Raw genomic sequence first — 112,591 nt, forward strand, 5'->3', positions numbered from 1 at the left:
GATCGATCCGGTCGGTCCCCAGGCGGCGCAGGCTCGCGTGGCAGGCCTCGGCCGTACCCCTCCGGTCGGCGTTGTACGGCAGCACCTTGCCCACGAGGAACGCGTCGTCCCGCCGGCCCCGGATCGCCTCGCCGACCAGCTCCTCGGCGGCGCCGCTCCCGTACATCTCCGCCGTGTCGATCACCCTCAGCCCCAGGTCCAGGCCCCGGCGCAGCGCGGCGATCTCCCCGGCGCGCCGCGCGGGGTCGTCGCCCACGTGCCAGGTGCCCTGTCCGAGCGGGGGAACCTCCACGCCGGAGGGGAAACGCACGGTCCGCGCCGCTGTCATCGTCAGCTCCTTCTCGGCCCCGGGGGCGGTCCGGCCGCCCCGGCGGGCCCTCACGATCGGGTGGTCGTCATGCTCGCAGGCCGCCGTGCGAGGGGCGCGCGCCCCCCGCTCCTGCCCCGGGGGGACCCGGTCAGGCCTCCCCCCTCCCCCTCCACCTGGTATCAGTGGTAGCTTCGATACCATGAGTGAGTCCAAGGGAGCCATGAGCCTGCGTTTCCCCGATCCACGGCAGCGTTCCGCCATCGCGGCGGCGGCCAAGGCCGCGGGGATCAGCATGCAGGAGTACATCCTGTCCGCCGCCTACGAGCGCGCCACCGCCGTCGAGAACACCTTCCTCGACGGCTTCAAGGCCTCGATGGCCCGCAGCGGCGCGGCCTTCGACGCCGAGCCCGGCGGCATCGACCCCACGGCCGAGCAGCGCGCCGCGGACCAGCAGGCCCGCCAGGAGCTGGCGCGGCGGGAACAGGGTCACGCCGCGTGAGTGAGCCGGAACCACAGATCGACGTCTCGTACCTGCTGCACGCCGCCGAACTGCTCCCGCGTGATCCGCAGGTCGACGACTACGGCCCGCTGCACGCCGCCGTCGCCCGCGTCCACGCGCGGGCCATGGACCGCGACATCTACGGCTCGCACCACCTCAAGGCCGCGGCCCTGCTCCAGACGCTCGTCAAGCTGCCCTGCCTCGAACACTCCAACGAGGCGTTCGCCTGGCATGCCACGGAGGCGTTCCTGTCGCTGTACGGCCACCGCCTCGATTACGAGCCGAAGGCCGCGCCCGCTCTGGTCCGGGACACGGCCGCGGGCTCCGTGGGGGTCGCGCAGATCGCCCGCCAACTGCACGCGTGGACCGTCGGCTGAGGGGTCGGCAGGCGATCACGACCTCACTGCGGCGTGATCCGCATGGTGTACTCGCGGACCTCCGGCGCCACCACCTGGTCCAGCGCGGCGGCCTGCCGGGCGTACTTGGCGCGATACGCCTGGTCGACCCTGCCGATGACGCTCTCGTCGTCCAGGTTCTCGATCGTCACGGGGTAGCGCTCCGAGCCCTCGACGAAGGCGGCGCGGCCGGTGCGCTGCACGCGGCGGTACCACTTGGACCCGTCGCCGTAGCCGCTGCGGATGTACGGGACGCCGTCGACGACGACCGCCCAGATCGGGGTCCTCACCTCACCCCCGTCCTCGCGCTCGGTGGCGATGTGCACGGTGTCGGTTCCGGCCAGGTAGTCGATCGTGTTCATGCGGCCCATCATGATCGCGAAGGCGGTCCCGGGGGTGGAGCGACGCTCCGGAGGTCCCCCGGCGCTACGACCGTCCGGAGCGCCCGAGGAGCCACAGCAGGTACGGGCCCCCGACCAGGGCGGTGAGCGCTCCGACGGGGATCTCCAGCGGGGGCATCACCGTCCGGGCCGCGAGATCGGCGGCGACCACGATGACCGCACCCGTCAGCGCGGACCCGAGCAGCGGGAGTTGCGCGGTGCGGGTGAGGCGCCGGGCCAGTTGCGGGGCGGTGAGCGCGACGAAGCCGATGGGTCCCGCGGCTCCCGTCGCGGTGGCCGCGAGGACCACCCCGAGAGCGGTGAGGCCCAGTTGGGTCCGGCCCACCCGCACGCCGAGGCCGGCGGCGGTGTTGTTGTCGAGGCCGAGCGGCCGCATGGCCCGGCCCGCCCACACCAGGCCGGGCAGGCAGAGGAGCAGCACGCAGGCGAGGGGCACCGCCTGGTCCCAGCCGCGTCCGCTGAGGCTGCCGGTGAGCCACAGTTTGACCTGCTCGGCGGCGCCCAGCTCGCTCTCGGTGAGATACACCTGCACGACGGCCGAGAGCGCGACCCCGATGCCCACGCCGGTCAGCACGAAGCTGCTCGTCTGCATCCCGCGCCGCCACGAGACGACGTACACGAGGGCGGCCGCGCCGAGGCCGCCGGCCACCGACACGGCGGGGAGGGCTCCGGGCGAGGCGATGGTCCCGGTGGCGAGTGCCAGCACGGTGGCGGCGGCGGCGCCGTGGCCGACCCCGATGACGTCGGGGCTGGCGAGGGGGTTGCGAGTGACCGTCTGCACCAGCGCGCCGGAGGCCCCGAGCGCGGCGCCGACCAGGGCGCCGAGCGCGATGCGCGGCACCCGCAGTTCGCCCACGACCAGGGTGTACGGGCTCGGCTCACCGCGCAGGACACGCCACACCTGGGCGGGCGGCACGAAGGTCTGCCCGACGCTCGCCGACGCGGCGAGGACGACCAGCAGCAGGACGAGCAGCACGCAGGCGACGACGGCGGAGCGGCGGTGCAGGAGGAGGGAGACGCGGCGTCGGCGGACCACCCGCAGGCCGGGCGCGTGCGGGTGCCGGGTGACCAGTCCCTCCCGGGCGGGCGGCGGCGCCGGGGCCGTCCGGGGGGCGCCGGCGCTCACGAGCCCGCCCCCTTGCGGCGGACCAGCACGATCAGCACGGGGACGCCCACGAGCGCGGTCATCACTCCGGCCGGCACCTCGCCGGGCGGGCGGACGACCCGGCCGGCCACGTCGGCGGCGAGGAGCAGGCAGGCGCCGAGGAGGGCGGACAGCGGGAGCATCCAGCGGTGGCTGCCGGAGACCAGGCGGCGGGCGAGGTGCGGGACGGCGAGGCCGATGAACGCGATCGGCCCCGACGCGGCGACGGCCGCCGCGGTGAGCACGGTCGCGCCGAGCGCCGCGCAGACCCGTACGAGCTGGACGTGGTGGCCGAGCGCGCGGGCCGTCTCGTCGCCGAGCGCGAGGGCGTCCAGTCCGCGGGCGGAGGCGAGGACGAGCAGCGCGCCGGCCACCAGGAACGGCAGCATCTGGCCGACGGTCCCGGCGTCGCGGCCGCCGAGCGCGCCCACCTGCCAGAAGCGGAACTGGTCCAGCGTGGCGGAACTCGACGTCAGCACCACGGTGGTGCCGCCCGCGACCATCGCGGACAGCGCCGTCCCGGCGAGGGCCAGCTTGACGGGCGAGGCCCCGCCCCGGCCGCGGGCGGCGAGGGCGTAGACGACGCAGGCGGCGGCCACGGCACCGGCGAAGGCGTACCAGACGTACCCGTCGAACCCGCTCGCGAGGCCCAGGGAGACGGCGAGGACGACCCCGGCGGCGGCGCCCTGGCTCAACCCGAGGATGCCGGGGTCGGCGAGCGGGTTGCGGGTGACCGCCTGGAGCGCCGCCCCGGCGAGGCCGAGGGCCGCGCCCGCGGTGAGGCCGACCGCGGTGCGCGGCAGGCGCAGCGTCCGTACCACCAGCGCGTCCGGTGTCGTACCGCCGTGGAGCACGGCGTCCACGACGGTCGGCAGGGGCACGGGGCGGGTGCCGACGGCGAGGCTGAGCGCGCAGGCGGCGACGGTGAGGACGAGGGCGGCGGCCAGCCAGGCGGTACGGGATGCCGTGCGACGGGTCCGGGGCCCCGGTTCCGGGGTCCGGGTTCCCGGCGCGGACGGGCGGACCGCGGTCACGAGCCGATCGTGTCGGCGAGCTGCTTCACGACGATGCGCGCGGCGGCCGGTCCCGCGTTGAGGTACCAGGGGTCGTCGTCGACCTTGACGGCGTGGCCGGCCTTGACGGCCTTCATCGACTTCCACAGGGGCCCGGCGAGGACGCTCCCGGAGTCGGTCTCGGCGGGGTCGCCCTGCACCGAGTAGAAGATCCAGTCGCCGTCGGCGACGTCGATGCGCTCGGCGCTGATGTCCTCGGAGATCGCCTTGAACCGCTGCGCCTCGGGGCGGCCGAGTCCCATGTCGACGGCGAGGGAGCCGGTGAAGGACGAGACGCCGAACATCCGGGTGCGGTCGGCGGTGAAGCGCACCATGGACACGGCGGTCTTCGCGCCGCCGAGCTTCTTGCCCTGGACCGCAGCGTCCGTGACGATGCCGTCCAGGGTCCTCTTGGCCTGGTCGCCCTTGCCGACGGCCGCGCCGACCAGCAGGAGGTCCCGCTTCCAGTTGATGCCCTGACCCTGGGTCACGACGGTGGGCGCGATCTTCGACAGCTTGGGGTAAAGGTCGCCGAGGGACTTGTTGGCCAGGATGAGATCGGGCTTGGCGGCGGCGAGCGACTCCAGGTTGGGCGCGGCCCGGGTCCCGACGTCGGTCATCTTCCCGAGCTGCCGCGCGTCCTGCGGGAAGGCCTTCTTGAGGTAGTCCGGTACGAGCCCGGCGTTGTCGGCGCGGGTGGTGGCCGTGGGCACGAGGCCGAGGGAGAGCAGGTCGTCGAGCTGGCCGGTGCTGAGGACGGCTATCCGCTCGGGCGCCGCCTTGATCGTCGTACTGCCCTTGACGTGCACGACCGTCCGGGGGAAGACGCCGTCCGCCTCCTTCGCCCCCATCCCCTTCGCCAGGGCGCTGGGCGCGGCGGCCGGCCCCGCCGAGGCACCGGCGACGAGGTTGCGGGTGCCGTCGGCGCCCTTGGCGGCTCCGGACCCGCCGCCGCTGTCGGCGCCGGACGAGCATCCGGCCAGCAGGCCGCCGACGAGGGACACGGTCACGACCGCTTTCCACCGGAACGTACGCACGTTGCTCTCCTTGCTGGTAAAGGCAGCCTTACCTTACACACGCTGAGTGAGCGGGAGCCGGGGGCCCCCGGACCGACCGCCCGGGCCGCGGGGCAGCGCCGGACGGCGGCCGCGCGGAGGGCGCGTCAGCGCGTCGTCGTGGAGACACCGGGACGCGTGGTCCCATGCGGTAGCGTCCTGTCCGTCGAACAGCGCGGCGCCCCCTTGCCCCGTCCCTGACGGTGCCTCAGGTCTGGCCGGTCCGCGGGGACACACGCTCAACTCCCCCTCCCTGTCGCCGGATCGGGCAGAGCGTGGTCCCGGGGTCTCGCGGTCGGTGCCGCCCGATCGCCGCGACGCCCCGTCGTCGGTGTGATCCGCCCACACGGCTCATTCCGTGCCTTGCCGGGAAAACGCGCGGCCGGGACCATCGTGTCCCTGGCCCCCACCATCGGAGGACGTTGTGAACAGCACATTCGCCCGGCGCATCCGCGTGATCGCTGTCGCGTCCGGCCTGCTGGCCGCCACCGCCCTCGCCACCCCGGCGGCGGCGGGCGGCAGGGCCGCGGACCACGGGACACTCTCCGCCGCCGAGTTCGCGGCGGCGGACGCCTCCCTGCGGGCCGCCGACGTCGCGGGTTCCGCGTGGCACGCCGACTCCGAGGCCGGGAAGGTGCGGGTCACGGTGGACAGCACCGTCGACGCCGCCGAGGTCGCGCAGCTCAGGAAGGCCGTCGCGGTCCCGGCGGACGCGCTGGAGATCACCCGTACACCGGGCCGGTTCACCCCGCTCGTCGCGGGTGGCGAGGCCATCACCGGAGGCGGCGCGCTCTGCTCGCTCGGCTTCAACGTGCAGAGCGGTACGGGGGTGAAGTACGCGCTCACCGCCGGCCACTGCACATCGGGAACCGCCACGTGGAGCATCGGCCCCCGGGCCGGGTCCAGCTTCCCCGGCAACGACTACGGCCTGATCCGGCACACGAACCCGGCCGCCGCGGACGGCCGGGTCTACCTGCACAACGGCACCTACCAGGACATCACCACGGCGGGCAACGCCGTCGTCGGGCTTCCGGTCTGCTTCAGCGGCGCCACCTCGGGCGTGCACTGCGGTACGGTCACCGCCCTCAACGCGACCGTCAACTACGGGTCCGGCAACCTCGTCTCCGGCCTGGGCCGGACCAACATCTGCGCCGCGCCCGGCGACAGCGGCGGCTCGGTGTTCCAGGGCGGCACCGCCATCGGCCTGATCTCCGGCGGCAGCGGCACCTGCGCGACCGGCGGGGTGACGTACTACCAGCCGGTCCTCGAAGCGCTCAACGCCTACGGGGTGAGCGTCTTCTGACCGGTACGGGGCGGGCGTCCTGCGACCGGGCCCTCCCCCTCTGCGATGCTGGCGGGATGCCGACCCCCGCCGTACCCCCGGAGCCCGTGACGCCCGGCCCGCCGCGGGCCGAACCGAGGCCCCTGCTCACCCAGTCGTGGCTCGATCTCGCCTTCCTGCACTGGGAGGCCGACCCGGCCGACGTGGCGCCGCTGCTGCCGGCCGGGACGGTCCCCGACCTGTTCGAGGGCAGGGCCTACGCGGGTCTGGTGGCCTTCCGGATGCACCGCATCGGGTGGTTCCGGCTGCCCGGCCTCCCGTACCTGGGGACCTTCCCCGAGACCAACGTCCGCCTGTACTCGGTGGACGCGCACGGCCGGCGCGGTGTGGTGTTCCGTTCCCTGGACGCCTCCCGGCTCCTCCCCGTCCTGGTCGGCCGGGCGGCCTTCAACCTGCCGTACATGTGGTCCAGCATGAGCGTCGCCCGGGACGGTGACACCCTCACGTACACGAGCAGGCGGCGCTGGCCGGGGCCCCGGGGCGCGTACAGCGCGATCGGCGTGCGCGTCGGCGCGCCGATCGCGGAACCCACCGCCCTGGAGCACTTCCTGACCGCGCGGTGGGGCATGCACAGCACGGTCCTCGGCCGGCCGCTGTTCCTGCCGAACACCCACCCGCGCTGGCCGCTGCACCGCGCGGAGCTGGTCGGCTGCGCCGAGGACCTGCTGGCGGCCGGCGGGCTGCCCGCGCCGGCCGGCGCCCCGGTGAGCGTGCTCTACTCCCCCGGCGTGCCGGTACGGTTCGGCCGTCCCGCCCGCGCGGCGCAGGCGCCGGCCTCCTGAGGACCCGCCGGGCGACGGCCCGGAGACCTCGGCCCGCGCCGGGTGGCACAGCTCACAGATGTTCCGGAACGTCAAGCGGAACACGGGGAGTTGGTCGCTCGTTCATCGGTATGTGGGTACGGAGGGGATCCCGGTCCCGCGCCCCCGGTGACCGCCCCTCCGCCCCTACCGTGAGACCACCCTGGCCGGCATTCCCCCGTACCGGTCAGGGATCCCCGCCCCGGCCAGGCTCCCCCACCTGAGCCGGGGCTCCCCCCCGGGTGGCCGGCGTGCCGCGAGCCCACTCGATCGGGTGAAATGCGGCCAACTCGGACTCTTCATCGGCCTCGGCCTGCGCAGGATCGTTCTCCGATCCCGTACCCGAGGAGTCGCCATGGCCGACCTCTGGATGCCCGCCGCAGAGAGACACGACATCAGGGACCACGCGCCCACGGACGGCGGGCCGGCGAAGGCCGTCGCGCACATCACGTGGGACAGGAACGCCACGGAGGCGAAGCCGCAGGCGCTCGTTCCGTACGACCGGTTGAGGACGTACTTCACCGGCGCGGGCAAGGGTGTCGCCCCGCACGTGCTGTGGAATCCGTTCGACGGGAAGCTCTGCCAGTTCGTGCCCGCGACCTCACGTTCCAAGTCGCTCGCGGACGGCCCCGGCGGGACCCGCACCAACCGCGCGGGCTCCGTCGTCCTCCAGATCGAGGCGCTCTTCTTCCCGTGGTGCGTGGTGGACGGGAAGGCCTACGAGTCGCTCGACGACACCCCGTGCGAGGGCTGGGACGCCCTGCACGCCTGGGTGAGCTCCTGGGGTGTGCCGGACGTCTGGCCCCTGGGACGGCCGACCGACTTCCGCGCGCACCGTGACGAAGAGGTCTGGCGGTCCGCGGCCGGGTGGTACGCGCACGCCCAGGTCCCGGAGAACACTCATCAGGACCCGGGCAGTTGGCCGCGCTTCCCCCGGGCGGGCGGGGGCGGCGGAGGCGGCGCGCAGGGCGGGGCGGGCAGGACGTACGAACCGTTCCCCGGATCCGCGTGGTTCACCCTGGGGCGCAGGAGCCCGGTCGTGGCCCGGATGCACCGGCGGCTGGTGGCGGTCGGCTGCGACCGGTACCGCTCCTCGTCCGGGAAGGACACCCTCGGGTCGGGCGACGTCGCGTCGTACGAGGCGTGGCAGCGGAAGTACTCGGCGGATCACGGGAAGGGGTGGACGGGCTCCGCCCTCACCTGGCCCCCGGGGAAGGAGACCTGGGACGCCCTCAAGGTGCCCCGCGGCTGACGAAGCCCGCCCCTCCCCCGCTCAGGCGACGGCGGGCGGCTGCGCGCCGAGCGCGACCATCGCCTCGCTCGTGTGGACCAGGAAGGTGAACGTCTCCTGGAAGTAGAGCCGGATGCTGGTGTCGTCGTGCGACAGGTAGCCGATGGACACGTCCTGGCCGATGTGGAGCTCGAAGTCGCCGCCGCGGCTGGAGAGCAGGAACGCCCCGTCGATGGCGGGCGCCCAGATGATGTCGCCGTCCAGCAGCCGCGCCAGGTGTTCGTGGATCGGGTAGCCGTGGTCGGAGGTCTCGTTGACCGCCGTGTACGCGTCGGCGCTCAGGGCCAGGTGGTAGGCGCCGTCGACGCCCGCCAGCCGCAGCGCGGTGATGGCCTGGCTGACGGTGTTCGGGTAGGCGCGCACGTCCGCGGGGAGGGTCAGCGGCGGGTTCGAGGAGGCGGCGCGGATCCCGGTGATGCCGGCGGCCGGGTAGCCCTCGAACAGGGCGCGGTCCTCGGCGAAGGCGAGCTGCCGGGCGGCGTCCTTGACGGGCTGCCAGTCGGCGTCCTTGGCACCGCGCGCGACGTTGTCGACCTGGCGGCGGTCGACGGTGAACGGGACGCGCAGTTCCACGACGGGCTGGGAGCGGCGGGAGAGGGCGAGGACACCGGGGGCGGGCGGGTCGATGGGGTCCACGTGCCCGGTGGGGACGGCGGACAGTCCGAGGCCGCCGGGCTCGGGCATGTCGACGATGCGGCGGCCGGCGATGTGGCGCTTGAACGTACGGCGCGCCTCCTCCTCCAGGTCGGCCCAGGCGACGGCGGAGATGGGGGCGAGTTCGCGGTGCAGGTTGTTCACGGGGTGCTGCTCCTCTTCGTTGCCTTGGGATCGCCGATGCCGAGTGAGCCGTCGGAGGCCCGGACGGTGTCCGGGGATGGCGTGTCGTCCGTGACCGGGGTGCTGTCCTTGACCGGCGTGTCGCCGCCGCGCGGGCGGGCGACGCGGGCCCCGGCGGGGGCCGCGGGAAGCGGGGGATCGTCCAGGAAGTCGGCCGTGGGCGCGAAGAACAGCGTGCCGGTGACGGCCGTCGAGAAGTCGAGGATGCGGTCGTGGCTCGCCGGCGGGCGGCCGAGGAACATGTTCCGCAGCATCTCCTCGGTGACGCCCGGGGTGCGGGAGTAGCCGATGAAGTACGTGCCGAACTCGCCGCGCCCGGGGCTGCCGAACGGCATGTTGTCGCGCAGGATGTCCTGTTCCTCGCCGTCATCGTCGGTGACGGTGGTCAGCGCGACGTGCGACGCCTCCTCGTCCAGTTCGACGTTGCTCATCTTCCGGCGGCCGATGATCCTCTCCTGCTGCTCGACCGGGAGCGCGTTCCAGGCGTCGAGGTCGTGGAGGTACTTCTGCACGACGACGTAGCTGCCGCCGGCGAAGCCGGGGTCCTCGTCACCGACGAGGACGGCGGTCCGCGCCTCCGCGCCGGTGGGGTTCTCCGTACCGTCCACGAAGCCCAGCAGGTCCCGTACGTCCAGGTACTTGAAGCCCTGGACCTCGTCCTGGACGGTGACGTACCCCCGCAGCCGGTCCATGATCTCCGCGGCCAGGGCGAAGCACAGGTCGGTACGCGTGGCGCGGATGTGGAAGAGGAGGTCGCCCGGCGTGGCCACCGCGCGGTGGCGGGGGCCCGTCAGCTCCACGAAGGGGTGCAGCTCGGCGGGGCGGGGGCCGTCGAAGAGGCGGTCCCACACCTGGGAGCCGAAGGCCGTCACACAGGTCAGCACCCCGTCGGGGGCGCCGAAGCCGACCGCCCGGGTCAGGCCCGACAGGTCGGCGAGCAGGTCGCGGGTGACGGCCTCACCCCCGGGGTCGACGTCAAGGACCAGGAAGGTCGCGGCGGTGGTCAGGGGGCCGAGGACCGGCTGTGGCACGGCCTCCTGGGAAGGTTCGCCCGTCAATACGCTCTCCTCGTTCCGTGTCGTGTCTGCCGACGCGCGGGGGCCGCTGCCCGTGGCCGCACCCGGTGGTATGCCGCGACGTGATTGTTCCGGATCATCGGCGTTTGCCCGCGTGTGCGCGCCGTACGCGGGCCGACCGGGGCCGGTCCGGCGGCCGGCCGTTGCCGCATCGAGACGGATCCGCAACTCTTCCGACGGCTCGTCAGGGCGTCGTCGTACGTCACATTCACAAGTGTGCGACGACCCAGGGGGGATCACATGAGACTCAGTCCGGCAATCCGCCGATCAGCGGCGGCCGGGGCGATCGCGGGGGCCTTGCTGCTCACCGGTTGCTCTTCGGGGACGGAATCCACGGCCGACCGGGCCACGGGCGGCGGCCCGCGCGCGTGGGCCGGCGGATCGGGCGGCACCGGAGGGTCCGGCCGCCCGGCGACCGGGGTCGAGGAGGGGGCGGACGACGGCGAGCAGAAGTTCGCGGCGCCGGACTACCTGTCGACCTTCGCGCTGGACGTGGACACCGCCTCCTACGGATACGCGGTGCGGTCCCTGGACGAGGGACGGCGTCCCGAGCCGTCCACCGTGCGGCCCGAGGAGTTCGTCAACAGTTTCCGCCAGGAGTACGACCGCCCCGAGGGCAACGGTTTCTCGGTCACGCTGGACGGGGCCCGGGTGAGCCCGGAGGACGAACCGGAGGGGGCCGCCCCGTGGTCGCTCGTGCGGGTCGGTCTGGCCACCCGGCTCGCGGAGGACGAGGGGGAACGCCCGCCCGCCGCCCTGACGTTCGTGGTCGACGTCTCCGGGTCGATGGCCGAGCCCGGCCGTCTCGACCTGGTCAAGGACTCGCTCGCGCTGCTCACCGACGAGCTGCGGGACGACGACTCGATCGCACTGGTGACGTTCAGCGGCGAGGCGACGACCCGGCTGACCATGACGCGGGTCGGGGACAGCCGCGAGCGGATCCACCGCGCGGTGTCCGCCCTGGAGCCCTCGGACTCCACCAACCTGGAGGCGGGGGTCAGGACCGGGTACACCGAGGCGGTCGAGGGCCGCAGGAAGGGGGCCACCAACCGGGTGGTCCTGCTCTCCGACGCGTTGGCCAACACCGGTGAGACGCAGGCGGACGCGATCCTCGAACGTATCGCGACCGCGCGCGAGCGCCACGGCATCACGCTCTTCGGCGTGGGCGTCGGCAGCGAGTACGGCGACGCGCTGATGGAACGGCTCGCCGACCGGGGCGACGGCTCCACCACGTACATCTCGGACAAGGAGGAGGCCAGGAAGGTCTTCGTCGACCAACTGCCCGCGCAGGTCGAGCTGCGGGCCAGGGACGCGAAGGCGCAGGTGGCCTTCGACCGGCGGACGGTGGAGCGGTTCCGGCTGATCGGGTACGAGAACCGCGCGGTCGCGGACGAGGACTTCAGGAACGACCGGGTGGACGGCGGGGAGGTCGGTCCCGGCCATACGGTCACCGCGCTCTACGCCGTACAGCTGCGTCCCGGGGTGTCGGGGGAGATCGCGAAGGCCACCGTGCGCTGGCTCGACCCGGCGACGCGCGCGCCGCACGAGCGGTCGGGGTCCGTGCGGACTGACGCGGTGGACACGCCCCTGTGGAGCGGCGCGAAGCCGCGCCTCCAGGTCACGGCCGTCGCGGCCTACTTCGCCGAGGAGCTGCGCGGCGGTACGGTGCCGGGCGCGCCCGAGCTGGGCAGGCTGGCGGAGCGGGCCGGGGCGCTCGCGGAGTCGACCGAGGACCCGGCGGTCGGCCGGCTGGCCGAGGCGATCCGCCGGGCGGACCGGCTCAGGGACTGACCGGCTCCGGGACTGACCGGCTCCAGGACTGACCGGGAAGGCCTCGGCGCCGTGGCCGGAGGTGGCGGGTAATCTGCGGACATGATCACCGAAATCGTCATCATCCAGGTCAAGGACGGTCACGCCGAGGCCTTCGCGGCCGCCTACCGGGAGGCGCGTGAGCTGCTCGTCACCACGCGCGGCTGCCTCAGCGCGAAGATGCTGTGGGGGGTCGAGTCGCCGTCGCGGTTCATCGGGGTGAACGAGTGGGAGTCCAAGGAGGCGCACCTCGAGAACTTCCGGGGTGACACGGAGCGGTACGCGCGGTACCGGGGCATCCTCATGGAGCACATCTCGGAGGCGGAGCCCCTGGTCGTCGAGCACTACGTCGACGTCATGGACGGCTGAGGCGTCCGTTCCGTACGGTCCCACTCCGGGAGGCCGGGCCGCACGGTCCGGCCCGTTTCCGCGCGGATCGTTCCCGCGCGGGTCGAAGGGGAGGGTGTGGCGTGCGCGCTGTGGTGTTCGAGGAGTTCGGGCGTCTGCCGGTCGTACGGGACGTGGCGGACCCGGTGCCGCCACCGTCGGGGGCGGTGGTCCGGGTCGGGGCGACCGGGCTGTGCCGCAGCGACTGGCACGGGTGGCGGGGGCACGACGACGGGATCTCCCTGCCGCACGTGCCGGGGCACGAACTGGCGGGCCGCGTCGTCGCGTTGGATTCCGCGGTCGCGAACTGGAAGGTCGGCGACCGGGTCACGGTGCCCTTCGTCTGCGCCTGCGGGCGATGTCCCGCGTGCGCGGCCGGGGACCAGCAGGTCTGCGAGCGCCAGGAGCAGCCCGGGTTCACGCACTGGGGGTCGTTCGCCGAGTACGTGCCCGTGCACGGGGCGGACGTCAATCTGGTCGCGCTGCCCGAGGAGATGTCGTACGTCACGGCGGCGAGTCTGGGCTGCCGCTTCGCCACCGCCTACCGGGCCGTCGTCACGCGCGGGCGGGCGCGGCCCGGGGAGTGGGTGGCCGTGCACGGCTGCGGCGGGGTGGGGCTGTCGGCGGTCATGATCGCGGTGGCGGCCGGGGCACGGGTGGTGGCGGTCGACGTGTCGGCCGAGGCGCTGCGGCTGGCGGAGGGGTTCGGCGCGGAGGCGGCGGTGGACGCCTCGGGCGGTGCCGGGGCCACGGCGGCGGCGGTCCGGGAGGTGACGGGCGGCGGGGCGCAGGTGTCGCTCGACGCGCTGGGCGCGGAGGCCACGTGCCGCGCGTCCGTGGAGTGTCTGCGGCGGCGCGGCCGGCATGTGCAGGTGGGGCTGGTCCCGGCGGGCGGCTTCGCCGTGCCGATGGGCCGGGTCGTCGCGCTGGAACTGGACCTTCTGGGCAGTCACGGGATGGCCGCGCACGCGTACCCGGTGATGATGGAGCAGGTGAGGTCCGGCCGGCTGCGCCCGGACCTGCTGGTCCGTGAGGTCATCGGGCTGGACGCGGCCCCGGCGGCGCTCGCCGCGATGGGCGAGGGGTCCGGGGCGGGGATGACGGTGATCGTTCCGCGGCGGGAGGACTGAGGCCGGTCCTGGACAGCCCGGCTCCGCCGGGCGTGTCGGGGCGCGGGGAGGGCGGGGTTCGCGGCGTGTCGGGTGCGGACGCAGCCGCGCCGCGGCCCGCTCCTCCTGAGGGGAGGAGCGACCGCGGCGTCATCGGCTCCGCGCTCCGGCTGCGGCTCGTCCGCCTCGGGGGACGGATCGTGCGCGGTGCCGGGTGGGCGGTCAGGCGTGGGCGCGGCTACGGCCCGTGACGGCGCGGTAGATCAGCAGCACGATGATGGAGCCGGCGATCGCGGCGATCCAGGTCGACAGGTCGAAGAACCCGTCGATGGAGTCGACGCCGAAGATCACCTTGCCGAGCCAGCCGCCGAGGAGACCGCCGACCACACCGACCAGCATGGTGACGATGAGGCCGCCCGGGTCCTTGCCGGGCACCAGGGCCTTGGCGATGAGGCCGGCGAGCAGTCCGATGATGATCCAGGCGATGATGCCCATGGTGTACAGCCTTCCCTCGGAAATCCGTGAACGAGCCGCGCTCGTCCGTTGCTTACGGCCTGCCGTGTGACCCTGCGCGGCGCGCGCAAACGTCGGAAGCGAAGATTCCTTCCGCACGGGGTGGCCGACCGTGATGCGCGGGGCGCTTTCCGGACAGGCTTTTGACGGATCATGAGAAAGTTCCAGCGATTCGTTCCGAACCTCTGGACAGCCCCCTGGGGGCCCCTTAGTGTCTCGGCCCACCAGGCAAGTGTTTCGTCCCCGTAACGCCGACGCGCCTCCACGCTCACTCACGTACCGGACAGCACCGCACTCACCACGCCTCCCTCCCACGGTCGGACGACTCTCCCGCACCGAGGCTCCGCGCCACCCGCACACGCACCCCGCACCCACCCCTGTCACCGGACTGCCCGCAGGCCACCGGAGGCCGCCGGACGTCCCGGACGGGGGCACCCGGCCGCGCGACCGTCGCGGCCGTGACCGCAGCAGAAAAGGGAAGCGACATGAAGATCCGCATCTTTGTTGCCACCGCCTCGCTCGCCGCCTCCGCGGGCCTCGTGGGACTCGCCGGATCCGCCTCGGCGGCGCTCTACACCACCTGTGTCGGCGACGGCGGCGCCGTGACGGTCGGCGGGGACCTGGTCGTACCCGCCGGGCAGTCGTGCACGCTGACCGGCACCAAGGTCAAGGGCAGCGTGACGGTCGAGGCGGGAGCCGACCTCGTGGCGTCCGGCGCGACCTTCAACCAGGGTGTGACGGTCCGTCAGAACGCCTACCTGGACCTGACCGACACGGCGGTCAAGGGCTCCGTGACCACGCAGTCGGCCTTCGGCGCGCACTTCCAGAACAGCAGTGTCAAGACGGGGGTGACCGCCGACAAGGGGTTCGTGTACGCCGTCGACGCGACGCTCGGCGGCACAGTCAGATCCTCGGCGGGCGAGCTGTATGTGTCGGGGAGCACCCTGTCCGGCGCGCTGACCGGGGAGGGGAACCTGTACACCGACGTCTACGACAGCACGGTCAAGGGCGCCCTGACCGTCGGCGGGAACACGCTCGGCGGGGTCCTGTGCGCCAGCGAGGTCGAGGGCAACACCACGTACCGGAACAACGCCGACACCCTCCAGCTCGGGGGCGAGGGGACGCTCGGCTCCTGCGCCGGGGCCACCTACCTGGGCGGGAGCCTGACGGTCACCGACAACTCGGCGTCGACCGTGCTGGACAACACCATCGTCCGGGGCGGCCTCACCGCCACCGGCAACAGCCCGGTGCTGGGGCTCGGGCCGCTGGCCAGGGTCCGGGGCGCGGTCACCGGCGAGACCGCGGCCGCCGCCGCCCCGTCCGCCGCCGCGGCCCGCAAGGCGGCGCCGCAGGACCGCGGGAACGCCCTCGCCGAGAAGGTCGAGCAGCGGGTCGCCGACGCCCGGGCGGACGCGAGCGCGGCGGGCGACTCCGGCCTGTAGCCCGTACGGCGCGGGCACGCCGGGCCGCGTGCCGCACCGTCCCGCCGTCGATCAACGCGCCTCGCCCCGCCACACCCCGCCCCGCCATCGGGGCAGTCCGGAGCAGCCCCGCGCCGCGCACCGGCGCACCCCCCGACCTTCCCGGCCGCAAACCTCAGGAGTGACCGTGGGCCACATCAGCAAGTCCTTCGACCGCAGAGCCTTCCTGCGCGCCACCGCAGGCACCACCGTGGCGCTCGCCGCCGCCACCGTCACCGGCGTGGGGGCGACCTCCGCCGCCGCGGCGAGCGGCCTGTCCATCCCCAAGGACCGCATCGCCATCCAGCTCTACAGCATCCGCGACAAGGTCTCCTCGCTCGGCTTCGCCGTCGTGCTGGCGGAGCTGGCCCGTATCGGCTACAAGGAGATCGAGTTCGCCGGGTACACCCAGAACACCTCCATCCTGGGCCGGCAGATCACCCTCCAGGAGATCCGCCGCCTGCTGGACGACAACGGGCTGCGGGCGGTGGGCAGTCACGTCGGCATCGGTAACCTGCGCACCAACCTCCAGGCGGAGCTGGACGCGGCGCAGATCCTCGGCATGCCGCACGTGGGGACCGCCAACGCGCCCTCGAACAGCAACACCGTCGCCGGCTATCTCGCGGCGGCCGAGGAGTTCAACACCTGGGGCGCGGCGGCCACGGCGCGCGGCCTCAAGCTCTACCAGCACAACCACGCCGGGGAGTTCGCGTTCGCGACGGACCAGCCGTCGGTCCGGCTGTACGACGTCTTCCTCAGGAACACCGACCCGCGGCACGTGTACCTGGAGCTGGACGTCTACTGGGCGTTCGTCGGGCAGCACCGCTGGCCCGGCTTCGAGCCGGCGGCGTACGTGCGGGACCAGCCGTACCGCTACCCGCTGTTCCACCTCAAGGACGGCGACGCCAACCCGTCGAAGGCGGACGGGTACGACATCGTCGAATTCGGCGCGGGAGACCTGCCGTACGAGAAGTTCGTCCGGGACATCGGGCCGCGGGCGAGCCATGTCGGGATCTGGGAGCAGGACACGGCCCCCAACACCCTGCCGAATCCGCCCGGTTCGCTCGCCGCGGCCGAGCGCAGCTTCGGGGCGATCAAGCAACTCCTCAACCGCTAGGCCGTCTCCACCGGCCCAGGACGTGTCCCGGCACATCCGCGAAACCGCCCAGCGACCCTAGGAGACGCAACCGCCGTGCACCGTAACCTGAGACGCCTGATAGCAGGGGTCCTCCTCACCGCGCTGCCCGCACTGGGCGCGGTGGGCCTGGCCCCCGCCGCGCAGGCGCACCCCGGCCACGAACACGCCCTGGACTGGGCGAACTACGAGAAGGTGACACTGACCAAGGACACCGGCGAGCCGATCGACCTCGCCGTGCTGCCCGACAGCAGGGTCCTGCACACCGCCCGCAACGGGGATCTGCGGCTGACCGACCCGGGCAGCGGTGTGACGAAGGTCGTCAATCACATCGACGTGTACCAGAACTCGGAGATGGGTCTCCAGACGGTGACCCTGGACCCGGACTTCGCCACCAACAAGTGGGTCTACCTCTACTACTCGCCCCCGCTCGACACGCCGACGGGTTCGGCGCCGGAACGGCTGCCGGCCGGGCAGGACGACTCGTACTGGGACCGGTGGAAGGGGTACGACAGCCTCGTCCGCTACAAGTGGACCGGGGACAAGCTGGATCCCGCGTCCGCCCAGGAGATCATCCGCGTCGGGCACAACCGCGGCCAGTGCTGCCATGTCGCCGGGGACGTGGACTTCGACGCCGACGGCAACCTCTACCTGGCGACCGGCGGCAACACCCCGGCGTCCGGCCCGAACGTCAGCGGCTACACGCCGATCAACGACGCGGCCACCTACAACCCGGGCCTCGACGAGCGGCGCGGCGCGGGCAACACCAACGACCTGCGGGGCAAGATCCTCCGTATCTCCGTCCAGGAGGACGGGAGTTACACGATCCCGGACGGGAACCTGTTCCCCGTGGGGACCGCGAAGACCCGTCCCGAGATCTTCGTGATGGGGCTGCGCAACCCCTACCGGATGACGGTCGACAAGGCGACGGGCGCCGTGATGTGGGGCGACTACGGGCCCGACGCGGGGACCGCCAGCGCGGATCGCGGGCCGATGGGTTACGTCGAGTGGCAGACCACCACCAAGGCGATGAACAGCGGCTGGCCGTTCTGCACGGGTGACAACACGCGCCCGTACCGGGACTTCGACTTCGCCACGCTGACCCCGGGGCCGGCCTTCGACTGCGCGGCGCCGGTGAACGACTCCCGGTGGAACACCGGTCTGGCCCAGCTGCCGCCCGCCGTCCCCGCCACCCTCTGGTACGGAGACCGGGACACCGACCAGCCGTGGCCGGAGCTGACCGCCTTCCGGGGCCCCGGTGGTCCCGGCGGCCAGGCGCCGATGGCGGGTCCCGTCTACCACTACGACGCCGACAACCCCTCCCCCGGCAAGTTCCCCGCGTACTGGGACGGCAAGGCGTTCTTCGGCGAGTTCTCCCAGGACTACGTGGCCGCCCTGACCGTCGGCGGGCCCGACGGGCCGGTGACCAAGCTGGAGAACGTCCTGCCGAACAGCGAGCGCGCGGCGAACGGCATCCCGCCGTGGGACAACCCGATGGACATGGAGTTCGGTCCCGACGGGGCGCTGTACGTGCTCGACTACGGCGACGGATTCTTCCGGCAGAACCCCGACGCGGGTCTGTACCGGATCGACTACGCCGAGGGCAACAAGGCCCCGACCGCCGTGATCAAGGCGTCCCCCTCGTCGGGCCAGGCCCCGCTGACGGTCGCCTTCGACGCGGGTTCGTCCACCGACCCGGAGGGCGGCGCGCTCACCTACCAGTGGGACCTGGACGGTGATGGCACCTTCGACGCCACCGGGCCGCGGGCCACCCGGACGTACCCCGCGAACGGACAGTTCCAGGCCCGGCTGAAGGTCACCGACCCGCAGGGCAAGTCGGGGCTGTCCAGCCGTCAGATCACCGTCGGCAACACGGCGCCGACGGTGAAGATCACCTCGCCGCCCGACGGCGGCTTCTTCACCTGGGGCGACGCCGTGCCGTACGGCGTCGACATCAACGACCCGGAGGACGGCACCGCGATCGACTGCGCGAAGGTCGCCTGGACCTTCGGTCTCGGGCACAACCAGCACGGTCACCCCGTCAACAGCGGGACGGGCTGCGCGGGCGCGGTCGTGACCCCGGCCGACGCCGGGCACGGTGACACCGAGAACGTGTTCGGCGTCCTCGGGATCGCGTACACGGACAAGGGCGCGGGCGGTGTCCCGGCCGCGACGGGTGACGCGCAGGTCGTCCTCAACCCGGCGCTCATGCAGGGCGAGCACTACGACGCCTCGCAGGGGATCACGGTCACCGACGACACCACCGCGTCGGGACAGCGCAAGGTGACGTCCTTCGACGCCGGGGACTGGATCGCGTACGACCCCGTCTCGTTCGCCGGCATCACCGGCGTGCAGACCCGCGCGTCCGGCGCGGGGACGCTGTCCCTGCGGTGGAACGCGGCGGACGCGGCGCCCTTCGCCACCGTGTCCGTGCCGGCCGGTGACGGCTGGCGGACCGTGACCACCTCCCTCGCGGGCGCCCCCTCGGGCACCGGGCGGCTGTACGTCACCTCGACCGGCGGGGTGGAGGTGGACTCGCTGACCTTCCAGGGCGCGGGCGTTGCCGACAAGACACCGCCGAGGGCGACCGCCACGCTCAACCCGGCCCAGCCCACCGGGAGCAACGGGTGGTACACCGGCAACGTCACCCTGAACGTCGCCGCCACCGGCAACGGGACGGTCAGCAGCCGGCAGTACTCGGTCAACGGGGGGACGACCTGGCTGGCGGCCAACGCGGCCGTCACCCTGTCCACCGAGGGCATCACGTCGATCCGCTACCGGGCGACCGACAGCGGCGGGAACGTCTCGGAGGTCGGCAGTCTCACCGTACGGATCGACCGCACCGGCCCCTCGGTGACGGTCACCGGCCTCGACGCGGACGGCACGTACGGCGACTCCACCCGGCCCGCCCCGGTGATCGCCGTCACCGACCCGGTGTCCGGCGGGGCCACCGCCACCACCACGCTCGACGGGTCGGCCGTCACCTCGGGGCAGCCCCTGGCGCTCTGGCGGCTGCCGCTCGGCGGGCACGACCTGACGGTCACCGCCAAGGACGCGGCGGGCAACACCACCGTACGGACCGTGCGTTTCACGACCCGCACGTCCTTCGGCGACCTGGGCACCCTGATCCCGCGGCTGCGGGCCGAGGGGCTCGTCACGGCGCAGGGCGAGCAGCGGCTCACGGTCCGGCTCGACCAGGCCCGCGCCCACGCGCAGGCCGGGCGCACCTCCCAGGCCGCGGCGGTCCTGGACGCGTTCGCGGTGTCCGCGCGTGACACGTCCCTCGTGTCCGACGCGGCGGCGCGGGCCGCGCTGGCCCGGGACGCGCTCGCGGTAAAGGGGGGCCTGGGCGACTGACGCGCCGGGTGCCGCCCCGCCGGGCAGGGCGGCTCGCGTGAAGGGCAGGGACCGGTCCACGCCGGCCCCTGCCCTTCACGGCGCTCTCCGTCCGGCTCCGGGCCCGGCCGGTGTCCGTCCCGCTCCGTCGCCGGCTGTTCCGTCCCGCTCCGTCCCCGAGGTGTTCCGCCCTAAGGTGTCCCGAGGAGGGGAGCCCGTGAACATTCCGTACCGCGTCATGAGTTTGCTGCGCGACAACGGGCCGCTGTCCCGTGCCCAACTGGCGGACCGGGTCGAGGTTCCGCGCCCGCGGCTCCTCGCGGAGCTCGACCGCATGGTCGCCGCGGGCCGGGTCCTGGAGGCCGGTCCGGCCGCCTCGCGCGGCGGCCGCCGCTCCACGCTCGTGCGCCTGGCGCCGGGGCTGCGGTTCGCGGCGGTCGACCTCGGCGCCAGTTCGATCGACATCGAGATCACCGACGGCGGCCTGGACCCGGTGGCGTCCTGCTCCGAGGTGGCCGACATCCGCTCGGGTCCCGTCGCGGTGCTGGACCGGGTCAGCGAACTCCTCGGCGGGATGCGCGAGCGGGGCCACTACACGCGGCTCGACGCGATCGGCATCGGCCTGCCGGGGCCTGTCAGCTTCCGGGAGGGGGTTCCCGTCTCGCCGCCGATCATGGCGGGCTGGAACCGCTACCCCGTACGGGACACCCTCGCCCGTGCCCATGACTGCCCGGTGGTCGTGGACAACGACGTGAACGTGATGGCGCTGGGCGAGCAGCACAGCGGGGTGGCCAGGACCGTCGAGCACCTGCTCTTCGTCAAGATCGGCAGCGGCATCGGCTCGGGGGTCCAGCACCACGGCCACATCTACCGCGGCGCGGCGGGGGCCGCCGGGGACATCGGGCACATCCAGGTCGAGTCGGACGGTCCCGTCTGTTCGTGCGGCAACTTCGGCTGCCTGGAGGCGTACTTCGGCGGGACGGCGCTCGCCAGGGACGCCACCGCGGCCGCCCGGGACGGCCGTTCGCCGGCCCTCGCCGACCGGCTCGCCGAGCGGGGCGCGCTGACCGCCGTCGACGTCGGTGAGTGCGCGGCGGGCGGGGACAGCACGTGTGTCACCCTCATCCGCGACGGCGGCCACCGGGTGGGGCAGGTCCTGGCCACCCTGGTCAGCTTCATGAACCCGTCCATGATCGTCATCGGCGGCGGGCTGTCGGGGCTCGGCTACGTCCTGCTGTCCGAGATCCGCAGTGTGGTGTACAAACGCTCGCTGCCCCTCGCCACCGGCAACCTGCCGATCGTGATGTCGGAGCTGGGGCCGCGGGCGGGGGTCGTCGGCGCGGCGCTGCTGGCCAGCGAGCTGGCGTACGGCGGAGGGGTCTGGCCGCACCCGAGCTGACCGCGCTCCCCCGGTACGACCCCGGTCCCCCGGGCCCGTACGGCGCCGTCCCGCAGCGGTGCTTCCCGCTGTCTGCGACTACGATGAAAGTCGCAGATGCGACAGACACGCGCGTACAGGTACGTACAGGTACAGGGGCGTACAGGCGGCCCCCACGGCGCAGCTGGTCGCGGTGGAGCCGTGACAGCGGATCGGACGCACATGAGCAGTGGATTCATGGGTCCGGAGGGCTACGGCCCCGACCCGTTCAGTGACTTCCTCTCCCGCATCCTCGGTTACGGTGCGAACAACGGCGGCCAGGGACGGCCGCCACCCCGGCAGGCGGACATCGCCCGGCTGATGAGCGAACCGGCCAGGGAACTGGTCGCGGCGGCGGCCAGCTACGCGGCGGAGCACGGCAGCCCGGAACTGGGCACGGAACACCTGCTGCACGCGGCGCTCACGGCCGAGCCGACCCGCGCCCTGCTGGAGCAGGCCGGCGCGGACCCGGACGCCCTGGCCGCGGAGATCGACCGGAGTGTGGGCTCGGGCCCGCAGCAGAAGTCCGTGTCCGTCACCCCGGCGGTGAAACGGGCCCTGCTCGGCGCCCACGAACTGGCGCGGGCGACCGGCTCCTCGTACATCGGTCCCGAGCACGTCCTCGGCGCGCTCGCGGCCAATCCCGACTCGGCGGCGGGGCGGATCCTGAACGTGGTCCGCTTCACGCCGCCCGCCGCCCAGCACGGCGGCGTCGGCCCGCAGCCTCCCGGCATGGAGCAGGGCACGGGGCAGCAGCACGGCACGCCGACCCTCGACAAGTACAGCCGCGACCTGACCGACCTCGCCCGGACGGGCCGGATCGACCCGGTCATCGGCCGCGAGGAGCAGATCGAGCAGACCATCGAGGTGCTCTCCCGGCGCGGCAAGAACAACCCCGTCCTCATCGGTGACGCCGGGGTCGGCAAGACGGCCATCGTGGAGGGACTCGCGCAGCGGATCGGCGACGGGGACGTGCCGGGCACGCTGCACGACCGGCGGGTCGTCGCCCTGGACCTGTCGGGCGTGGTCGCCGGCACCCGTTTCCGGGGCGACTTCGAGGAGCGGCTCGGCGCCATCATCGACGAGATCCGCTCCCACTCCGACGAGCTGATCGTCTTCATCGACGAGCTGCACACCGTGGTCGGCGCGGGAGGCGGCGGTTCCGAGGGGTCGGGCAGCGACGCGAGCCAGATGCTCAAGCCGGCGCTCGCCCGGGGCGAGCTGCACGTCATCGGCGCCACCACCCTGGAGGAGTACCGCCGTTACATCGAGAAGGACGCCGCGCTCGCCCGGCGCTTCCAGGCGATCCTGGTGCCCGAGCCCACCGCGCCGGACGCGGTGGAGATCCTGCGGGGGCTCCAGGACCGGTACGAGGCCCACCACCAGGTCCGCTACACGAACGAGGCACTGCTCGCGGCCGTCGAGCTCTCCGACCGGTACATCACCGACCGCTTCCTGCCCGACAAGGCCATCGACCTGATCGACCAGGCCGGTGCCCGGGTGCGGCTGCGTTCGCGGACGAAGGCCACCGACGTACGGGACCTGGAGCGCGAGGCGGAGCAGCTGACCAGGGACAAGGACCAGGCGGTGGCCTCGGAGCAGTACGAGCGGGCCACCGAGCTGCGGGACCGGATCAACGAACTGGTCGACCGGATCGGGGCGGAGGACGGCCGGAGCGAGGGCGACGGCCACATCGTGGAGGTGTCGGCGGAGGACATCGCCGAGGTGGTGTCCCGGCAGACGGGCATCCCGGTCAGCAGTCTGACCGAGGAGGAGAAGACGCGGCTCCTCGGCATCGAGGAACACCTGCACACCCGGGTGGTGGGGCAGGACGCGGCGGTCTCGGCGGTGTCGGACGCGATCCTGCGCTCCCGGGCGGGCCTGGCCGACCCCAACCGCCCGATCGGGAGCTTCCTCTTCCTCGGACCGACCGGCGTGGGCAAGACCGAACTGGCGAGGGCGCTGGCGGAGGCTCTGTTCGGCAGCGAGGACCGCATGGTGCGCGTCGACATGAGCGAGTACCAGGAGCGGCACACGGTCAGCCGGCTCGTCGGGGCCCCGCCGGGATACGTGGGGCACGAGGACGCCGGGCAGCTCACCGAGGCCGTACGGCGGCACCCGTACTCGCTGCTCCTGCTCGACGAGGTGGAGAAGGCGCACCCCGATGTCTTCAACCTGCTGCTCCAGGTGTTCGACGAGGGGCATCTGACGGACTCCCAGGGCCGCCGGGTCGACTTCAAGAACACGGTGGTCGTCATGACGAGCAACCTGGGCTCGGACGCCCTCAGCGGCGGCCGCGGCTCGCTCGGCTTCGCCTCCCCGGACGCCTCCGACGACGGGCAGCCGGGTGGCGCGGGCGGTTCGCGGACCCGGTCGGCGGCGGAGGAACGCGCGCTCGGCGCGCTGCGTGAGCACTTCCGGCCGGAGTTCCTCAACCGCCTGGACGAGGTGATCATCTTCCGCCGCCTCACCGACCAGCAGCTCAGGGAGGTGACGGGACTGCTCCTGGAGGCCACCCGCCGCCGGCTGCGCGCGCAGGACATCACGATCGAGTTCGCGCCGGAGGCCGTCGACTGGATCACGCGGCGGGGCCATCAGCCGGAGTACGGCGCGCGTCCGCTGCGCCGCACGATCCAGCGCGAGGTCGACAACGCCCTGTCCCGGCTGCTGCTGGACGGCGCGCTCGCCTCCGGGGCGCATGTGCGGGTGACCGTGGAGGACGAGCACCTGGCGTTCCGCACGACGGCCATGGCCTGACGCAGTGGTGTGCGGGGGCGGACTGCTCGTGTGCGGGGGCGGGCCGCTGGGCCGGGAGGCTCAGTCGGACCGCCGCATGAGGGCGTTCAGCTCCCCGTACTCCAGGCCCCCGGCGAGACCGCTGTAGGTGCCGGTGGTCAGCAGCTCCTCGGTGGCACGGCGGACCACCGCGTAGGCGGACAGGGCGACCGAGGAGCCGAGGCTGATCCTGGCGGCACCGCGCCGCGCGAGGTCGGCGACGGAGGGTGCGCCGGAACCCACCAGGATGTTGACGGGGGCGTCGATCCCGTCCGTGAGGGCGGCGACCTCGGCCAGGTCGGTGATGCCGGGCACGAAGATCCCGTCGGCGCCGGCCGCCAGGTACGTACGCGCGCGCTCCAGTGTCTCCTTGAGGCGTACGGACGGGTCGAGCGCGCCCGACAGGTAGGTGTCCGTGCGGGCGTTGATGAACAGGGGTACGCCGGTGGCGTCGGCGGCCTCGCGTGCGGCGGCGATGCGCCCGGCCTGTTCGGCGGCCGGGCGGAGCGGGAACGCCGGGTCCGTGTGGGCGTCCTCGATGTTGACGCCGACGGCGCCGGCGGCGATCACCCGGGCGACGGTCTCGCCCACCTCGGCGGCGGTGGCGCCGAAGCCCGACTCGATGTCGGCGCTCACGGGCACGTCCACGGCGGCGGCGATCCGGGCGACCAGGTCGACGGCCCGCTCGCGGTCGATCGCGTTGCCGTCGGCCGCGCCGAGGCTCCAGGCGACCCCGGCGCTGGTCGTGGCGACCGCCGGTGATCCGGCGGCCTCGATCAGGCGGGCGCTCGCCACGTCCCAGGCGTTCGCGAGGACCAGGGGGGCGGAGGGGCGGTGGAGGGTACGGAAGGCGCGGGCGCGGGTGTGCTGTGTGGTCATGACGACCATGGGACCATCCGGTCCCGGTGCGGGGCTGGCAGGTTTGCGACAAGGACGTCCGGCGCCGGGACTCTTTGCCGAACCGGCAAGTTTTCTGCACCGGGCCGCGCTCGTGGCAGATGCTCGTGCTCACAGGCGGCCGACCGCCGCCGACGACCGCCGGCACGTACCGGCATCACCCACGAGGAGAGCGTCATGGCGCAGCCCACCCCCGTACCTTCCCCGGTGCCCGGTCCCCGGCACCGCCTGGTCGAGGTCCCCGGCGGCCGGATCCACCTGGTGGAGCAGGGCACGGGCCCGCTGGTGCTGCTGCTCCACGGCTTCCCCGAGTCGTGGCGTGCGTGGAGCCACCAGCTCCCGGTCCTCGCCGCCGCGGGTCACCACGCGGTCGCCGTCGACCTGCGGGGGTACGGGCGGTCCTCGAAGCCCGCGGACGTCGCGTCGTACCGGATGCTGTGCCATGTGGCCGACAACGTCGCGGTCGTGCGGGCGCTGGGCGAGGAGACCGCGACCGTCGTGGGCCACGACTGGGGCTCCACGATCGCCGCGGCCTCCGCGCTCCTGCGGCCCGACGTGTTCACGGCCGTGGGCATGCTCGGTGTCCCCTACGCGCCGCCCGGGGGTCCCCGGCCGACGGACGCCTTCGCGGCGATCGGCGGGGACGAGGAGTTCTACGTCGGCTACTTCCAGGAGCCCGGGCGGGCCGAGGCGGAGATCGAGCCGGACGTGCGCGGCTGGCTGGCGGGCTTCTACGCCAGTCTGTCCGCCGACACGATGGCGCCCGCGGGGGCCGACAGCCCGTTCTTCGTGCCGGCCGGCCGGCGGATGTCCGACCGCTTCGTCGAGGGCGTCCTGCCCGCGTGGCTCACGGAGGCCGAACTCGACGAGTACGCCGGTGAGTTCGAACGTACGGGACTGACCGGCGCCCTCAACCGCTACCGGAACGCCGACCGGGACTGGGAGGATCTCGCCGCCTGGAACGGCGCGCCGATCACGCAGCGTTCGCTGTTCGTCGGGGCGGAGCGGGACGCGTCCACGACGTGGCTGAGCGCCGCCATCGACGCCTTCCCCGCCACGCTGCCGGGACTGACCGCCTCGCACATCCTGAAGGACTGCGGGCACTGGATCCCGCGCGAACGGGCCGCCGAGGTCAACGGGATCCTGCTCGACTGGCTGACGCCGCCCTCCCCGCGTCCCTGAGCGGCGCCGCCCGCGCCGGGCTCCCGGTCAGCAGTCAGCGAGCCAGGCTCAGGGCCAGGGTGGCGAGGGCCAGCACCAGGAACGGGTACTGGAACCCGAACGAGTAGTCCCGTACGCGCAGATGGGTCGCGACGGCGCACAGGTAGAACACCACGAGTCCGGCCGCCGCGGCCGTGCCGAGCGGCGGGATCCGGAAGGCCGCGAGGAGTCCGAGGGCGGCGGCCGCCTTGGGGACCCCGAGCGCCGGCATCCAGGAGCGGGGCACACCGGCCGCGTCCATGCCGACGGCGACCTTCTCGTAGCGGACGAAGTCGCAGACGGCGGAGAACACGTTGGCGCAGACGGTGACGAGGGCGAGCAGCACGAAGGCGAGGTCCATGGGAAGGCTTCCTGGGGCGCGAGGGGAATGTGCGGTCCCGTCCCGAGAGCCGTACCGGCGCGGAAGTGTGACAGTGCGGGTGACAGCCCGGAGGTGTGACAGCGCGGACCGGCGGCGCGCGGGGCGCCGAGGACTCGAACGAGTGCTTTTCGCGATGACCGCTTTGCCCGGACATGCTTCGGTGACATTCTCGTTCCGCAATCGCCCCCTCTCCGACATGGAGGAAATATGCGGAATCTGCGTGATCTGCGGGATGTTGTCGCTCGGCACGCGGTACGGCGCGTGGCCACGACGGTGGCGGGCGCGGTGCTCGTGGGGATGGCCGTGGCGGCTCCCGCGAGTGCGAGGCCCGCGGAGGTCGACGGCAGGTGCGGCACCTACATCTGTGTGTACACGGCGCACCACAACAGGTTCGTGCAGGACATCACGGTGGAGACCAGGGACGGCCTGAGCGGCCAGCTCCGGTCCTACTGGGGTGAGTTCCGCAGCGGCCGGGTCAACGCCTCGCGGTACCGGTGGGCGGTGGGACGCGAGCAGAGCGCGCCGCTCGTGTGCGGGGCGCTGGTGCGCAGCGGCCGTCAGATCGAGGAGGTCTGCGTCACGATCTGACGGCCGTACGGCACGGACCCCGCGTCAGTTGCTGTACACCCGGCGCGGGGTGATGAGGACGGCGGTACGTCCCTGCTCGGCCATCACGCGGTCGTACTCGTCCCAGTCCTCGTGGTCGCCGCCGGCCGCCACGAACACCTCGCGCCGCAGGAGCCTCAGCCGCTCGGTGTCCAGCCACGGTTGGGGGTCCTCGGGGCCGGCGAGCTGGGCCTCGCCCTCGACCGTCGCCCACTGCCCGCCCTTGCGGAAGGTCGCCGTCACCTGCGGTCTGGCCCGGAGGTTGCCCAGCTTCACCTTGCCGTAGGTGACGAAGGCGAGGACCCGCTCACCGGTCGAAGGGTGGTCGAGGGCACCGGCGTTGACCAGGGAGGACTGGATCGTGAGGTCCGCGCGCAGCGTCGAGATCACCGCGAGGCCGTTCTCCTCCCGGGCCAGGGCGGTCGCTTCTTCGAGGGTCGTCATCGGCTCTCCAGGGTGTCGGGGCGGACGGGGCCTGTTCCGTGTGGTCAACACAATGATCGGGCGGGCGATTCCTCGCGCCGGGGAGCGTGGCGACGCAGTGGGCGGGGGGCCTGGCGGCGGCCCGGTTACGGCGTGTCGCCCTGCCAGTCCCAGCGGTCCGGGTCCGCGGGGCGGGGTCCGTAGAGCGCGTGGCCTCCCGCTCCGTACGAGCCGATCTCCGTCGTCAGCGACGCGCCGTCGCGCAGGCGGTCGGCGGGCCAGCCGGTGACGTCCAGGAGGAGTCCGTCGAGCGGGCCGGCGACCAGTTCCCGGTAGACGTGGCCGGGCCGGGGGCCCGGGTCCGGGTCGTCGTGGTCGGCGCCGTACACCCTGCGCCGCATCAGTTCGTCCATGCCCGCAAGCATTCCAGGCACCACTGACAACGGCCCCTGACGGCCTCGCGGCTGTGAGTCCAGCCACAGGACGGGGTGCGCGGGGCGGGGGTGGCGCCCGGGCGTGTCGCGCCGCGCGGGGCGGTGCGCCGAGCGGGTCCCACCTGGGGTGATGACGATCATCGCGGTCGCGGGCGGCCCCGGCCCGGTGACGGCCCGGTAGGCGCCTGCCCCGGCCCACGCCGCCGTGACCAACGGGCGGATGCGGTTAACGCTCGGTAAACTCCCTGTTCGGCGTAGGGAGCGCCGATCGGATCGGCTGCCGGCAGGGCGGTCCGGCCAAGGATCGGCACACGTCGGGCGGCGGTCGTGAACGGGCCGCCCGGACGGTTCGCCCTCGCGTGGGCCCTCCCCGCGAGCGGGTGTTCGGGATCCGGCTCAGTGTGGAGCCGTAACGGCGGAGCGAGTGGTCCGGCCGGTGTCACCGAACGCCTGACCCCCCTGACCCCGGAGAATGTGCATGACTGTAGTAGCGGACGAGTCCCAGACCCTGATCGGGTCGCTGTCGGCCGGTGTCCTGGACACGCCGGTGAGGTCCGGCGTCTTCCCCGGGCGCCCGGCCCCGGACGGCCGCACCCTGATCGACATCCTCGGCGAGACGGCGCGGCGCTTCCCGAACGCGCCCGCCGTCGACGACGGGACCGGGGCTCTGAGCTATCGCGCGCTGCTCACCGAGGTGGACACCCTGCGGCTGCGGCTGAAGGCCGGGGGCGTCGGCGTCGGTGACCGGGTCGGCGTCCGCGTCCCGTCGGGCACCGCCGATCTGTACGTCGCGATCCTGGGCGTCCTGGCGGCCGGCGCGGCGTACGTGCCGGTGGACGCGGAGGACCCGGACGAGCGGGCGGAGCTGGTCTTCTCCGAGGCGGGGGTCTGCGCGGTGCTGGGCGCCGGGCTGGACCTGGTGCCGCGGGGCGCCCCCGGGGGCGTGGGGGGCCGGCCGGGGCCCGAGGACGACGCGTGGATCATCTTCACGTCCGGCTCCACGGGGCGGCCCAAGGGCGTCGCCGTCACGCACCGCAACGCGGCGGCGTTCGTGGACGCGGAGGCCGGGCTGTTCCTGGCCGAGGAGCCGATGGGGCCCGGCGACCGGGTGCTCGCCGGGCTGTCGGTCGCCTTCGACGCGTCGTGCGAGGAGATGTGGCTGGCGTGGCGCAGCGGCGCCTGCCTGGTGCCCGCGCCCCGCTCGCTCGTACGGACCGGTCTCGATCTCGGCCCCTGGCTGGTCGAGCAGGAGATCACCGTGGTGTCGACCGTCCCGACGCTCGCGGCGCTGTGGCCGGTCGAGGCGCTGGACGACGTACGGCTGCTGATCTTCGGCGGCGAGGCGTGCCCGCCGGAGCTGGCGGAGCGGATGGCCGTCGAGGGCCGCGAGGTGTGGAACACGTACGGGCCGACCGAGGCGACGGTCGTCGCGTGCGCGGCGCGGCTGACGGGTGAGGGGCCGGTACGGATCGGGCTTCCGCTCGACGGCTGGGAGCTGGCGGTCGTGGACGCCCGGGGCGAGGTGGTGCCGATGGGCGCCGTCGGCGAGCTGGTGATCGGCGGGGTGGGGCTGGCGCGGTACCTGGACCACGAGAAGGACGCGGAGAAGTACGCGGCGCTGCCGTCGCTCGGCTGGTCGCGCGCGTACCGCAGCGGCGATCTGGTGCGGGCGGAGGAGGAGGGACTGCTGTTCGTCGGGCGCGCGGACGAGCAGGTCAAGCTGGGCGGGCGGCGCATCGAACTGGGCGAGGTCGACGCGGCGCTCCAGGCGCTGCCGGGGGTGGCGGGGGCGGCGGCGGCGATCCGCACGACGCCCGCGGGGCACCAGATGCTGGTGGGGTACGTGGTGACGGCGACGCCGTCGCCGGGGAGCGGGGCCCCCGAGGACTCTGCTCCCGACGCGTCGGCGGTGTCCGCTGCGGCGGAGGGTCCGAGCGCGGCTCACGATGCCCCGGACGGGCCGGGGGCGTCCGCCGGCGTGGGGACAGCGCCGCTCTCCGGCAGCGAGGCGGACTCGGCTGCGGGCACCGACCACGCGGGGGCGGCCCCTGGCCGGGCGCGCACCGCGCGGTCGGACGGCGCGACGGACGGGGCCTCCGGGGCCGAGACCGCACCGGGTGCCGGGCCGGCACCCCGCAACGGCAACACCGGCTCGGGGGCGCCGGGCACCGGCACCGACCCGGTCGGGGCGCGCACCGCGCCGCCCGTCGGCGGAAGCGACGGGAACGACACGTCGGACGGCCTCCGTGCCGGTGACGCGGACACCCCGCCGGGAGCCGGGGCGGCGACCCGCGACGGCAACACCGGCTCGCCCGCGCCGGGCAGCACCAACCAGGCGGGGGCCGCGCCCGGCGGGGCGCGCACCGCGTGGTCGGGCGAGGCGTCGGACGGCGGCCTGGCCGTGGACGCCGACACCATGTCCGGTGCCGGGCGGGCTGCCCGCGGCGGCTCGGGGGCGTCCGCCGGTGGCGGCGGCGAGGGGGACCGTTCGGCGTTCTCGGACGGGGCGTCGGGCTCTTCGGGCGGTGGGGCCGGGCAGGACGGCGTGTCCGTCGGCTTTGACGTGGACGACGCGTTGCGGCGGCTTCGGGCCGCGTTGCCTGCGGCCATGGTGCCGCTGCTCGCCGTCGTGGAGACGCTGCCCACCCGTACCTCCGGCAAGGTCGACCGTGCCGCGCTGCCGTGGCCGCTCCCCGGGGTCGGCGCGCGCGCCGCCGGGGAGGCGGGCGACCTCACCCCCACCGAGGCCTGGCTGGCCGGGTTGTGGGGCGAGGTGCTGGGCACCCCGGCCACCGGGCCCGACAGTGACTTCTTCGCCGCCGGTGGCGGCAGCCTCGCCGCCGCGCAGCTCGTCTCGCGGATCCGGGCCCGCCACCCCTCCGGGTCGGTCAGCGACATCTACCAGAACCCCCGGCTCGGCGCCCTCGCCCGCACCCTGGACGAGTCCCGCGCCGAGACGTCGGCGCCGCGCACGATCGAACCGGTCCCCCGGCGCACCGGCCTCGCGCAGATCCTGTTGATGCTGCCGCTGCTGACGGTCGCCGGCCTCCGGTGGGGCGTCGCCGTCGCGGCGGCCAACAACGTGCTGGCGCACTTCGGTGCGTACTCCTGGGCCCCGGCCGTCTCCTGGTGGTGGGTCCTGGCCGGCTGGCTGCTCTGCGTGAGCCCGCCGGGCCGGATCGCGATCGCCGCCGGTGGCGCGCGGCTGCTGCTGCGCGGACTCAGGCCCGGTACCTACGCCCGCGGGGGCGCCGTGCACCTGCGGCTGTGGACCGCGGAGCGGCTGGCGGAGCTGAGCGGCGCGACCGGCCTCTCCGGGAGCTGGCTCACCCACTACGCGCGGGCGCTCGGCGCGCAGGTCGGCCCGGACGTCGACCTGCACACCCTGCCGCCGGTGACCGGGATGCTCAAGCTCGGCCGGGGCAGCGCCGTCGAACCGGAGGTCGACCTGTCGGGTCACTGGCTGGACGGCGACCTGCTGCACCTCGGCAGGATCCGGGTCGGGGCGGGCGCCACGGTCGGCGCGCGCAGCACCCTGTTCCCCGGCGCCAGGATCGGCAAGCGCGCCGAGATCGACGCGGGGTCCGCGGTGACGGGCGCGGTGCCCGACGGGCGCCGCTGGGCCGGGGTGCCCGCCGCCAGGGCCGGGAAGGCCTCGGGCAAACCGCCGCGGCGCTGGCCCGAGGAGCGGCCGGCCCGCACCCGCCGCTGGACCGCCGTGTACGCGGTCACCTCGCTCGTACTGAGCCTGCTGCCGTCGCTCGCGCTGCTGCCCGGCCTGCTGGTCCTCGCGGTCTTCGTGCGCGGCTCGCACGACGCGGGCACCGCGCTCACGCACGCGCTCGCCGCCGTACCGCTCGCGACCCTCGCGTCCCTGCTCTGCTACGCGCTCTTCGTGGTGGTCGGCGTACGGGCGCTCGGTCTCGGCCTGCGCGAGGGCTGCCACCCCGTGCACGGCCGGATCGCCTGGCAGGCGTGGGCCACCGAGCGGCTGATGGACATGGCGCGGGTGCACCTCTTCCCCCTGTACGCGAGCCTGTTCACCCCGGTGTGGCTGCGCGCGCTCGGGATGAGGGTCGGGCGCGGGGTGGAGGCGTCGACCGTCCTGGCGCTCCCGTCGATGACCACGGTCGGCGACGGCGCGTTCCTCGCCGACGACACGATGGTCGCCCCGTACGAGCTGGGCGGCGGCTGGCTGCGGATCGCCGGGGCCCGGATCGGCAAGCGGGCGTTCCTCGGCAACTCGGGGATGGCGTCCGGTGGCCACTCGGTGCCCAAGCGGGGCCTGGTGGGCGTGTTGTCGACGGCGCCGAAGGGGGCCAAGGCGGGCAGTTCCTGGCTGGGGATGCCGCCGATGAAGCTGCCCAGGGCGGTGGAGACGGACGACCTGAGCCGTACGTACAGCCCGCCGAACCGGCTGCGCTGGGCGCGCGCGGCGGTCGAGCTGTGCCGGATCGTGCCCGTGATGTGCACGGTGGCACTGGCCGTGCTGGTCCTCGCGGCCTTCGAGGCCGTCGCCGTGCGCTGGGGCTTCGGCGCCGCCGTGGCGTCCGGCGGGGTCCTGCTGCTGGCCGGCGGGCTGGTCGCGTGCGCGGTGGCGTGTGCGGCGAAGTGGCTGCTGGTGGGGCGGTTCCGGGCGGTCGAGCACCCGCTGTGGAGTTCGTTCGTGTGGCGCAACGAGCTGGCGGACACCTTTGTCGAGGTGCTCGCCGTGCCGTGGCTGGCGGGCTCTGTGGGCGGCACGCCCCTGATGAACGTGTGGCTGAGGAGTCTCGGCGCGCGGATCGGCCGGGGTGTGTGGTCGGAGACGTACTGGCTGCCCGAGGCCGATCTGGTACGGATCGGCGACGGCGCGAGCGTGAACCGGGGCTGTGTGGTGCAGACCCACCTCTTCCACGACCGGATCATGCGCATGGACGAGGTGGTCCTCGGCCAGGGCGCGACGCTGGGCCCGCACGGGATCGTCCTCCCCGGCGCGACGATCGGTGCCCGCACGACGGTCGGACCGGCGTCGTTGGTGATGCGGGGCGAGACCCTGCCCGACGACTCCCGCTGGTTCGGCAATCCGATCGCGTCGTGGCGGGAGGAGACGGTGAACGTACGCTCTTCGGGGAAGACGCGGAAGACGGCGCCCGGCGGTTCGAAGGCCGTGAAGCGCCTGAAGCGCGCGAAGAGCACGACAAGCGCGACCAGCACGAAGAGCACGACGACGATGACGACGGAGGACGCCGCAGCGTGAGCAGGGGCAAGAACGGCCGTGCGGGAAGGCTGACCGGCCGGGTCCGCGCCGCGGTCGGCACCGCGGTCGACGCGGTGGCGGAGGTGACGGCCGGAGTGGTGAACCCGGCGGACACACACACCGGACCAAACACGAGCACCGCACCGGACACCGACGCCGGACCGGGCGCGGAAGCCGCACCGGGCACGGACGCCGACGCGAGAGCCGGCGCGGGCGCGGGCGGGGAGATGGCGGCGGGACCGGTGGCCGGCGTCACGCCCCGCGGGCTCGCCCCCGCCGACTCGTACCTGCCCACGCACGGCAACACGGGTTACGGCGTAGAGCGTTACGACCTGGAGTTGACGTACCGCCCCTCCACCGGCCGCCTCTCGGGCCGGGCCACGCTGTCGGCCGTCGCGGACCCGGTCCTGCCGGGCGGCGCGCTCACCTCGTTCAGCCTGGACCTGCGCCCGTTCCGGGTGGACGGGGTGCTGGTGAACGGCGAGCGCGTGACCCGCTACACGCACCGGGCCGACAAGCTGCGGATCCGGCCGACGCGGCCACCGGCCGCCGGGGAGCCGTTCACCGTCGAGGTGCGCTACACCGGCATCCCCCGGCCGGTGAAGACCCGGGACTGGGGCGACCTGGGCTGGGAGCAGCTGGAGGACGGCGCGCTGGTCGCGGGCCAGCCGATCGGGGCGCCTTCCTGGTTCCCGTGCAACGACCGGCCCACCGACAAGGCCGCGTACCGGATCACGGTGACCGCGCCCTCGCCGTACACGGTGGTGGCGAACGGGACGCTGGAGTCGCGCACGATCGGCGCGTCCACGACGACGTGGGTGTACGACCAGCCGGAGCCGATGTCGACGTACCTCGCCACGGTCCAGACCGGGTTGTACGAACTGGTCGAGCTGGTCGATCCCGGGACGCGTCCCGTACCGCAGTGGGCGGCCGTACCGCCCGGGTTGCAGGCGCGGTTCGACCACGACTTCGCGCGGCAGCCGCAGATGATGGCCGCGTTCCAGGACCTGTTCGGGCCGTATCCGTTCGGTGAGTACGCGGTGGTCCTCGTGGACGAGGAGCTGGAGGTCCCGGTGGAGGCGCAGACGCTCTCCATCTTCGGCGCCAACCACGTCGACGGGCGGCGCGGCTGCGAGCGGCTGATCGCGCACGAGTTGGCGCACCAGTGGTTCGGGAACAGCCTGAGCGTCGGCGACTGGCGGCACATCTGGCTGAACGAGGGCTTCGCCAAGTACGCCGAGTGGCTGTGGTCCGAGGTCTCGGGCGGAGTCTCCGCGGCGGTGACCGCCGAACGGACCCGGGCGCGGATGGCCCGGCTGCCGCAGGACCTGCGGGTCGCGGACCCGGGCGTACGGCGGATGTTCGACGACCAGGTCTACCAGCGGGGGGCGTTGACGCTGCACGCGCTGCGTACGGTGCTCGGTGACGGCGGGTTCTTCTCGCTGCTGCGGGAGTGGACGGCCCTGCACCGGCACGGCACGGTCACGACCGAAGACTTCACCGCGCTGGCCCAGCGGCACAGCGCCCACCCGCTCGACGAGCTGTTCGCGGCGTGGCTGTACTCCCCCAGGGTGCCGGACCTCCCCCGGCCCCGGACCGCGGGCTGAGCGCAAAGGGCGGCGTCCTCCGCGGACGCCGCCCTCCCGTCCCTGTCCGCGAGGTGCCCTACTCCGCCGCTGCCGTACGGCAGGCGGGGTGGCCCCACCCTTCGGCGTTCTTGGCGATGGGCTCACCGGCGGCGTACGCCTGGCCGCACCGGCAGCGGCCCGGGAACTTGGCGTTGAGGGTCCGCGTGGACGCGGAGGCGGTCCTCGTGCCGGCCGCTGTCCTCGTAGGCGTACCCGCCTTCGTCTTCGTACCGCCCGAGGAGCGCCCCTTGCCGCCGGACCGCACGGTGTCCGGCGCGGCGGGCGGCTCCGGGGAGCCGTACGCGCTGCCCGCCGTCTCCTGGACGATGGCGGCCCTGCTCGCGGCCCGGTCGGCGAAGTCGTTGAGCCGGTCGCCGTCCACCTGGTGGGCGGGTACGTAACGGAACTCCACGGAACGCCCCGTGAGCAGCTCGTCGATGCGCACGACCAGGTCCTTGTTGGCGACGGGGCTGCCCGACGACGTGCGCCAGCCCTTGCGCTTCCAGCCCGGCAGCCAGGTCGTGACCGCCTTCATCGCGTACTGGGAGTCCATCCGGATCTCCATCGGTACGTCCGGGTCGACGGCGGCCAGGAGCCGTTCCAGGGCGGTCAGTTCCGCGACGTTGTTGGTGGCGGTGCCCAGCGCCCCCGCCTCCCAGCGGTCGGGCAGCTCCGCCCCGTCGGCGATGACCCAGGCCCAGCCGGCGGGCCCCGGATTTCCCTTCGACGCCCCGTCACACGCGGCGATCACACGTTCAGCCATGCGCCCGATCATGCCAGTGCGGCAGCCCGCCGAGGACCCCGGCCCGCACGCGGGCCCGGGGGGCACAGGCACGGGCATGGGCGCGGGCCGGAAAACCCGGTGCCCCGGGTTCGCGCGGGCTGCCAGGCTCCCGCGCATGACCACATACGAAGCACTCCTCCTCGGCGGCCGCTCGGGCGTCGGGAAGTCCACGGTGGCGTGGGAGGTGTCCGAGCTCCTCCAACGGGCCGGGGTCGCGCACTGCCTGCTGGAGGGCGACTACCTGGGCCAGGTGCATCCCGCCCCCGCCGACGACCCGCGCCGCTCGGCGATCACCGAGCGCAATCTGAGCGCGGTCTGGGCGAACTTCGCGGCGCTCGGGCACCGCAGGCTCGTCTACAGCAACACGGTGAGCGTGCTGGAGAGCGACATGTTCCGCCGGGCCCTCGGGGGCGACGAGGCCCGGATCATTCGGGTCCTGCTCACGGCCGGGGACGCGACCGCCGGTGAGCGGCTCGCGCGGCGCGAGACCGGGTCCCAGCTGGCCGTCCACGTCGAGCGCAGCGGTCTGGCGGCGCGGCGGCTGGAGCGGGAGGCGCCGCCGGGCACGGTCCGGGTGGACACGGACGGCAGGTCGGTCGCGGAGGTGGCGCGCGAGGTGGTGGCGGCGACCGGCTGGTAGGTCGTGTCGTCCTGGCCCGGCGGTCGTTGAACGCCCATGTGATCGTGGTGAGCGGCCTCGCACCGGCCAGGACCGGCGTGCCCGGTGTTCCGTCGTGACCGCCGAGGGGGGCGGCGCCGGGGAGCCCGTGGTCGTACAACGCCCCGTGCGCGGGGGCCTGTTGCTCTCGCACGCGCGGACCTGGCGGGTGTACGAGTCCGCCACCTACGGCCTGTTGGGGCTGGCCGGGGCGTACGCGGGCGGGGTCGGTGCGGGCCGTGCGCCCGGCGCGGGGGCGCTGCTCGGGGTCTGGGGCGTGTGCACGCTGGGCGGCATCGGCGGCGCGTACCTCGGGGACTACCTGGGCCGGGACATCGACGCGGCGGGCAAGCCGCACCGGCCCATCCCCTCGGGCGCGTTGCGGCCCTCGCACGCCCTGGCCGCGGCCGTGGTCTGCATCGCGACCGCCCTGGTCTGGGCGCTGCTGCTGGACTGGCGGGCGCCGGTGGTGCTGGCGGGAGCGTTCGGGCTGCACCTCGTGTACCACCGGCGCCTCAAGACCGCGGGCCTGGTCGGGGACGTCACGGAGGGCACGGCGACCCTCGCGGGCCTGGTGCTGTTCGGGGCCGCGGCGGTGCACGAGCCGGCCTCCCCCGCGGTGTGGCCGGTGGCGGGGGCGGCGGCGGTCCACGGCACGCTCTACAACCTGTTCCTGGCCATCGGCGACGCGGAGGGCGACCGCCTGGCGCGCTGCCTGACCCTGCCGGTGCGGCGCGGGTCCCGGGTGGCGACGACGGTCGCCGCGATGCTGGTGGTGCCCTGGCTCGGGGCGGTCTGGTGGGCCGCGGCGGCGGCCGGTCCGGTGCCGGGGGCGGCCACGGCGGCCGCGTGGCTCTGTCTGGCCCTGGCGACGGCCTGCGACGGCGTGTCGGTGGCCCGTCTGGTCCGGCAGGCCCGGGCGCCCGGGGGTCCTCCGCGCCGCTCCGCCCTGTTCGCGGCGGAGTCGAACCTCGCGGCGCGCTCGCTGGCCGCCTGCGCGTATCTGTTCCTCGCCGGGGGCGCGGCCGCCGGCTCGGTCGCGGCGGTCGCGGTGCTCCTCGTCGTCCTCGCGGCGGGGCGCCATCAGATGACCCGGTACGAACTCGGCGTACCGCCGGCCGGTCCGGGGTAGAGTACGCAATACGATCCGCACCGGGTCGTATTCAAAAGGAACCGGCCCGCCGTGCGGACGGACGGGCGGGACGAAGACGGGGGACGGTGTCATGCGGGTCAAGGACTTCGATCATCTGGTGCTCAACGTGGCGGACGTGGAGCGCGCGCTGGACTTCTACTGCGGGCCCCTCGGCCTGGAGCCCGTGCGGGTGGAGGCGTGGCGGGCGGGCGAGGTCCCGTTCCCTTCGGTTCGGGTCAGCCCGGTCTCGATCATCGACCTGGTGGCCGGCCCGCGCGCCGGGTCGAACGTGGACCACATCTGCCTCGTCGTCGACCCGCTGGACTGGCGGGAGGTCATCGACGCGGGCACGTTCGAGGTGCTGGAGGGCCCGGTCGGCCGGTACGGCGCGCGGGGCGACGCCCAGTCGATCTACGTGGCGGACCCGGACGGCAACACCGTGGAGCTGCGCTGGTATCCGCAGGACGCCGGCCGGTGAGCCCGGCCGCCGGACGCCCGCGCGACCCGGCGATCGACGCGGCGGTGCTGACGGCGGCCCTGGAGGTGCTGCGGGAGCGCGGCTACGCGCGGTTCGCCCTGGAGGCGGTCGCGGCACGGGCCGGCACGACGAAGGCGTCGATACGGCGGCGGTGGCCGCTGCGGCAGAACCTGGTCGTCGACGCCCTCGCGTCGGTCCTGGTCACGCCGCCCGTCCCGGACAACGGCTGCACCCGGTGCGATCTCGTCCAGAGCGTGCGGCTGCTCGCCACCGCGCTGGACGAGCGGCTGCCCGGCGGCGTCCTCGCCCCGCTGATCGCGGACTGCGCGGGCGACGCCGGACTGCACCGGAGGCTGATCGACGTGCTGGTCGAGCCGACGCGGCACGCCGCGACGGTCGCGGTGCGGCGCGCGGTCGACCGGGGGGATCTGCTTCCCGACGTCGACCCGGCGCTCCTGGTCGACCTGCTCGCCTCGACGGTCTACCAGCGGGCGCTGTTCGGCGACGCGCCGATCGACCGGGGCACGGCGGGCCCGCTGGTCGATCTGCTGCTGCGCGGAGTGGCCGTGGACTTCGAGCGCCTGGTCAGGATCAGCCGGCGGACCGACCGCGCGCGGGACGACGGGGACGACGGCCATGGGCATTGAGGCGCGTCCGGGCCCCGAGAGGTACGGGCATCGCGGGGTACGGCCCCGAGGAGTACGGCGACGGTGAGCGGCGGATCACCGGGCGTGACGTCAAGTCCTCATCCGTACGACATGTGCATGCCACGCGACTGACGGCGGGCCGCCTCCGCCCCCGACTGCAATCTCCCCTGACAACCGCCGTCAGGGGAGGGTCACATGACACCCGTACACCACCACGCGCCGGGTAGCCACGCACCTGAACTCCGGGCAGCCGCCCGCCATCTCGGCCGCCGCCGGTTCCTGACCGGCACCGCCGCGGCGGCCGCGCTCGCCTTCGCCGTGAATCTGCCCGCCGCCGGGGTCGCGGGCGCCGCCCCGCTGGACGGCGCGCGGATCACCGAGGACCCCTTCACGCTGGGCGTCGCCTCCGGGGACCCGCGCCCCGACGGGGTCCTGCTCTGGACGCGGCTCGCGCCCCGGCCGTACGAGCCGGACAGCGGCCTGCCGAGAACCCGGGTCGCCGTCCGGTGGGAGCTAGCCCACGACGCCCGCTTCACGCGGATCGCCGCGCGCGGACAGGTGGACGCGCACCCCGAGTTCGACCACAGCGTGCACGTCGACGTGCCCGGCCTGGACTCCGACCGCGTGTACTGGTTCCGCTTCCGCGCCGGTACGTGGATCAGCCCCGTGGGCCGCACCCGCACCGCGCCCGCGCGGAACGCCGCGATCAGCGAGCTGAGGATCGCCGCCGTCTCCTGCCAGGCGTACCACGACGGCTACTTCACCGCGTACCGGCACCTCGCCGAGGAGGACCTCGACGTCGTCTTCCACCTCGGCGACTACCTGTACGAGTACGCGGTGACGGCGGCCGGGGGCGCCCGCGGCTACACCGACCGGCGGCTGCCCGCGCACTTCAACCGGGAGACCGTGACGCTGGAGGACTACCGGCTGCGGTACGGGCTCTACAAGTCGGACCCCGACCTGATGGCCGCGCACGCCGCCCACCCCTTCGTCGTGACCTGGGACGACCACGAGACGGAGAACAACTACGCGGACGGGACGCCGGAGAACGACGTACCGCCGGAGGAGTTCCTGCTCCGCAGGGCCGCCGCCTACCGCGCGTACTGGGAGAACCAGCCGCTGCGCGTCCCGCAGCGCCCGCAGGGTCCCGACATGCGGCTCTACCGGCGCCTGCCGTTCGGGCGGCTCGCGCAGTTCGACGTCCTGGACACCCGGCAGTACCGCTCGGACCAGGCGTACGGCGACGTGGCGCACGTCCCCGGCCCCGAGTCGGAGGACCCGTCGCGCACGATGACCGGTGAGACGCAGGAGCGGTGGCTGATCGACGGCTGGCGCACCTCCCGCGCGGTGTGGAACGTCGTACCGCAGCAGGTCAACTTCTCGGCGCGCAGGCTGGACCTGAACCCGGTCGCCAAGGTCAGCATGGACGCGTGGGACGGCTACCCGGCCTCCCGGGAACGGCTGCTGGCCGGGGCCGACGCGGCCGGCGTCGCCAACCTCATGGTGCTCACCGGGGACGTCCATGTCGCCTACGCCTACGACATCAAGCGCGACTTCGCCGACCCGGCGTCGAGGACGGTGGGGACGGAGATCGTGGCCACGTCCGTCTCCAGCGGGAAGGACGGCGCGGACAGGCCGGCGAACTGGGAGACGTACACGCGGGCCAATCCGCACATGAGGTTCTACAACGGGCGGCGCGGGTACGCGCTCGTCACGCTGGGCCGGGACGCGGCGCGCGCCGACTTCCGTACGGTGCCGGCGGTCACGACACCCGGCGCGCCGGTCTCGACCGCCGCCTCGTTCATGACCGAGGCCGGGAACCCGGGCCTCGAACCGGTGTGAGCGGCGGACGCCGGGCCCGTCGCGGGAGCTACGTCCCGGGACGGGCCCGGCGTCCGGCGGTCACGCGGGAATCCCCGGGCCGTCGCACACGCCGTGCGCGACGCGCCTCACACCACGCGGGAGTTGTCCGCGTCCTCGTCGTCGTCGGTTCCCGGGATGTGCACGTCCAGTACGTTCACGTTGGCCTCGACCACTTCGAGCCCGGTCATGCCCTGCACCGCGTCGGAGACGTTGGAGCGGATGTCACCGGCGGCCTGCGATATGGGCGTCCCGTACTCGACCACGATCTCCAGGTCGATGGCGGCCTGCTTCTCGCCCACCTCGACCTTGACGCCCCGGGTCGGGTCCTCGGAACCCGCCACGCGGTCGCGTACCGCGCCGATCGTGCGGGACATGCCTCCACCCATCGCGTACACACCACCCGTGTCACGGGCCGCGATGCCGGCGATGGTCGACACGACCGAGTCGGCGATGACCGTGTTGCCCTTGACCTCGTGACGTGCTCCGTTGTGCCGCGTGGTCACCGCGGACTGTGTTTCCGCCATGAGAGATTCCCTTCTCGCAGAAGCCGATCGCTCGCTCGAACCCCCGTCGTCCCCCTCGCACTCCACTGTGCGCGCCCTCCCCGGAGCACGCCATTCGGATGCCGTCCGGCGCCGCTCGCGGGCACGGAGAGCGACCAGTTGACCGCACAGACGGTACAAAACCCCGCTTAACAGACTTTTTACCTTTTGGGGCATTTTGATCCATGGAGGAAGGGAACGTCACCTTACGAGCAACACCCACAGCAGAAGGAGTTGGCCATGGCATCACCATCACCTCGTCCGTCGTCGACCATCGAGGACCACCCGGACATCCGCGCCTTGCAGGCGCGTTCCGAGCAGGCGATCGCGACTCCTGTCGCGCAGGCCGTGCAGGCGCTGAGCCTGCTGGCCGGCCTCTTCCTGGCGGCCTCGCCCTGGATAGTCGGCTTCAGCGGACTGACGACCCTCACCATCACCAACCTGATCGCCGGTATCGCGTTCACGCTGTTGACCCTGGGGTTCGGATCCGCGGCCTACGAGCGGACCCACGGCATGGGGTGGGCCGCGCTGGGGATCGGCGTGTGGACGATCATCGCCCCGTGGGTGGTCGCCGGGAACGTGACCACCACGAGGACCATGGCCAGCAACGTGGCGGTGGGAGCCGTGTGCGTCTGCCTCGCCCTCGCGACGGCCGTGTTGGGGATGACCGGCCGCCGGAGCAGGAGCCGCGCACGCGGCTGACCCCGAACGGTCCCCGTCGACCGCCCGGCCGCGTCACGCGGCCGGGCGGCGCGCGATCACCCCGAACATGGTCACCGACATGTGCAACGCGCCGCGCTCCGCCGCCTCCTCGAGGTCCGCGTAGAGCCGGTCGCGCTGGCGCTCGGTGATCAACTCCCGTCGTACGCCCGCCTCGCCGAGCATCCTGATGAGCGGCTGGTTGACCACGTCGTGGCGCTGGATCAGCGCCTGCGAGCCCAGGTCGTCGATCTCCAGCCCCACGGCGGCGAGTTGACCCGCCAGCGCGCGCCCGGCGTGCGGGTTGGCGGCCGCGGCCCGCGCGCCGCCCATGACGGCCGCCACCACCTCGGTGTCGCCGGGGTGCAGGATCGAGGTCGCCCAGTCCGTGTCGAGGAGCGCGACGCGCCCGCCGGGCCGCAGGATCCGGGCGATCTCGGCGGCCGCCCTCTCCGGGTCGTCCAGGTGCTGGAACACGCGCTCGCAGTGGACCACGTCCGCCTCGCCGTCACCGAGCGGGAGCGCCTGCGCCCGCCCGTCCACGAAACGCGCGGAACTGCCCTCGGCCGCGGCGCGTTCCTCGGCCACCGCCCGCAGGCCCGCGTGCGGTTCCACCCCGACGGCGTCCCCGGCGGCGGTCACCGCCGCCGCCAGCACCCGCGTCTCCGAGCCGGTGCCCGACCCGATGTCCACGGCGCGCTCGCCGGGACGCGCGGCCAGGGCGCGGTGCGCCCACGCGCGCAGGCGCCGTACCCCGGCGGAAGCCGCCTGCGCGTCGAGCGCGGCGGCCGGCCGCCCGGCGTCGGAGCCGGCCCTGTTGTCGGAGTGGAAGGCGGACGTGGGCCGGGAGTCGCTCATGGCGGCAAGCCTAGAGGGGGCGGTGCGCCGCCGACCGGCGGCCTCTGACGGGGCATCCGGGTGACGTTTCCGTGTTCGTCCCGACGCCGGGTCGCGCCACGTGTCATAAGGAGGTACCACCCCTCAGGGAAAGAAGGAACTGTGTACGAACTGCGCATCAAGCGTCGGATCACCGCGGCCCTCGCCGTCGCCATCCTCGCGGGCTCGGGTGCCATGGTCGCCACCCCCGCCGCGGCGACGGGCACGACCACGCCGCCGGAGGCCACCACGGCGGTCGCAGCGCTCCCCAAGGGCAAGGTCGTCTCCCGCCTCCCGCTGAGCATCCGCGAGAGGCCCACGACCAACTCCCGGTACCTCGGCAGCTTCCAGCCGGGCACGATCATCACCCTGTACTGCAAGACCCGCGGCCAGAACGTCGACGGGAACAACCTCTGGTACCTGCTCGGCGGCTCGAAGCCGGGCTGGGTCTCGGCCCGCTACGTGCAGAACCTGTCGCCGGTCTCGTACTGCCGGTTCTGAGGACCCCGACAACCCCGACAACACGGACGAGCGCCGGACCGCCGACGGACCACCGCCGACGGCCCGGCGCTCCCGTTCCCGCACTCGGTGCGACCGCCGGTGGGCGCAGGGTGATGGGCGCTAAAATAGCTCACGTGTTCGGTTACTCGGGTTTACGCTGGGGTGCATGTCGGTACATCTCCAGCCTTCTCTCTTCGACCAGACCGAGCAGCCGCGCCTGGGGGCGCTCGGCGGGCTTCGGCGGAGCGTGCTGGGGGACGGGGCGTGGATCGACCTGCTGCCCGGTTGGCTGAGCGGGGCGGACGGCCTGTTCGAGGAGCTGGTGGCCGGGGTGCCGTGGCATGCCGAGCGGCGTCGGATGTACGACCGGGAGGTGGCCGTACCGCGCCTGCTGTCGTTCTACCGGGCCGGCGACACCCTCCCGCACCCCGTCCTGGACGAGGCGCGTGCGGCTCTGGGCGTCCACTACGCGGCCGAGCTGCGGGAGCCGTTCGCCACGGCGGGGCTCTGCTACTACCGGGACGGCCGCGACAGCGTCGCCTGGCACGGGGACCGGACCGGGCGGGGGTCCACCGAGGACACCATGGTCGCGATCCTGTCCGTCGGCGAGCCGCGCGATCTGGCGCTGCGGCCGCGCGGGGGCGGCGGCACCGCGCGGCGGGTGCCGCTGGGGCACGGCGACCTGATCGTGATGGGCGGCTCCTGCCAGCGGACCTGGGAGCACGCGATCCCCAAGACGGCACGCGGTGTGGGGCCGCGGATCAGCGTCCAGTTCCGGCCGGAGGGCGTGAGCTGAGACCGTGAGCCGGGACAGGGCCCCACGGGCGTCTACGGGCCGCCGTGGAATTCCAGCGACAGCTGGAAGTGGCCGGGGTCGAGCAGGCTGACGACGTGCTCGACGAAAAAGCCGTCGGACGCGTAGCTGGTGCGCTGGACGTCCAGGAACCAGTCGCCCGGCTCCCGCCGCAGCAGCTCCGCCTCGCGGGCGTCGATCCGGCGGCCGCCGAGGCGCTGCTCCCCGTGGTCGGGGTGGAGCCCCGCCTGCCGCATCACTTCCGTGAGGGACATCTCGGCGGGCCCCTCCCGGGGCAGTTCGCGCACCCCGGGGACCGGGGGCAGGAAGCTGCGCTCGTACGAGACGACGCTGCCGTCGTCGGTCAGCTCCCTGATCCGGGCGACCCGGACGAAGACGGGGGACTCCACGCCCAGCCGCTCGGCCAGCGCGTCGTCGTTGACCTCCTCGACGGTGATCGTCCGGACGCGGGAGTCGATGCCCTGGTCGGCCAGGGCGCGTGCCCACCCCAGGGGGGTGTCCAGGGGGCGGCCGTCGAACAGGACGTACGATCCCTTGCCGCCGCGGGTGACGATGAGGCCGGCCTCGTTCAGCTCCGCCAGGGCGGCGCGTACGGTGGTGCGGCTCACGGCGAAGCGTTCGGCCAGGGCGTTCTCCCCCGGCAACTGCTCACCGGGCCGCCGGCCGCCGCTGCGGATCTCCTTGGCCAGCGCCTCGGAGATCTTCTGGTGCTTGAGCCAGATCCCGCTCATGTCGTCTCTCCCGCGAGCTTCTCGGGGGTGGGGGCCCGGGACGTACGCGCGCGGTGGTGCCCGGTCCGCGTCCGTCCCGTACGGAACTCATACCGGCAGCTTGTCCCCGATCGTCGCCGGGCGCCGCTCCTGGGCGCGCACGCGGCCGCGCGCGAGGAGCAGATATCCGGCGAAGCAGAGGACCAGGGCGGCCAGCACGCCCAGGTTGGCGAAGGCCCAGGCGCCGGTCTTGCCGCCGAGGCCGAAGGGGCCGAGGAGATAGCCCTGCCAGTTGAGCCAACTGGCGGCGGCATTGGTGACCAGCCCCCAGCCGAGCGCGGTGGCGACGACGGTGAGCACCAGCGGCACCCACGCGACGTCGCCGTAGCGGCCCCGGGGGCGGAACAGGTCGAGGTCGTCGTACGCCCGGCGGCGCAGCAGCAGGTCGGCGAGCATCACTCCGCACCAGGCCGCGACAGGGACGCCGAGGGTGGTCAGGAAGCCGGTGAACTGGCCGAGGAAGTTGTTGGCGAAAAAGACGATGTAGACCGATCCCGCCACCATGAGGACGCCGTCGAACAGGGCGGCGAGGTAGCGGGGCACCCGCAGGCCCGCCGAGAGCAGCGCGAGGCCCGAGGAGTAGATGTCCAGCACCGCGCCGCCGACCAGGCCGAGGACGGCGACGATCGCGAACGGGACGAGGAACCAGGTTGGCAGGATCGTGGTGAGCGCGCCGATGGGGTCGGCGGCGACGGCCGTGTTGAGGCTCTTGGAGGAGCCGGCCAGCAGCAGGCCGAAGACCAGCAGGACCACCGGTGCGGCGGAGGCGCCGACGGTGGTCCAGCCGATCACTCCGCGCGTCGAGGAGCGGCGGGGCAGGTAGCGGGAGTAGTCGGCGGCGGCGTTGACCCACCCCAGGCCGAAGCCGGTCAGCAGGAAGACGAGCGCGCCGATGAACTCCTCGGCGGAGCCGCCGGGGACGGCGCTGACCGTGTGCCAGTGGATGTGGTCGGCGACGAGCCCGATGTAGACGAGGGTGAGGACGCCCGTGACCACGGTGATCACGGTCTGGAGCCGCATGATGAGGTCGAAGCCCATCACGCCGCCGACCACGACGAGCGCGCTGATGAGGATCAGCGCGACGACCTTGGTCCCGGTCCCGCCGCCCCAGCCGAGCCGTCCGAGGACCGTCGCGGTGGCGAGGGTGGCGAGCGCGGTGAGGACGGTCTCCCAGCCGACGGTGAGCACCCAGGAGATGGCCGACGGCAGCCGGTTCCCCCGCACCCCGTAGGCGGCGCGGCTGAGCACCATCGTCGGCGCGGAGCCGCGTTTGCCGGCGACCGCGATGAAGCCGCAGAGGAGGAAGGAGGCGATGATGCCGACCAGCCCGGCGATCAGGGCCTGCCAGAAGGAGATGCCGAAGCCGAGCGCGAAGGAGCCGTAACTCAGCCCGAGGATCGAGACGTTGGCCCCGAACCAGGGCCAGAAGAGCTGGCGCGGACTGCCCTTGCGCTCCGCGTCGCCGATCACGTCCAGGCCGTGGGTCTCCACCTGGAGCTGCCGCCCGGATCCGGATCCAGGTTCGGGTTCGGGGCCGGGTCCGCTGTCGAGAGTGCCTGCCATCGCCGACCTGCCTGTCTAGACGTGTTCAGTCGAGAATAGGGTTCGGTATCCCACGTCGTCAACAAGTCGTCAAGGACCCGTGCAGTCTCCACATACATCCCGGCGGGCATCCGGGCGGCGGGCGCGGGTCAGTAGTTCCCTCCCCCGCAGCTGTGGCCGCCGCAACTGTGCCCGCCGTCGGAACCGCCGTCCGTGTCGCCGTGCCCGTGCGAGTCCGAGGCCCGGTCGAGGGCCTTCGCCATCCGCAGCAGGGACTTGCCGAGGCCGGTCGGCAGGGTCGCGGCCGTGACCGTGGCGCGGAACCGCGCGTCGGGGAGCGCGGCGGGGCCCTCGAAGACGTACGCCGGGAGGGTCCCCGCCTGCCGGGCGGCTTCCAGGCGGCGGCGCCCGGCCCGGGTGAGGCCGCGCCGGCGGGTGCGCAGACCGTACGAGACGAGCCGGTGCCCGATCGCCTCCGTCACGGGGTCCTTGGCGACGCCCGCGAGCACGGCGGCGAGGCCCCTCCCCCGCGGGCAGAGCGCGATCAGCGCGTCCTCGACGGGGTGCCGGGGGTCGGCCGGCGGCCCCGCGTACTCGAAGCGGGCCCGGACGCGTGAGCCGCGTACCAGAACCAGCCCCCGGTCCCGCAGTCCGGCCAGAGCGGTCTCGGCCACCCGCGGCGGGCCGCCGGCGAGATGGGCGATGTCGTACGGATCGAGTGCCGGAACGGCTGTCGTGACACGCCGCCGGAAGATGGCCGCCATGGAAGATCCCCCGTTCGTCCAGGTGGTGCCCCTGTCCTCAGTGTCGTCCCGGCGCGCGTCTCCCACACCTCCCCGGCGCTTTCCCAGCGGAAGATCTGAGCTTCGCCGCCCCGCACGCCACGATTGGGTCGACGTTGTGTCCCGGACCGGTAACCGGCTGAGGATTCAAGGGGGTTGCCCACGTGTGAGGATTAGGCGCTCCGGCAGAGACGGAGCACGCACCACGAGGAGATCCATGTTGTTCCGCAAGCACACAGGGACGATCGCGGCGACGGCCGTCATAGGCGCCATGCTGCTGACGGCGTGCGGCGACGGTGCGGACGGGACCTCGGACCGCGCCGCGAGCGCCGGCCGGGCCCTGCTCTCGAACCTGAGCTTCCTGGCGGGTACCGCCGAGGAGAACCACGCTCCGGCGAAGACCGGCGACTGGGCGAACGTGCCCGGCACGCCGGTCGTGTCGGAGGTGGCGAAGAAGTGGGTGCAGCTGACCGCCGTCAAGACGGGGAGCCCGGACTCGAACGTCGTCAACGGCGCGGGATTCACGCTGTACCGGTTCGACAAGGACGGGGCGAGCCCCTCGAAGTCGAACTGCGACGACACCTGCACCGACACCTGGCCGCCGGTGCTCATCGCGCCGAAGGGGAAGATCTTCGTCGACGGCGTCGACCAGGCGGACGTCGGGGTGGTCAAGCGGGACGACGGGAGTCTCCAGGTGACCCTGTCGGGACAGCCGGTCTACCGGTACAGCGGGGACCAGGAGCCCGGGGACGTCGAGGGGTACGGGGTCGACGGGACGTGGTTCAGCGTCACCCCGGACGGCATGGCGGGGGTCGAGGAGAACTGACCGCCCGCGCCGCCGGGCACGCGGGGGCGCGGGTCGGACCGGGCCCCGGGCGCCCGGCGGGGGCGGTGGTGGCGGCCGTACGGGGCACTTCCCTCACCCGACCGGGCGCGTCCCGCTTGGCGGTACGGGCCCGGGGGTCCAGGTTGGGGGGATGTGGCCCCGCAAGATCAGGCAGGGGTTGGCGCTTCTGCCGCTGGCACTGGTGGTGACGTGCGACGCTCCGGAGAGCAGGACACCGGAGCCACGGCACCACGATGTCCGGGTCGGCCCGGCGGCGCCGCGGCCTGCCATCATCGGGCGGTCGGTGTGGCACGCGGACGAGAAGGCCGTACGCGAGAAGCCCACGTACACCGGGGCGGTGGAGGCGGTCTTCCTCCACCACACCAACCACTCCAACAGCTACGACTGCCGCACGGACGTGCCCGGGATGCTGCGCTCCATGCAGGAGCACCACATCCATGACATGGGGTGGAACGACCTGGGCTACAACTTCGTCGTGGACCGCTGCGGGAACATCTACGAGGGACGCGCCGGGGGCGTGGACCGGCCGGTGCGCGGGGCCCACGCGAAGGGGTTCAACGGGCGGAGCCTCGGGATCGCGGCGCTCGGCCACTTCGGGAGCGGCCAGGAGGTGCCGCCCGCGATGCTGGAGTCGATCGCCGCGGTCGCGGCGTGGAAGCTGCCGCGCGGGGTGAATCCCGAGGGGCATGTGCGGATGGTGTCCAACAACGACGGGAGCCGCTTCCCGAAGGGGAAGCCCGCGGAGCTGAACGTGATCTCGGGTCACCGGGACGAGTACGAGACGCAGTGCCCCGGCGAGGCGCTCTACGCGCAGATCCCGCACCTGCGGGAGATGGTGGCGCGGCTGCGGAAGAGGTGACCCGGCGGGGGCCGGCCCTGGCGGTCGGGGCGTGCGTCCGCGGCCGGTGGTGGCGATACCCTTCCCCCTGCGATCCGGACCTCGACCGCAAGGGACCGACAGCCTGATGACCGAGCACAACGCGGACCTCGTGGCCTTCGTACGCGCACGCCTCGACGACGAGGAGCGGCTGGCCGAGGCGGCCGGTGGCGCCGGCTGGCACCACCCCCCGGGGTCGTCGGGCGAGGTGCACGACAGCCTCGGCGCGATCGCGTTCAGTGTCCGGACCCGGGGCTTCGACGAGCACATCGCGCGCCAGGACCCGGCGCGGACGCTGCGGCGGATCGGGTCGAGCCGTGTCCTGCTCGACCAGTACGTCCCCCTGGCCGGCCTCGACGTGGACTCCCCCGCGTCCGACTACGCTTCGGGGCGCGCGGTCGGTCTCGGCTTCGCCGTGCGGCAGTTGGCGGCGGAACACGCCGACCACCCGGACTACCGGGCGAGTTGGCTGCCGCGGTTCACGTAGAGGGTCGTCGTCACACCGCCGCGGCGGCCGGTTCCGGGTGGTGGCGAACGCCGGTGGGGCGGCCTCTCAGGAGACGTAGACGGACTGGAGGCGCTGGTACTGCGTGAGCCCCTCGGGGCCGAGCTCGACGCCGATGCCGCTGGCGCCCACTCCGCCGAAGGGCGCGGCGAGGTCGACGGCGGCGCCGTTCAGTTTGACCATGCCGGTACGCACGCGCCGGGCGACGTCGATGCCACGCTGGTCGTCCCGGGTCCAGACGGAGCCGCCCAGTCCGTACGGGGAGTCGTTGGCGATCCGGATCGCGTCCTCCTCGTCGTCGTAGGGGATGACGGCGAGCACGGGGCCGAAGATCTCCTCGCGGGCGATCGTCGAGCGGTTGTCGACGTCCGCGAAGATCGTCGGCTCGATGAACCATCCGCGGGCCGGACGCGCCGGGCGGCGCCCGCCCGTCACGACCCTGGCACCCTCGGCGCGGCCCTCGCGGATGTAGTGCTCGACCCGTTCGCGCTGCCGCTCGGTGACGAGCGGGCCGATCTGGGTCCCCGGGTCGAGCGGGTCCCCGATCACGAGTGCGCGGGCCATCCCCTCCAGCAGGTCGAGAACTTCGGCGTAGCGGGAGCGGGGGGCCAGGATCCTGGTGGAGAGACCGCAGATCTGCCCGTTGTTGCCGAGGGTGTTGAGGAACATCAGCGGCCCCGTGGTGGCGGGGTCCAGGTCCGCGTCGTCCAGGATGATCGCCGCGGACTTGCCGCCCAGTTCGAGGGTCACCGGGCGGATCAGGCGACCGCACGCCTCGCCGATCGCCCGGCCGGCCGCGGTCGAGCCGGTGAAGGACACCTTGTCCACCTGGTCGTGCTCCACCAGCAGGACACCGGTGTCCCGGCCGCCGGGGACGATGTTGATCACACCGGGGGGCAGCCCGGCCTCGGTCGCCGCGTCCGCGATCAGTTCGCTGCCGAGCGCGGTCTCCGGTGAGGGCTTGACGACGACGGTGCAGCCGGCCGCGAGGGCGGGGGCGTACTTGTAGGCGGCCAGGGAGTGGGGGAAGTTGAACGGGACGATGGCGGCGACCACGCCCAGGGGCTCGCGGCGGACCAGGGTCCGGCCCCCGGCGAGGCTGGTACGCGGCTCCTCGAAGGGGAACGTCTCGATCAGCCCGGCGTAGTAGCGCAGCAGGATCTGGGGCGCGACGGCCTCCAGCTTCCTCGCCAGGGTGATCGGCATGCCGTTCTGCGCGCTGACCAGCCGTGCGACCTCCGGGGCCCTGGCGTCGAGCGCCTCGGCGAACCGGCGCAGGCATTCCGCCCGCGCGGAGGGGCTCCAACTCGGCCAGCCGCGTGGATCGTCGAACGCCTCCCGGGCCGCGGACACGGCGCTGTCCACGTCGACGCCGTCGGCGTCGGGGGCAAAGCCGATCGTCTCCTCCGTCGTCGGGGAGATGACCGCGATGCGGCGTTCCGAATGCGGGGTCCGCCCCTGCCCGCCGACGAACATTCCGCCGTACATGCTTTCCATGCCTGTCGCCTTCTGTACGAATGCCAAGCCCGCCCATTTGTCCGATATGCAGCTTAAGGTGCCGGCTTGGCCGGCGCCGAACTCCACGGCGGATTCCCGCCAGCGCCGCGCATCCGCGTGCGCCACGCTGAACGGCATGACCAGCATCTACCGGCCTCGGCCGATCTTCCCCACCGCCCTCCAGGAACTCCGCCTCCGCGACGACGCCGGGCGCCCGATGCGCCCCTTCCTGGACGAGGAGGGCGGCGAACCGCTCCGCTGCTGCCTGCGGCCGAGCGTCGTCGGCGACCGGATGGCCCTCGTCTCGTACGCCCCGCTGCGCCGTTGGGCGGCGGAGCGCGGTATCGACGCCGGGGCCTACGACGAGCAGGGCCCGGTCTTCATCCACGCCGAGGAGTGCGGCGGACCCGCCCAGGACACCGGCCACCCCTGGGCCCGTCCCGGCGCGCTGCGCGCCTTCCGCCGGTACGACGGCCGCGGACGCATCATCGGCGGCCGCCTGGTGGACGTGCCCGAGGACGCCGCCGCGGCCTTCGACCGCGCCTTCGCGGAGGCGTTCGCGGACCCGGAGGCCGCGCAGGTCCACGTGCGGGCGGTGGAGTACGGCTGCTACCTCTTCCGCGTCGACCGGCCCTGACACCGGCCCGCGCGGCCGGCCCACTCAGCGGGCGCGCGACCGGCGGACGGGGTGGCCGCCGGGGTCGCCGGTGAGCCAGGTGGAGTCGCCCAGGAGGTGAAGGTGGTACGGGTTGGCCACCTCGGCGGCGAACTCGCCGTCGATCCGCCCCGTACGCACGTCGACCACGTAGTGGCGGAACCACTCCTCCTGGTTGTCGTCCTCGCCGACCACGCCGACCACGGCCAGGTCCGGCGTCAGATAGCCGCCGCTCCACTCCATGAAGGTCTCCTCCGGGTCGAACCCGAAGGCGTCGACGGACAGGCTGAGGATCACGTCCCCACCGGGGTCGTGGTGGAAGGCGACATCGGCCTGCCCGTGGTCGACGGTCATGAACTGGCTGCCGTCCGGCGCCAGGCCGATGAGGATGCGGTCGTCCCACGGGTAGGTCACGAACCGCGGCTCACCGTCGGGCCCGACCGTACCCCTGAGGATGACGGAGCCGTCCTGGCCCTCACCGATGTCCAGGTAAATGCTGCCGTCCACGGGGTGCACGTGGTGTTCGCCGCCATGCCCGACCGTCTCCAGCTCCCAGGAGGCCAGGACCGCCCCGCTGTCGGCGTCGTGCACGACCCAGTGGTCCCCGCGGCCGCGTCCCGCCATCGCGTCCGGCCGGTAGACCCAGACGGTCCGGCCGTCCAGGGACCACGAACAGCCGGGCCGGTGGCCGTAGCGCTCGTCGGAACGCGGCTCCAGGTAGGAGGTCCACACCGGATCGCCGGACCGCGTCAGGCAGGTGACGCTGTTCGCCGTCGCGTACACCGCGCGCTCCAGGTCGGGCCGCACGCCCACGTCCACGACCTCGTCCCCGGCCGCCGGCCGGAACTCCGCGACGGGCTCCAGCACTCCGAGGACCCCGGGGTCCCTCGCGTAGGCGCGTATCAGACCGTCCCGGTGGTCCGTGATCACCTTCGGGTGCAGCACAGAGATCATCATCCGCCGAGGCTAGCGTTCGCCCCGTCCGGCCCGGACCTCGGTCTCCACGGACGCGCTGTCATCCCGCCGCGTCCCCGTGGGCGGGGCGGGATGCCTCCGTGCTCAGGAGGATCACGGTGGACATGGCGTCCACGCCCAGCAGGCGTCGGCGGGTGGGGGCGCCGTAGCCGTCGGGGGTGACGGCGAGGGTCGTGCGGGCCGCTGCCAGGGTGGCGGCGCCGCACGGGCCCGACGACAGCCCGAGGCGGGCCAGGTCGGCGACCGCCCGGGCCGCCGCCGGGTCGGTGACGGTGACGCAGGCGTCCAGGCCTCCTCGGAGGTACGGCCAGGCGAGCGGGGACGGCGTACCGCAGTTGAGGCCCGCCATGATCGTCCTGCCGGTCGCGAGGGCGAGCGGGCGCCCGGCGGCGAGGCCGGCCCGGACGCACGCGGCGGTGTCCGGCTCGACGCCCAGCAGGGCCGTCGCGCGGCCGGCGGCGGCGCCGCGGTAGTGGGTGACGGCGGCCTGGGCCAGCGAACCGACGCCCATCGGCACCGCGACCAGGGCCGGCGCGGGGGCGCCGGCCGCGCGCAGTTGCGCGTCGATCTCGTGGAACAGCGTGGCGTACCCGTCCACGATCCACCGCGGGATCCGTTCGTACCCCTCCCACGAGGTGTCCTGCACCAGGACGGCCGGCTCGTGCCCGGCGGCCACCCCGGCCGCGCGCCGGACGGTCGTGTCGTAGTCGGCGGCCACGACGTCCACCCGGGCGCCCTCGGCGGCGATGGCCTCGGCCATCACGGCGCCGACCGCCTCGGGAAGGAGGATGCGGACCGGCAGGCCCAGCAGCCGCCCGGTACGGGCCAGCGCGTGGCCGTGGTTCCCGTCGCTGGCGGCGACCAGCTCGATCGGGGGCAGGGCGGCGGCGCGGGCGCGCATCTGCGCGACGGTCGCCGGGCCGGGCGGTGCGCCCACGCGCTCGGCGAGGACGCGGTGGACGGCGTACGAAACGCCGAGCGCCTTGAACGCCGGGAGTCCGAGGCGGGTCGACTCGTCCTTGACGAAAACGCGCCGGACGCCCAGTTCGGCGGCGACGGCGGGCAGCTCGACGAGCGGGGTCGGCCCGGACGCGGGCAGACCCGCGTGGAAGAGGGGGACGTCGGCCGGTGGCGGTTCACAGGTCCAGGTCCGCGCCGCCGGGTTCACGTACCAGGAAGGGGCGTTGTCGGCGGTTCGCGGCGCGGAGGACACCCGCACACCCTCTCGCGTGCGGACCCGCCGGTAAAGCGCCGCCTCGGCCAGGTGGGCCGCCACAGGAGGGGACAACGAGGACGCGCGGCCGAACGTACGTACAGGGCAGGCTCCGCAGAAACCTTCCACGCACCAATTGCCCAGGTTCTACCGATCACACGTTTGGTTCCTTTGGGTGTAATTGACCGAATGGTCCATCCTCTTCGCCGGTCGGCGCGTTGATCGGTTCGTGAATCCACGTGAACTCTGGGAGCGGAACATCGTCCTGGCCGAAGCCTTCTGCGCCAGCGACGAGCTCGTCCGCCAGGCACAGGCGACGCTGGACGACGCTCAGGCCGAGCGGAACAGAACACTCGCCGCCTTCGCCGTCACCGTCGGCAACGACGGCTCGGTGGCGGACCTGATGGGGCTGAACGAACGTGAGGTACGGGTGGCCCGCCGCACGGTGGGGCGGGAGGACGCCCGCAGCGTCGCCAAGAACCTGCTCCTGGCGGGTGCCACCGAGGAGCCGGCCGAGCCCCCGCTCCCCCCGGCGTCCGCGTCCTCCCCGGGCTCCCCGTTCTCTCCGGCCTCCCCGTTCTCCCCCGCCGACGCCACCACGGAGATGGAGGTCCAGGTCCATCTGCCGCACCCGCGCGAGGAGATGACGCCGCAGTACCAGGACCAGACACCGTACGACCCGTCCCCGCCCCCCGGCTCGCCCGTGCCGGTGCCCGTGGCCGAGGAGAACGTCGTCTGGTCGTCGAGCATGGACTCCGTCCTGCTGTGGAGCTGGCAGTCCGGCCTCGACCTCCAGACGGTGGCCGGTGAGTTGGGGCTCGACCTGCGGACGCTCCTGCTGCGCGTGCAGACCCTCGCCGCCGACGGGCTGCTCACCTCGCCGTCCCCGTCGTCCGTCGACAACGGCCAGGCCGGGCGGCACCGCCGCCACTACGAGGAGGACCCCTACACCGCCCTGTTCAGCCCGGCCCCCACCGCGTTCCCCTCCCCCGTCTACCGCTGACCGCCGCCCTCCGCCGGCGCCGGCTCCGGCTCGGGCTGTCCGCGCAGGTAGTTGTAGACCGTGGCGCGCGAGACCCCGAGGATCAGGGCGAGGTTCTGTACGGAATGCTTGACCTGGAGGAAGCCGCGCGCCCGGAGGGAACGGACCAGTTCCTTCCGGGCGGCCGGCCCCAGGGCGGCCGGGGTCAGGCCCCGGGCGGCCGCGAACTCCTCGGTCACCGCCCGCAGTTCACCCGCGCTCCGGGCGGTCAGGGTCTCCGCCGGCGGCACGTCCTGGTCGTCGGTCCTGATCAGGTCGCCGAGGCTGCTGACGACGGCGGCGAACCGCGAGACGTCCAGGTTGAGGCAGATGGCCCCGACGTACCGGCCCTCCCCGTTCCTGATGCCGATCGAGGTGCTCTTGGCGGCCCTGCCGTCGGGGAAGCGGTTGGGGTAGTTCTGGAGGACGTCGGGGTAGCCGGGGTCCTGGATCCGCGCGAGGCCCAGTTCGGTGGCGGGGTCGCCCACCCGGCGGCCGGACAGCCCGCCCTCGACGGCCCGCACCGCGTGCTCCGGGTCGCGCAGGTCGTGCAGGACGACCTCGCACAGGCCGGGGAACATCCGGCCGAGCGCGACGACGATCTTCTCGGACTCCCGCAGCAGCAGTTCGTCCTCGTCGCTCACGCGCTCCCCCCGGCCCCTTCGCCCGCCTCGCGCTCCGCGTCCTTCGCCGCGACCAGCCGGCCCATCACCGCCGGGGCCTTGAGCCCGGAACCGGTCAGCACCACCACCGTGGTCTGCCCCGGCCTGATGACCCCCCGGGCCGTGAAGAGGTCGACCGCCGCGGCCGCGGTCGCGCTGGTCGGCTCCGCGTACAGCCCCTTGGCGGCGAGCCGGTGCACCGCGGACACGATGTCGGCCTCGGGGACCGCCGCCATGTCGCCCTCCGAGCGCCTGATCGCGCGCAGCACCTCGGGCAGCCGCACGGGCCGCCGGATGGAGGCGCCCTCGGCGAGGGTCGGCGCGAGGCCGACCGGTACGGGAGTCTCCGTACCCGCCTGGAAAGCGGCATGGATCGGGGCGCAGTTGGCGGGCTGGGCGACCAGCAGGCGGGGCAGGCGGTCGATGTGGCCCGCGGCCAGGAGCTCGGAGAAGCCGAGGTCGCAGCCGAGGACCACACTGCCCGCACCGGCGACCGTGACGACGTTGTCGGGCGCGGTGAAGCCGAGATCCTCCCACAGCTCGTACGCGAGGGTCTTGACACCCTGGAGGAAGAACGGGTGCCAGTTGTGGCTGGCGTACGCGGTGCCGGCCGCGCGGCGGACGGCCTCGGCCGCCGTCGCGTCCCGGTCGCCCGGAACGAGGCGCACCCGGGCGCCGTACGCCCGGCTCTGGAGGATCTTCGCCTCCGACGTCGACTCGGGTACGAGGATCTCGGCGCCCAGCCCGGCGGCCGCGCAGTAGGCCGCGACGGAGGCGCCCCCGTTGCCCGAGCTGTCCTCGATGACGTCGGTGACGCCCTGCTGGACGAGGTGGGAGATCATCACGCTCGTCCCGCGGTCCTTGAAGCTGCCCGTCGGACTGAACCACTCCAGCTTGAACGAGACCGGGACCGCGCCCCAGGACGAGGCGAGCAGCGGCGTCCCTCCCTCGCCGAGCGAGACCGGGTGGTCCACGGCGAGGGGCAGGGCCGCGCGGTAGCGCCAGAGGGAGCGGGTGCCGGTGTCCAGGTCGTCGCGGCCGATGCCCGGCAGGGGGGTCACGGTCAGGGGCGCGCCGTCGTCGCCGCGCCAGCGGGGGCCGGTCAGCGGGTAGGTCGTGCCCGAGCGCTCGTCGAGGTAGCGGGGTGGTGCGGGATGTTCCATGGCCGGCTGCCCTTCGCGGGGGGACGTTTTCAGATGGGGGGACGAGTTGGAGGGAAAGTACAAAGGTAGACCCTTCGTCAAGGTGGGGGGCGTGGTTACGATCACCCCAACGGCGGCTCGCGGGCGGAAGGGTGAAGACCATGACGGTGAACGAGGCTTCCAGGGACGGCAGTTCGTACCAGCTCGGGCATTCGGGTCCCGAGGTGGACCGGCTGATCCTCCAGGGGCGGATCTTCAATCCGCTCTCCGCGCACGCGTTACGGCTGGCCGGGCTGCGGCCGGGCATGCGGGTGCTGGACGTGGGGTGCGGCGCGGGGGACGTGTCGTTCGTCGCGGCGGACATCGTCGGTCCCGCCGGCGCGGTCATCGGTCTGGACGCCGCTCCGGACGCGGTCCGCGTGGCGCGGGCGCGGGCCGCCGGGGCGGGGGTGGGCCACGTGACGTTCCAGGAGGGCACGGTCCTCGGGGTCACGCTGGACGAGCCGGTCGACGCGGTGGTCGGGCGGCTGATCCTGATCCATCTGCCGGATCCCGTCGCGGCGTTGAAGCACCTGGCGGGCCTGGTCCGCCCCGGCGGGTTCGTGTCGTTCCAGGACTTCGACCTGGGCGCGGTGGGCAGCCGGCCCGAGGTGCCGCTGGTGACGGCGGTGACGGAGGCCATGGAGGAGGGGTTCCGGGCGCGCGGCGCCGACCCCGCCGTGGGCATGGGGATGTACGGGCTGTTCCGGCGCGCGGGCCTGCCCGCCCCGCGCCTCACCTCCGCCACCCCGCTGGGCGGCGGCGAGGACGAGGACCTGGTCCTGCTGCTCGCCACGACGTGCCGGCAGCTGGTGGGGCTCGGGGCGGTCGGGCCGGAGTCGGTCGCGCGCCTCGGCAACCTGGACACCCTGGCGGAACGCCTGCGCGCCGGCCTGCTGGAGGCCGGCGCGGTGATGGTGACGACCACGCTGGTCAGCGCGTGGAGCACGCTCCCTTAGGGGTGCGGGGCCGGGTGTCGCGCGGGGACGTCGCCGGGCACCTCGGCGTCATCCCGTGACGAGGCCGCGCGCGTGCTCCATCGCCTGGCCGTGGCCGAAGAGCCCGGGCAGGCCGCCGGTGTGCAGGAAGACGGTGCGCCGTCCCGGCCGTACGTCCCCCTCGGCGACCGCCGCGATCAGACCGGCCATGGCACGGCCCGTGTACACGGGGTCGAGCACGACACCCTCCGCGCGGGCCGTCGTCGTGAGCGCGTCCCGCACCGCGTCGGTGAGTTCCGCGTACCCGGCGCCTACCTGGTCCCGGCGCAGACGCAGCGCGGGCGGGTCCGGTGCCCCGGGCCCCGCGAGGCCGCCGACGAGGTCCAGGACGACCCGTACGGGATCCGGGACGGCTCCGACGTCCACGCCGAGGACACGGTCGGCGCCGAGCGCGTGGACCAGGCCGGCCATCGTGCCGCCGGATCCCATGGCGACCACCACCGTCGCCAGGTCGGGCGCCTGCGCCAGCAGTTCGTGCCCGGCGTCGGCGTATCCCCGGGCGCCGAGGACGCTCGATCCGCCGAACGGGATCACGGCGGGCGCGGCGCCCTCGGCGCGCAACTCCCCGGCGACCTCGTCCAGTACGGCGTTCAGACCCGCCTGGTCGACATCGCCCGCCCAGACGATCCGGGCGCCGAGGAGGCCGTCGAGCGCGATGTTCCCGCTCACGGCGCCCGGCGGTGAGCCCTTCAGCACGAGGACGGCGTCCAGACCGAGGCGGGCCGCGGCGGCGGCCGTGAGCCGGGCGTGGTTGCTCTGCGGCGCGCCGCTGGTGACCAGGGTCCTGGCGCCCTGCCGGAGGGCCGCTCCCGCGGTCCGCTCCAGCTTCCGGACCTTGTTGCCGCCGCCGGCGAGACCGGTGAGGTCGTCCCGCTTGATCCACAGGTCGTCCGGTTCCAGGCCGATGAGCCGGGCGAGGCGCGGGGCCGGTTCCAGCGGGGTCGGCCAGGTGCCGAGCCGTACGGGGGTCTCGTCGCTCATCCGGCTCTCCCGATCGGACGGAGGGTGGGGCGGCAGGGGGCGGGTCAGGTCGTGTGGGCGTCGAACAGGGCGCTGACCGACTCCCCGTTGTGGATGCGCCGGACGGCCTCGGCGAGGGCCGGGGCGATCGACAGGACCCGCAGCTTCTCGGTGTGGTCCTCCAGCGGTATCGGCACCGTGTTCGTGCAGACGATCTCCAGCACGTCGGGCTGCGCGGAGAGGCGCTTGAGGGCTCCGGCGGAGAACAGCCCGTGCGTGCAGGCGACCCGGATGGAGCGGGGCTTCATCTCGCGGAGCCGGTCGAGGAGTTCGAGGACGGTGCTGCCCTTGGCGATCTCGTCGTCCAGGACGATGACGTCGCGGTCGGTGACGTCGCCGATGACCGTGCTGATGCTGACCCGGTCGTCGGCGAAGCGCTGCTTGGCGCCCGCCGCGACCTGCGCGCCGAGCATCCGGGCGAAGGCCGCGGCCTCCTTGGCGTTGCCGAGGTCGGGCGAGACGACGGTGGTGCGGGACAGGTCGTGGTCGTGGAAGTGCGCGGCCAGTTCCCGCAGGGCGTGCAGGTGGTCGACCGGTACGGAGAAGAAGCCGTGCATCTGGGGCGAGTGCAGGGTCATCGCCAGCACCCGGCTCGCGCCCGCGGTCACCATGAGGTCGGCGACCAGGCGGCCGCCGATGGAGATCCGGGGCGCGTCCTTCTTGTCCGAACGCGCGTACGCGTAGTGCGGCATGACCACGGTGATGCGGCTGGCCGACGCGCCCCGGGCGGCGTCGCACATCAGCAGCAGTTCGACCAGGTTCTCCTGGACGGGGGTGACCAGGGGCTGGATCAGGAAGACGTCCCGCTCCCGGCAGTTGGCCTGGAGCTGCACCTCCAGGCAGTCGTTGGCGAACCGGCTGGTGCGTACGGGGCTGAGCGGGACGCCCAGATGCCCGCACACCTCTGCCGCCAACTCGGGATGTGCACTACCGCTGAATACAGCGATGTCTCGCACGAAAACGGCTCCTCGCGTGATCGACCGGGGGTCCGTGCCTCATGCTACCGGCCGCCTCCGGGCGCCGGTTCCACCGCGGGTACGAGGGCCGCGGTGATCCGCTCGGGCCGCAGGCCGGGCGCGAGGGTCAGGGTGACGGCGAGGGAGGCGGCGGCCATGAGCGTGATCGCCGTGGCGGCCGAGGTGTACTGGGCGAGCGCCCCGGCGAGGGCCGCCGCCACGCCCTGGAGGGTGAGGCGCCCCGAGGTGTCGAGGCCGAGGGCCTGTCCCTGGATGTCGTCGGGGGTCAGCGCGATCAGGCTCTCCTGGAGCAGCAGGCTCGACGCGAAGCCGATCGAGGCGACGGTGGCGGCCGCCGCCGCGAGGGGAGCCGACGGCTGCCACGCGAACACCAGGTAGGGCAGGGCGAGCAGGAGGCGCAGCGGGGCGCCGAGCCGCTCGCGCCGGTGCCGGGGCAGGAAGCGGCCGGCGAGCGTGTCGCCGATGAGCATCCCGAGGGCCGCGCAGGCGAAGAGCAGGCCCGCGTGCCCGGGGTCGTAGGGGACGAACAGCGATTCGCAGCCGACGACGAGCCCGTTGGGCACCCACAGGGCGAGGTAGACGGTCCGGCGGGCGGGCGAGGACCAGAGGCGGCGGTTGGTACGCCAGGTCTCGGCGACCGAGGGTCTTCCGGCGGTACGGGGCGGGCGCGAGGAGAGGCCGGCGGCGGCGAGCACGGCCGCGGCGACCCCGAGGGCGGCGGCGGTGAGCAGGGCGCCGCGCGGGGAGAGGACGGCGAGCAGGACGCCGCCGGTGGCGTACCCCGCGATCTGCATGGTGCCGACGGACATGTTGAGGACGGAACGGCCCAGCAGGTAGCCGTCCTTGGGGAGGATCTCGGCGAGCAGCCCGTAGCGCACCCCGCCGCCGACCGAGGTGGCCAGGCCCTCGGCGAGGAGGATCGCGAAGACGGCCCACAGCGGCAGGCCCGGCACGGCCAGGACGGCGGTGCCCGCGCCCACGGCCAGGGCGACGGCGGCCGTCGCGGCGCGCGGGGGCAGCCGGTCGGCGGCGGACAGCAGCAGGGTCGCGCCGACCACCTGGGCCAGGGAGGGGCCGAACATGCTGAGGGCCGACAGCAGGGCGGAGCCGGTGGACCGGTACACGAGGGTGGCGAGTGCCAGTCCGGCGACGGTGGCGGAGGCGACCTGCACGGAGCTGGTCAGGAAGAAGGGGGTGAACTCGGGGGTGCGGAAGAGCTGCCCGTAGGTGCGCATGGGCCGCAGTCTCATCAGGGCCGTACCGGTGACGTTATTGTTTCGCGCGGAGGCGAAACATGGGCTGGTGGCAGATCAGTACGGACGCCCTGGCGGGGAGCCGGTTCGTGATCTCGCCGCTGGCGGAGACCACGGCGACCCTGTTCGCCCTGGAGCGGGGCGCTCCCGCGCACCCGGGTGAGCGGGAGTGGTTCGAGGCCCACGGGCCCGCGTACCGGGCGCGGCTGGCGGCCGACCCGCGGGCGGCGGAGCTGGTGCGGGCCGCGCGGGGCAACGGCTGGAACGCGGACTTCCTGACGCCCACCCCCGGCGCGGATCCGGCCCCGGTGCCGGAGGGTGACGGGACGGCGGAGTTCACGCGGGAGCTGGAGCGGATCAGGGAGACGCCGCCGGAGTCCGTACGGGCGGATCTGGCGGTGGCCCAGGGCCGGCAGGTCCCGGACCGGCTGACCCGGCACGATCCCGCGGGGCGGGTCGCGGACCTGGTGGAGTGGGTGTGGACGGAGACGGTCCTGCCGTACTGGCCGGCCCGGCGGCGGATCTGCGAGGCCGATGTCGTCGCGCGGACCCGGCAGTTGACGCTCGGGGGCTGGGCCGCCGCCCTGGAGGCCATGCGCCCGCGGATGCGCTGGCTCGGGGAGGGGCGGTTGCAGATCAACACGCGTGACTACCCGCCGCGTGAGGTTGGCGACGCGCGGTTGGTGTTCGTGCCGGTCACGCCCCGGTCGGGGTGGGTCTGCTGGGAGGAGCGGCCGCCGTACCGCTACGGCCTGGTCTATCCCTGTACGGGACCGGCGGTCGCGCCGGACGGGGCGGCGGAGCCCGGGGCGCTGGGCCGGCTGCTCGGCACGCACCGGGCGCGGGTCCTGCTGCTGCTCGACACCCCCAAGAGCACCACGCAGTTGGTGGGGCTGACCGGGATGGCGCTCGGTTCGGTGGGGCGTCATCTCAAGGTGCTGCTCGATGCCCGGCTGGTGGTCAGGCAGCGTGCGGGGCGGTCCGTGCTCTACTGCCGTACGGCGGCCGGGGACGGTCTGGTGGCGGCGCAGAGCGAGGAGTGAGGCACTCGCGGAGGACATGCGCCCGGCGCGTCCTGACGTCCGGAACGCGCCGGCGATCGCGCGCGAGTTCGCACACATCGCGTTCGTGTTTTGACCCTTTCCCCTTCCTTATGACCGGTTATCGCGCCACCTGATGACTGATTGTGACCCTTTCCTGGGCCGGGAAGCGGTGCGCGAAACGGTGGCGGCTCTGCATAATCGCTGCGTCCCCAGGAAGGAAACGTCCGTGACGCAGGAATCTTGCCCCCGTTGTTTCGCACCTCCGGGCGAGGCCGGCCATCCCGACTGCGCGTGTGCCACCCGGGCCGACATCGCCGGGAAGAGCCTCACCGATCCGGCCGAACAGCCGGGTGACGGCGATCAGATGCATGTCCGGCCCTATGTCTCGCTGGGGTCCGAGGGCGAGGCCGACGAGGCCGAGCGGGAACGCGTCGCGCGCGAGCGCGCGGCCTTCGGTCCTCCGGGCGGCGGCGCCGGGACGTCGACGACGGCCGTGCGGGACGTGGTGGCGGGGGCGACCACCGACAGCGGCGGCGGCGGCCATGACGGTGACGACGATGACGATGACGATAGCGACGAAGGCAGTGACGAGGGCGGTGCGGGCGGCGCCGCCGGGGACGGTTTCCCCGGTGACGACGAGCCGGACGAGCCGCCTGCCCGGCGCCGCAAGGGTCTCTACCTGGCCGTTGCGATCGCCGTGGTCGCGGCCGTCATAGCCGTGTCGGCGGGTGTCGCGGTCCGGGGCGGCGGCGAGGACGAGGCGGCGGGCCCCGGTTCGGCCTCCTCGACCGCGCGGACGGCCCTGCCCGACGCCACCGGCACGGCCGCCGGCGGGACCTCCAGGAAGCCGGACGGTACGGCCTCGGACGCCACCTCCTCGCCCTCGGACGATCCGGGCGCGAGCCCGTCCGGCACGTCCTCGGCCTCGGCGTCCGCCTCCGTCTCCGCGACGGCCACGCCGGGGCAGGCCGCCGAGGACACGCCGTCCTCCCCCGCCGTCTCCACCCCGCCGGCCGGGTCCCCGTCCGCCGGATCCACCCCGTCGTCGGGCCCGGCCGTCCTGCGGGAGGGTGACACGGGCCCGGAGGTCGTCGAGTTGCAGAAGCGGATGAGCCAACTGCTGCTGCGCTACCTGGGGATGCCGGACGGCACGTACGACGCCGAGTTGGAGCGCGCGGTCGCCCGCTACCAGCACGACCGCGACATCACCGGGGACGCCTCGGGTGTCTACGGCCCCGCCACCCGGGAGGCCCTGGAGGCGGAGACCAAGAAGCCGTAGGCACACCCTCGCGGGCCGCCGGGCACGGGCGAGGGCTCCCCCGTCCGCCGGCGGGGGAGCCCTCGCTCTTCCTTCACCTCAGGTGCGCGCCCGTCTCAGCGGTCGCACCTGAGGCTCTTGAGGTCGACCGCGTCCGCCATCGCCTGCATGCCCTTGTCGTTCGGGTGCAGGCGGTCGCCGCCGTCGAAGACCGGGAGCAGCTTCTCCTGGTCGTACGGGCTGCGGAGCATCCGGTCGAAGTCGGCGACGCCGTCGAGTTCACCGCTGGTCCTGATGAACGCGTTGACGCCCTGCCGGACCGCCTCGGCCTCGGGGTCGTACTCCGACCAGCCCTTGAAGGGCAGGACGGTCCCGCCGACCACGCACTTGCCCGCCGCGTGGGCGCGTTCAACGATCTCCCGGTATCCCGCGATCATGTCGTCGACCGTGACGCCGGAATGGGCCTTGATGTCGTTGATCCCCTCGAAGAGGAGCACCGTACGGACACCGGGCTGCGAGAGCACGTCCCGCTGGAGGCGGTTCAGGGCGCTCTGCCCGGCGCCGTCCGCCAGGACCTTGTTGCCGGAGATCCCCTCGTTGGCGACGCCCTTGACACCGATCCCGGTCGCGCTCTGGAGCCGGCGGGAGAGGTAGTCGGGCCACCGGCGGTTGGTGTCCGTGCTGGACTGCCAGCCGTCGGTGATGGAGTCGCCGAGGGCGACGACGGCGCCGGTGTCCCGGTCCGTCTCCACGCTGACCGCGTCGAGGTAGTACCAGGACCCGGTGCGGTCGGTCCAACTCGTGGCGCTCTCCTCGGCGGTGTGGTTGCCCGCCGTCGCGTACGAGGTCTGCATGGCCATGCCGTGGCCGGTCGAGGGGCCGCCCGCGCTCAGCACGTGGTAGCTGACGACCAGGTCGCTCTGGGCGGCCAGCCGCCCGGACAGCGGGTCGCTGACCACGCTCTCCCCCGGCGGGACCGTCACCGAGCCCGCGCCGCCGAACGTCAGCGGGCGGTTGCTCCCGCCGACGAGCTCGGCGCCTTCCTTGCGCTTGCCCGCGTACACGCTGTCGAAGGTGACCGGTTGGTCGCCGAACGCGTTGGAGAGGCGGACGCGCACGCCGGTGCCGCCGACGCTGGTGCGGACCACGGCCCGGTAGCTCCGGTCGCGGGGCCCTTCGCCCTGCCGGTCCATGCTCGCGCCCCAGGTGATCACCTGGTGGCGGCCGGCGGCGCTCGGCGCGGAGGCTGCGGAGTGCGTACGCGGGGCGGGCGCGTCCCCGGAGGAGGAGGCCGCGGACACCGCCGTCGCGGGCGCGCAGAGCGTGACGAGCAGCGCGGAGACCAGGCCCACCGCGTAGCGGCGGCGCATCGGCCGGGGCCGTCTCATATGAGGTCCCGCAGGGACACCGAGGCGCCCGGCTTGAGGCTGACCTTCTGGGTCCTGCCGCCGAACTCCACGGTGGTCGTGCGGCCGCCGACGCTGCGCAGCCGCGCCTCGGTGACCTTGCCGGCCTTCCACCGCAGGTCGAGGACGAAGCCGCCGCGTACCCCCACGCCCGCGATGGCGCCGGAGGCGGCCCACGCGTCGGGCAGGGCGGGCAGCAGCTCGACGTGGCCGGGCCGGGAGTAGACCAGCATCTCGATCATGGCGGCGGCGGTGCCGAAGTTGGACTCGATCTGGAAGATGCCGCGTCCCTTCTCGACCTCGTAGATGTCGAAGAGGTTCGGCGCGGTGCCGTTGGTGCCGCCGACGGAGGGCTGGAGGTTGGTGACGACCCCCTGGTACGCCTTCTCGGCGTCCTTGAGCCGCGCCCAGCACAGGCTGCGCCAGGCGTTGGCCCAGCCGAAGCTGTTCGTCCCCCGCGCGGTGAGCAGGGCGGTCGCGCCGTCGACGATCTCCTTCGGGGTGGAGGCGTCGGGGCGGATGCGGTCGCCGGGGAACAGGCCGATGAGCGGGGAGAGGTGGCGGTGGGTCGTCTCGCCGAGGTTGTCGGGGGACATCCACTCCTGGAGCCAGCCCGACGTGGGGCTGACCTCGGGGAGGTACAGCCGCTCGCGGAGGGCGGCGACCGTCCTGCTGTGCGCGGCGTCCCTGCCGAGGACGTCGGTGGCGGTGCGGAAGTTGCCGAAGAGCGCCCAGACCAGTTCCTGGGCGTACGTGATGCCCTTGGCGTCCTGCGGGCCGTGCTCGGGCGACCAGTCCTTGTCGTCGACGAGCACCTCGCGGGTCCCGCCGGTGGCCCGGTCGGTGACCGTCGTGGTGATCAGGCGCGCCTCCCAGAACTCGACGGCGCCCTTGAGCAGCGGGTAGATCTTGGCGAGGTACGCCTTGTCCTGGGTGAACTCGTAGTGCTCGAAGAGGGAGTTGGCCAGCCAGGCGCTGCCGCCGGGGTGCCACCACCAGCCGTTGCCGCCGTGGACGTTGGTGGAGAAGGAGACCGCCCAGCCGCCGACCTTGCCGGTGGAGTTGCGGAACCGGTTGCGGGGGTCCTGGTAGAGGTCGTGGGTGAGCTTCGTCCACGACGGGAGCTGCGCCACGCAGTAGTCGGCGAACGCGTCGAACAGACCGGAGAGGCCCGCCCGGTCGGCCATCCAATAGTTCATCTGGATGTTGATGTCGGTGTGGTAGTCGCCCATCCAGTCCGGGTCGTTGCCGTCCAGCCACAGTCCCTGGAGGGCGACGGGCAGGCTGTCGCGCGATCCGGCGATCATCAGGTAGCGGCCGAACTGGAGGTACGACGCTTCGAGTTCGGGGTCGGCCTCGCCGTCGGTAAAGCGTGCCCTGACCCGCTCCCAGGTGTCCAGGCCGCGCTGGAACTCCGACGACCGGCCGAGGGAGATGTCCATCCGTTCGAACAGCTCGCGGTGGTCGGCGACGTGGCTGTGCAGGAGCGTGGTGGCCGAGTGGCGGGCCGCCGCGAGGACCTTGGTCCTGGCGAGCCGCTCCGGTTCGAGGGCGCGGTCGCGGTAGCCGGTGGCGGCGTCGGGGGCGTAGTCGGTGCCGCCGCTGACGACGACCGTCAGCTCCTTGCAGTCCTTGAAGCGGATCCCCGTACCGTCGACGGTGACCGTGCCGGTGCCGCTGTACGCGGTCACGGCGGCGCCGTAGCGCAGTCCGCCGTCCGGGAAGGCGCCGTTGAAGGAGGCGTACGTCCGGGCGCGGTCGGCCGTGGTCTTCTCGTCGTGGGTGCCGGCCAGGCTCACCGTGCCGGTGTAGCGCCCGCCGCCCTTCTGCGTGAAGTGCAGGACGATGGCGTCGTCGGGGTGGCTGGCGAAGATCCGGCGCTCGTAGGTCACGCCGGAGCGTACGTACGTGGAGGAGACGACGCCCTGGCTGATGTCGAGGTCGCGCCGGTAGGAGGAGAGCGACGACAGGTCGTGGTCGGGGAGGTCGACGGTCAGCCGCCCGAGGAGGGTGAAGGACCCGAAGTCCTGGCGGCCGTAGGGGAACTGGCCGTCGGCGTCGAGGGTGCCGTTGAGGCCGCCGGTCCACAGGGTGGCGTCGGTGACGAGCAGCACCTCGCGGGAGGGGTCGTTGCCGGCGAGGGCGCCGAGCCGGCCGTTGCCGACGGGGAGGCCCTGCTCGATCATGTTCTTGTCGGAGGCCGGCGCCTGGTACCAGAAGCGGGTGGCCGAGGCCTCGGGCAGCAGGGGGGACGTGGTCTGCCGGACCACGGGGCCGGAGGCGGCGAAGGCGGGCAGGCCGCCGAGGGCGGTGAAGGCGCCCACCGCGGCGGCGAGCGAGAGGGCTTGCCGCCGGTTGGGGCCGCGGGGGGAAGTCGGGGCGGGCGCGGCTGCGCCGGTGTGCTGGTCGTCCACGGAGCACTCCGTTCCGGAGAGGCGGTGCGGGCATGCGGGTGCCGGCCGCCGGGAGGGGAAGGGCCGGTGCGGAGCCCGAGGGCCTCAGGACTCCGCACCGGTGTTCAGGGGAGGGACGCGTGGGTCAGAGCTGGGGTACGGCGATCCGGTCGATGTCGGGCGCGTAGTCGTCGCCGCTGTCGATGGTGATCGTGTTCTTGCCCGCCTTGAGCGTGACCGGGACGGTGACGGTCTCGACGGTGCCCCAGTCCGCGGTGGACGGGAACTTCAGGGCGGTGGCGCCGTTGCCGTTGCTGGAGATCTTCGCGGGGCGCGCGTCACCGCTGATGTAGGACACGTCGATCATGTAGTGGCCGGCCTTCGTGGCCACGACGTCGTTGAACTGGAGCTTCCCGCCCTGGTACAGGTTGCCGACCTTGTGCGTGCCGGAGCACCCGCCGCAGTCGCCGACCGAGGCGTTGCCGGTCAGGGTGTTGGCCGGGGACTCGGCCTCGTACGCCGTCTTCGTGAACGCGGTGCCGCGCGGGGTGACGGTGAACAGGCGCGAGCCGTGGGCCGGGAGGGCCTGGGTGACCTTGTCCTTGAACGTGCCGAGGTCTTCCTTGTTCCAGACGTCGCGGACCTTGGCCTGGCCGGTGAAGCCGAGGGACTGCCAGTCGGCGGTCACGGCGGAGGAGGTGTCGCCGAGGTTGAACAGGGCGACGGTGTAGCTGCCGTCGGCGTTCTTCGCGCTCCACACCTGCTGGTTACCGGTGGCGGTGACGGGCCGCGCGGGCGGGGTGCTGCCCTGGTTGATCGCGAGGACGTCCTTGTTGGTCAGCAGGGAGATGCCGTAGTCGTCGAGGCGGGTGAGGTCGTCACCGGTGTAGAGGGGCGACTTGGCGATGGCCCACAGGGTCATGTAGCTCTGCCGCTCGGCCTTGGTCAGGCCGTCCATCTCGCCGTTGCCGACGTCGATCGCGTCGAGGTCGTTCCAGCCGCCGGGACCGGCGAACCGGGTCCACTTGGGGGCGTCGTCGAAGCGGTCGTTGACCGAGTTCTCCCACGACACGAGGGTGTTGCAGTAGCACTCGACGTCGGTGTCGATCCGCCAGCCGTTGGTGTACTTCTTCCAGTCGGCGGCGTGGTTGATGTCCAGCGACCAGGAGACCTCGAGGTGGAGCGGGCGGCCGGCGGTGGCTATCGCCTTCTGCCAGGCGGCGACGTCGGGGACGTTGTCGTAGTTGTCACCGCTCTTGAAGGAGCCGGGTCCCACGCCGTCCAGCTTGAGGAAGTCGTACCCCCAGTCGGCGAACATCCGCGCCTGCGAGTCGACGTACTTCTGCGCGCAGGGGTCGGAGAAGTCGATCTTGTATGCGCTGTCCCAGCCGTTGGTGGTGCGCAGGTCGGGGTAGACGATGTCGGCCGTGGTGCAGCCGGGCGCGTCGAAGATCGGGACCTTGCCCTCGCCGTACGCCTCCTTCTGGAGGCCGACGGGCAGGTAGATGCCGGCCTTGAGGCCCTTGGCGTGGATGTCGTCGGCGACCGGCTTCATGCCCCGGGGGAACCGGACGGGGTCGGCGGCCTGGCGGCCGTACGCCTCGAAGTTGGGCTTCCACGCCTTGTCCATCCACCAGCCGGCGTCGATGTTGACGTACTCGTAGCCGTACTTCTTGAGCTTGGACGCGAGCGCGTTCGTCTGCTTGAGGACGTTCTTCTCGGTCAGGTAGCTGTAGTCGCCGTCGGGGTTGAGGCCGGGGTACTTGGACGACTGCATGGACCAGCTGGTCCAGCCCATGAACGGCTTGTCGGCGACACCGGCCGAGGCCGCGGCGGGGGCCTGGGCGGCGGTGGGCGTGGCGGCGGTGGGCGTGGCTGCCATCGCCGCGGGGACGGCGGTGGTCAGGCCGGCCGCGAGGGCCAGGACGAGCACGGCTCGGAAGGGGTACGCGGGTGACCGCATGGGTCAGGACCTCCTGTTGTCGGCGCATGGACGTGCACGGAGCGTGCGTGCGGTCGGGGCAGGGGGACGGGCGGTACGGGTACGGCCGCCCGTCCTTCGGCTCAGCCCTTGCCCGAACCGATGGTCAGCCCGCTGATGAACTGGCGCTGGAGCGCGAAGTACACCAGCAGCGTCGGGATCGCGGTCAGCAGCGCACCGGCCGCGATCAGGTTGGGGTTCGTGAAGTACTGGCCCTGGAGGTTGGCCAGCGCGGAGGTGATCGGACGCTTGTCGCCGGTCTCGATGAGGGCGAGCGACCAGAAGAAGTCGTTGTAGATCCAGATCGATTCGAGCGTGGCCAGCGCCGCGAAGGCGGGGCGGCACAGCGGCAGCACGATCTGGAAGAACTGGCGCCACACCGGGGCGCCGTCGACCAGCGCCGCCTCGGTGATCTCCTTGGGGATCGTCCGCATGTAGTTGCTGAGGACGAACGTGCAGAAGCCGCACTGGTAGGCGATGTGGATGAAGATGATGCCCCACACGGAGTTGTAGAGCAGGAACGAGTCGCTCATCCACCCGGGCAGCGGGATCAGCAGGTACAGCCGGTACAGCGGGGTGATGAGCACCTGGGCGGGTAGCAGGTTGCCCGCCGTGAACAGCATCAGCAGGACGATGTTCCACCGGAAGTCGAAGCGCGAGACGAAGAAGGCCACCGCGGCGGAGAACAGCAGGGTGCCGAGGACCGCCGGGACCGTGATGAGCACGGAGTTCCAGAAGAAGTGCGGCATCCCGGACTGGCTCCAGGCGTCCGAGAAGTTCTCCAGGCTCAGGCTGTGCGGCCAGGAGAGGTACCCGTGCTTGCTGGTGTCCGAGTAGGGGCGCAGCGAGGTGTAGATCGCCCAGAGCAGCGGGACGAGCCACAGCAGGGCGATGCCGCCGAGCAGGACGTGGCGGCCCGCCTGGCTCTTGGGACGTGACGGTCCCGCTCCCTGGGGGGCGGTACGGCGGGTGCGTGAGCCGGCGGCCGGCGGTGTGGCGGTCGCGGTCACTGGTCCTCCTTGCGGAAGGTCTGTACGAGGAAGGTCCCGATGGCGAGCAGGGAGACCACGAGCAGGACCACCGCGAGGGCGGAGCCGTAACCGATGTGGCTGGACTCGCCGATGATGTTGTCGGTGATCAGGAGGGACAGGAGTTCCATGCCCGGTTTGCTGCCGACGCCGCCGCCGAGCACGTACACGATGTCGAAGGCGCGCAGCGACTCCATGACGGTCACGACCAGGATGATGATGTTGACCGGCTTGAGGGCGGGGAAGACGACGCGCAGGAAGGTCTGGCGTTCGTTGGCGCCGTCGAGCGACGCGGCCTCCTTGAGCGCCGGGTCGAAGCCCTTGAGGCCGGCCAGGTAGAGGATCATGATGTAGCCGGTGTGCCGCCAGGCCGACGCGACCAGCACTGCCCAGAGGTTGAGGTTCGGGTCGCCGAGCCAGTCGATGTGGTGGCCGGGCGCGACCCCGTTCAGGATGCCGTTGAGCAGTCCGTTGTCGGGGTTGTAGATGATCTCCCAGATGAAGCCGACCACGGCCAGCGAGAGCACCATGGGCAGGAAGATCGCGGTCTGGTAGATCCGGGTGAAGCGGATCTTCCGGTCGAGCTGGTAGGCCAGGAAGATGCCGAACGGGGTCGGCAGCAGGGCCGTGAAGAGCAGCCAGACGACGTTGTGCTGGACCGCCGGCCAGAACGGCGGGTAGTTGGTGAAGATCTCCTGGTAGTTGTCCAGTCCGATCCAGTGGATGTCGGACAGCGAGATGCCGTCCCAACTGGTGAAGGACAGACCGATGGACGCCAGCGCCGGCAGCCAGACGAAGACGAGCAGGGCTATGACGGGTATGCCGACGATGACCGCGAGGAAGAGCCGGTCACCGGCACTGAGCCGGCGCGGCCGGGGGCGGGCGCGCGGCTTGCTGGGGGGCGCTGAGCGCACGGAGGACATGGTGGAGGAACCTTCCCGGTCCTGATCAGGCGGTGAAGAAGCGCGAGCGCTGGGACTCGATCTTCTTGAGCAGGGCCGAGCCGTCGTCGGGGTGTCCCAGCCACTGGGTGAGGCCCGGCAGCACGACGGTGGAGATGAAGCCCGGGTCGCTGTCCCGGTCGGCGAACTGGGTGATGTGTTTGGCCGAGGAGATCAGCTCGGCGGACTTCTTCTGGAGGGCGTTGTACTTGCTGGTGTCGGCGCCGGAGTTGACGGCCACGTTGCTGGGGTCGACGCCCATGTAGAGGTTCTCGGCCTTGGCGCTGCCGAGGAACTCCAGGAGCTTGTTGGAGCCGTCGAGGTTCTTGGGCTTGCGGCTGAGCATGAAGCCGTCGGTGGGGGCCTCGACGGTGTCCTGTCCGAACGACGGGTCGATCGTGGGGAAGGGGAAGAAGTCGATGTCGTCGCGGAGCGACTCGTCCGTGACCTGCTGGCCGAGGAAGAGGCCGATGACCGCCATGCCGGACTTCTTGTCCAGCAGCGACTGGGCCGCGTCCTGCCAGGAGCGGCCGCCCGCGCCTTCCTGGTAGTACGGGGCGATCTCGCGCCACAGGTCGAGCGTCCTGCTGGTGCGCTTGTCGGTCCAGGAGACCTCGCCGCGCATCAGCGACATGTGGAAGTCGTAGCCGTTGGCGCGGAGGTTGAGGTAGTCGAAGGCCCCGAGGATCGACCAGCTGTCACCGCCGCCGTAACCGGAGGCGATCGGCGAGAGGCCGTCCTTCTTCATCTGCTTGGCGAGCGCGGTGAACGCGCTCCAGGTGGCGGGCGGCTGGTAGCCGCGCTCCTGGAACACACTCTTCCGGTAGAACACGGCCCAGGGGTAGTTGTAGAGCGGGACGAAGTAGTACTTCCCGTCCTGGCCCTTGGACAGCTGCTTGGCGGCGTCGCTGAAACCGGAACCTATCTTGTCCCACACGTCGTCGACGGGGTGGGCGAGGCCCTTCTTGGCGAAGAACTGCATGCGGTAGCCGGCGAACCAGGTGAAGACGTCGTCCGGGGTGCCCTGGAGGTAGTTGGAGATGCTCTTCTGGAACGTGTCGTGGTCGACGGTGTTGGTCTTGACCTTGAGGCCGCTGTCCTTGGTGAAGGCGCCGGTGACACCGGCGTAGGCCTTCTTGGGCGTGGCGTCGGCCCCGTTGGACCCGAAGGTCACCGTCTTCGGGTCGGCGGCGGGGCCGCCTCCGCAGGCGGTCAGGACGGGCGCGGCCAGGGCGGCGGCGCCGACCCCGAGTGCTCCGCGGACCACGTTGCGGCGGCTCGGCGCACGGAAGGGCGAGGGGGTGCGGCTCTGCAGCGTCATCGCTACTCCTAGTACGTGTCTGTTCCGATGAAGGACTGGATGGCGGTGGCCGCGGCGCCTCGCGCCCACTCCTCGAAGGGCAGCGGACGTGTCATCACGTCACACTGCGCGGCGGTACCGAAGGCGGACGCGGCGAACGCGTCACGGATCTGCTCGGCGAACAGGTCGTACGCCGCCAGGCCCTCGCCGGAGATGATCACTCGTTGCGGTCCGAGGACGTTGACGACGGCCCCGATGGCCCGGCCGATCGCCTCCCCGGCCCGCGCGTAGGCCTCCTTGGCGCCCGGGTCGCCCTGGTGCGCCAGTTCCAGGGCCTGTCCGGAGTCGGCGACCGGCAGGCCGGTCACCTCCCGGACGCGGCGGACGATGGCGGAGTCCCCCGCGATCGCCTCCACGCAGCCGGTGTTGCCGCAGTGGCACGGCGGCCCGAGCGGGTCGATGGACAGGTGGCCGATCTCACCGGCCACGCCGTGCGCGCCCGAGACCACCCGGCCGTGCACCACCAGTCCGCAGCCGATGCCCGCGCCGACCGTCACGAGCGCGAAGTCGGAGAGACCGACGCCCGCGCCGAACCACTGCTCGGCGACGGTCAGCGCCCGGACGTCGTTGTCGACCGTGACCGGCAGTCCCGTCACCGTCCCGGCCAGGTCGGCGAGGGGGACGTCCCGCCAGTCCAGGAAGGGCGAGTAGCGCACGACCCCGGCCGTACGGTCCACGTCGCCGGAGACGGCGAGCCCGAGCCCGCGCACCTCGACCCCGAACCCGTCGGCCTCCGTGAGGAGTTCCTGCACGAGTCCGGCGATGGCGGCGAGTACGGCACCCGGTTCACGATCGGTGAGGGGGAGGTGCCGGGCGACCCGGATGCGGCAGCACAGGTCGGTGAGGACCGCGATGATCTCGTCCCCGGTGACCTTGACGCCGATGAACAGGGCACGTCCGCCGTCGACCCGCACCGGGTTGGCGGGGCGTCCGAGCGACGAGCGCGCCTCCTCGTCCACGCCTTCGACCAGGTACCCGGCCTCCATGAGCGGACGGACCGCCTTGGTCACCGCGGCGGAGGAGAGCGTGGTGCGCCGGGCTATCTCGGTCCGCGTGAGCGGACCGTGGGACAGCACGGTCGTGAAGACCAGGGAAGCGGCCGGCGTCGATGCCGGAACCGCCTCGGTACGAGAGGTCGAGCGCATGGCCGAAACGTAGGGGTGTTCTTTTCCGCTGTCAATGAAAGAAGCAAGCCCCTTTCGAAACATCCAAGGAGAGGCCCCTCAGCTTGCAAATGTGCTCCAGCCTCCGGGTATTGACACCTGATCCAAGGCAGGGTTGGCTGCGGTTTGCTCTCGAGGCGCAAAACGAACGTGAGGATCCATGCCTGTGATCTCCTTCGCCCCTCACACCGGGGTCTGGCTGCTCTCCACTCCGCGCACGTCGTACGCGCTGCGGATCGACGAGACGGGCGCGCCCTGTCACCTCGGTTGGGGACCTCGGCTGACCCTCGAAGAGGCACAGGAGCTTGCCGCTCCCCCGGCGCCGCCGGCCAGCAGTTTCGAGGGGCGCTCGCCCGTCGGCGAGGAACTGCCCGTGGACGGGGGCGCCCGGTACGGCGCCCCCTCCCTCCAGGTACGGTTCGCCGACGGCACCCGCGCCTTCGAGTGGCGGCCCACCGGCCACCGGGTCGACGAGTCCGTCCCCGGATCGGCCGAACTGGTCCTGGAGTTCAGCGACACGCACTACGGCCTGGGCGTCTACCTCCACTACCGGGTCCACGACAACACCGACGTGATCGAGCGCTGGACCGTCCTGCGCAACACCGGCGACACCACGGTGACACTGCCGCGCGCGGACTCCGCCGCGTGGACGCTCCCCGCCCGGGAGGACTACCGGGTCAGCCACGTCACGGGGCAGTGGTCGGCGGAGAGCAGGCTGCGCCGGGAGCCGGTGCCGTACGGCGAGACCACCTTCACCAGCCGACGGGGCATTACCAGCCACCACGCGAACCCCTGGGTGATGCTGGACGCCGGGGAGGCGACCGAGGACCACGGCGAGGTGTGGAGCGCCGCCCTGGCGTGGAGCGGGAGTTGGCGCGTCACGGTGCAGCGCACCCCGGACGGCCGCGCGTGCTTCACCGGCGGCGCGGGCCAGGACGGTACGGCGCTTCCGCTCGGCCCCGGCGAGGAGTTCACCACCCCGCTCCTCGCGGGCCTCTACAGCGACGGCGGCTTCGGCGCGGCGAGCCGCGCGTGGCACGCGTACACCCTCGCCCACGTGCTGCCGCACCCCGACGAGGTACGGCCCGTGCTCTACAACTCGTGGGAGGCGACGGGCTTCGACGTGGACGAGGCCGGCCAGATGGCGCTCGCCGCCCGGGCCGCGGCCCTCGGCGTGGAGCTGTACGTCATGGACGACGGCTGGTTCGGCGCGCGCCGCAACGCGGACGCCGGCCTCGGTGACTGGACCCCGTCCGCCGACCGCTTCCCCGACGGGCTGACCCCGCTGGTCAAGGAGGTGCACCGGCTCGGGATGCGCTTCGGCCTGTGGGTGGAGCCGGAGATGGTCAACCCGGACAGCGACCTCTACCGCGCGCACCCCGACTGGGTCCTGCACTTCCCGCACCGCACCCGCACCGAGCTGCGCGGCCAGCTGGTCCTCAACCTCGCCCGCCGCGACGTCGCCGACTGGGCGTACGGCTGGCTGACCCGGCTGGTCGGCGAGCACGCGATCGACTTCCTCAAGTGGGACATGAACCGCGCGTTCAGCGAGGCGGGCTGGCCCGGCCGGGCCGACGGCGCCGACCTCCTCGGGACGGCCTACGTCCGCAACCTGTACGACATCGTCGACCGCCTGCGCGCCGACCATCCGGGGCTGCGCGTCGAGTCGTGCAGCGGCGGGGGCGGCCGCGTCGACCTGGGCATCCTGTCCCGTACCGACCAGGCCTGGACCTCGGACAACACCGACGCCTGGGACCGGCTGTCCATCCAGCACGGATACGGGCAGGTCTACCCGGCGCGCACCATGGCCGCGTGGGTCACCGACGTGCCGAACCAGCTCACCGCGCGCTCGGTGCCGCTGCGCTTCCGCTTCCACGTCGCGATGGCCGGGGTCCTGGGCATCGGCGGCGACCTGACCCGGTGGTCGGAGGAGGAGCTGTCCGAGGCGGCGGAGCTGGTCGCCGAGTACAAGCGGGTCCGCCCGCTCGTCCAGCACGGTGTCGCGCACCGGCCGCGCGGACCGGTCGACGACGGTCCCTCGGCGGTGCAGTACACCGCCGCGGACCGCGCCGAGGCGCTGCTGCTGGTCTGGCAGCGGGGACCGCGGCACGGCAGCCCGCGCGTGCCGCTGCGGCTGGCCGGGCTCGACCCCGACGCGCGCTACCGCGACGCGCGGACCGGTGCGGTCCATTCCGCGCGGGTGCTGACGGACTACGGGATCCTGCCCGCGCTGCCCGAGGGCGACTGGGCCAGTACGGCGGTGCACCTGGTCCGGGTTCCCTGACGGGCCCGGATCCGGGGGGCCGGTGCGGGGAGTCCGGGTTTCCGGGCCTCCCCGCACCGGGCCGACCCGCGGTCCGCCGGCCGGCTCGGATGGTGGTCACGGGATTACGGGCCCAGACTGGAAGGCGACGCCACTGACAGGCGACGCTCTCCGGCGCACCGCTCCACCGTGCCGGGGAGGGAGAGGAGACCGACGTGGCTGTCATCTCTCGCGGCTTCCACGGCAGGCGGCCGACGGAGGAGAAGCTGCCCCCGGGCCAGTACGTGGTGCACGACTTCCCGGTCCTGTCGGCCGGTCCCACACCGGTGGTCAGGACGGAGGACTGGGAGTTCACCCTGACCACGGTGGCCGGTGACATGCACCACTGGTCGTGGCGGGACCTGACCGCGCTGCCCGCCGAGCGGCCCACGGTCGACATCCACTGCGTGACCAAGTGGTCGAAGTTCCGCACGGAGTGGGAAGGCGTGTCGCTGGACACCCTGCTCGACGGGATCGACCTCGACGGCGACTACGCCATGGTCCAGAGCTACGGCGGCTACACCACCGACCTGCCGCTGGAGGATCTCCTCGACGGCCGGGCGTGGATCGCGTACCGCTACGACCACGAGGACCTGCCCGCCGAACACGGCGGTCCCGCACGGCTGTTGGTGCCGCACCTGTACTTCTGGAAGTCGGCGAAGTGGGTGAACGGCATCCGGCTGATGGACTCGGACGAGCCGGGCTTCTGGGAAGGCCTCGGCTATCACGAATACGGTGACCCGTGGCGCGAACAGCGGTACCAGGGCGACTGACCGGCCGGCTGCGCTGGCAGACGGCGACGGTCGAGGACGTCAGGGACGAGACGGCGACCGCGCGCACCCTGGTGCTGCGCGCACCGGAGTGGCGGGGCCACGCGGCCGGCCAGCACGTGGACGTACGGCTGACCGCGGAGGACGGCTACAGCACACAGCGCAGCTATTCGCTCGCGTCGGCCCCCGGCGGCGACCGGATCGAACTGACCGTGCAGCGCATCGGCGACGGCGAGGTCTCGCCGTACCTGGTCGACGTGCTGGAGACCGGTGACCAGCTGGAACTGCGCGGCCCGGTCGGCGGCTGGTTCGTGTGGGACCCGGCGGATCCGTCCCCGGTGCTGCTCATGGCCGGGGGCTCCGGGGTGGTGCCGCTGATGTCCATGATCCGTGCCCGCGGGAGCGCCGGGAGCCGGGTCCCCTTCCGGTTGCTGTACTCGGTCCGCGCACCCGAGGAGCGTTACTACGCCGGGGAGTTGGGCCCGGGAGGCGCCCAGGGCGGGCTGGACGTCACCCACCTCTACACCCGGTCGGCGCCCGAGGGCCCGCGCCGGCCGCCCGGCCGGCTCACCGGGGACGACGTGGCGGCGTACGGCTGGCCGGCGGAGTTCACGCCGATGTGTTTCGTGTGCGGCCCGACCGGCTTCGTGGAGCGGGCGGCCGGGATCCTCGTGGCGCAGGGCCACGATCCCCAACGGATCAGGACCGAGCGCTTCGGTCCTGTCGGAGGTTGACATGCATCCCACCGCGGCGGCCGGGCCCCTGACCGGCGAGACGTTCCAGGACGGCAATGTGCTGGCGGGCTCGTTCCGCGAGTTCTTCACCACCGACCTGACCACGGCGACCGGGACGTGCGCCGGCTGCGGGCACACCGGCCCGCTGGCGGAGCTGCGCGTCTACACGCACGCGCCGGGGATGGTGGCCCGCTGCCCGGACTGCGACGAGGTGGTGATGCGCATGGTCCGGGGGCCGGAGGCGGCGTGGCTGGACATGCGCGGCACGACGGCGCTGCGGATCCCGCTTCCCGCGGAGTGAGCGGACCGGCGCGGGCTCGGGAATCGAGGGGCAGGGAGGCGCGGGCCCCGGGTCAGGGCGCGACCGGGCCGCGCTGGCAGCGCGGGCACCAGTACGTGGGGCGCTCGCGCCCGATCCGGCCGTGGGTCTCGGACGCGACGCGGACGGGCGTACCGCAGACCAGGCAGGACCGGCCCGCGCGGCCGTACACGTACAGGCGGTGGGTGGAGCGGGCCCGGACGGCGGCGCTGGTCGTGGTGCGGTCGACGCTCGCGCGGTTGGCCTCCAGCAGGCGCTTCGCGGCGGGGACCAGACGCTCGATCGCGGCGCAGTCGGCGACGGGGGTCCAGGGGGTGACCTGGGCGAGGAAGCACAGTTCGGCCATGAAGACGTTGCCGATGCCGGCGAGGTTGCGCTGGTCCAGCAGCGCGGAGCCGATCGGGCGGCCGGGGTCGGCGAGCAGCCGGCGCAGCGCCTCGTCCGCGTCCCAGTCGGGCCCGAGGAGGTCGGGGCCCAGGTGTCCCACCACCCGGTCCTCCTCGCCGGTCCGCAGCAGTTCCAGGACGGGCAGCCGGTAGCCCACCGCCGTGCGGTCGGCGGTGGCGAGGACGGCGCGGATCTCGTGGCCGGGGCCGCCGCGCCACGGGGCGCCGGGCTCGTACACCTTCCAGGCGCCGTCCATGCGCAGGTGCGAGTGCAGGGTCCAGCCGCCCTCGACGCGGGTGAGCAGGTGCTTGCCTCGCGGGGTGACGTCGAGGACGGTGCGGCCGGCGAGGTCGACCGTGGCGAGCGAGGGCACGCGCAGGTCGGACCGTACGAGCCGGTGCCCGGCCAGCGCGCCGTGCAGGCGCCGGGCGGCCTGGTACACCGTGTCTCCTTCTGGCATACCTCCATCATGCCGCCCGCCCGGGCAGGCGGCTGCGGGCGGGCGAGCGGCGTCCGGACCTGCGGCGTCTCGGTATCATCGGGGGACGCGGTGTGCTTCCACGGGGTGCGTACGGGCCGGGCCGCCGACGGCGCCGTGCGCGGGGGTACGACAATGGGCCTGCGTTTCCATGTGACCGGTGAGGATCTGCGCCGGATACGGGTGATGGCCGAGCCGGACGTCTCGTGGGAGATGCTGCTGGCCGCGCACATGGCGCAGTCGCCCGAGGTGCCCCCGTCGTTGCGGCGGTGGCGCGCGGCGACCCGGGCCCGGCTGACCGCCCCCGTACGACGGCTGCTCGCGCTGACTCCCGCGCGGGGGTACTCACCGGACTTCCTGACGCCCGCCGAGGGCGCCGAGGGGCTCGCCCCGGTGCTGGAGGCGGTCCGTTCGCTGCCCCGGGCACGGTTGCGGGGGCAGTTGCGCCTGCTGGACCGGCGGCGGCAGGCGCTGCACTGGACGGGTGTGCTCGGTGAGGGCGGCGCCACCGCCCTCACCGGGCTGGCCGAGGGCATGGGGGCGTTCCACCGGTCCTTCGTCGCGCCGTACTGGACGCAGATCAGGGCCCATGTGGCGGCCGAGCACGCCCGGAGCGCGCGGGCGCTGCGCGAGGGCGGCGTGGACCGGTTGCTGGCGACCCTGCACCCGGGCGTGCGGTGGGATCCGCCGGTCCTGGAGCTGACCGGTCTGCGTTTCGACCGGGACGTACGGCTCGGCGGGCGGGGGCTGCGCCTGGTGCCCTCGTACTTCTGCTGGGGCGCCCCGACCGTCCTGCGCGACCCGCGGCTGCCGCCGGTGCTCGTCTATCCCGTGGCGCGTGACCCCGGGCGGCTGTTGCGGGTGGACCACGTCGCCGGTGCGGGGGACGGCCCCGGCGGGTTCGCCGGGGGTCCTCCCGCGCATCTCGCCGACGTGCTGGACTCGTTGCTGGCCGGGCGGACGGACGACGCGGCGGCGGCGCTGCTGGGCATCTCCTCCCGCAGCTACAGCCGCCGCGTGCGCGAGCTGCTGGCCGAGCTCGGCGTCAGCACCCGGTTCCAGGCGGGCGTGGCCGCCGCGCGGCGCGGCTGGATCTGACGGTACGTCACTCCCGCCGCGTGGCGGGCGACTTCACCGCGCGAGGACGGCCCGTCACTCGAAGAAGCGCCGTACCAGCCAGTCCGGCAGCACGTCCGCGGCCGTGATCGGCGGACCGAACTCGTACCCGTGCCGTCCCGGATGCCCGAGCGGCAGATGACACCCCTCCTCCGACACGGCTCCCTTCAGGAACTTCGCCGGGCAGGCGTCCAGTCGTACCAGCTCCCGCCCCGGGCCGTACTCGTCGTCCCCCCAGCGCGCCCACATGTCCCAGGGCGCGGTGGGCCCCGATCCCCTGACACACTGCGCGATCACGTGGTGCGGCCCCGCGTGGCCCGCCTCCAGCGTGCACCACAGACTCGGCTCGACATCGAAACCACCGTCCAACTCCCCCAGGGCGGAGAGCTCTTCCGGCAGGAAGAGGATCCGCGCGGGACAGGACACCTGATAGACCGACATGGTCACCCCCAGGCGGCAAGTGTGGCGCCAGACCCTCGCCACGGGCAGCCCCTGGAGCCGACTTCACCCATTTCGGCTCGATCGCGCTCACCGGGGCAGACGTCATACATGACCACTCAACAGACCGGACCCCACGGTGACGAGCACGTGGGCACCAGGCCACGCTCCCAGGTGGAGGAGGCGTTCCGGGCGCTGGAGGCCGTCGCCGCCGCGCCGAGCGGGCAGACACAGCTCTCCCGCGGCGCCATGACCGGCTATCTCTGGGCGCTGGGGCGGGGCGACGTGGCTCCCGTTACCGGCGCCGCCGGACAGGGGGCGCCCGACCTGTCCGCCCTGACGGCCGAGGCGGACGCGGCGACCGTACAGCTGGAGGACGCCACGCGGCGGACGATCCCCCGGGACTACATCCAGGGGGTGCACGCCGCGCTGGCGTGGGTCTGCGGCCACAGCGACGAGCGCCCCTGACCTCTCACGCGGCCCGTGCGGCCGACGGGAACCAGCCACGCGCCGCGCACACCCCGGACGGCCCGGCGGGAATGGAACCGCCCCTTCCGGCGTTGGCATGCACACGATGTGCGGACCGCCGTGAGGTGGTGCGCCGTACGAAGGGACAGGCCATGAAAGTCCGCCAGTCGCTGCACGCGTTGAAGGCCAAGCCGGGCGCCCAGGTGGTCCGCCGGCGGGGCCGCGTCTTCGTGATCAACAAGAAGGAACCGCGGTTCAAGGCCCGCCAGGGCTGACCGTCCGGGTGACGTGTCACCACCGCGTTCCGGGGGGCCGGGCGAAAGCCCGGCCTCCGATCGTTACTTTTCTGTGGGATGCTGAAGTTTCAGGCTTTCCCCTTCTTCCCCCAGAGGCACTATGCGCTGCGTCATCGCCCGCTTCCCCTTCGAGCTGGTCAAGAGCGAGGTGCAGCAGTCGATGAAGGGCATCAAGCCCGAGCCCATCACGGGTGAGTCCGTGGTCATCGGCCGCCGGGTCTTCCCCGTGAAGCAGGTGGGTGAGGTCATCACCCGCCAGGACCGCCGCGACTTCACGTCCTTCGAGGTCACCAGGGCGCTGACGCGTCTCGGTTTCACCTGCAACCCGGTGGCGCCCGAGCCCGTGGCCGCCCCGGCGCCCGCGCTCTCCCCGCTGGAATCGGCGTCCGCCCTGCTCGGGACGCCCGCACAGAGTTGATCCACCGGTCGTGACCGGGCCGGAGGGCGCGCCCCCTCCGTACGGGTCACGACCCTCCGTGGAGCGCCTCGCGCGTAGTACAGTCAGCGCCCATGTCGAAGCCTGATCATCTGCTTGTTGACATCGCCTCAGCGGTGGAGTCCGAGCAAAGCAATCAGATGTCCCTCACCGTGGTCGTCCAGGGCGCTGTCATCACCGGACGGCTGGCACCCGAAGCCGTCTGGCGCCAGCGGGTGGCCGAGGTGCTGCGGGACTCCGAGCGCCTGGGTCCGTTCGCCGCGGTCTTCGGGTCCGCGGGCAGCGCGGCCGCCCTGCGGCCCGGCGAGGCCCCCACCCATCTGCACTTCCACGTCGCGCGGATCCTCCAGGGGAGCGTGGGCATCCCCGAGACGGGCGGGATGTACCGCATCGCCGTCAAGGACGTCAGCGCCTGGACGGTGGGCGACTTCAGCTACTCCGACCACTGACCGCCCCCTCCCCCGAGCGACCCCACCGACAACACACCGAAGCCCCGGTACCAGCAGGTACCGGGGCTTCGGTGTGTCCGTACGCGCCCGCGTCACGGGCGCGTACGGCGGGTCCTCACGCGGCGCTGCTGCGCGCCGCGGTCGGGGCGGCCGACGCGGACGCCGGGCGCGGCGCCGCGCCGGTGCGGGCGCGGGACGAGGAGCCCGAGCGGTGGCCCTGGCCGCCGGTGCGGCCGCGACCGCGGCCGCCCGCCGACGTACCGCGCTTGCGCTCGGAGACGGGCGCGGTGATGACGACGGGGACACCGGACGGGGCCTGCGCGCCGGTGATGCGGCTCAGTTCGGCCTCGCCGGAGCGGACCTGGGTGATCTGCGGGGTGATGCCGGCGTCGGCCATCAGCCGGGTCATCTCCCGGCGCTGGTTCGGCAGCACCAGGGTGACGACGCTGCCGGACTCACCGGCGCGGGCGGTACGGCCGCCGCGGTGCAGGTAGTCCTTGTGGTCGCTGGGCGGGTCCACGTTGACGACGAGGTCGAGGTCGTCGACGTGGATGCCACGGGCGGCGACGTTGGTGGCCACCAGCACGGTGACGTGGCCCGTCTTGAACTGGGCGAGCGTGCGGGTGCGCTGCGGCTGCGACTTGCCGCCGTGCAGCGCGGCGGCGCGGACGCCGCTGTTCAGCAGGTGCTCGGTCAGCCGGTCGACGGCGTGCTTGGTGTCCAGGAACATCAGCACCCGGCCGTCGCGGGCGGCGATCTCCGTGGTGGTGGCGTACTTGTCGGCGCCGTGCACGTGGAAGAGGTGGTGCTCCATCGTGGTGACCGTGCCCACCGACGCGTCGACCGAGTGGACGACCGGGTCGTGCAGGTAGCGGCGGACCAGGAGGTCGACGTTGCGGTCGAGGGTGGCCGAGAACAGCATCCGCTGCCCGTCGGGGCGCACCTGGTCGAGCAGCGCGGTGACCTGCGGCATGAAGCCCATGTCGGTCATCTGGTCGGCCTCGTCGAGGACGGTGATGGCGACCCGGTCCAGGCGGCAGTCGCCGCGGTCGATGAGGTCCTTGAGCCGGCCCGGGGTGGCGACGACGATCTCGGCGCCGCCGCGCAGCGCGCCGGCCTGCCGGCCGATCGACATGCCGCCGACCACCGTGGTCAGCCGCAGGCGCAGCGACCTGGCGTACGGGGTGAGCGCGTCGGTGACCTGCTGCGCCAGCTCGCGGGTGGGGACGAGGACCAGGGCCAGCGGCTGCTTGGCCTCGGCGCGCTGTCCCGCGGTACGGACGAGCATGGCCAGGCCGAAGGCGAGGGTCTTGCCCGAGCCGGTACGGCCGCGGCCCAGGACGTCCCGGCCGGCCAGCGAGTTCGGCAGCGTGGCGGCCTGGATGGGGAAGGGCTCGTTCATGCCGAGGCTGGTGAGCATGTCGGTCAGCGCGGCCGGCATGTCCAGCTCCGCGAAGCTCGTCACGGCGGGCAGCGCGGGGGTGAGGGTCACCGGCAGGGCGAACTCACCCTGGACGGCGGAGGAGCGGCGTCCGTAGGAGCCACCGGAGCCGCCGCGTCCCGATCCGCCGGAGCGGCCGGGGGCACCCGAGCGGGTGGGGGCGGCACCGGAGCGGAAGCGGCTGACGCCGCCGTTGCCGGTGGCGCCGGAGCCGCCTCCCGTACGGGTACGGGAGTAACGGTCGTTCGTGCGTGTGCGGTTCAATTCCGAACCTTTCTCGATGCGGCACGTATCGAGAATTCTTGGCAGGCAGGAGTGACCGCACAGAGAATCGCAAGAACGAGCCGGAATTTCGTTGAACGGAGCCACGCCGGGGCGGAAAGGGCCTGAGCCGGCGTATTTGGTCTCACGTCGCCCGAGGCGGCCTTCTCGGCGGTCCGGGCGGGTCCTGCAAAAAGCAACGAGCTGGGGTCCGCATCCCAAGGAGCGGACCCCAGCTTGTCATGCGCCCAGGCGTCAGGCGGGAACGATGTTCTCCGCCTGCGGGCCCTTCTGGCCCTGCGTGACGTCGAAGTTCACCTTCTGGCCCTCCTGGAGCTCGCGGAAGCCCTGGGCGGCGATGTTCGAGTAGTGGGCGAAGACGTCAGCGCCGCCACCGTCCTGCTCGATGAAGCCGAAACCCTTTTCCGCGTTGAACCACTTGACGGTACCACTGGCCATTTTGATCTCCTTCGGGGCAATGTGCCCGGAGGTCCGCACTGTGCGCACCCCACGTCGCCGCGATGATTACCCCGTCCGGAAGAATCCGGAAATACAAAAGCGCACCTACCGGCACATAAAGCCGGAAAGAGCACTTGAAGTCTTTGGGAACCACAACTGCAACTGAGATCAACAGTAGCACGGTGCATGTGGACAAGCACGGCAGGTGTTATCACTCCGCCTGCCGTGCCATAAATACTGGCCGCGCATCGAGGCTATTTCTGTACCCGCCGCAATAGATATCGCCCGGATCCCGGGCGGCCCTTCGCGCGCGGATTTAACCGGTGTCGCCGCCGGGTGCGGTCCCGGTGGCGCACGTACGGTGGCGCCATGTGCTGGAGCGCGACGGCCGATCTGGTGGCGGGCGCCGCGATCGCGGCGGTCGGCGTGGCCTGTGTGGCGCGCGTGCGCCGACCCCGTGACCTCCCGCTCGCCGCGCTGCCGCTGCTCCTCGGCGCCCACCAGATCACCGAGGCGGTCGTGTGGGACGGCGGCGGGGGCAGCGGTCCCGCCACGCTCGCCTGGGCCGTGGTGGCGATGCCCCTCCTCGCGGTGTGGGTGCCGCTGGGCGTCCTGCTGGCCGCCCCGCCCACCGCCAGGCGCCGGCTGCTGGTGCCCGCCGTCGTGGGGCTCGGCGTCGGCGCTGTCCTCTCCTTCTCCCTGTCGGCGCGGACCGTACGGGCGGAGGTGCGCGGTCACACCGTCGGGTACGTCCTCGACCTCCCGCACGCGCCGGTGGTCGTGGCGGCCTACCTGCTCGCCACGCTCGGGGCGCTGCTGCTCGCCGCCGATCCCCTCCTCCGGCTGCTCGGCGGGACCGTCGCGGCCGGGGCGGTCGTGTGCGCGCTGCTGTGGCGGCTGGAGTTCGTCTCCACCTGGTGTGCGGTGGCCGCGGTGGCGTCGGTCATGCTTTTCGGCTGGGTCCGGCGCACGGGCCGGGAGTTCACGCCCCGCGACGCCGGAACACACTGAACTCCCTTGCAGGCGGCCCCCGTAGAGGCCTGAAAGGCCACCGGCGGGGCGGGCCGGGGCCGTTCGGATCCGGGGCCGGGGTGTCAAGGATTACTCAATACACAACAACACACCTTAGGCTGCGGTACAGAGGTCACCCTCGTGGGACAACAGCGGTGGCCCGGAACGGAAGGCGACCACCATGTCCACCACGTCCAACACGACCGGAACACCCGGCGGCCCCGGCAGCATCGACGCGACCACCGCGCTCCTGGAGGCCGAACTCCCGCGCCTGGAAGAGCACCAGCAGACCCTGGAGAAGGACCTCGCCGCGGTCACCGAGCGGCTGGAGTCCGTGCGCGCCGCGCTCAGCGCGCTGCGGGCCCTGTCCCTCGCGCCCCACCTCCAGGAGCCCGAGCAGGCCGCCGCCGTGCCGGCGCCGGTCACGGAGGCCGTGGCGGCAGTGGCCGACACCACCGACGTGGCCGTCGGGACGGCCGCTCCCGCGGGGCGCAAGGCGGCCTCCGGCATCAAGCGGAAGCTGCCCGCGGCGGGGCCCAAGAAGCAGGGCCAGACCCGGCCGCCGGCCAAGAAGAACACCGCCTCGAAGCGCGTGAAGGCCGTGAAGCCCGCCAAGGCCGCGCCCGCCGTGACGCCGGCGGACGACACGTCCGACGCGGCCGGCGGCCTCACGGAGCAGGTCATCCAGATCCTCAAGGACGCGGGCGACTCGCCGGTGCGGGCCCGCGACGTCGCGGCGAAGCTGGGCCGCGACGACAGTCCCGGCAGCATCAACGCCGTGCGCAGCACGCTCGACCGGCTCGTGGCCACCTCCCGCGCCCACCGCGCGGGCCGGGGCCTCTACCAGTCACCGGGCAACTGACCGGGGCGCCCGGCGGGCGCGCGGTGCGGCCAGAGCGTATTTTCCGTCCCTATTTCGCAACAGGCCGTGTCCGGCCGGGACAAGATGCGTAATGTCCGGCACCTCGCGCCCGCCTCGTCGTGCGGCGCCCCATCCGAACAGGACGCCCCTGCATGCCCCGTACCCGCATAGCCACCACCGCCGTCGCCACCGCGGCCGCGGCGGCCGCCGCCCTGCTCCTGTCCCCCGGGCAGGCCCAGGCCGCCGGATCCGTGCACCTCACGAAGATCTGGTACAACTCCCCGGGCTCGGACCTGCGTTCCAACGCCAGCCTCAACGGCGAGTGGGTCCAGATCAAGAACACCACCACCAAGTCCGTGAGCCTCAAGGGCTGGACGCTCACCGACGCCTCGAAGCACGCCTACACCTTCGGTACGTTCACGCTGAAGGCGGGAAAGACCGTCACCGTGAAGACCGGCAAGGGCACGAACACCGCCGCCACGGTGTTCCAGCAGCGCGGCGCCTACGTCTGGAACAACGACAAGGACACCGCGACCCTGCGGCGTGCGAACAAGGCCGTGCAGGACACCTGCGCCTACAACGCCCCGAGATCCTCCTCCAAGGCCTGCTGAGCCCGGACCGGCCCTCCTCCTCTTCGCGCCGCATCGCCGGGAACCCGACGGGGTCGGCAGCCGACCACTGAGGGAGAAGGTGAGCCGGTGGGGCCGTGAGGTCCAGGAGGAGGGCCGTGGTGTCGAAGTGGTACGAGGACGAATCTCTCTGGTGCGACTTCGCCTCCACGATGTTCTCGGCGGACCGGGGTGAGACCGCCGCCGAACTGGTGCGGACCTCGCCCCTCCTGGACTTCCCGGCCGGCACCCGGGTCCTCGACCTGTGCTGCGGGCCCGGCCTCTTCCTGCTGCCGCTGGCCCGCCGCGGGTACGCCGTCACCGGGGTCGACCTCAGCCCGTCCCTGCTGGACCGGGCCGCCGGCGTGTGCGCGGAGGCGGAGGTCGACGTACGGCTCGTGCGGGCCGACATGCTCGCGTACGCGGATCCCGGCTCGTTCGACGTCGTGCTCAACGTCTTCACGTCGTTCGGCTACTTCGACGACCCCGAGGACAACCTCCAGGTGCTGCGCAACGCGTGGACGAGCCTCGCGCCCGGCGGGCGGCTCCTGGTCGACGTGATGGGGAAGGAGGTCCTGGCCGGCTGGATCGGCCGGCCGCAGGCCGTCGACCTCCCGGACGGCGCGTACGTGGTGCAGCGCGACGTCGTCCTCGACAGCTGGCGGCGGCTGCGCACCGACTGGACCCTGGTGCGCGGCACGACGGCCCGTACCGCCTCGATCACCTCCTTCCTCTACAGCGGCGCCGAGCTGCACGACCTGTTCGTGGCCGCCGGTTTCAGCGATGTCGAGTGCTTCGGCGGCTTCGACGGCTCCCCGTACGACCAGCGGTCGCGGCGGCTGATCATCAGGGGGACCAGGAAATGAGGCCCCGGGACGTCATGGCGCCGCACCTCGGCCACCCCGCCGCCGCTCCCCCGGCCCCGGCCCCCGCTCCCCCCGTGGCGGCGCAGCCCGTACCCGTGCACGCCCACATCACCGACGCGATGAAGGCCCCGGACCTGGTCCGGCTGGGCGACAACGTGGTCCTGGCCCGGTTCGAGACGATGAAGGTGTACGCGGCGCTGGGCGCGGTCCGCTCACTGCTGCGCTCGGGGCGGGTCGTGCCGGGCCAGACGCTCGTGGACAGTTCGAGCGGCATCTACGCGCTGGCCCTCGCGATGGCCTGCCACCGTTACGGCCTGCGCTGCCATATCGTGGCCTCCACGACCGTCGACGCCGTGATGCGGGCGCAGTTGGAGGTGCTCGGCGCGACCGTCGACCAGATGCCGCCGTCGAGCAGCCTGCGCCTGGACCAGGAGCGGCGCGTACGGCACGTACGCCAACTGCTGGCGGAGCGGCCGGACTTCCACTGGATGCGGCAGTACCACGACCCCGTGCACTACGCGGGCTACGCCGAGTTCGCCGGGCTGGTCGCGGGCGCGCTGCCCGACGCCGAGCTGACGGTCGTGGGCGCGGTGGGCACGGGCGCGTCCACGGGCGGTCTGGTGCAGGCGCTGCGCCGCTCGGGGCGGCCGGTGCGGCTGGTGGGGATCCAGCCGTTCGGCAGTGTGACGTTCGGGAGCGAGCGGTTCAGCGATCCGGAGGCGATCATCGCGGGCATCGGCAGCTCCATCCCGTTCGAGAACGTGCGGCACGAGCTGTACGACACACTGCACTGGGTGGACTTCCGCCACGCCATGGCGGGCGCGGTGGGCCTGCTGCGGGACCACGCGGTGTTCGCGGGGCTGTCCACCGGGGCGGCGCACCTGGTCGCCTCGTGGGAGGCGGCCCTCGATCCCGGGCGGCTGCACCTGGTCATCGGCGCCGACACCGGACACCGGTACGCGGAACGGGTGTTCGCCCGGCACGCGGAGGCGCTGGACCGGTCGTCGCTGCGGCCGCGGCGGATCGCGGCCCTCGACGAACTGCGGCCGCCGTGGTCGGTGATGGAGTGGGCCCGGCGGGCCCACCAGGAGTCCGGCGGGACGCCGGCGAAGGAGGTCTCATGACGGTGGTCGCGCTGGAAGCGCTGTCCTTCGGGCTGGCGAGGACGGCGGCGGCCGCGGCGGCCGCCGGGCACCGGCTGTGCCTGCTCACCGGTGACCGGTCGGTCTACCGGCACGAGCTGGACACACTGCCGTCCGGTGCCGCGCTGGACGTGGTGGACGTCGACACCTTCGACGTGGAGGCCACCCGGCGGGCGTTCGCCGCCGTGCCCGGGGTCGCCGGGATCGTCAACACCACCGACACGTGGAGTGTGCCGGCGGCGGTCCTCGCCGCCGAGGCGGGGCTGCCGGGGCCGGACCCGGAGTCCGTACGGCTGCTGCGGGACAAGGCCCGGGTGCGGGATCTCCTGCACGGCAGGGGCCTGGGGAAGAGCCCCGCGCTGCGGGTGGCCCCGGACCCCGGGAGCGCGGCGGAGGTGCTCCGTACGGTCGGCCTGCCCGCGGTCCTCAAGGACACGGCGGGCACCTCCTCGCGCGACGTCTGGGTGGTCAGGGACGAGGAGGCGCTGCGCGCCGCGCTCGGGGAGGCGGGCGAACGCGCCCTCACCGGGGGGCTGTTCGCCGAGCCGTTCCTGTCGGGGCCGCTCTACAGCGCGGAGACGCTCAGCTGGGGCGGCGAGAGCCGGCTGCTGGGGGTGCTCAGCCGGCAGACGTCGCGGGAGCCCGCGGTACGGGAGGAGGCGGCGGCCTTCCCGGTGGTGTTCCCGCCCGGCGGGCTCGGCGAGATCGAGGAGTGGGTGGGCCGGGTCCTGCACACCGCGGGGCACCACGACGGCTTCGCGCACGTGGAGTTCGTCCTCACCTCCGAGGGCCCGCGGCTGGTCGAGATCAACCGGCGGATCGGCGGCGCGCTGGTCGGCGAGGCGCTGTGCCTGTCGCTCCGGACCAATGTGTACGAGGCGATGATCGAGGTGGCGCTCGGGGTGCGGCCCGCGCTGATGGACGTACATCTGGAACACACCGGTCCGGCCAGTGGCTTCGTCCTCGTCTACGCGGACCGGCCCGGCGTCCTGACCGGGTGGCGCGGGCTCGACGGGCTGGGTGACTACCCGGGCTCGGTGCGGTGGTTCCCGACGCGGGCGCCGGGGGACGCGGTGCGGTACGTGCACGACCAGCGCGGTTGTACGGGCATCGTGCTGGCGGAGGGCGCCACCGCGGAGCTGGCGCTGCACCGGGCGCTGAGCGCGGCCGGGGGTGTGCGGGCCGTGGTCGTGGCCGACGACGGCCCGTGAGCGCGGGGCCCGGGGCGGGCACCGGCACCGGCCCGGGGACGGCCGGGACCGGGGCCGGTGGGCGGCTGTGGTCGGGGCCCCGGTCGTTCCTGTTGGGTGCCTCGTTCCTGATCACGCTGGGCAGCTTCGCCGTCCTGCCGTACATGTCGGTGCTGTTGCACGAGCGGCTGGGGCTCGGCCTCGGCACGGTCGGTGTGGTGCTCGCCGTGGCCTCGCTGGTGCAGTTCTCCGGCGGGGTGGTGGGCGGGGCGCTGGCCCGGCGGATCGGGTTGCGGGCGACGATGGTGGTGGCGCTGGCGGTCCGTACGGCGGGGTTCGCGGCGTTCGTGCCGGGGCTGGCGAGTCCGGTGGCATCGATCGGCGCGCTGTTCCTGGTGTCGTGCGGGGCGGCGCTGTACCTCCCGGCGAACAAGGCGTATCTGGTGGAGGGGGCGCCGGAGCGGGACCGGCCGCGGCTGTTGTCGGCGAGCGGTTCCGCGTTCAACGCGGGGATCGCGCTGGGGCCCCCGCTGGCGGCGCCGTTCGTGCTCGCCTCGCCGGCCGCGCTGTTCACCGTGGTCGCCGTGCTGTTCGCGGCGGTGGGGGTGGGGCACGCCCTGCTCCCGGCCGCGGTCCGCCCGGAGGGCGCCGCGAAGGACACCGCCGACGGGCGTGGCGGCGCCGTGAGGAAGGGGGACGGGGTCCCGCCGTTCCTCGTCACCGTCGTGAGCGTGTACGTCTTCATGTTCTTCCAGCACTACCTGGCGCTGTACGCGGTCCCCCGGACCTCGGCGTCGTTCTACGGCTTCGTGCTGATGGCGTACGCGGGCCTCCTCGTCGTCGCGCAGCCGCCGCTGTCCCGGTGGGTCGCCGGGCTCACGTACCCGGGCGCGATGCGGGTGGGGTTCGGCGCGATGGCGGCCGGGACGGCGGCCATCGGGGTCGGCGGGTACGCGGGCATCGGGGCGGGCGCGGCGCTGATCTGCGGGGGTGAGCTGGTCCTCTTCCTCAAGAACGACCTGGAGGCGCTGGCCCGTTCGTCGGCGCCCCCGGCCTCGGTCTTCGGCCGGCAGCGGCTGGCGGCGGGCATCGGGGCGTTCGCGAGCGGGGTGGTCGGGGGGCAGTTGTACGGGGTGGCCGAGGGGGCGGGCTCCGCCGGGGTGTTCTGGTGGGTGGTGTCCGCGCAGTGCGTGGTGCTGCCGGTGGTGCTGACGGCGGCGGTGCGTCACCGGTACGGCGGGGCGGCCGCGCGGGCCGGTGACGCACCGGGGGTCAGGCCGGCTGCCCGGCGAGGGCGGCGCCGTCGGCCTGCCAGACCGACGTGAGGTCGCGCCGGGCGCGCGCGACGCGGGAACGGACCGTTCCGACCGGGCAGTCGGCGGCGACGGCGGCCTCCGCGTAGGACAGGCCGAGGAGTTGGGTCAGGACGAAGGCCTGGCGGCGTGGCCCATTCATCGCGTCGAGGAGGTCGAACACCGCCACGCTCTCGTCGAAGCCCGGCAGATGGCGTGGCTGGGCGCGCTCGGCGGCCAGCTGCCAGTCGGCGGAATCGGCGACGCGGGGGCGGGCGGCGGCGCTGCGGTAGCGGTCGACGACCACGCGCCGTGCTATCGACAGCAGCCAGGTCCGGGCGCAGGCGCGTCCGGCGAAGCCGGCGAGTCCGGTGAAGGCCCGCAGGTAGGTCTCCTGGGCCAGGTCGTCGGCGCCGGGCACGTCACCGGTGAGGTGGGCGACGAACCGCCGTACGTCGTCGTACGTGGCGCGTACGAAGTGCTCGGCGGCCTCCCGGTCGCCGCGTCCCGCGGCGAGGGCCCACGCGGTGACGCGGGCGTCCCGGTGGCTGTCGTGGCGGGCGCCGTTCCGCACGGGGGCGGGGGCGGCGGTCCGGGGCACGGTGGCGGACGTCGTGGGGGGAACGGTGGTCGGGGCAGGGAACATCGCAAGAAGTCCTTCGCGTCCTCGTGGGCCGTCCCTTCGGGATCGGGCCCCCTCGGTGGCCGGGCTCCGGGCGGTTGCGGGTCACCGGAGCGCGGCATGACGGTGTACTCCCCCGGCCCCGGTCGAGCCGGCGGGCGGGCGGGAGGTCAGCGGCAGGACGGAAGGAGCGGGGGGCCGCGCCGGGAGACCGGGTCGAGGACGACGCGGAGGCCGGGGCGGCGGGGCGTCCGGTGCGGGACGGGGACGCGGGCGGCGGGCCGGGGGTGGTGTCCGGTGCCGGTGCGGGACAGGACCCGCCAGGCCAGGCGGAGCGGGGTGCCGATGAACAGGGCGAGGCTGCGGGCGAGTTGGCGGACCGCGCGCTCGCCCCGCCACAGCCACCAGCCGCACAGCAGACCGGCGAGGAGGTGGGCGGCCGCCATGCCGGCGGTCGGGGCGTGGCCGTCGTACGTCATCCTCAGCGCCATCAGGTCGGCGGAGTCCGCCGTCATCTCCTGGTGCGCGTGGGCCATGCTCATCGTCGTTCCGGCGCGGCCGCCGCCGGGGGCGCCGTTCGGGCCCGGCGTGCCCCGCGCGGGCAGGCAGAGCGGCAGCGCACCGAACAGGTAGTGCAGGGCGGCCTGTCCGACGGCGGACGCGCCCACCACGACGGGGGCGCCGTGTGCGCGGCCCGTCAGCCACCAGCCGGCCGCGAGCGCCAGTACGAAGGCGCCGCCGAGGGCGGGTAAGGGGACGGGACCGCCGGAGCTGAGGGCGTGGCCGAGGCCGGACACGACGACACACACGGCAGCGAAGATCGCGGCACGTGTGAGACGGAGTGCGGGCCCGGCTCCCATGACGGTCATCGTGCCACCCGTCCGGGAGCCTCGGAAAAGGGCAACCGATCCTGATACGTCGCCCGTTCGCCCGCTAAGAAGCGAAAACGCCGCCCTGTGATCCATGTCACACGACATCGCGGGGAACTTTCGCGGTACGCGGGCCGACTCCTCGGGAGACGCGCGTGCCCCCGCTCCGCCCCACGCCACCGAGAAGGCCGTTACCCATGAAGCCGTCCCCCGTGCCCGCCGCTCCCGACCCGGCGGGCGGACCCGCAGGAACCGACACCGCCACGGACACCGGGGCGCGGCAAGACGCCGGCCGTTCCCCGGGCCGGGTCACCCTCCGCTCGGACCTGCGGGCCTCCGTGCCCGACGGCCTGATCGCCCTGCTGGTCACCGCGGCGGTCTTCGCGCTGATCTACGCCCGTATCAAGGCGAAGACGTCGTCGACGGTGTCCGTGATGCCGTTCATGGCCGACGCGGGCGGCTTCTGGATGTACTTCCTCAGCCAGGCCTTCGGCTGGACCGCGCTCCTGTGGGCCTGGACCACCGTGGTCCTCGGCCTGCTGCTCAGCGGCCCCACACCCCGGTGGCTGCCGATGTCGGCCCCGCGCCTGGAGCGCCTCCACCGCACCACGAGCCTCAACACCATCTCCCTCATCTTCGCCCACGCACTCCTGTTCGCCGCCGAGTTGGTGCGCCACGACACCGCGCGCTGGAACTCCGCCGTCTGGACCGCGTTCGTCGAGGCCTTCGTGCCGGGCGGGTACGACTCCGGGACCGGCCGGTGGGCGATGCCGATCGGCCAGGCCGCGCTCTACCTGGCGATCCCGCTCGGGCTGCTCTTCTACGTCAGGCACCGCATCGGTCCGCGGACCTGGCGGGTCCTGCACCGCTTCGTGATCGTCGTGTACGTCCTGAGCGTGTGGCACACCCTGCTGTACGGCACCAACGTCTGGTACGACGGCTGGTTCAGGACCACCGTGTGGCTGCTCCAACTGCCCATCGCCGCCCTCCTGCTGGGCCGTCTGCTGTTCCCCGCGCGCCGCTCCGAGCGGCTGGCGCGGCCCGGCGCCCACACCGGCCCGGCCGCGGGCTGGGCCCTGCGGTTCACCGGACGGTTCGCGGCGGCCGCCGTCATCGCCGCCCTCCTCGCCATCCTGGTCAGCGGGAACGACGGCGGCCGGAGCGTCCCGCCCGAGGACACCTCGTCCACCCACAACCACGACTGAGCGCGTTCTCAGGGCCGGCGTGCGGACGGCCTGCTGTCGCGCCACTCGCGCGGGGACATCCCGTACGCCTCCTTGAAGACGCGGCCGAAGTGGCTGGCGTCGCGGAATCCCCAGCGCCGGGCGACCGACGCGATGGTCACCGCCGCCGCGCCCGGCCGCGCCAGCTCCCGGCGGCAGTGCTCCAGCCGGTGCGTCCTGATCCAGTCGCCGAGGTGGACGCCGGAGCGGGCGAGGATCGCGTACAGGTGCCGTACGGAGACGTTGTGCCGCCGTGCGATGGTCGCGGCGGTCAGGTCGTGGTCGGCGAGATGCGCGCCCACGTACTCCATGATCCGTACGCCCAGGGTGGCTTCGAGCGACTCGCGCGCCGGGCGCGGGTCGGGCAGCCGGGAGGTCAGTGCGGCCCGGATCAGTTCGATGCTGGCCGTGCCGACGGCGTCCGCGACGGACAGGTCGGGGACGTGCGGGGCCTCGGCCAGCCGGCGCAGATAGGTCGCGGCGAGGTCGGCCATCGGGTGCTCGGCGCCGAACCGCAGGGCGGTGAGCCGCCCGAGCGTGTCCGGCGGGAGGGCCAGGTCGCTCTGGGCCATGCGGAAGAAGTGCTGGTGGATGCCCTGCGGCTGGATCAGTGTGTACGGGACGGTCGTGTCGTAGAGGGCGAAGTCGCCGGGCCGCAGCACCGCCTCGCGGCCCCCCTGGACCACCATGCTGGTGCCGGACCGCTGGAGTCCGAGGAACACACTCGGCGGTCGATCGTCCCGGGCCAGCCGGGGGGTGCGCCGGACGGTGGTGGCGTCGGCCGCGACCGAACAGACGTTGAGCCGCCCCACGTCGCTGATCAGACCGCTCACCGCGATCCGGTCGGGCTCCGGCTGGTGCTCGATCTCGACCCGGACGACCCTGTTCCAGATCGCCTCCCGGATCGCCTCGGCGCGCTCGGCCGGCGCCACCTGCCGCACATCGAGGATGACCACCATCAGGCAACCACCTTCTGAACTCGCTCCACGCTGTCGGCCAGGGCGGGCCGAGTCTAACCGCCCCCGCGGCGCCGACCGGAGGCGAGGACCGGGCCCGATCCGGGTGCGGCGGAACCACCGCGGGCCCGTCCGGCGTTCTCGGGACAGCGCCGCGCGCACCGGCGCCCCCAGCGAGCCGGACGGGTGGTGGCGATGACCGAGTTGGTTCCCGGAGGGAATCTGCCGTTGCCGGACGGCGCGCTGACGATCCGGGTGCCCGGCCCCTTCGACGTGTCCGTCCTCGTCACCGGCGACAGCGGCAGGGTCGCCGGTGACGCGGACTTCGTGTTCTACAACCAGCCGTCGGCCCCGGGGGTCCGGCTCGGGTCCGGCACCGTCCGGGTCGATCCCGGGCGGCTGCGGGCGGGGGCCGCGCGGCTCACCGTCGTCGTGAGCGCCGCCGACCCGGGTGTCCCGCTCGGCCGGCTGCCCGTCCCGGTGCTGACGGTCGGCGGGGAGGGCCGGGGTGTCCTGGCCCGGTTCACGCCCCCGCGTCCGGCGACCGAGACCGTCCTGCTGCTGGCGGAGATCTACCGGCGGGGCGCCGGATGGAAGCTGCGCGCGCTGGGGCAGGGGTACGCGGACGGACTCGGCGGGATCGCCCGCGACTTCGGGGTGGACGTGGCCGAGGACGCCGCCGGGCCCGCCGCCGTCCCCCCGCCGCCCGCCGCTCCTCCCGCCGCTCCTCCGGTCCGCGCGGCGCCGGCCGCACGCCCCGCGCCCGCGCCGCCCCGGGCCGCCTTCGCGGACGGTACGGAAGCGGAGTTCGCCGCCCTCGTCCGTACCGAACGGCTCGGCGCGGGCGCCCTCCCCGCGACGGTCGAGCCCCGGCTCTCGGCGGCGGCCCGGGCCCATGCCGAGGCCATGGCCCGGCAGGGCCGGCTGGGCGCGGAGGGGCCCGACGGGACCTCCGTCTTCCAGCGGATCACGGCGGGCGGCTACCCGTACCTCAGGATCGAGCAGCAGTTGGTCTCGGGGCCCCGCACGGCCGGTGAGTTCCTGGACTACTGCCGCTCCAACGCGTCGACCCGGGCTCCCCTGCACGACTCCGCGCTGCCGGACGCCGGGATCGGGCGGGCGGTCGACCCCCGTACCGGCGACGTCTACTGGACGGCGCTGTGGGCGCGCCCCTTCACCGCCGGGGGGCTGGCCTCGATCGTGGCCGAGGTGCTCGCCCTCACCAACGCGGAGCGCGGCACGGCCGGGCTCCGCCCGCTCGCGCACGACCGGCGGCTGGCCGACGCCGCGCAGACGTACAGCACGGACATGGCCACGCGCGCCTTCTACTCCCACACCTCGCCCGAGGGGCTCGCCCCCTGGGACCGGGCCGCCGCCGCGGGCGCGCCCCACCGGGGTATCGGCGAGAACATCGCCTGCGGGCAGCGCACGGCGGCCGAGGTGGTGGAGGGGTGGATGAACAGCCCCGGGCACCGGGCCAACATCCTCAAGCCGGACTTCACGCACCTCGGGGTGGGGTACGCGGGCGGCGGCCCGGCGGGGACGTACTGGACGCAGCTCTTCGGGCAGACGTGACCGGCGACGGGCGCGGTGCCCGCCGCGTCGTCACGCGCCCCGGACGCCCGTCCGGCAGTCGGGGCAGGTGCCGGTCAGCTCGACCGTGTGCTGCACGTCCGCGTAGCCGCAGGTCTCGGTGATCCTGGCCGCCCAGGCCTCGACCAGGACGGCGTCGACCGGCACGCCGAGCCCGCAGTGCCGGCACAGCAGGTAGTGCTGGTGCTCGGCGCTGGGCCGGTAGCGGAAGCGGCGTTCGCCGCCCGGGTCGCGTACGAGATCGGCGCGGCCCGCGTCGGCGAGCGCCGTGAGAGTGCGGTACACGGTGCTCAGCCCCACCCGTTCGCCGGTGGCCGACAGGCGCGCGTGCAGGGCCTGGGCGCTGGTGAAGCCGCCGTGGGCGACCAGCGCGGCCAGGACGGTGGCCCGCTGCGCCGTGCGGCGCCCGAGCAGCCGTACCTCCTTCGCGGTGGCCGGGGACGGCGCCTGGTGGTCCGTCATGTCAGGCCGCCACCGGCGCGGGACGCCGCTTCGGGACGGGGACGAAGGTCGCGGCGTACACGGCGGTCGCCGCGGCCAGGATCCCGAAGCTGGGCGGCACCTGGGGCACGGCGTAGCTGAGCCCGAGCCCGGCCCACATCTCGCCCACCGCCAGTCCGGCGGAGAGGGCGAGCGCGCGGTAGGGGCGGTCGGTGAGGCGCTGCGCGGCGCCCGCGGGGGCGGCCAGCAGGCCGAGCAGCAGCAGGGAGCCGACCGCCTGGGTGGCCTCGGCCGCGCAGGCGCCCACGAGGAGGAGGAACCCGAAGCCGAGGAGGCGGACGGGCACCCCCCGGGCGGCGGCCACCTTCTCGTCCACCGACGCGAGCAGCAGCGGCCGGGCGATGACCACGACGGCCGCGCAGATCCCCACCGCCACCAGGGCCGCGAGGCGGGCCTGGCCGCTCGACATGCCGAAGATCGAGCCGAAGAGGACGTTCACCCCGGCGCCGCCGTTCGCCGCGCTCCGGGACGTCGTGTAGAGGGTCAGGAAGAAGACGCCCAGGCCCAGCACCCAGGAGAAGATGCCGCCGATGGCCACGTCGTCGACCTTGCCCCGGCGGCCGAGGCCGCCGAGCAGCAGGGCGACGGCGATGGTCGCGGCGAACAGGCCGAGGCGCGGGTCGTACCCGAGCGCGAGGGCCGCCAGCGCGCCGGTGAAGGCGACGTGGCTGAGCGCGTCCCCGGTGAAGACCTGGGCGCGCAGGACCAGGAAGTAGCCGATGAGACCGGCCGCGGCGGCGATCGCCGTCCCGGCCAGCAGGGCGTGCTGGAAGAACGGGTGCCCCAGGGCGCCCGGCCAGCCGGAGGCCGCGAGGACCGTGGCGGGTCCACTGCCGTACGTCATGCCGGGCCTCCCGCCGGTAGGGGTGCGGGCCTCCGGCGGCCGGCGAGGCCGCCGGCTCTGGCCAGGACGTAGCCCGCGAACGCGAACGTGGTGACGTAGAAGCCGAGGGGGTACGGCGAGTAGTAGGCGGCGATCAGGCCGAGCCAGGTCACGGCCACCGCGATCAGCGCGGACAGCGCGAGGCTCAGCACCGGCCGGGCGGTGAGCGCCTGCGCGGTCGCCGCGGGCATCACCAGCAGCGCGAAGACGAGGAGGGTGCCGGTGATCTGGCTCGCCTCGGCGGTCGCCGCGCCCAGCAGGACCAGGAACAGCGTGGAGAGCAGCCGTACCGGCACGCCGCGCCCGGCGGCCACGTCGGGGTCGACGGAGGCGAACAGGAGCGGCCGTCCAATGGCCGCGAGCACGGCGAGGACCAGCACGGTCACGCCGAGCAGGACCAGGACCTGGGTGGTGGTGATGCCGAGGAAGCTGCCGAAGAGCAGCGAGGTCACCCCGCCCAGCAGGCCTTTGTACAGGGCGGTGAAGAGGAAGCCGCAGGCGAGGAGGAACGCCTGGACGGTGCCGACGACCGCCGCCTCCCGGCCCTCGCTCTCGCGTCCCGCGCGCGGGACGGCGGCGACGACCAGGGCCGCGGTGAGGCAGAAGGCGAAGTAGCCGTAGGTGGCGCCAATCCCGACGAGCGCCGCGCCGGCCGCGCCGGGGAAGCCGACGACGGCGAGCGTGTGCCCGGCGAAGCTCTGGCGCCGCAGCACCATGAACCAGCCCATGACCCCGGCGCCCACCGCGATCACGGTGCCCGCCCGGAAGGCGTTGACCATGAACGGGAACGCCCACATCTGCGACACGTCGGTGATCAGGTTCCAGGACCACCCTCCGTACGCGTCAGCCAGTGGCACCGAGGCCCCCTCGCTCCCGTCCGGCGTGCCGGTCCGTGTGCACGGCGGGTGCCTCCGGCTGTCCCACGACCACCAGGCGGCCGTCGGACGTGCGCAGGACCTCGATCGGTGTGGAGTAGAGCCGGGTCAGCGTCTCGGAGGTGATCACCTCGGCGGGGGTGCCCGCGACGGCGCCGCCCTCGGCCAGGTACACGACCCGGTCGAGGCGGGACAGGATCGGGTTGACGTCGTGCGCGACCATGATCACGGTGACCCCCTCCTCCCGGCAGATGCGGCCGACCAGCGCGGCGACGGCCGCCTGGTTGGGCAGGTCGAGGCTGTCGAGCGGCTCGTCGAGCAGCAGCAGTTCGGGGCGGCGGACGAGCGCCTGCGCGATGAGCAGCCGTTGCTGTTCGCCGCCGGAGCAGGCGCCGATCGGCCGGTGGGCGTACGAGGCGGCCCCGACCAGCTCGATGACCTCGGCGATCCGCCGGGCGGCGGCCCTGCCGCGGGCGCCGAAGCGTCCCGGCAGGGGTACGCCCCAGCGGTCGCCGTCCCAGCCGAGGCGCACGATGTCGGTGCCGCGCATGCGCAGGGAGGTGTCGAAGCTGCGGCGCTGCGGGAGGTAGCCGACCCGCTCGCCGGCGCCGCCGGGCCGGGCGCCGAGGACGCGCACCTCGCCCGCGGCGGCCGGCAGCACCCCGAGGAGGACCTTGACGAGGGTGGACTTGCCGACCCCGTTCGGTCCGAGGACGGCGACGAACTCCCCCGCGCCGACGTCCAGGTCGACGCCGGACCACAGGGTGCGCTCCCCGACCCGTACCGCCGCGTTCCTCAGCGACACGACGGGGGCGGCCGGTACGGGGGGCGGGGGCACGGCGCGTACGGGTGCGGCGGTCACTTTCCGGTGGCCTTGGCCAGGGCCTGCTGGATGCCCTGGAGCTGGCGCACCTGCCAGTCCTGGAAGGACGCCCCGGCGGGGGTGAGGGTCTCGGTGACGGTGGCGACCGGGATGCCCTCGGCCTTCGCCTCCTTCACCTGCGCCTGCACGTCGGGGGTGGCGTTCTGGCTGTTGTAGACGTAGACCTTGATCTTCTTGTCGGCGATCTGCTGGTCGATCGTGGCCTTGTCCTTGGCGGTCGGGTCGGTGCCCTCGCTGATCGCGCTCAGGAACGAGTCCGGGGTGAGCATCTTGAGCCCGAGGCCGTCGGCGAGGGGGCTGACGATCGACTCGGAGGCGCCGATCGGGGTGCCCGCGTAGGTGTTCTTGATGTCCGCTATCAGCTTGCTGTACGGGGCGAGGGTGGTGGTGTCGTACGTGTTCCTGAGCTTGTCGAAGTCGGCGGCGTCGGCCGGGTCGATCTTCTTGTAGTCGGCGGTGATCCGGTCGATGACCTGGTGGACGTTGTCCGGGGAGTACCAGCGGTGGGGGTTGCCGCCGGGCTTGATGCCGACCAGGTCGCCGACCTCCAGGTCGGTGCGGGTGCTGGAGGGGCTGCCCGCGAGGAGCTTGTCGGCCCAGGCGTCGTAGCCGATGCCGTTGACGATCGTGAACTGCGCCCCGGCGACGGTCCTGGCGTCGGCGGCGGTGGGTTCGTAGTCGTGCGGGTCGGCGTCGGGGCTGTTGATGATGCTGGTGACCTTCACGTGGTCCCCGCCGAGCTGGGAGGCGATGCTGCCCCAGAAGTTCTCCGCCGCGACGACCTGGATGGTCTTGCCGCCGTGTGCGCCGCCGGCGGCCGCGGACGGGTCGGCGGACGATCCGCTTCCGGACGAGGACGAGGTGGAGCAGGCGGTGGCGGCGACCGCGGCCAGGACGGCGACGCCACCGAGGGCGAGCCGGGTCGGCCGGCGGACGGCGGAACGGGGCGGAACTGCGTTCATGAAACGGGATCTCCTCATACAAGCCGGTGGGTATCGGTGGGATACCGGCGCTCCGGACGAGCCCGACGCTAGATGGGAACGACTTTCAACACCATGGGTCATTACCTAGATATGAAAATCATTGCCACATCTTGACCGCTCGCCCGGCCGCCACCCCGACCGCATACGCTCGGGGCCTGATTTCCGTCGGCAGAAGGGCATGGGGCGCCATGGACATGGAACTGAGCGGCAGAACAGTGGTCGTGACGGGGGCCGGCCGGGGTATCGGGCTGGCCGTGACCCGGGCGCTGGCCGCCGAGGGGGCCGAGGTCGTCGCCGGGTCCCGCTCGGTCACCGACGACCTGGAGAAGCTGGCCGCGACCCACCCCGTCCACCCGGTGGCGGTGGATCTGGCGTCGCCCTCCGGGCCCGCCGACCTGATCGCGCGGGCGGTCGAACTCACCGGCGGGGTGGACATCCTCGTCAACAACGTCGGCGGCCTACGCCCCCGTACCGAGGGATTCCTGTCGGTCACCGACGACGACTGGGACCACGCGCTGCTCGTCAACCTGATGTCGGCGGTACGGACGATCCGGGCCGTCCTCCCGCACTTCCTGGAGCGGGGCGCCGGGAACATCGTCACCATCAGCTCGGTGAACGCCACGCTCCCCGATCCGCTGGTGGTCGACTACGGCGCCGCGAAGGCGGCGCTGACCAACGTCTGCAAGGCGGTGTCGAAGGAGTACGGGCCGCGGGGGATCCGGAGCAACACGATCAGCCCGGGCCCCGTCTCCACGGCGCTCTGGCTCGGGGACGGCGGTGTGGCCGCCACCGTGGCGCGGGCGTCCGGGCAGGACCCGGCGGCCATCGCCGAGAGCGCCGCGGGCGACGCGGTGACCGGGCGGTTCACCCGCCCCGAGGAGGTCGCCGACGTGGTCGTCTGGCTGGCCGGCGGACGGGCGTCCAACGTCACCGGGGCCGACTTCACGATCGACGGCGGGCTGATCACGACCGTCTGAGCCGGCCTGGCCCCCACGGTCCGCCACGGATCCTCGGGGGCCTCGCCCCGGCCGCGCGGAACCCCTCCGATGGTGTGAGACTGCCGGTAGGAGGTACTGACCCGTGGCCGGCGAATCTTCCGCACAGGGCCCCGGCTCCCGCCCCGAACTGGGGCCGGGTCCCGGGCCGGGCGAGGCGCTGCTCGACCGGCTGCTGGCCGAGGCGCAGGGCGCGGCGCCGATGGACCTCCCCGACCTGGTGGACCGGTGCGCGAGCGCCATCGGCCTGCGGCAGCTCGCGGTGTACGTCATCGACCTCCAGCAGCGCCATCTCGTGCCGCTCACCGACGGGCTGCCGTCGCTGGACGTGGACTCCTCGACGGCCGGTGAGGCGTACCGGACGCTCTCCCTCCAGTTGGAGGAGAAGCTCAGGACCGACGAGCTGACCGCGTGGCTGCCCCTGGTCGACGGCGCGGAGCGGCTCGGTGTCCTCGGCATCCGTACGGCGGTGTTCGACGCCACCCGCCTGCGCCGCTGCCGCATGCTCGCCACCGTGCTCGCCATGGTGATCACCTCGAAGCGGGCGTACAGCGACAGCTTCGCGCGGCGGGCCCGGTCCGAGCCGATGCGGCTGCCCGCGGAGATGCTCCGCGCGTTCCTGCCGCCCCGGACCATCGGCAACACCAAGGTCATCTCGACGGGCGCGCTGGAGCCGGCGTACCGCATCGGCGGTGACGCGTTCGACCACTCGCTGACGCAGTCGACCCTGCACGCGGCGATCCTCGACTCCATGGGCCACAACCTGGCCTCGGGGCTGACGACCGCGGTCGCCCTGGCGGGCTGCCGCAACGCCCGCCGGGCCGGGGCCGACCTGCCGCAGCTGGTCGACACCGTCGACCAGGCGCTCGCGCAGTGGCTGCCCGACCAGTACTGCACCGGCATCCTCAGCCAGCTCGACCTGAACGACGGTGTCTTCCGGTGGATCAACTGCGGGCATCCGCCGCCGCTGCTCATCCGTGACCGCCGGGTGCTGGGCCAGGCCCTGGAGCGCACCCCGCAGGCGCCGATGGGACTCGCCGCCCAGTTCTCCGACGCGCCCCACGAGGTCAACGAGGTGGCGTTGAAGGCGGGCGACCGGGTGCTGTTCTACACGGACGGGGTGACGGAGGCGCGGGTCGACGGAGGCGCGCAGCTCGGCCTCGAACGCTTCACCGACTCGATCATCCGCGCCACGGCCTCGGGGAAACTCGCGCCGGAGGCCCTGCGGGTGCTGATCCACTCGATCCTGGACGGCCAGCGGAACCAGCTGCGCGACGACGCGACGATCCTGCTGATCGAGTGGCTGCCGCAGGGCCGCTGAACGCCGGGCGCGGGGGTACGGTCCCCGGCCGCCGCGAGCCCGCCTCCTTCGCCTCCGCGGGGCGGTCCGGCGCGGTCGTGCGCAACGGCAGGGCGACCAGCAGGCCCAGGGTGATCCAGACGTAGGCGTTGGAGCCGACGACGGCGCCCGGGCCGGTGGCGTCGTCGCGCCACAGCCAGACGACACTGCTGCACAGCAGGACGTAGAGCGCCGCGCACAGGGCCAGCAGGCGGCCGTTGCGCCGGCCTCCGTCGTCCCGGCGCAGGGCCGTGTCGACGAGGACGACGAGGGCGGGGAGGACCCAGACCAGGTGGTGGACCCAGGTCACCGGGCTGACGAGGCAGGCGGCCAGCCCCGTGAGGGCGAACCCGGCCCGGTCGTCGCCGCACCGCACGGCCGCGCGGGCCCGGTAGGCCCACACCGCGAGGACGACGGCCGCACACGCGAGCCACACCGCGTGGCCGGTGTCCTCGGGGCGCAGGCGGGACAGGACTCCCTGCACCGACTGGTTGGAGACGTAGCCGAGTTCGCCGACGCGTCCGGTGTCCCACAGCGCCCGGGTCCAGAAGTCCCTGGAGGCCCCGGGGTCGAGGACGGCGGCGAACAGGGTGGCGGCCGCCGCCGTTCCTGTGGCGACCGCGGCCTGTCTGCGGCGGCCGGTGATCAGGAGGTAGCCGATGAAGAGCGCGGGGGTGAGTTTGACCGCCGTCGCGAGGCCGATGCCGATCCCCGCGTACCGCCCGCGCCCGGTGGCCAGCAGCCGGGCGTCGGCGAGGACGAGCGCGACGAGCAGGAGGTTGACCTGGCCGAAGGAGAAGGTGTCGCGGACCGGTTCGAACAGGCCGAAGAGACAGCCGATCACGACCCACGCGAACCAGCCGCGCCACGCCTCGCGGCGGACGGCCGGGCCCAGCAGCCAGCGCAGCACCAGCACCGACGCCACGACACCGAGGACCACGCTGATCGCCACGGCGACCGGCCAGGGGACCAGCGCCATCGGCAGCATCGACACGGCCGCGAAGGGCGGGTATGTGAAGCCGTAGCGCGTACCGGGGCTGAGGTAGTCGTAGATCCGGCCGCCGTGGTGGACCCACTCCCCCACTGCGCCGTAGTACACACCGACGTCGAAGAAGCCGCGGAACAGCGGGACGGTCGCCAGGAAGACGGCGGTGGCGGTGACCAGGCACACCGCGACGGCCGCCCGCCCGCCGGGCCGCGCCATGACCCGGCGCGGCCACCTCACGACGCGGTCCGGGTACGGGCGGGCAGGACGGCCGGCTCCGACATGAGGAACATCCACCACAGCGTGACGAGGGCGAGCGCCCCGCCCGCCACCGCGAAGGTCAACTGCGCCCCGTCCGGCGGGGATCCGCTGGGCAGCATGCCGAGCGCGAGGATCCCGCTGCCCACCGACGCCCAGCGCCGTACCCGGCCGTCGGGCGCGGCCGCCGCGATCAGGAACAGCCCCCACAGCGCGTACCACGGCCGGAACGCCGGGCCCAGCGCGAAGACGGCGAGGAGGCTCAGCGCGAGCGCGTACACCGGGCCGAGCCGGGTCCGGTGGGCCCGGCGCAGCCACAGCCAGGACACGGCCAGGACGGTGACCACGAGGCCGAGCCGCCGCCAGGCCGGGACGGCGAGGTCGCCGAGGCCGCTGCCCACGCCGTCCAGCAGGGCCCCGCTGAGGCGTCCGAGCCCGCTGGTCAGGGACCAGTTGTCGGCGGAGACGGGGGTGGAGAGCGCCCCGAGCCAGCCGTATCCCGTACCGGCCAGGGCGGTCACGACCACGGTGGTGGCGAGGGCCACGGCGCCGGTCAGCGCGGCGGCCCTGGCGGTACGGCCCCGGCCCCGGAGCGCGCCGGACCAGAGGGCGGCGACCGCCAGCAGGCCGAGCGCGGCGGGCGCCTTCACGAGTGCGGCCAGGGAGACGAGGACGGCGGCGCGGGCGGGCATCGCGCCGAGGGCGGCGACCAGGCCGGCGCCGAGCAGTCCCAGCATGAGGGCGTCGTTGTGGGCGCCCGCGACGAGGTGCAGCAGGACGAGCGGGTTGAGCGCGCCGAGCCACAGCGCGGCCGAGGGGTCGACGCCGCAGCGGCGGGCGAGCGAGGGCAGGAACGCGATCATCAGCCCGACGCCGAGCAGGGCGACGAGCCGCATGCCGAGGATGCCGGCGGGCATGTCGAGCCGGGTCAGGACGGAGGTCTTCCCGGCGACGAACAGGAAGACCGGGCCGTAGGGCGCGGGGGTGTGCTGCCAGACGGGGGCCACCTCGGTCGCGAGCGGGCCGCCGAGCTGCGCGGGGCCGTGGACGTACACATCCATCCGGGCCTGGACCATGGCGCCCTGCGCCAGGTAGCTGTAGACGTCGCGGCTGAACAGGGGCGGTCCGAGGACGAGGGGCGCGGCCCACATCCCCAGCGTCACGAGCAGGGTGCGGGGGGTGGGCGGGCGGGGGCCGCGGACGGCTCTGCCGAGCCACCACCAGGCGGCTATGAGCAGGACGAGGCCGAAGTACGCGCAGACGAGCCCGAGGGCGGCGCGCCCGGAGGAGGGCAGCAGCGCGTCGCGTACGGGCAGCGCGCCCGCGGTCAGCCCGCCGGTCATGAGCGCGACGGACCCGGCGAGCCCCAGCATCCGGCATCGGCGCGGGTTCACTTCCGCGTTCAGGGCGAGCATCTGTGGAGGCTCGCAGCAGGTGGTGGCCGGAAGGCGACAGCCTGCCCACGGTCCGGTGGCCGCCGCGCAGCCGGGGGCTTACGGGTGCCGCTTCCCTCGACCTGACACGCCGCCACCCCGGGCGGACGGCCGGCCCGTGACAGGGCGGGGCGGGCCCCGGTGTGTCCGGGACCCGCCCTGCCGGTCGTGGAGCCGCGCCGGTGCGGCCCGTTACCTCCCGATCGTGAAGGTGTCGATGTCGAACAGGGAACCCGCGCCGCCGGTGAAGGTGAGGAACACCGGTCCTGTCGGTGTGCCGGACAGCGTGGTGGTGACGGTCCTGAAGGTCTCCCAGCCGCCGGTGTTGGGAACGGCGACCGAGCCGACCACCGGTCCGGTGGCCGAGCCCGAGCGGACCTGGACGGTGCCGCCCGCGCCGGCCGAGGAGACCTTCGCGGTGAAGGTCTTCGCCCCGGTGAGGGACGCCTGGGCGTAGCCCGCCCAGTCGCCGTTCTCGATGTAGCCGAGGGTCTGGCCGCCGCTGGCCGGGGTGTGGCCGGCCGCCTGGACGCCCTGCTGCGAGGTGAACGACTCGCCCTCGTACGTGGACGACGTGGGCGGGGTCGTACCGCCCAGCTCCTTGATCCGGACGTTGCGGAAGGACACGTCGTCACCGGTGCCGTGGTTCTGGATCCCGATGTATCCCTGCTGGAGGGAGCGGACGGGGTCCGTGTTGGTGAAGTCGTTGATCCGCGTGCCGTTGAGGAAGACCTGGAGCCTCTCCCCCTCCACCCGGATCTCGTACGTGTTCCAACTGCCGGGCGGGTTCAGCGCGGCGTCCCTGGCCGCGATGTCCGCCGACTTGAAGCCGTACACCGAACCGGTGGTCCGGTCGGCGGTGTCGGTGGCGTCGATCTGGATCTCGTACCCCTGGTTGACCGCCGAGTTGGGATCGGTGGAGCTGGGGAAGCCCACGAACACACCGGAGTTGTCGTCCCCGGGCATCCGCCAGTCCAGCTTGAGGGAGTACGCGCCGTACTGCTTCGCCTGGTACCAGTACAGGCCCATGCCGCCCGTGGAGGTGAGGGTGGCGTCGGAGTTGGTGAAGCTGCCGGGACCGGCCTGGGACCAGCCGGTGGTGGAGCCGTTGTAGAGCGGGGTGTAGCCGGTCTCCGCGCGGCAGTCGGCCTTGGCCCAGCCCGCCGCGTACCGGATGCCGCCGAGCAGCAGCGACCGGAACGCGGGGTCGGCGTAGGACTCCTGGGTGTGGCCGAGTCCGGTGTAGAAGGACCGGCCGTTGCCCTGCGGGTGGCACCAGGTGATCGGGTGGTCCCCGCTCATCTCGCCGCCGCTGTAGCTGCCTTCGTCGAGGTTCTGGAGCACCTTGACGTTGTTGCGGGGGTTGGTGCGGTAGTTGTACCACTCGTCGGTGCGGTTCCAGGTCTGGCCGAGGTGCGAGGTGGCCGCGTGGGCCCGGTCCTCGGTCCGCAGCGTGGCCTGCTGGATCGCCGGGTGGCTCTTGAACCAGGCGCCGGCGATCTGCTCGTACTGCGGCCAGTCGTACTCGGTGTCCGCGGCGGCGTGGATGCCCAGGTAGCCGCCGCCTCCGTCGACGTACGACTGGAAGGCCGCCTGCTGGGTGGCGTTGAGGACGTCACCGGTGGTGGAGAGGAACACCACCGCCTTGAAGCCGGCCAGGTTGGCGGTGGTGAAGGCGTTGCTGTCCTCGGTGGCCGTGACCGTGAAGTTGTTGGCCGCGCCGAGGTCCCGGATGGCCTGGGTGCCGGCCGGGATGGAGTCGTGGCGGAAGCCCGCCGTCTTGGAGAAGACGAGCACCTTGTACGCGGGGTCGGCGGCCTGGGCCGTGGCGGCCGGGGTCAGGAGCGACCCGGCCAGCCCGAGGGCGACGACGAGGGCGGAGGCTGCCGTGGCCGGCAGGCGCCGTAGGTGACGGAACATCAGTGGCCCTTTCCCGCGCTTCACTTGGTGAGGGTGAGGGTGTCGATGTCGAACAGGGACCCGGCGCCACCGGTGAAGGTGAGGAACAGCGCTCCGGAGGAGGTGGTGCCGGTCAGGGACGTGGAGACGTTGGTGAAGGTCTCCCAGCCGCCGGTGTTGGCGACCGCCACCGTGCCGAGGACGGCGCCGGTGGCCGAGCCCGACCGGATCGTGATGGTGCCGCCCGCGCCGGCCGAGGAGACCTTGGCGCTGAACGTCCTGGTCCCGGCGGTCGGGACGGAGGCGTACCCCGCCCAGTCACCGTTCTCGATGTAGCCGAGCGTCTGGCCGCCGCTCGCCGGGGTGTGGGCGGCGCTCTGGACGCCCTGTCCGGAGCTGAACGACTCGCCCTCGACGGTCTGGCTCGACCCGCCGCCGGTACCGGTGGCGAAGGTGAAGGCGTCGAGGTCGAAGAGGTTGCCCTGCCCGGTCACGCCCTTGAAGACGAGGAACAACTCCGTGGTGCCGGAAGGCGCGTTGGCCAGGTTCGCCGAGACGTCGGCGAACGTGTCCCAGCTCCCGGTCGGTGCCACGGTCACCGTGCCCAGCAGGGTGCCGGTGGCCGAGCCCGCCCGTACTTCGAGGGTGCCGCCGACGCCGCCGGAGGAGACCCTCGCGGTGATGCGGTTGGCGTTGCCCAGGACGTACGGCTTGAAGGAGATCCAGTCGTTGTTGTCGGTGAAGCCGACGGTGCTGCCGCCTTCGGCGGTGGCGTGGGAGGCCACCTGGATGCCGCCGCTCTGGGCGGAGAAGTGCTCGCCCTGGCGGTGGCGGGGCTGGAGGATGCGCGCGCTGTGCGTGGTCAGCCCGGCGGCGTCGGTGTACTCGGCGTCGAAGACGCCGTAGATGTTGGCGGCGCTGTCGTGCTCGCCGTCGGCCGGTACGGAGAGGTTGCCGGAGCAGCCGGTGGCCTGGGTGATCTGGTGGCGGTGCTCGTCGTGGCCGAGGAGGTAGGTGACCTTGACCTTGGAGCAGTCGATGGCGCCGTCCTCGGGGTCGCTCACCGAGACCTGGAAGGGCACGGTGTCGCCGAAGGAGAAGAGCTGGCCGTCACCAGGGGTGGTGAGGTTGACCGTGGGCGCGGTGTTGCCCGCCGTCACGACGAGGCTCGCGGAGCCGGTCAGGCCTTCCGGGTCCCTGACGGTGAGGGTGGGGCGGAAGGTGCCCCGGGTGGTGTACGTGTGGCTCGGGTTGGCGGCAGTGGAGCTGGTGCCGTCGCCGAAGTCCCACGCGTAGGTGAGGGCCCTGCCCTCGGGGTCGGCGCTGCCGGCCGAGGAGAAGGCGACCGTGAGCGGGACGGCTCCGGACACCTTGTCGGCGGCGGCCTTGGCGACCGGGTTGCGGTTGCTGCCGCCGATGTACTCGACGCGGTACAGGGCCTGGTTGTTGGCGCCGGTGCCGTAGTCGAGGACGTACAGCGCGCCGTCGGGGCCGAAGGCCTGGTCCATGACCTGGGTACCGGTCCAGGGGAAGGCCTCGATGACACCGGGGGTGCCGTCGGACTTGACCTCGATGGCCTTGATCCACTTGCGGCCGTACTCGGCGGCGAAGAAGCGGCCGTCGAGGGACTGGGGGAACTTGACGCTGGAGTTCAGCGCCGCGTTGTAGCGGTAGACGGGTCCGCCCATGGGGGACTCGGAGCCGCCGCCGAACTCGGGCGGGGAGCCCGCGTCGCCGCCGTACTTGATCCACGAGGGCTTGGCGGCGGGGAGGGTGGCCAGGCCGGTGTTGCGGAAGGAGTTGTTGGCCGGCGCGCCGCAGTTGTACTTCCCGGCGGACGGGCCGCTGGGGAAGGCGTACTCGCCGTACGTCTCCGCGGCGGCGTTCGTCCCGGTGCAGTACGGCCAGCCGTAGTTGCCGGGGGCGGTGATCCGGTTGAACTCGACCTGGCCGCTGGGGCCGCGCGCGCCGTCGGTGACGCCCGCGTCGGGGCCGTAGTCACCGAGGTAGACGATGCCGGTGGCCTTGTCGACGGACATCCGGAAGGGGTTGCGGAAGCCCATCGCGTAGATCTCGGGACGGGTCCTGGCCGTACCGGGGGCGAAGAGGTTCCCCGCGGGCACGGTGTAGCCGCCGGCGGCGGTGGGCTTGATCCGCAGGACCTTGCCGCGCAGGTCGTTGGTGTTCCCGGAGGATCGCTGGGCGTCGAACTGCGGGTTGCGGTCGGTCCGTTCGTCGATCGGCGCGTAGCCGCTCGACTCGAAGGGGTTCGTGTCGTCGCCGGTTGTCAGGTAGAGGTTCCCCGCGGCGTCGAAGTCGATGTCACCGCCCACGTGGCAGCACTGGCCGCGGTCGTTGGGCACTTCGAGGACGACCTTCTCGCTGGCCAGGTCGAGCGTGTTGTCGGCCTTGAGGGTGAAGCGGGAGAGGTTGAGGTGTCCCTTCCACGCTTCGAAGGTGGCCGCCGAACCGGTGGTGGGGGCGTCGCCGCCGGGCGTGGTGAGCTTCGGCGAGTAGTACAGGTACAGGTAGCGGTTCGAGGCGAAGCCGGGGTCGGCGGCGATGCCCTGGAGGCCTTCCTCGTCGTGCGTGTAGACGTCCAGCTTGCCGGCCGACTTGGTGTTGCCCGCGGCGTCCGTGTAGCGGACCGTACCGTCCCTGGCGGTGTGGACCACGGCGCGGTCGGGCAGCACGGCGAGTGACATCGCCTCACCCAACTCAGCTGATCCGAGGGCGAGTTGCACCTGCTGGTAGTCACCGGTGGGGATGACCGCCGCGGCGGCGGTGTCGTGCTCGGGGTGTCCGGGGTGCGCGGAGGCCGTGGGGACGGCGAGCGCACCGCCGCTCACCACCAGGCCCAGCACCGTGAGCCACCTCAACCACGCACGTCTCGGGCGTGGCCGTCCTGACAGTCCTGACATGGAGCGTCCTTCCTGACCTTGCGGGGGGAGTGAGTCGGGCAGGGCGCGCGACTGACGCGTTGCCGTGTCACTGCGGGAGGAGCCTGCGCCCCGGTGATGTCCCGTCACCTGGGCGGCAGCCGTACCGATCTGGGGGGAAGCTGGGGAGAGCTTTCGATGCGGCATCAAGGTGGTGCGGAGACTCGCGCGAGTTTTTGCATGCTGGCAACGGCGACTTAATTTGTCAAGGGCGTGGTCAAATTGCCGTGACAGTCGTCCGAAAGGCCTGAAGTCACCGTTATGGACGGCAACACCCTTACGGGAAGGGCCCGGTGTGCGGCATGCGCGCACCGGGCCCCGGCGGTCCGCTCCCGGTGGCGGCCGCAAGGATGCCGCTTTAGTTCACGGTTAAAACTATATGGGTGGGGCAGCGGTCCGTCCGGGACGGCCGGAGGGCGGACAGCGCTCTCTTCGTATACGACCGGCTGTCCGGCCCCGTGGCCGGGCCTGCCACCCGGCGCCGGCCGGCGGCCCCGCGCACTGACCCTTTGGAAGGAAGATCCGGTGTCGGTCCGCCGGTTCCCCCGCCCTCGGGCACCGCTGCGCTTGTATGGGGCAAATGGACCACATCACGTTCCTCGTGGCAATGGTGATCGTGACGGCGCTCGCGTTCGACTTCACCAACGGATTCCACGACACCGCGAACGCGATGGCCACGTCCATCGCCACAAAAGCCCTGCGCCCCAAGGTCGCGGTCCTCATCAGCGGAGTCCTCAACGTGGTGGGCGCGTTCCTGTCCACGGAGGTCGCGAAGACGATCTCCGGGGGCATCGTGAACGACAGTCTGGTCACCCCGGGCATGATCTTCGCCGGACTGATCGGCGCCATCCTGTGGAATCTGACGACCTGGCTGCTGGGCCTCCCCTCCAGCTCCTCGCACGCGCTGTTCGGCGGACTGATCGGCGCGGTGTGGGTGGGCGCGGGGCAGCAGGGCGTGCACTTCGAGAAGGTCGTCGAGAAGATCCTCCTTCCGGCCGTGGCCTCCCCGCTCATCGCGGGTGTCGCCGCGCTCGCGGCCACGTACCTCGCCTACCGCCTCACCCGCCGGGGCCGGGAGACCTCGGTGGACCACGGCTTCCGGCTCGGCCAGATCGCCTCCGCCTCCCTGGTCTCCCTGGCGCACGGCACCAACGACGCGCAGAAGACGATGGGGGTCATCACCCTCACCCTGATCTCGGCCGGCGCGCTCGCGCCCGATTCCGGGCCGCCGCTGTGGGTGATCGGCTCGGCGGGGCTCGCGATCGGGCTCGGTACGTACCTGGGCGGCTGGCGGATCATCAGGACGATGGGCAGGGGCCTCACCGACATCCGGGCCCCCCAGGGCTTCGCCGCTGAGTCCTCGGCGACCACCGTCATCCTCACCTCCGCGCACCTCGGCTTCGCCCTGTCCACCACCCAGGTCTGCGCCGGGGGCATCCTCGGCGCGGGGCTGGGCCGCCGGCTCGCCCAGGTCCGCTGGGGGACGGCCGGGCGCATGGTGATCGCCTGGTGCGTGACCCTGCCCGCCGCCGCGGCCGTCGGGGCGCTCGCCGCGAGTGTGGTGGTGCACGGCGGCACGTTCGGGATCGTGGTCGTCTCCGTCGTCGCCGCGGCCCTCGCCGCGTTCATCTTCGTCATGTCCCGCCGCACCCCCGTGACCTCCCGCAACGTCAACGACGACCACGCCGTGACCGTCCGCCCCGGCCCCGCCAAGGCGAATGTCTGACCGCCGCTGACCGGCGCGCCCCACGAGACGCATCACGAGACGCATGACGAGACGCATGACGAGGAGGAGCTATGGACCTGCACTGGAGCTCGCTGGGTGAGGTCGCCGTGGTCAGCATCGGCGCCACGGTCGGCGTCGTGATCGTCTTCTCACTGGGGGTACGGGCGCTGGCCACGCGGGAGGAGGACGGCGGGCCGGCGCGGCCGCACCCGCGACCGGGCGGCGGGAGCACGGCGTACGGGGCGCGCCGGCCGGGAGCCCCGGCGATGGCCGTCGCCGGGGTGTGCTTCCTCGCGTGTGCCGTGGCCGTGCTCTACGGGCTGTACCTGATCGTCCCGCAGTTCCACTGACCCCGGTCCTGACAGGGCGCCGCCGGTCCTGACAGGGCGCCGCTACCTCATCGCCGCGCAGATCCGCAGCCCCTCGGGGGACGCGCACGGCAGGTGCCCGTGCGTACGGACGACGTCCTGGCCGCTGCCCCGCATCAGGTAGTTGAGGAAGCTGGAGACGAGCGAGTCGGCCGGCGGGTCGCCGTACGTGTACGCGTACTCGATCTCGCGGTACGGGTACGCGCTGTCCGCGATCGCGTCCACGGACGCGGTCCGCCCGTCGAGTCCGAGCGGGTGGAGGCCCTTGGGGGTGGATCCGGAGCGCAGGTCGGTGTACCCGATCGCGCCCGGCGTGCCCGCGACCGTGGTCAGGACCCGGTCGGTGCTGTCGAGTTCGCAGCGGAAGACCTTGGCCGTGACGTCGTCCTTGTGACGGCAGTCGGTGGAGGAGTCCGCCTGTTCGAAGGCGCCGAGCACCCGGCGCTGGAAGATGTCGCGGGTGCCGGACCCGGAGTTGCGGCTCACCAGGACGATCGGCAGGTCGGGGCCCCGTACCCCGTCGGTGCCGCGGAGCTGGTCCCAGTTCGCCACGTCCCCGCGGTAGAGACGGCGCACGTCCGCGGTCGAGAGGTTCTTCAGCGGCACGCTGTCGTTCACCACGAGGGTGAAGACGGAGACCGC

The 112,591-nt window shown here is 73.2% G+C and carries 103 protein-coding genes and 2 pseudogenes (2 of these 105 running past the window's edge); 55 read left to right on the forward strand and 50 right to left on the reverse strand.

The features are described 5' to 3' along the window. Positions 1-328, reverse strand: the 5' portion of a protein-coding gene (locus HA039_RS00250; RefSeq protein ID WP_167022039.1) for an aldo/keto reductase. It extends 506 nt beyond the left edge of the window; only the first 328 of its 834 coding nucleotides appear in the window; its start codon is at positions 326-328; its stop codon lies beyond the left edge, outside the window. Between the two features lie 181 nt (positions 329-509). On the opposite strand from HA039_RS00250, the gene HA039_RS00255 reads away from it, so the two are divergent. Both HA039_RS00255 and HA039_RS00260 read left to right on the forward strand, forming a co-directional pair. After that, positions 510-809, forward strand: a complete 300-nt coding sequence (locus HA039_RS00255) for a type II toxin -antitoxin system TacA 1-like antitoxin (RefSeq protein ID WP_208298505.1) — start codon at positions 510-512, stop codon at positions 807-809. Continuing rightward, the gene (locus HA039_RS00260) at positions 806-1,186 is read left to right on the forward strand and encodes a fic family toxin-antitoxin system, toxin component (RefSeq protein ID WP_167022041.1); all 381 of its coding nucleotides are present in this window, start codon (positions 806-808) and stop codon (positions 1,184-1,186) included. The genes HA039_RS00255 and HA039_RS00260 overlap by 4 nt, the downstream gene beginning before the upstream one ends. A 23-nt stretch (positions 1,187-1,209) precedes the next feature. Here the strand turns inward: HA039_RS00260 and HA039_RS00265 are convergent, their stop codons facing one another. From HA039_RS00265 to HA039_RS00280, 4 genes are all read right to left on the reverse strand, one after another. Beyond that, positions 1,210-1,566, reverse strand: a complete 357-nt coding sequence (locus HA039_RS00265; protein ID WP_167022043.1) for a DUF2255 family protein — start codon at positions 1,564-1,566, stop codon at positions 1,210-1,212. A gap of 64 nt (positions 1,567-1,630) precedes the next feature. Then, positions 1,631-2,731, reverse strand: a complete 1,101-nt coding sequence (locus HA039_RS00270; protein ID WP_425086304.1) for a FecCD family ABC transporter permease — start codon at positions 2,729-2,731, stop codon at positions 1,631-1,633. Further along, positions 2,728-3,783: a FecCD family ABC transporter permease gene (locus tag HA039_RS00275; protein ID WP_167022045.1), complete on the reverse strand. Its 1,056-nt coding sequence runs from the start codon at positions 3,781-3,783 to the stop codon at positions 2,728-2,730. The genes HA039_RS00270 and HA039_RS00275 overlap by 4 nt, the downstream gene beginning before the upstream one ends. Then, positions 3,780-4,838 carry an ABC transporter substrate-binding protein gene (locus tag HA039_RS00280; RefSeq protein WP_167022047.1) on the reverse strand — a complete coding sequence of 353 codons (1,059 nt, stop codon included), beginning with the start codon at positions 4,836-4,838 and terminating at the stop codon, positions 3,780-3,782. The genes HA039_RS00275 and HA039_RS00280 overlap by 4 nt, the downstream gene beginning before the upstream one ends. Positions 4,839-5,280: 442 nt before the next feature. Between HA039_RS00280 and HA039_RS00285 the strand changes: the two genes are divergently transcribed. The 3 genes from HA039_RS00285 to HA039_RS33535 all read left to right on the forward strand — a co-directional run bounded on the left by HA039_RS00285 (position 5,281) and on the right by HA039_RS33535 (position 8,250). After that, complete coding sequence (locus HA039_RS00285; protein ID WP_167022049.1) at positions 5,281-6,159, forward strand: S1 family peptidase; 879 nt, start codon at positions 5,281-5,283, stop codon at positions 6,157-6,159. 56 nt (positions 6,160-6,215) lie between these two features. Next, positions 6,216-6,980 carry a YqjF family protein gene (locus HA039_RS00290; RefSeq protein ID WP_167022051.1) on the forward strand — a complete coding sequence of 255 codons (765 nt, stop codon included), beginning with the start codon at positions 6,216-6,218 and terminating at the stop codon, positions 6,978-6,980. Positions 6,981-7,353: 373 nt separating this feature from the next. After that, a complete protein-coding gene (locus HA039_RS33535) occupies positions 7,354-8,250 on the forward strand; it encodes a peptidoglycan-binding protein (protein ID WP_208298506.1) in 897 nt (298 codons plus the stop codon). A 21-nt stretch (positions 8,251-8,271) separates the two neighbouring features. On the opposite strand, the gene HA039_RS00300 is transcribed toward HA039_RS33535, so the two are convergent. Beyond that, positions 8,272-9,087, reverse strand: coding sequence for a family 1 encapsulin nanocompartment shell protein (locus tag HA039_RS00300; RefSeq protein WP_167022053.1), 816 nt, complete (start codon positions 9,085-9,087; stop codon positions 8,272-8,274). After that, a complete protein-coding gene (locus HA039_RS00305; RefSeq protein WP_167022055.1) occupies positions 9,084-10,184 on the reverse strand; it encodes a Dyp-type peroxidase in 1,101 nt (366 codons plus the stop codon). Before HA039_RS00305 ends, HA039_RS00300 begins: the two co-directional genes overlap by 4 nt. Positions 10,185-10,442: 258 nt before the next feature. On the opposite strand from HA039_RS00305, the gene HA039_RS00310 reads away from it, so the two are divergent. From HA039_RS00310 to HA039_RS00320, 3 genes are all read left to right on the forward strand, one after another. Next, on the forward strand, positions 10,443-11,993 hold the full coding sequence (locus tag HA039_RS00310; RefSeq protein ID WP_167022057.1) for a vWA domain-containing protein: 1,551 nt from the start codon (positions 10,443-10,445) through the stop codon (positions 11,991-11,993). An 81-nt stretch (positions 11,994-12,074) separates the two neighbouring features. Further along, positions 12,075-12,380, forward strand: coding sequence for an antibiotic biosynthesis monooxygenase family protein (locus HA039_RS00315; protein WP_167022059.1), 306 nt, complete (start codon positions 12,075-12,077; stop codon positions 12,378-12,380). Positions 12,381-12,481: 101 nt separating this feature from the next. Further along, positions 12,482-13,528, forward strand: coding sequence for an alcohol dehydrogenase catalytic domain-containing protein (locus tag HA039_RS00320; protein ID WP_167022061.1), 1,047 nt, complete (start codon positions 12,482-12,484; stop codon positions 13,526-13,528). Positions 13,529-13,729: 201 nt separating this feature from the next. Here HA039_RS00320 and HA039_RS00325 read toward each other — a convergent pair whose 3' ends face one another. Then, entirely contained in the window at positions 13,730-14,002 is a 273-nt protein-coding gene (locus HA039_RS00325) for a GlsB/YeaQ/YmgE family stress response membrane protein (protein ID WP_167022063.1), read from the reverse strand. Between the two features lie 476 nt (positions 14,003-14,478). On the opposite strand from HA039_RS00325, the gene HA039_RS00330 reads away from it, so the two are divergent. The 5 genes from HA039_RS00330 to HA039_RS00350 all read left to right on the forward strand — a co-directional run bounded on the left by HA039_RS00330 (position 14,479) and on the right by HA039_RS00350 (position 24,125). Continuing rightward, positions 14,479-15,462 (forward strand): hypothetical protein, encoded by a 984-nt coding sequence (locus HA039_RS00330; RefSeq protein ID WP_167022065.1) that lies wholly within the window; start codon positions 14,479-14,481, stop codon positions 15,460-15,462. A gap of 166 nt (positions 15,463-15,628) precedes the next feature. Beyond that, positions 15,629-16,597, forward strand: a complete 969-nt coding sequence (locus HA039_RS00335; RefSeq protein ID WP_167022067.1) for a sugar phosphate isomerase/epimerase family protein — start codon at positions 15,629-15,631, stop codon at positions 16,595-16,597. A 75-nt stretch (positions 16,598-16,672) separates the two neighbouring features. Next, entirely contained in the window at positions 16,673-19,972 is a 3,300-nt protein-coding gene (locus HA039_RS00340) for a PQQ-dependent sugar dehydrogenase (RefSeq protein WP_243868955.1), read from the forward strand. A gap of 217 nt (positions 19,973-20,189) precedes the next feature. Beyond that, complete coding sequence (locus tag HA039_RS00345) at positions 20,190-21,350, forward strand: ROK family transcriptional regulator (RefSeq protein WP_167035868.1); 1,161 nt, start codon at positions 20,190-20,192, stop codon at positions 21,348-21,350. Positions 21,351-21,551: 201 nt separating this feature from the next. Further along, positions 21,552-24,125 (forward strand): ATP-dependent Clp protease ATP-binding subunit, encoded by a 2,574-nt coding sequence (locus HA039_RS00350; protein ID WP_167022069.1) that lies wholly within the window; start codon positions 21,552-21,554, stop codon positions 24,123-24,125. Between the two features lie 60 nt (positions 24,126-24,185). Here the strand turns inward: HA039_RS00350 and HA039_RS00355 are convergent, their stop codons facing one another. Then, positions 24,186-25,022 (reverse strand): isocitrate lyase/PEP mutase family protein, encoded by an 837-nt coding sequence (locus HA039_RS00355; protein WP_167022071.1) that lies wholly within the window; start codon positions 25,020-25,022, stop codon positions 24,186-24,188. Positions 25,023-25,217: 195 nt separating this feature from the next. Between HA039_RS00355 and HA039_RS00360 the strand changes: the two genes are divergently transcribed. Beyond that, positions 25,218-26,222 (forward strand): alpha/beta fold hydrolase, encoded by a 1,005-nt coding sequence (locus HA039_RS00360; protein ID WP_167022073.1) that lies wholly within the window; start codon positions 25,218-25,220, stop codon positions 26,220-26,222. 34 nt (positions 26,223-26,256) lie between these two features. Here HA039_RS00360 and HA039_RS00365 read toward each other — a convergent pair whose 3' ends face one another. Beyond that, positions 26,257-26,601, reverse strand: a complete 345-nt coding sequence (locus HA039_RS00365) for a DoxX family protein (RefSeq protein ID WP_167022075.1) — start codon at positions 26,599-26,601, stop codon at positions 26,257-26,259. A 228-nt stretch (positions 26,602-26,829) separates the two neighbouring features. Here HA039_RS00365 and HA039_RS00370 point away from each other — a divergent pair, with 228 nt between their 5' ends. Further along, positions 26,830-27,210, forward strand: coding sequence for a hypothetical protein (locus tag HA039_RS00370; RefSeq protein ID WP_243868958.1), 381 nt, complete (start codon positions 26,830-26,832; stop codon positions 27,208-27,210). A 24-nt stretch (positions 27,211-27,234) separates the two neighbouring features. Here HA039_RS00370 and HA039_RS00375 read toward each other — a convergent pair whose 3' ends face one another. Next, the gene (locus tag HA039_RS00375; RefSeq protein ID WP_167022077.1) at positions 27,235-27,672 is read right to left on the reverse strand and encodes a TIGR03618 family F420-dependent PPOX class oxidoreductase; all 438 of its coding nucleotides are present in this window, start codon (positions 27,670-27,672) and stop codon (positions 27,235-27,237) included. A gap of 125 nt (positions 27,673-27,797) precedes the next feature. Continuing rightward, complete coding sequence (locus HA039_RS00380; RefSeq protein ID WP_167022079.1) at positions 27,798-28,064, reverse strand: hypothetical protein; 267 nt, start codon at positions 28,062-28,064, stop codon at positions 27,798-27,800. Positions 28,065-28,563: 499 nt separating this feature from the next. On the opposite strand from HA039_RS00380, the pseudogene HA039_RS33695 reads away from it, so the two are divergent. Both HA039_RS33695 and HA039_RS00395 read left to right on the forward strand, forming a co-directional pair. Then, a pseudogene (locus HA039_RS33695) lies at positions 28,564-33,168 on the forward strand (Pls/PosA family non-ribosomal peptide synthetase); the annotation flags it as partial. Between the two features lie 383 nt (positions 33,169-33,551). Continuing rightward, entirely contained in the window at positions 33,552-34,931 is a 1,380-nt protein-coding gene (locus HA039_RS00395) for a M1 family metallopeptidase (protein ID WP_167035874.1), read from the forward strand. 58 nt (positions 34,932-34,989) lie between these two features. On the opposite strand, the gene HA039_RS00400 is transcribed toward HA039_RS00395, so the two are convergent. After that, the gene (locus HA039_RS00400) at positions 34,990-35,727 is read right to left on the reverse strand and encodes a ribonuclease H family protein (RefSeq protein ID WP_167022081.1); all 738 of its coding nucleotides are present in this window, start codon (positions 35,725-35,727) and stop codon (positions 34,990-34,992) included. A 124-nt stretch (positions 35,728-35,851) separates the two neighbouring features. On the opposite strand from HA039_RS00400, the gene HA039_RS00405 reads away from it, so the two are divergent. From HA039_RS00405 to HA039_RS00425, 5 genes are all read left to right on the forward strand, one after another. Beyond that, positions 35,852-36,376 (forward strand): nucleoside/nucleotide kinase family protein, encoded by a 525-nt coding sequence (locus HA039_RS00405; RefSeq protein ID WP_167022083.1) that lies wholly within the window; start codon positions 35,852-35,854, stop codon positions 36,374-36,376. Positions 36,377-36,470: 94 nt separating this feature from the next. Continuing rightward, a complete protein-coding gene (locus HA039_RS00410; protein ID WP_167022085.1) occupies positions 36,471-37,526 on the forward strand; it encodes a UbiA family prenyltransferase in 1,056 nt (351 codons plus the stop codon). 91 nt (positions 37,527-37,617) lie between these two features. After that, complete coding sequence (locus HA039_RS00415; RefSeq protein WP_167022087.1) at positions 37,618-38,004, forward strand: VOC family protein; 387 nt, start codon at positions 37,618-37,620, stop codon at positions 38,002-38,004. Then, positions 38,001-38,651 (forward strand): TetR/AcrR family transcriptional regulator, encoded by a 651-nt coding sequence (locus HA039_RS00420; protein WP_167022089.1) that lies wholly within the window; start codon positions 38,001-38,003, stop codon positions 38,649-38,651. Before HA039_RS00415 ends, HA039_RS00420 begins: the two co-directional genes overlap by 4 nt. Before the next feature lie 195 nt (positions 38,652-38,846). Further along, positions 38,847-40,493 carry an alkaline phosphatase D family protein gene (locus HA039_RS00425; RefSeq protein ID WP_167022091.1) on the forward strand — a complete coding sequence of 549 codons (1,647 nt, stop codon included), beginning with the start codon at positions 38,847-38,849 and terminating at the stop codon, positions 40,491-40,493. Positions 40,494-40,600: 107 nt separating this feature from the next. Here the strand turns inward: HA039_RS00425 and HA039_RS00430 are convergent, their stop codons facing one another. Then, the gene (locus tag HA039_RS00430) at positions 40,601-41,038 is read right to left on the reverse strand and encodes an Asp23/Gls24 family envelope stress response protein (RefSeq protein WP_167022093.1); all 438 of its coding nucleotides are present in this window, start codon (positions 41,036-41,038) and stop codon (positions 40,601-40,603) included. Between the two features lie 258 nt (positions 41,039-41,296). On the opposite strand from HA039_RS00430, the gene HA039_RS00435 reads away from it, so the two are divergent. Beyond that, complete coding sequence (locus HA039_RS00435; RefSeq protein WP_167022095.1) at positions 41,297-41,758, forward strand: SPW repeat protein; 462 nt, start codon at positions 41,297-41,299, stop codon at positions 41,756-41,758. A gap of 33 nt (positions 41,759-41,791) precedes the next feature. Here HA039_RS00435 and HA039_RS00440 read toward each other — a convergent pair whose 3' ends face one another. After that, positions 41,792-42,613, reverse strand: coding sequence for a methyltransferase domain-containing protein (locus HA039_RS00440; RefSeq protein ID WP_167022097.1), 822 nt, complete (start codon positions 42,611-42,613; stop codon positions 41,792-41,794). Between the two features lie 141 nt (positions 42,614-42,754). On the opposite strand from HA039_RS00440, the gene HA039_RS00445 reads away from it, so the two are divergent. Both HA039_RS00445 and HA039_RS00450 read left to right on the forward strand, forming a co-directional pair. Further along, on the forward strand, positions 42,755-43,132 hold the full coding sequence (locus HA039_RS00445; RefSeq protein ID WP_243868960.1) for an SH3 domain-containing protein: 378 nt from the start codon (positions 42,755-42,757) through the stop codon (positions 43,130-43,132). A 166-nt stretch (positions 43,133-43,298) separates the two neighbouring features. Continuing rightward, positions 43,299-43,928: an alpha-ketoglutarate-dependent dioxygenase AlkB gene (locus tag HA039_RS00450; protein ID WP_167022099.1), complete on the forward strand. Its 630-nt coding sequence runs from the start codon at positions 43,299-43,301 to the stop codon at positions 43,926-43,928. Positions 43,929-43,960: 32 nt separating this feature from the next. Here HA039_RS00450 and HA039_RS00455 read toward each other — a convergent pair whose 3' ends face one another. The 3 genes from HA039_RS00455 to HA039_RS00465 all read right to left on the reverse strand — a co-directional run bounded on the left by HA039_RS00455 (position 43,961) and on the right by HA039_RS00465 (position 47,022). Further along, positions 43,961-44,677: a GntR family transcriptional regulator gene (locus tag HA039_RS00455; protein WP_167022101.1), complete on the reverse strand. Its 717-nt coding sequence runs from the start codon at positions 44,675-44,677 to the stop codon at positions 43,961-43,963. An 87-nt stretch (positions 44,678-44,764) separates the two neighbouring features. Continuing rightward, positions 44,765-46,279, reverse strand: a complete 1,515-nt coding sequence (locus HA039_RS00460; protein ID WP_167022103.1) for a purine-cytosine permease family protein — start codon at positions 46,277-46,279, stop codon at positions 44,765-44,767. Between the two features lie 128 nt (positions 46,280-46,407). Continuing rightward, on the reverse strand, positions 46,408-47,022 hold the full coding sequence (locus tag HA039_RS00465; RefSeq protein WP_167022105.1) for a TIGR04222 domain-containing membrane protein: 615 nt from the start codon (positions 47,020-47,022) through the stop codon (positions 46,408-46,410). A gap of 235 nt (positions 47,023-47,257) precedes the next feature. On the opposite strand from HA039_RS00465, the gene HA039_RS00470 reads away from it, so the two are divergent. From HA039_RS00470 to HA039_RS00480, 3 genes are all read left to right on the forward strand, one after another. Continuing rightward, positions 47,258-47,866 (forward strand): COG4315 family predicted lipoprotein, encoded by a 609-nt coding sequence (locus HA039_RS00470; RefSeq protein WP_167022107.1) that lies wholly within the window; start codon positions 47,258-47,260, stop codon positions 47,864-47,866. 151 nt (positions 47,867-48,017) lie between these two features. Continuing rightward, a complete protein-coding gene (locus HA039_RS00475; RefSeq protein WP_167022108.1) occupies positions 48,018-48,746 on the forward strand; it encodes a peptidoglycan recognition protein family protein in 729 nt (242 codons plus the stop codon). 106 nt (positions 48,747-48,852) lie between these two features. After that, complete coding sequence (locus tag HA039_RS00480) at positions 48,853-49,251, forward strand: DUF6221 family protein (RefSeq protein WP_167022110.1); 399 nt, start codon at positions 48,853-48,855, stop codon at positions 49,249-49,251. Between the two features lie 66 nt (positions 49,252-49,317). Here HA039_RS00480 and HA039_RS00485 read toward each other — a convergent pair whose 3' ends face one another. Continuing rightward, on the reverse strand, positions 49,318-50,766 hold the full coding sequence (locus HA039_RS00485; protein WP_167022112.1) for an aldehyde dehydrogenase: 1,449 nt from the start codon (positions 50,764-50,766) through the stop codon (positions 49,318-49,320). Positions 50,767-50,902: 136 nt separating this feature from the next. Between HA039_RS00485 and HA039_RS00490 the strand changes: the two genes are divergently transcribed. Next, positions 50,903-51,403, forward strand: coding sequence for a DUF1203 domain-containing protein (locus tag HA039_RS00490; RefSeq protein WP_167022114.1), 501 nt, complete (start codon positions 50,903-50,905; stop codon positions 51,401-51,403). Positions 51,404-51,427: 24 nt separating this feature from the next. Here the strand turns inward: HA039_RS00490 and HA039_RS00495 are convergent, their stop codons facing one another. Both HA039_RS00495 and HA039_RS00500 read right to left on the reverse strand, forming a co-directional pair. Next, positions 51,428-52,375, reverse strand: coding sequence for a hypothetical protein (locus HA039_RS00495; protein WP_167035879.1), 948 nt, complete (start codon positions 52,373-52,375; stop codon positions 51,428-51,430). Between the two features lie 61 nt (positions 52,376-52,436). After that, positions 52,437-53,609 (reverse strand): diaminopropionate ammonia-lyase, encoded by a 1,173-nt coding sequence (locus HA039_RS00500; RefSeq protein ID WP_167022116.1) that lies wholly within the window; start codon positions 53,607-53,609, stop codon positions 52,437-52,439. A gap of 229 nt (positions 53,610-53,838) precedes the next feature. Here HA039_RS00500 and HA039_RS33540 point away from each other — a divergent pair, with 229 nt between their 5' ends. Then, positions 53,839-54,612, forward strand: coding sequence for a hypothetical protein (locus tag HA039_RS33540; RefSeq protein ID WP_208298507.1), 774 nt, complete (start codon positions 53,839-53,841; stop codon positions 54,610-54,612). Here the strand turns inward: HA039_RS33540 and HA039_RS00510 are convergent. Together HA039_RS00510 and HA039_RS00515 are read right to left on the reverse strand one after the other, a co-directional pair. Next, positions 54,603-55,274: a helix-turn-helix transcriptional regulator gene (locus HA039_RS00510; RefSeq protein WP_167022119.1), complete on the reverse strand. Its 672-nt coding sequence runs from the start codon at positions 55,272-55,274 to the stop codon at positions 54,603-54,605. The genes HA039_RS33540 and HA039_RS00510 overlap by 10 nt on opposite strands. After that, positions 55,271-56,455: a threonine synthase gene (locus HA039_RS00515; protein ID WP_167022121.1), complete on the reverse strand. Its 1,185-nt coding sequence runs from the start codon at positions 56,453-56,455 to the stop codon at positions 55,271-55,273. The genes HA039_RS00510 and HA039_RS00515 overlap by 4 nt, the downstream gene beginning before the upstream one ends. A 140-nt stretch (positions 56,456-56,595) precedes the next feature. On the opposite strand from HA039_RS00515, the gene HA039_RS00520 reads away from it, so the two are divergent. Continuing rightward, complete coding sequence (locus HA039_RS00520) at positions 56,596-57,432, forward strand: methyltransferase domain-containing protein (RefSeq protein ID WP_167022123.1); 837 nt, start codon at positions 56,596-56,598, stop codon at positions 57,430-57,432. Positions 57,433-57,480: 48 nt separating this feature from the next. Here the strand turns inward: HA039_RS00520 and HA039_RS00525 are convergent, their stop codons facing one another. Genes HA039_RS00525 through HA039_RS00535 form a run of 3 tightly spaced genes read right to left on the reverse strand, consistent with a single transcriptional unit; the run spans position 57,481 to position 60,703 of the window. Next, positions 57,481-58,452: a pyridoxal-phosphate dependent enzyme gene (locus HA039_RS00525; protein WP_167022125.1), complete on the reverse strand. Its 972-nt coding sequence runs from the start codon at positions 58,450-58,452 to the stop codon at positions 57,481-57,483. Between the two features lie 44 nt (positions 58,453-58,496). Beyond that, positions 58,497-59,447: a ribose-phosphate diphosphokinase gene (locus tag HA039_RS00530; protein WP_167022127.1), complete on the reverse strand. Its 951-nt coding sequence runs from the start codon at positions 59,445-59,447 to the stop codon at positions 58,497-58,499. 44 nt (positions 59,448-59,491) lie between these two features. Then, positions 59,492-60,703 (reverse strand): MFS transporter, encoded by a 1,212-nt coding sequence (locus HA039_RS00535; RefSeq protein ID WP_167022129.1) that lies wholly within the window; start codon positions 60,701-60,703, stop codon positions 59,492-59,494. Between the two features lie 59 nt (positions 60,704-60,762). On the opposite strand from HA039_RS00535, the gene HA039_RS00540 reads away from it, so the two are divergent. Both HA039_RS00540 and HA039_RS00545 read left to right on the forward strand, forming a co-directional pair. Further along, a complete protein-coding gene (locus tag HA039_RS00540) occupies positions 60,763-61,764 on the forward strand; it encodes an ArsR/SmtB family transcription factor (RefSeq protein WP_167022131.1) in 1,002 nt (333 codons plus the stop codon). Positions 61,765-61,990: 226 nt separating this feature from the next. Next, the gene (locus tag HA039_RS00545; RefSeq protein WP_167022133.1) at positions 61,991-63,043 is read left to right on the forward strand and encodes a peptidoglycan-binding domain-containing protein; all 1,053 of its coding nucleotides are present in this window, start codon (positions 61,991-61,993) and stop codon (positions 63,041-63,043) included. A gap of 95 nt (positions 63,044-63,138) precedes the next feature. Here HA039_RS00545 and HA039_RS00550 read toward each other — a convergent pair whose 3' ends face one another. The 7 genes from HA039_RS00550 to HA039_RS00580 form a co-directional block, all read right to left on the reverse strand. Then, on the reverse strand, positions 63,139-64,410 hold the full coding sequence (locus tag HA039_RS00550) for an SGNH/GDSL hydrolase family protein (protein ID WP_243868963.1): 1,272 nt from the start codon (positions 64,408-64,410) through the stop codon (positions 63,139-63,141). Beyond that, a complete protein-coding gene (locus tag HA039_RS00555; RefSeq protein ID WP_167022135.1) occupies positions 64,407-66,842 on the reverse strand; it encodes a glycosyl hydrolase family 95 catalytic domain-containing protein in 2,436 nt (811 codons plus the stop codon). The genes HA039_RS00550 and HA039_RS00555 overlap by 4 nt, the downstream gene beginning before the upstream one ends. Before the next feature lie 124 nt (positions 66,843-66,966). Further along, complete coding sequence (locus tag HA039_RS00560; protein ID WP_167022137.1) at positions 66,967-68,784, reverse strand: alpha-galactosidase D; 1,818 nt, start codon at positions 68,782-68,784, stop codon at positions 66,967-66,969. Between the two features lie 101 nt (positions 68,785-68,885). Then, positions 68,886-69,812, reverse strand: a complete 927-nt coding sequence (locus HA039_RS00565; RefSeq protein WP_243868965.1) for a carbohydrate ABC transporter permease — start codon at positions 69,810-69,812, stop codon at positions 68,886-68,888. Next, the gene (locus HA039_RS00570) at positions 69,809-70,753 is read right to left on the reverse strand and encodes a carbohydrate ABC transporter permease (protein WP_167022139.1); all 945 of its coding nucleotides are present in this window, start codon (positions 70,751-70,753) and stop codon (positions 69,809-69,811) included. The genes HA039_RS00565 and HA039_RS00570 overlap by 4 nt, the downstream gene beginning before the upstream one ends. Positions 70,754-70,778: 25 nt before the next feature. Next, positions 70,779-72,092 (reverse strand): ABC transporter substrate-binding protein, encoded by a 1,314-nt coding sequence (locus HA039_RS00575; RefSeq protein WP_167022141.1) that lies wholly within the window; start codon positions 72,090-72,092, stop codon positions 70,779-70,781. Positions 72,093-72,100: 8 nt separating this feature from the next. Further along, positions 72,101-73,276, reverse strand: a complete 1,176-nt coding sequence (locus tag HA039_RS00580; RefSeq protein WP_167022143.1) for an ROK family transcriptional regulator — start codon at positions 73,274-73,276, stop codon at positions 72,101-72,103. Positions 73,277-73,454: 178 nt separating this feature from the next. Between HA039_RS00580 and HA039_RS00585 the strand changes: the two genes are divergently transcribed. From HA039_RS00585 to HA039_RS00600, 4 genes are all read left to right on the forward strand, one after another. Then, positions 73,455-75,578: an alpha-galactosidase gene (locus tag HA039_RS00585; RefSeq protein WP_167022145.1), complete on the forward strand. Its 2,124-nt coding sequence runs from the start codon at positions 73,455-73,457 to the stop codon at positions 75,576-75,578. 194 nt (positions 75,579-75,772) lie between these two features. Further along, on the forward strand, positions 75,773-76,369 hold the full coding sequence (locus HA039_RS00590) for a sulfite oxidase-like oxidoreductase (RefSeq protein WP_167022147.1): 597 nt from the start codon (positions 75,773-75,775) through the stop codon (positions 76,367-76,369). Further along, the gene (locus HA039_RS00595) at positions 76,339-77,100 is read left to right on the forward strand and encodes a ferredoxin reductase (protein WP_167022149.1); all 762 of its coding nucleotides are present in this window, start codon (positions 76,339-76,341) and stop codon (positions 77,098-77,100) included. Before HA039_RS00590 ends, HA039_RS00595 begins: the two co-directional genes overlap by 31 nt. Position 77,101: 1 nt before the next feature. Then, on the forward strand, positions 77,102-77,401 hold the full coding sequence (locus HA039_RS00600; RefSeq protein WP_167022151.1) for a DUF6510 family protein: 300 nt from the start codon (positions 77,102-77,104) through the stop codon (positions 77,399-77,401). 52 nt (positions 77,402-77,453) lie between these two features. Here the strand turns inward: HA039_RS00600 and HA039_RS00605 are convergent, their stop codons facing one another. Further along, on the reverse strand, positions 77,454-78,266 hold the full coding sequence (locus tag HA039_RS00605; protein WP_167022153.1) for an Fpg/Nei family DNA glycosylase: 813 nt from the start codon (positions 78,264-78,266) through the stop codon (positions 77,454-77,456). Positions 78,267-78,419: 153 nt separating this feature from the next. On the opposite strand from HA039_RS00605, the gene HA039_RS00610 reads away from it, so the two are divergent. After that, positions 78,420-79,382, forward strand: coding sequence for a DUF5937 family protein (locus HA039_RS00610; protein ID WP_167022155.1), 963 nt, complete (start codon positions 78,420-78,422; stop codon positions 79,380-79,382). 54 nt (positions 79,383-79,436) lie between these two features. Here the strand turns inward: HA039_RS00610 and HA039_RS00615 are convergent, their stop codons facing one another. Continuing rightward, on the reverse strand, positions 79,437-79,841 hold the full coding sequence (locus HA039_RS00615) for a hypothetical protein (protein ID WP_167022157.1): 405 nt from the start codon (positions 79,839-79,841) through the stop codon (positions 79,437-79,439). Positions 79,842-79,949: 108 nt separating this feature from the next. On the opposite strand from HA039_RS00615, the gene HA039_RS00620 reads away from it, so the two are divergent. The 4 genes from HA039_RS00620 (at position 79,950) to HA039_RS00635 (ending at position 81,487) form a co-directional block, all read left to right on the forward strand. Next, the gene (locus HA039_RS00620; RefSeq protein WP_167022159.1) at positions 79,950-80,306 is read left to right on the forward strand and encodes a hypothetical protein; all 357 of its coding nucleotides are present in this window, start codon (positions 79,950-79,952) and stop codon (positions 80,304-80,306) included. Between the two features lie 152 nt (positions 80,307-80,458). Further along, positions 80,459-80,581: a type B 50S ribosomal protein L36 gene (ykgO, locus tag HA039_RS00625; protein ID WP_161310538.1), complete on the forward strand. Its 123-nt coding sequence runs from the start codon at positions 80,459-80,461 to the stop codon at positions 80,579-80,581. 121 nt (positions 80,582-80,702) lie between these two features. Beyond that, entirely contained in the window at positions 80,703-81,020 is a 318-nt protein-coding gene (locus HA039_RS00630; RefSeq protein ID WP_167022161.1) for an SCO5918 family protein, read from the forward strand. A 92-nt stretch (positions 81,021-81,112) separates the two neighbouring features. Further along, complete coding sequence (locus HA039_RS00635) at positions 81,113-81,487, forward strand: hypothetical protein (RefSeq protein ID WP_167022163.1); 375 nt, start codon at positions 81,113-81,115, stop codon at positions 81,485-81,487. Between the two features lie 115 nt (positions 81,488-81,602). Here HA039_RS00635 and HA039_RS00640 read toward each other — a convergent pair whose 3' ends face one another. Beyond that, positions 81,603-83,192 carry a DEAD/DEAH box helicase gene (locus tag HA039_RS00640; protein WP_167022165.1) on the reverse strand — a complete coding sequence of 530 codons (1,590 nt, stop codon included), beginning with the start codon at positions 83,190-83,192 and terminating at the stop codon, positions 81,603-81,605. Between the two features lie 252 nt (positions 83,193-83,444). Beyond that, positions 83,445-83,648 carry a cold-shock protein gene (locus tag HA039_RS00645; RefSeq protein WP_014061102.1) on the reverse strand — a complete coding sequence of 68 codons (204 nt, stop codon included), beginning with the start codon at positions 83,646-83,648 and terminating at the stop codon, positions 83,445-83,447. A 369-nt stretch (positions 83,649-84,017) separates the two neighbouring features. On the opposite strand from HA039_RS00645, the gene HA039_RS00650 reads away from it, so the two are divergent. From HA039_RS00650 to HA039_RS00680, 7 genes are all read left to right on the forward strand, one after another. Beyond that, positions 84,018-84,659 (forward strand): DUF6629 family protein, encoded by a 642-nt coding sequence (locus tag HA039_RS00650; protein ID WP_167022167.1) that lies wholly within the window; start codon positions 84,018-84,020, stop codon positions 84,657-84,659. Positions 84,660-84,840: 181 nt separating this feature from the next. Beyond that, positions 84,841-85,521, forward strand: coding sequence for a hypothetical protein (locus HA039_RS00655; RefSeq protein ID WP_167022169.1), 681 nt, complete (start codon positions 84,841-84,843; stop codon positions 85,519-85,521). Positions 85,522-85,673: 152 nt separating this feature from the next. Then, a complete protein-coding gene (locus HA039_RS00660) occupies positions 85,674-86,132 on the forward strand; it encodes a lamin tail domain-containing protein (RefSeq protein WP_167022171.1) in 459 nt (152 codons plus the stop codon). A gap of 170 nt (positions 86,133-86,302) precedes the next feature. After that, positions 86,303-86,995, forward strand: coding sequence for a class I SAM-dependent methyltransferase (locus HA039_RS00665; protein WP_167035888.1), 693 nt, complete (start codon positions 86,303-86,305; stop codon positions 86,993-86,995). Positions 86,996-87,114: 119 nt separating this feature from the next. Continuing rightward, complete coding sequence (locus HA039_RS00670) at positions 87,115-88,119, forward strand: pyridoxal-phosphate dependent enzyme (protein WP_243869959.1); 1,005 nt, start codon at positions 87,115-87,117, stop codon at positions 88,117-88,119. Then, positions 88,116-89,348 (forward strand): ATP-grasp domain-containing protein, encoded by a 1,233-nt coding sequence (locus tag HA039_RS00675; protein ID WP_167022173.1) that lies wholly within the window; start codon positions 88,116-88,118, stop codon positions 89,346-89,348. The genes HA039_RS00670 and HA039_RS00675 overlap by 4 nt, the downstream gene beginning before the upstream one ends. A gap of 65 nt (positions 89,349-89,413) precedes the next feature. Continuing rightward, positions 89,414-90,652 carry an MFS transporter gene (locus HA039_RS00680; RefSeq protein ID WP_425086396.1) on the forward strand — a complete coding sequence of 413 codons (1,239 nt, stop codon included), beginning with the start codon at positions 89,414-89,416 and terminating at the stop codon, positions 90,650-90,652. Here HA039_RS00680 and HA039_RS00685 read toward each other — a convergent pair. Both HA039_RS00685 and HA039_RS00690 read right to left on the reverse strand, forming a co-directional pair. Further along, positions 90,600-91,265, reverse strand: a complete 666-nt coding sequence (locus HA039_RS00685; RefSeq protein WP_167022177.1) for a sigma-70 family RNA polymerase sigma factor — start codon at positions 91,263-91,265, stop codon at positions 90,600-90,602. The genes HA039_RS00680 and HA039_RS00685 overlap by 53 nt on opposite strands. A gap of 146 nt (positions 91,266-91,411) precedes the next feature. Further along, positions 91,412-92,050, reverse strand: a complete 639-nt coding sequence (locus HA039_RS00690) for a hypothetical protein (RefSeq protein WP_243868968.1) — start codon at positions 92,048-92,050, stop codon at positions 91,412-91,414. Positions 92,051-92,307: 257 nt separating this feature from the next. Here HA039_RS00690 and HA039_RS00695 point away from each other — a divergent pair, with 257 nt between their 5' ends. Continuing rightward, complete coding sequence (locus HA039_RS00695; protein WP_167022181.1) at positions 92,308-93,315, forward strand: ferric reductase-like transmembrane domain-containing protein; 1,008 nt, start codon at positions 92,308-92,310, stop codon at positions 93,313-93,315. Positions 93,316-93,323: 8 nt separating this feature from the next. Here the strand turns inward: HA039_RS00695 and HA039_RS00700 are convergent, their stop codons facing one another. Next, the gene (locus tag HA039_RS00700; protein ID WP_167022183.1) at positions 93,324-94,292 is read right to left on the reverse strand and encodes a helix-turn-helix domain-containing protein; all 969 of its coding nucleotides are present in this window, start codon (positions 94,290-94,292) and stop codon (positions 93,324-93,326) included. A 192-nt stretch (positions 94,293-94,484) separates the two neighbouring features. Here HA039_RS00700 and HA039_RS00705 point away from each other — a divergent pair, with 192 nt between their 5' ends. Further along, positions 94,485-95,864, forward strand: a complete 1,380-nt coding sequence (locus HA039_RS00705; protein ID WP_167022185.1) for a CAP domain-containing protein — start codon at positions 94,485-94,487, stop codon at positions 95,862-95,864. A gap of 30 nt (positions 95,865-95,894) precedes the next feature. Here HA039_RS00705 and HA039_RS00710 read toward each other — a convergent pair whose 3' ends face one another. The 5 genes from HA039_RS00710 to HA039_RS00730 are packed head-to-tail and all read right to left on the reverse strand — an operon-like array spanning position 95,895 to position 99,986. Next, positions 95,895-96,344, reverse strand: coding sequence for a Fur family transcriptional regulator (locus tag HA039_RS00710; RefSeq protein ID WP_167022187.1), 450 nt, complete (start codon positions 96,342-96,344; stop codon positions 95,895-95,897). A gap of 1 nt (position 96,345) precedes the next feature. Then, positions 96,346-97,227, reverse strand: coding sequence for a metal ABC transporter permease (locus HA039_RS00715; protein ID WP_167022189.1), 882 nt, complete (start codon positions 97,225-97,227; stop codon positions 96,346-96,348). Further along, complete coding sequence (locus HA039_RS00720) at positions 97,224-98,123, reverse strand: metal ABC transporter permease (protein ID WP_243868970.1); 900 nt, start codon at positions 98,121-98,123, stop codon at positions 97,224-97,226. Before HA039_RS00720 ends, HA039_RS00715 begins: the two co-directional genes overlap by 4 nt. Further along, positions 98,110-99,003, reverse strand: coding sequence for a metal ABC transporter ATP-binding protein (locus tag HA039_RS00725; RefSeq protein ID WP_243868974.1), 894 nt, complete (start codon positions 99,001-99,003; stop codon positions 98,110-98,112). Before HA039_RS00725 ends, HA039_RS00720 begins: the two co-directional genes overlap by 14 nt. After that, on the reverse strand, positions 99,000-99,986 hold the full coding sequence (locus HA039_RS00730) for a metal ABC transporter solute-binding protein, Zn/Mn family (RefSeq protein WP_167022191.1): 987 nt from the start codon (positions 99,984-99,986) through the stop codon (positions 99,000-99,002). The genes HA039_RS00725 and HA039_RS00730 overlap by 4 nt, the downstream gene beginning before the upstream one ends. 209 nt (positions 99,987-100,195) lie before the next feature. Here HA039_RS00730 and HA039_RS00735 point away from each other — a divergent pair, with 209 nt between their 5' ends. Next, positions 100,196-100,984: an SDR family NAD(P)-dependent oxidoreductase gene (locus HA039_RS00735; RefSeq protein ID WP_167022207.1), complete on the forward strand. Its 789-nt coding sequence runs from the start codon at positions 100,196-100,198 to the stop codon at positions 100,982-100,984. A gap of 769 nt (positions 100,985-101,753) precedes the next feature. Beyond that, positions 101,754-102,245 (forward strand): annotated as a pseudogene (locus tag HA039_RS33700) (PP2C family protein-serine/threonine phosphatase); the annotation flags it as partial. On the opposite strand, the gene HA039_RS00740 reads toward HA039_RS33700, so the two are convergent. The 4 genes from HA039_RS00740 to HA039_RS00755 all read right to left on the reverse strand — a co-directional run bounded on the left by HA039_RS00740 (position 102,184) and on the right by HA039_RS00755 (position 109,837). Continuing rightward, a complete protein-coding gene (locus HA039_RS00740; RefSeq protein WP_167022209.1) occupies positions 102,184-103,545 on the reverse strand; it encodes a glycosyltransferase 87 family protein in 1,362 nt (453 codons plus the stop codon). The pseudogene HA039_RS33700 and the gene HA039_RS00740 sit on opposite strands and share 62 nt — an antisense overlap. Before the next feature lie 17 nt (positions 103,546-103,562). Beyond that, complete coding sequence (mptB, locus tag HA039_RS00745; protein ID WP_425086305.1) at positions 103,563-104,999, reverse strand: polyprenol phosphomannose-dependent alpha 1,6 mannosyltransferase MptB; 1,437 nt, start codon at positions 104,997-104,999, stop codon at positions 103,563-103,565. 210 nt (positions 105,000-105,209) lie between these two features. Continuing rightward, positions 105,210-106,937: a ThuA domain-containing protein gene (locus tag HA039_RS00750; RefSeq protein WP_167022211.1), complete on the reverse strand. Its 1,728-nt coding sequence runs from the start codon at positions 106,935-106,937 to the stop codon at positions 105,210-105,212. Positions 106,938-106,957: 20 nt separating this feature from the next. After that, positions 106,958-109,837, reverse strand: coding sequence for a carbohydrate-binding protein (locus HA039_RS00755; RefSeq protein WP_167022213.1), 2,880 nt, complete (start codon positions 109,835-109,837; stop codon positions 106,958-106,960). A gap of 598 nt (positions 109,838-110,435) precedes the next feature. On the opposite strand from HA039_RS00755, the gene HA039_RS00760 reads away from it, so the two are divergent. Further along, entirely contained in the window at positions 110,436-111,581 is a 1,146-nt protein-coding gene (locus HA039_RS00760) for an inorganic phosphate transporter (protein ID WP_167022215.1), read from the forward strand. A 71-nt stretch (positions 111,582-111,652) separates the two neighbouring features. Continuing rightward, positions 111,653-111,931 (forward strand): hypothetical protein, encoded by a 279-nt coding sequence (locus HA039_RS00765; protein WP_167022217.1) that lies wholly within the window; start codon positions 111,653-111,655, stop codon positions 111,929-111,931. A gap of 42 nt (positions 111,932-111,973) precedes the next feature. On the opposite strand, the gene HA039_RS00770 is transcribed toward HA039_RS00765, so the two are convergent. Beyond that, on the reverse strand, positions 111,974-112,591 hold the 3' end of the coding sequence (locus tag HA039_RS00770) for a PstS family phosphate ABC transporter substrate-binding protein (protein WP_167022219.1). The gene runs 930 nt beyond the window's last position; only the last 618 of its 1,548 coding nucleotides appear in the window; the start codon falls outside the window, past its right edge — the gene reads right to left on this strand; the stop codon is at positions 111,974-111,976.

It is taken from the genome of Streptomyces liangshanensis (assembly GCF_011694815.1).
Lineage (GTDB): Bacteria > Actinomycetota > Actinomycetes > Streptomycetales > Streptomycetaceae > Streptomyces > Streptomyces liangshanensis.

Excerpts from the sequence above, each read along its gene's own strand:
- HA039_RS00255 (WP_208298505.1), top strand. The coding sequence starts at position 510 with ATGAGTGAGTCCAAGGGAGCCATGAGCCTGCGTTTCCCCGATCCACGG.
- HA039_RS00265 (WP_167022043.1), bottom strand. The coding sequence starts at position 1,566 with ATGAACACGATCGACTACCTGGCCGGAACCGACACCGTGCACATCGCC.
- HA039_RS00290 (WP_167022051.1), top strand. The coding sequence starts at position 6,216 with ATGCCGACCCCCGCCGTACCCCCGGAGCCCGTGACGCCCGGCCCGCCG.
- HA039_RS33535 (WP_208298506.1), top strand. The coding sequence starts at position 7,354 with ATGGCCGACCTCTGGATGCCCGCCGCAGAGAGACACGACATCAGGGAC.
- HA039_RS00310 (WP_167022057.1), top strand. The coding sequence starts at position 10,443 with ATGAGACTCAGTCCGGCAATCCGCCGATCAGCGGCGGCCGGGGCGATC.
- HA039_RS00315 (WP_167022059.1), top strand. The coding sequence starts at position 12,075 with ATGATCACCGAAATCGTCATCATCCAGGTCAAGGACGGTCACGCCGAG.
- HA039_RS00325 (WP_167022063.1), bottom strand. The coding sequence starts at position 14,002 with ATGGGCATCATCGCCTGGATCATCATCGGACTGCTCGCCGGCCTCATC.
- HA039_RS00345 (WP_167035868.1), top strand. The coding sequence starts at position 20,190 with ATGAGTTTGCTGCGCGACAACGGGCCGCTGTCCCGTGCCCAACTGGCG.
- HA039_RS00350 (WP_167022069.1), top strand. The coding sequence starts at position 21,552 with ATGAGCAGTGGATTCATGGGTCCGGAGGGCTACGGCCCCGACCCGTTC.
- HA039_RS00355 (WP_167022071.1), bottom strand. The coding sequence starts at position 25,022 with ATGACCACACAGCACACCCGCGCCCGCGCCTTCCGTACCCTCCACCGC.
- HA039_RS00360 (WP_167022073.1), top strand. The coding sequence starts at position 25,218 with ATGGCGCAGCCCACCCCCGTACCTTCCCCGGTGCCCGGTCCCCGGCAC.
- HA039_RS00365 (WP_167022075.1), bottom strand. The coding sequence starts at position 26,601 with ATGGACCTCGCCTTCGTGCTGCTCGCCCTCGTCACCGTCTGCGCCAAC.
- HA039_RS00370 (WP_243868958.1), top strand. The coding sequence starts at position 26,830 with ATGCGGAATCTGCGTGATCTGCGGGATGTTGTCGCTCGGCACGCGGTA.
- HA039_RS00375 (WP_167022077.1), bottom strand. The coding sequence starts at position 27,672 with ATGACGACCCTCGAAGAAGCGACCGCCCTGGCCCGGGAGGAGAACGGC.
- HA039_RS00380 (WP_167022079.1), bottom strand. The coding sequence starts at position 28,064 with ATGGACGAACTGATGCGGCGCAGGGTGTACGGCGCCGACCACGACGAC.
- HA039_RS00395 (WP_167035874.1), top strand. The coding sequence starts at position 33,552 with ATGGCGGCGGGACCGGTGGCCGGCGTCACGCCCCGCGGGCTCGCCCCC.
- HA039_RS00400 (WP_167022081.1), bottom strand. The coding sequence starts at position 35,727 with ATGATCGGGCGCATGGCTGAACGTGTGATCGCCGCGTGTGACGGGGCG.
- HA039_RS00405 (WP_167022083.1), top strand. The coding sequence starts at position 35,852 with ATGACCACATACGAAGCACTCCTCCTCGGCGGCCGCTCGGGCGTCGGG.
- HA039_RS00415 (WP_167022087.1), top strand. The coding sequence starts at position 37,618 with ATGCGGGTCAAGGACTTCGATCATCTGGTGCTCAACGTGGCGGACGTG.
- HA039_RS00425 (WP_167022091.1), top strand. The coding sequence starts at position 38,847 with ATGACACCCGTACACCACCACGCGCCGGGTAGCCACGCACCTGAACTC.
- HA039_RS00430 (WP_167022093.1), bottom strand. The coding sequence starts at position 41,038 with ATGGCGGAAACACAGTCCGCGGTGACCACGCGGCACAACGGAGCACGT.
- HA039_RS00435 (WP_167022095.1), top strand. The coding sequence starts at position 41,297 with ATGGCATCACCATCACCTCGTCCGTCGTCGACCATCGAGGACCACCCG.
- HA039_RS00440 (WP_167022097.1), bottom strand. The coding sequence starts at position 42,613 with ATGAGCGACTCCCGGCCCACGTCCGCCTTCCACTCCGACAACAGGGCC.
- HA039_RS00450 (WP_167022099.1), top strand. The coding sequence starts at position 43,299 with ATGTCGGTACATCTCCAGCCTTCTCTCTTCGACCAGACCGAGCAGCCG.
- HA039_RS00455 (WP_167022101.1), bottom strand. The coding sequence starts at position 44,677 with ATGAGCGGGATCTGGCTCAAGCACCAGAAGATCTCCGAGGCGCTGGCC.
- HA039_RS00460 (WP_167022103.1), bottom strand. The coding sequence starts at position 46,279 with ATGGCAGGCACTCTCGACAGCGGACCCGGCCCCGAACCCGAACCTGGA.
- HA039_RS00465 (WP_167022105.1), bottom strand. The coding sequence starts at position 47,022 with ATGGCGGCCATCTTCCGGCGGCGTGTCACGACAGCCGTTCCGGCACTC.
- HA039_RS00470 (WP_167022107.1), top strand. The coding sequence starts at position 47,258 with ATGTTGTTCCGCAAGCACACAGGGACGATCGCGGCGACGGCCGTCATA.
- HA039_RS00475 (WP_167022108.1), top strand. The coding sequence starts at position 48,018 with ATGTGGCCCCGCAAGATCAGGCAGGGGTTGGCGCTTCTGCCGCTGGCA.
- HA039_RS00480 (WP_167022110.1), top strand. The coding sequence starts at position 48,853 with ATGACCGAGCACAACGCGGACCTCGTGGCCTTCGTACGCGCACGCCTC.
- HA039_RS00485 (WP_167022112.1), bottom strand. The coding sequence starts at position 50,766 with ATGGAAAGCATGTACGGCGGAATGTTCGTCGGCGGGCAGGGGCGGACC.
- HA039_RS00490 (WP_167022114.1), top strand. The coding sequence starts at position 50,903 with ATGACCAGCATCTACCGGCCTCGGCCGATCTTCCCCACCGCCCTCCAG.
- HA039_RS00495 (WP_167035879.1), bottom strand. The coding sequence starts at position 52,375 with ATGATCTCTGTGCTGCACCCGAAGGTGATCACGGACCACCGGGACGGT.
- HA039_RS00515 (WP_167022121.1), bottom strand. The coding sequence starts at position 56,455 with ATGGAACATCCCGCACCACCCCGCTACCTCGACGAGCGCTCGGGCACG.
- HA039_RS00520 (WP_167022123.1), top strand. The coding sequence starts at position 56,596 with ATGACGGTGAACGAGGCTTCCAGGGACGGCAGTTCGTACCAGCTCGGG.
- HA039_RS00525 (WP_167022125.1), bottom strand. The coding sequence starts at position 58,452 with ATGAGCGACGAGACCCCCGTACGGCTCGGCACCTGGCCGACCCCGCTG.
- HA039_RS00535 (WP_167022129.1), bottom strand. The coding sequence starts at position 60,703 with ATGCGCACCTACGGGCAGCTCTTCCGCACCCCCGAGTTCACCCCCTTC.
- HA039_RS00540 (WP_167022131.1), top strand. The coding sequence starts at position 60,763 with ATGGGCTGGTGGCAGATCAGTACGGACGCCCTGGCGGGGAGCCGGTTC.
- HA039_RS00550 (WP_243868963.1), bottom strand. The coding sequence starts at position 64,410 with ATGAGACGGCCCCGGCCGATGCGCCGCCGCTACGCGGTGGGCCTGGTC.
- HA039_RS00560 (WP_167022137.1), bottom strand. The coding sequence starts at position 68,784 with ATGCGGTCACCCGCGTACCCCTTCCGAGCCGTGCTCGTCCTGGCCCTC.
- HA039_RS00570 (WP_167022139.1), bottom strand. The coding sequence starts at position 70,753 with ATGTCCTCCGTGCGCTCAGCGCCCCCCAGCAAGCCGCGCGCCCGCCCC.
- HA039_RS00575 (WP_167022141.1), bottom strand. The coding sequence starts at position 72,092 with ATGACGCTGCAGAGCCGCACCCCCTCGCCCTTCCGTGCGCCGAGCCGC.
- HA039_RS00580 (WP_167022143.1), bottom strand. The coding sequence starts at position 73,276 with ATGCGCTCGACCTCTCGTACCGAGGCGGTTCCGGCATCGACGCCGGCC.
- HA039_RS00585 (WP_167022145.1), top strand. The coding sequence starts at position 73,455 with ATGCCTGTGATCTCCTTCGCCCCTCACACCGGGGTCTGGCTGCTCTCC.
- HA039_RS00600 (WP_167022151.1), top strand. The coding sequence starts at position 77,102 with ATGCATCCCACCGCGGCGGCCGGGCCCCTGACCGGCGAGACGTTCCAG.
- HA039_RS00605 (WP_167022153.1), bottom strand. The coding sequence starts at position 78,266 with ATGCCAGAAGGAGACACGGTGTACCAGGCCGCCCGGCGCCTGCACGGC.
- HA039_RS00610 (WP_167022155.1), top strand. The coding sequence starts at position 78,420 with ATGGGCCTGCGTTTCCATGTGACCGGTGAGGATCTGCGCCGGATACGG.
- HA039_RS00615 (WP_167022157.1), bottom strand. The coding sequence starts at position 79,841 with ATGTCGGTCTATCAGGTGTCCTGTCCCGCGCGGATCCTCTTCCTGCCG.
- HA039_RS00620 (WP_167022159.1), top strand. The coding sequence starts at position 79,950 with ATGACCACTCAACAGACCGGACCCCACGGTGACGAGCACGTGGGCACC.
- ykgO (WP_161310538.1), top strand. The coding sequence starts at position 80,459 with ATGAAAGTCCGCCAGTCGCTGCACGCGTTGAAGGCCAAGCCGGGCGCC.
- HA039_RS00630 (WP_167022161.1), top strand. The coding sequence starts at position 80,703 with ATGCGCTGCGTCATCGCCCGCTTCCCCTTCGAGCTGGTCAAGAGCGAG.
- HA039_RS00635 (WP_167022163.1), top strand. The coding sequence starts at position 81,113 with ATGTCGAAGCCTGATCATCTGCTTGTTGACATCGCCTCAGCGGTGGAG.
- HA039_RS00645 (WP_014061102.1), bottom strand. The coding sequence starts at position 83,648 with ATGGCCAGTGGTACCGTCAAGTGGTTCAACGCGGAAAAGGGTTTCGGC.
- HA039_RS00650 (WP_167022167.1), top strand. The coding sequence starts at position 84,018 with ATGTGCTGGAGCGCGACGGCCGATCTGGTGGCGGGCGCCGCGATCGCG.
- HA039_RS00655 (WP_167022169.1), top strand. The coding sequence starts at position 84,841 with ATGTCCACCACGTCCAACACGACCGGAACACCCGGCGGCCCCGGCAGC.
- HA039_RS00660 (WP_167022171.1), top strand. The coding sequence starts at position 85,674 with ATGCCCCGTACCCGCATAGCCACCACCGCCGTCGCCACCGCGGCCGCG.
- HA039_RS00665 (WP_167035888.1), top strand. The coding sequence starts at position 86,303 with ATGTTCTCGGCGGACCGGGGTGAGACCGCCGCCGAACTGGTGCGGACC.
- HA039_RS00670 (WP_243869959.1), top strand. The coding sequence starts at position 87,115 with ATGAAGGCCCCGGACCTGGTCCGGCTGGGCGACAACGTGGTCCTGGCC.
- HA039_RS00675 (WP_167022173.1), top strand. The coding sequence starts at position 88,116 with ATGACGGTGGTCGCGCTGGAAGCGCTGTCCTTCGGGCTGGCGAGGACG.
- HA039_RS00685 (WP_167022177.1), bottom strand. The coding sequence starts at position 91,265 with ATGTTCCCTGCCCCGACCACCGTTCCCCCCACGACGTCCGCCACCGTG.
- HA039_RS00695 (WP_167022181.1), top strand. The coding sequence starts at position 92,308 with ATGAAGCCGTCCCCCGTGCCCGCCGCTCCCGACCCGGCGGGCGGACCC.
- HA039_RS00700 (WP_167022183.1), bottom strand. The coding sequence starts at position 94,292 with ATGGTGGTCATCCTCGATGTGCGGCAGGTGGCGCCGGCCGAGCGCGCC.
- HA039_RS00705 (WP_167022185.1), top strand. The coding sequence starts at position 94,485 with ATGACCGAGTTGGTTCCCGGAGGGAATCTGCCGTTGCCGGACGGCGCG.
- HA039_RS00710 (WP_167022187.1), bottom strand. The coding sequence starts at position 96,344 with ATGACGGACCACCAGGCGCCGTCCCCGGCCACCGCGAAGGAGGTACGG.
- HA039_RS00715 (WP_167022189.1), bottom strand. The coding sequence starts at position 97,227 with ATGACGTACGGCAGTGGACCCGCCACGGTCCTCGCGGCCTCCGGCTGG.
- HA039_RS00730 (WP_167022191.1), bottom strand. The coding sequence starts at position 99,986 with ATGAACGCAGTTCCGCCCCGTTCCGCCGTCCGCCGGCCGACCCGGCTC.
- HA039_RS00735 (WP_167022207.1), top strand. The coding sequence starts at position 100,196 with ATGGACATGGAACTGAGCGGCAGAACAGTGGTCGTGACGGGGGCCGGC.
- HA039_RS00740 (WP_167022209.1), bottom strand. The coding sequence starts at position 103,545 with ATGGCGCGGCCCGGCGGGCGGGCGGCCGTCGCGGTGTGCCTGGTCACC.
- mptB (WP_425086305.1), bottom strand. The coding sequence starts at position 104,999 with ATGCTCGCCCTGAACGCGGAAGTGAACCCGCGCCGATGCCGGATGCTG.
- HA039_RS00750 (WP_167022211.1), bottom strand. The coding sequence starts at position 106,937 with ATGTTCCGTCACCTACGGCGCCTGCCGGCCACGGCAGCCTCCGCCCTC.
- HA039_RS00755 (WP_167022213.1), bottom strand. The coding sequence starts at position 109,837 with ATGTCAGGACTGTCAGGACGGCCACGCCCGAGACGTGCGTGGTTGAGG.
- HA039_RS00760 (WP_167022215.1), top strand. The coding sequence starts at position 110,436 with ATGGACCACATCACGTTCCTCGTGGCAATGGTGATCGTGACGGCGCTC.
- HA039_RS00765 (WP_167022217.1), top strand. The coding sequence starts at position 111,653 with ATGGACCTGCACTGGAGCTCGCTGGGTGAGGTCGCCGTGGTCAGCATC.